Source organism: Paenibacillus sp. SEL1, from assembly GCF_054602535.1.
The window spans coordinates 3,125,001-3,240,343 of the sequence record NZ_CM137723.1 but is presented as its reverse complement, the minus strand read 5'-3'; the positions used below and the strand labels follow the sequence as shown (position 1 = coordinate 3,240,343).

87 protein-coding genes, 14 tRNA genes, 2 rRNA genes, 3 pseudogenes and 1 other annotated feature (1 of these 107 only partly in view) are annotated in these 115,343 nt (G+C 48.4%); of the genes and pseudogenes, 23 read left to right on the top strand and 83 right to left on the bottom strand.

What is annotated here, in order from left to right:
• Both ACYCSE_RS14695 and ACYCSE_RS14690 read right to left on the bottom strand, forming a co-directional pair.
• Positions 1 to 1,353 carry the 5' portion of an ATP-binding protein gene (locus ACYCSE_RS14695; protein ID WP_440723183.1) on the bottom strand. The gene continues 537 nt to the left of window position 1, outside the view, so the window shows 1,353 of its 1,890 coding nt (coding positions 1-1,353); the start codon lies at positions 1,351 to 1,353; the stop codon falls past the left edge of the window.
• 132 nt (positions 1,354 to 1,485) lie between these two features.
• Positions 1,486 to 1,773: a hypothetical protein gene (locus ACYCSE_RS14690; RefSeq protein ID WP_023987328.1), complete on the bottom strand. Its 288-nt coding sequence runs from the start codon at positions 1,771 to 1,773 to the stop codon at positions 1,486 to 1,488.
• A gap of 183 nt (positions 1,774 to 1,956) precedes the next feature.
• Here ACYCSE_RS14690 and ACYCSE_RS14685 point away from each other — a divergent pair, with 183 nt between their 5' ends.
• From ACYCSE_RS14685 to ACYCSE_RS14670, 4 genes and pseudogenes are all read left to right on the top strand, one after another.
• Positions 1,957 to 2,217, top strand: coding sequence for a hypothetical protein (locus ACYCSE_RS14685; protein WP_061831212.1), 261 nt, complete (start codon positions 1,957 to 1,959; stop codon positions 2,215 to 2,217).
• Positions 2,218 to 2,308: 91 nt separating this feature from the next.
• Entirely contained in the window at positions 2,309 to 2,488 is a 180-nt protein-coding gene (locus ACYCSE_RS14680; protein ID WP_459698515.1) for a hypothetical protein, read from the top strand.
• 192 nt (positions 2,489 to 2,680) lie between these two features.
• Positions 2,681 to 2,952 (top strand) — a binding site (T-box leader).
• Between the two features lie 88 nt (positions 2,953 to 3,040).
• Positions 3,041 to 4,123, top strand: coding sequence for a bifunctional 3-deoxy-7-phosphoheptulonate synthase/chorismate mutase (locus ACYCSE_RS14675; RefSeq protein WP_013309063.1), 1,083 nt, complete (start codon positions 3,041 to 3,043; stop codon positions 4,121 to 4,123).
• A 236-nt stretch (positions 4,124 to 4,359) separates the two neighbouring features.
• Positions 4,360 to 5,983, top strand: a pseudogene (locus tag ACYCSE_RS14670) (DUF1593 domain-containing protein).
• Between the two features lie 85 nt (positions 5,984 to 6,068).
• Here the strand turns inward: ACYCSE_RS14670 and ACYCSE_RS14665 are convergent.
• On the bottom strand, positions 6,069 to 6,929 hold the full coding sequence (locus tag ACYCSE_RS14665; protein WP_459698512.1) for a TrmB family transcriptional regulator: 861 nt from the start codon (positions 6,927 to 6,929) through the stop codon (positions 6,069 to 6,071).
• 154 nt (positions 6,930 to 7,083) lie between these two features.
• On the opposite strand from ACYCSE_RS14665, the gene ACYCSE_RS14660 reads away from it, so the two are divergent.
• Positions 7,084 to 7,986: a DMT family transporter gene (locus tag ACYCSE_RS14660; RefSeq protein WP_459698510.1), complete on the top strand. Its 903-nt coding sequence runs from the start codon at positions 7,084 to 7,086 to the stop codon at positions 7,984 to 7,986.
• Between the two features lie 116 nt (positions 7,987 to 8,102).
• Here the strand turns inward: ACYCSE_RS14660 and ACYCSE_RS14655 are convergent, their stop codons facing one another.
• Both ACYCSE_RS14655 and ACYCSE_RS14650 read right to left on the bottom strand, forming a co-directional pair.
• A complete protein-coding gene (locus ACYCSE_RS14655; protein WP_061831220.1) occupies positions 8,103 to 8,282 on the bottom strand; it encodes an aspartyl-phosphate phosphatase Spo0E family protein in 180 nt (59 codons plus the stop codon).
• 150 nt (positions 8,283 to 8,432) lie between these two features.
• On the bottom strand, positions 8,433 to 9,665 hold the full coding sequence (locus tag ACYCSE_RS14650) for an MFS transporter (protein WP_459698507.1): 1,233 nt from the start codon (positions 9,663 to 9,665) through the stop codon (positions 8,433 to 8,435).
• A 130-nt stretch (positions 9,666 to 9,795) separates the two neighbouring features.
• On the opposite strand from ACYCSE_RS14650, the gene ACYCSE_RS14645 reads away from it, so the two are divergent.
• Complete coding sequence (locus tag ACYCSE_RS14645; protein ID WP_023987317.1) at positions 9,796 to 10,053, top strand: YqkE family protein; 258 nt, start codon at positions 9,796 to 9,798, stop codon at positions 10,051 to 10,053.
• A gap of 331 nt (positions 10,054 to 10,384) precedes the next feature.
• Positions 10,385 to 11,062, top strand: coding sequence for a peptidylprolyl isomerase (locus ACYCSE_RS14640; RefSeq protein WP_069291265.1), 678 nt, complete (start codon positions 10,385 to 10,387; stop codon positions 11,060 to 11,062).
• Between the two features lie 226 nt (positions 11,063 to 11,288).
• Here ACYCSE_RS14640 and ACYCSE_RS14635 read toward each other — a convergent pair whose 3' ends face one another.
• Positions 11,289 to 11,960, bottom strand: coding sequence for an MgtC/SapB family protein (locus tag ACYCSE_RS14635; protein WP_061831224.1), 672 nt, complete (start codon positions 11,958 to 11,960; stop codon positions 11,289 to 11,291).
• Positions 11,961 to 12,078: 118 nt separating this feature from the next.
• Positions 12,079 to 13,452: an N-acyl-D-glucosamine 2-epimerase gene (locus ACYCSE_RS14630; RefSeq protein ID WP_459702525.1), complete on the bottom strand. Its 1,374-nt coding sequence runs from the start codon at positions 13,450 to 13,452 to the stop codon at positions 12,079 to 12,081.
• Between the two features lie 259 nt (positions 13,453 to 13,711).
• On the opposite strand from ACYCSE_RS14630, the gene ACYCSE_RS14625 reads away from it, so the two are divergent.
• A complete protein-coding gene (locus ACYCSE_RS14625) occupies positions 13,712 to 14,503 on the top strand; it encodes an SDR family oxidoreductase (RefSeq protein ID WP_446674197.1) in 792 nt (263 codons plus the stop codon).
• A 112-nt stretch (positions 14,504 to 14,615) separates the two neighbouring features.
• On the opposite strand, the gene ACYCSE_RS14620 is transcribed toward ACYCSE_RS14625, so the two are convergent.
• Positions 14,616 to 15,398: a YwaF family protein gene (locus tag ACYCSE_RS14620; protein ID WP_459698503.1), complete on the bottom strand. Its 783-nt coding sequence runs from the start codon at positions 15,396 to 15,398 to the stop codon at positions 14,616 to 14,618.
• Between the two features lie 140 nt (positions 15,399 to 15,538).
• Here ACYCSE_RS14620 and ACYCSE_RS14615 point away from each other — a divergent pair, with 140 nt between their 5' ends.
• Positions 15,539 to 15,751: a hypothetical protein gene (locus ACYCSE_RS14615; RefSeq protein WP_025723740.1), complete on the top strand. Its 213-nt coding sequence runs from the start codon at positions 15,539 to 15,541 to the stop codon at positions 15,749 to 15,751.
• A gap of 93 nt (positions 15,752 to 15,844) precedes the next feature.
• Here the strand turns inward: ACYCSE_RS14615 and ACYCSE_RS14610 are convergent, their stop codons facing one another.
• The 7 genes from ACYCSE_RS14610 to ACYCSE_RS14580 all read right to left on the bottom strand — a co-directional run bounded on the left by ACYCSE_RS14610 (position 15,845) and on the right by ACYCSE_RS14580 (position 25,511).
• Positions 15,845 to 17,116, bottom strand: coding sequence for a methyl-accepting chemotaxis protein (locus tag ACYCSE_RS14610; RefSeq protein ID WP_459698501.1), 1,272 nt, complete (start codon positions 17,114 to 17,116; stop codon positions 15,845 to 15,847).
• A 262-nt stretch (positions 17,117 to 17,378) separates the two neighbouring features.
• Positions 17,379 to 18,719 (bottom strand): hemolysin family protein, encoded by a 1,341-nt coding sequence (locus tag ACYCSE_RS14605; protein WP_459698499.1) that lies wholly within the window; start codon positions 18,717 to 18,719, stop codon positions 17,379 to 17,381.
• Between the two features lie 141 nt (positions 18,720 to 18,860).
• The gene (locus ACYCSE_RS14600) at positions 18,861 to 19,520 is read right to left on the bottom strand and encodes an SGNH/GDSL hydrolase family protein (protein WP_322173398.1); all 660 of its coding nucleotides are present in this window, start codon (positions 19,518 to 19,520) and stop codon (positions 18,861 to 18,863) included.
• 167 nt (positions 19,521 to 19,687) lie between these two features.
• Entirely contained in the window at positions 19,688 to 20,605 is a 918-nt protein-coding gene (locus ACYCSE_RS14595) for a PD-(D/E)XK nuclease family protein (protein WP_322173400.1), read from the bottom strand.
• A 116-nt stretch (positions 20,606 to 20,721) separates the two neighbouring features.
• A complete protein-coding gene (locus ACYCSE_RS14590; protein WP_322173402.1) occupies positions 20,722 to 22,032 on the bottom strand; it encodes a galactokinase in 1,311 nt (436 codons plus the stop codon).
• Between the two features lie 189 nt (positions 22,033 to 22,221).
• The gene (locus ACYCSE_RS14585) at positions 22,222 to 23,745 is read right to left on the bottom strand and encodes a copper amine oxidase N-terminal domain-containing protein (RefSeq protein ID WP_459698497.1); all 1,524 of its coding nucleotides are present in this window, start codon (positions 23,743 to 23,745) and stop codon (positions 22,222 to 22,224) included.
• Positions 23,746 to 23,846: 101 nt separating this feature from the next.
• Positions 23,847 to 25,511: a PucR family transcriptional regulator gene (locus ACYCSE_RS14580; protein ID WP_459698496.1), complete on the bottom strand. Its 1,665-nt coding sequence runs from the start codon at positions 25,509 to 25,511 to the stop codon at positions 23,847 to 23,849.
• Between the two features lie 245 nt (positions 25,512 to 25,756).
• On the opposite strand from ACYCSE_RS14580, the gene ald reads away from it, so the two are divergent.
• Positions 25,757 to 26,887 carry an alanine dehydrogenase gene (gene ald / locus ACYCSE_RS14575; RefSeq protein WP_459698495.1) on the top strand — a complete coding sequence of 377 codons (1,131 nt, stop codon included), beginning with the start codon at positions 25,757 to 25,759 and terminating at the stop codon, positions 26,885 to 26,887.
• Between the two features lie 96 nt (positions 26,888 to 26,983).
• Here ald and ACYCSE_RS14570 read toward each other — a convergent pair whose 3' ends face one another.
• The 4 genes from ACYCSE_RS14570 to ACYCSE_RS14555 form a co-directional block, all read right to left on the bottom strand.
• Positions 26,984 to 27,520, bottom strand: a complete 537-nt coding sequence (locus tag ACYCSE_RS14570) for a mismatch-specific DNA-glycosylase (protein ID WP_069291258.1) — start codon at positions 27,518 to 27,520, stop codon at positions 26,984 to 26,986.
• 14 nt (positions 27,521 to 27,534) lie between these two features.
• A complete protein-coding gene (locus ACYCSE_RS14565; protein ID WP_459698494.1) occupies positions 27,535 to 28,398 on the bottom strand; it encodes an aldo/keto reductase in 864 nt (287 codons plus the stop codon).
• Positions 28,399 to 28,411: 13 nt separating this feature from the next.
• Positions 28,412 to 29,647, bottom strand: coding sequence for a WD40/YVTN/BNR-like repeat-containing protein (locus ACYCSE_RS14560; RefSeq protein ID WP_459698493.1), 1,236 nt, complete (start codon positions 29,645 to 29,647; stop codon positions 28,412 to 28,414).
• Between the two features lie 149 nt (positions 29,648 to 29,796).
• Entirely contained in the window at positions 29,797 to 31,248 is a 1,452-nt protein-coding gene (locus tag ACYCSE_RS14555; protein WP_459698492.1) for a PstS family phosphate ABC transporter substrate-binding protein, read from the bottom strand.
• Between the two features lie 98 nt (positions 31,249 to 31,346).
• On the opposite strand from ACYCSE_RS14555, the gene ACYCSE_RS14550 reads away from it, so the two are divergent.
• On the top strand, positions 31,347 to 31,619 hold the full coding sequence (locus ACYCSE_RS14550) for a hypothetical protein (RefSeq protein ID WP_322173414.1): 273 nt from the start codon (positions 31,347 to 31,349) through the stop codon (positions 31,617 to 31,619).
• 58 nt (positions 31,620 to 31,677) lie between these two features.
• Here the strand turns inward: ACYCSE_RS14550 and ACYCSE_RS14545 are convergent, their stop codons facing one another.
• The 8 genes from ACYCSE_RS14545 to melA (ACYCSE_RS14510) all read right to left on the bottom strand — a co-directional run bounded on the left by ACYCSE_RS14545 (position 31,678) and on the right by melA (ACYCSE_RS14510) (position 43,649).
• Positions 31,678 to 31,875, bottom strand: a complete 198-nt coding sequence (locus ACYCSE_RS14545) for a hypothetical protein (protein WP_459698491.1) — start codon at positions 31,873 to 31,875, stop codon at positions 31,678 to 31,680.
• A gap of 76 nt (positions 31,876 to 31,951) precedes the next feature.
• Positions 31,952 to 34,048, bottom strand: coding sequence for a multidrug ABC transporter permease (locus tag ACYCSE_RS14540; protein ID WP_459698490.1), 2,097 nt, complete (start codon positions 34,046 to 34,048; stop codon positions 31,952 to 31,954).
• A complete protein-coding gene (locus ACYCSE_RS14535) occupies positions 34,023 to 34,925 on the bottom strand; it encodes an ABC transporter ATP-binding protein (protein WP_061831055.1) in 903 nt (300 codons plus the stop codon). Before ACYCSE_RS14535 ends, ACYCSE_RS14540 begins: the two co-directional genes overlap by 26 nt.
• On the bottom strand, positions 34,918 to 35,307 hold the full coding sequence (locus tag ACYCSE_RS14530; RefSeq protein WP_235307495.1) for a GntR family transcriptional regulator: 390 nt from the start codon (positions 35,305 to 35,307) through the stop codon (positions 34,918 to 34,920). The genes ACYCSE_RS14535 and ACYCSE_RS14530 overlap by 8 nt, the downstream gene beginning before the upstream one ends.
• Before the next feature lie 161 nt (positions 35,308 to 35,468).
• Positions 35,469 to 38,144: a PAS domain S-box protein gene (locus ACYCSE_RS14525; RefSeq protein WP_459698489.1), complete on the bottom strand. Its 2,676-nt coding sequence runs from the start codon at positions 38,142 to 38,144 to the stop codon at positions 35,469 to 35,471.
• Between the two features lie 184 nt (positions 38,145 to 38,328).
• The gene (locus tag ACYCSE_RS14520) at positions 38,329 to 39,264 is read right to left on the bottom strand and encodes a nucleoside hydrolase (protein ID WP_459698488.1); all 936 of its coding nucleotides are present in this window, start codon (positions 39,262 to 39,264) and stop codon (positions 38,329 to 38,331) included.
• A gap of 173 nt (positions 39,265 to 39,437) precedes the next feature.
• Complete coding sequence (locus ACYCSE_RS14515) at positions 39,438 to 41,600, bottom strand: glycoside hydrolase family 6 protein (RefSeq protein WP_459698487.1); 2,163 nt, start codon at positions 41,598 to 41,600, stop codon at positions 39,438 to 39,440.
• A gap of 549 nt (positions 41,601 to 42,149) precedes the next feature.
• Positions 42,150 to 43,649: an alpha-galactosidase gene (melA, locus tag ACYCSE_RS14510; RefSeq protein ID WP_459698486.1), complete on the bottom strand. Its 1,500-nt coding sequence runs from the start codon at positions 43,647 to 43,649 to the stop codon at positions 42,150 to 42,152.
• 218 nt (positions 43,650 to 43,867) lie between these two features.
• Here melA (ACYCSE_RS14510) and ACYCSE_RS14505 point away from each other — a divergent pair, with 218 nt between their 5' ends.
• From ACYCSE_RS14505 to ACYCSE_RS14490, 4 genes are all read left to right on the top strand, one after another.
• A complete protein-coding gene (locus tag ACYCSE_RS14505) occupies positions 43,868 to 44,866 on the top strand; it encodes a sugar-binding protein (protein WP_459698485.1) in 999 nt (332 codons plus the stop codon).
• Positions 44,863 to 46,311, top strand: a complete 1,449-nt coding sequence (locus tag ACYCSE_RS14500) for a sensor histidine kinase (protein ID WP_459698484.1) — start codon at positions 44,863 to 44,865, stop codon at positions 46,309 to 46,311. Before ACYCSE_RS14505 ends, ACYCSE_RS14500 begins: the two co-directional genes overlap by 4 nt.
• Complete coding sequence (locus ACYCSE_RS14495; protein ID WP_459698483.1) at positions 46,286 to 47,623, top strand: AraC family transcriptional regulator; 1,338 nt, start codon at positions 46,286 to 46,288, stop codon at positions 47,621 to 47,623. Before ACYCSE_RS14500 ends, ACYCSE_RS14495 begins: the two co-directional genes overlap by 26 nt.
• 226 nt (positions 47,624 to 47,849) lie before the next feature.
• A complete protein-coding gene (locus ACYCSE_RS14490) occupies positions 47,850 to 49,250 on the top strand; it encodes a sugar porter family MFS transporter (RefSeq protein WP_459698482.1) in 1,401 nt (466 codons plus the stop codon).
• 69 nt (positions 49,251 to 49,319) lie between these two features.
• Here ACYCSE_RS14490 and ACYCSE_RS14485 read toward each other — a convergent pair whose 3' ends face one another.
• The 35 genes from ACYCSE_RS14485 to ACYCSE_RS14315 all read right to left on the bottom strand — a co-directional run bounded on the left by ACYCSE_RS14485 (position 49,320) and on the right by ACYCSE_RS14315 (position 99,401).
• Positions 49,320 to 50,231 carry a helix-turn-helix domain-containing protein gene (locus tag ACYCSE_RS14485; protein WP_459698481.1) on the bottom strand — a complete coding sequence of 304 codons (912 nt, stop codon included), beginning with the start codon at positions 50,229 to 50,231 and terminating at the stop codon, positions 49,320 to 49,322.
• A gap of 148 nt (positions 50,232 to 50,379) precedes the next feature.
• Complete coding sequence (locus ACYCSE_RS14480) at positions 50,380 to 51,039, bottom strand: TetR/AcrR family transcriptional regulator (RefSeq protein WP_459698480.1); 660 nt, start codon at positions 51,037 to 51,039, stop codon at positions 50,380 to 50,382.
• Positions 51,032 to 52,231: an MFS transporter gene (locus ACYCSE_RS14475; RefSeq protein WP_459698479.1), complete on the bottom strand. Its 1,200-nt coding sequence runs from the start codon at positions 52,229 to 52,231 to the stop codon at positions 51,032 to 51,034. Before ACYCSE_RS14475 ends, ACYCSE_RS14480 begins: the two co-directional genes overlap by 8 nt.
• 106 nt (positions 52,232 to 52,337) lie before the next feature.
• The gene (locus tag ACYCSE_RS14470) at positions 52,338 to 52,994 is read right to left on the bottom strand and encodes a DJ-1/PfpI family protein (RefSeq protein WP_459698478.1); all 657 of its coding nucleotides are present in this window, start codon (positions 52,992 to 52,994) and stop codon (positions 52,338 to 52,340) included.
• 187 nt (positions 52,995 to 53,181) lie between these two features.
• Positions 53,182 to 55,020, bottom strand: coding sequence for an ABC transporter ATP-binding protein (locus tag ACYCSE_RS14465; protein ID WP_069291241.1), 1,839 nt, complete (start codon positions 55,018 to 55,020; stop codon positions 53,182 to 53,184).
• A complete protein-coding gene (locus ACYCSE_RS14460; RefSeq protein ID WP_459702524.1) occupies positions 55,001 to 56,737 on the bottom strand; it encodes an ABC transporter ATP-binding protein in 1,737 nt (578 codons plus the stop codon). The genes ACYCSE_RS14465 and ACYCSE_RS14460 overlap by 20 nt, the downstream gene beginning before the upstream one ends.
• Before the next feature lie 244 nt (positions 56,738 to 56,981).
• Complete coding sequence (locus tag ACYCSE_RS14455; protein ID WP_459698477.1) at positions 56,982 to 58,118, bottom strand: homocitrate synthase/isopropylmalate synthase family protein; 1,137 nt, start codon at positions 58,116 to 58,118, stop codon at positions 56,982 to 56,984.
• Complete coding sequence (locus ACYCSE_RS14450; RefSeq protein WP_459698476.1) at positions 58,096 to 58,860, bottom strand: HesA/MoeB/ThiF family protein; 765 nt, start codon at positions 58,858 to 58,860, stop codon at positions 58,096 to 58,098. The genes ACYCSE_RS14455 and ACYCSE_RS14450 overlap by 23 nt, the downstream gene beginning before the upstream one ends.
• A 103-nt stretch (positions 58,861 to 58,963) precedes the next feature.
• Positions 58,964 to 59,353 (bottom strand): NifB/NifX family molybdenum-iron cluster-binding protein, encoded by a 390-nt coding sequence (locus tag ACYCSE_RS14445; RefSeq protein WP_069291237.1) that lies wholly within the window; start codon positions 59,351 to 59,353, stop codon positions 58,964 to 58,966.
• A complete protein-coding gene (gene nifN, locus ACYCSE_RS14440; protein WP_459698475.1) occupies positions 59,350 to 60,657 on the bottom strand; it encodes a nitrogenase iron-molybdenum cofactor biosynthesis protein NifN in 1,308 nt (435 codons plus the stop codon). Before nifN ends, ACYCSE_RS14445 begins: the two co-directional genes overlap by 4 nt.
• Positions 60,647 to 62,008, bottom strand: a complete 1,362-nt coding sequence (gene nifE, locus ACYCSE_RS14435) for a nitrogenase iron-molybdenum cofactor biosynthesis protein NifE (protein ID WP_459698474.1) — start codon at positions 62,006 to 62,008, stop codon at positions 60,647 to 60,649. Before nifE ends, nifN begins: the two co-directional genes overlap by 11 nt.
• Before the next feature lie 80 nt (positions 62,009 to 62,088).
• Positions 62,089 to 63,618, bottom strand: a complete 1,530-nt coding sequence (gene nifK, locus ACYCSE_RS14430) for a nitrogenase molybdenum-iron protein subunit beta (RefSeq protein WP_250267580.1) — start codon at positions 63,616 to 63,618, stop codon at positions 62,089 to 62,091.
• The gene (nifD, locus tag ACYCSE_RS14425; RefSeq protein WP_459698473.1) at positions 63,615 to 65,063 is read right to left on the bottom strand and encodes a nitrogenase molybdenum-iron protein alpha chain; all 1,449 of its coding nucleotides are present in this window, start codon (positions 65,061 to 65,063) and stop codon (positions 63,615 to 63,617) included. Before nifD ends, nifK begins: the two co-directional genes overlap by 4 nt.
• An 88-nt stretch (positions 65,064 to 65,151) precedes the next feature.
• Positions 65,152 to 66,018 (bottom strand): nitrogenase iron protein, encoded by an 867-nt coding sequence (gene nifH / locus ACYCSE_RS14420; protein WP_061831012.1) that lies wholly within the window; start codon positions 66,016 to 66,018, stop codon positions 65,152 to 65,154.
• A gap of 6 nt (positions 66,019 to 66,024) precedes the next feature.
• Positions 66,025 to 67,542 carry a nitrogenase cofactor biosynthesis protein NifB gene (gene nifB / locus ACYCSE_RS14415; protein ID WP_459698472.1) on the bottom strand — a complete coding sequence of 506 codons (1,518 nt, stop codon included), beginning with the start codon at positions 67,540 to 67,542 and terminating at the stop codon, positions 66,025 to 66,027.
• Between the two features lie 310 nt (positions 67,543 to 67,852).
• Positions 67,853 to 70,324 carry a rhamnogalacturonan lyase gene (locus tag ACYCSE_RS14410; RefSeq protein ID WP_459698471.1) on the bottom strand — a complete coding sequence of 824 codons (2,472 nt, stop codon included), beginning with the start codon at positions 70,322 to 70,324 and terminating at the stop codon, positions 67,853 to 67,855.
• A gap of 373 nt (positions 70,325 to 70,697) precedes the next feature.
• On the bottom strand, positions 70,698 to 73,991 hold the full coding sequence (locus ACYCSE_RS14405) for a DUF5704 domain-containing protein (protein WP_459698470.1): 3,294 nt from the start codon (positions 73,989 to 73,991) through the stop codon (positions 70,698 to 70,700).
• Positions 73,992 to 73,994: 3 nt separating this feature from the next.
• Complete coding sequence (locus ACYCSE_RS14400) at positions 73,995 to 74,939, bottom strand: copper amine oxidase N-terminal domain-containing protein (RefSeq protein WP_459698469.1); 945 nt, start codon at positions 74,937 to 74,939, stop codon at positions 73,995 to 73,997.
• Positions 74,940 to 75,378: 439 nt separating this feature from the next.
• The gene (locus tag ACYCSE_RS14395; protein WP_459702523.1) at positions 75,379 to 77,679 is read right to left on the bottom strand and encodes a glycoside hydrolase family 127 protein; all 2,301 of its coding nucleotides are present in this window, start codon (positions 77,677 to 77,679) and stop codon (positions 75,379 to 75,381) included.
• Positions 77,680 to 77,764: 85 nt separating this feature from the next.
• Positions 77,765 to 78,988: an NAD(P)/FAD-dependent oxidoreductase gene (locus ACYCSE_RS14390; RefSeq protein ID WP_459698468.1), complete on the bottom strand. Its 1,224-nt coding sequence runs from the start codon at positions 78,986 to 78,988 to the stop codon at positions 77,765 to 77,767.
• Positions 78,985 to 79,320: a (2Fe-2S)-binding protein gene (locus ACYCSE_RS14385; RefSeq protein WP_459698467.1), complete on the bottom strand. Its 336-nt coding sequence runs from the start codon at positions 79,318 to 79,320 to the stop codon at positions 78,985 to 78,987. The genes ACYCSE_RS14390 and ACYCSE_RS14385 overlap by 4 nt, the downstream gene beginning before the upstream one ends.
• A complete protein-coding gene (locus tag ACYCSE_RS14380; protein ID WP_459698466.1) occupies positions 79,317 to 79,631 on the bottom strand; it encodes a (2Fe-2S)-binding protein in 315 nt (104 codons plus the stop codon). The genes ACYCSE_RS14385 and ACYCSE_RS14380 overlap by 4 nt, the downstream gene beginning before the upstream one ends.
• Positions 79,624 to 81,060 carry an aldehyde dehydrogenase family protein gene (locus ACYCSE_RS14375; protein ID WP_322159386.1) on the bottom strand — a complete coding sequence of 479 codons (1,437 nt, stop codon included), beginning with the start codon at positions 81,058 to 81,060 and terminating at the stop codon, positions 79,624 to 79,626. Before ACYCSE_RS14375 ends, ACYCSE_RS14380 begins: the two co-directional genes overlap by 8 nt.
• A gap of 15 nt (positions 81,061 to 81,075) precedes the next feature.
• Entirely contained in the window at positions 81,076 to 81,963 is an 888-nt protein-coding gene (locus ACYCSE_RS14370; protein WP_322159385.1) for a dihydrodipicolinate synthase family protein, read from the bottom strand.
• A gap of 63 nt (positions 81,964 to 82,026) precedes the next feature.
• Complete coding sequence (locus ACYCSE_RS14365; protein ID WP_459698465.1) at positions 82,027 to 83,028, bottom strand: proline racemase family protein; 1,002 nt, start codon at positions 83,026 to 83,028, stop codon at positions 82,027 to 82,029.
• On the bottom strand, positions 83,025 to 84,233 hold the full coding sequence (locus ACYCSE_RS14360; RefSeq protein WP_459698464.1) for an NAD(P)/FAD-dependent oxidoreductase: 1,209 nt from the start codon (positions 84,231 to 84,233) through the stop codon (positions 83,025 to 83,027). The genes ACYCSE_RS14365 and ACYCSE_RS14360 overlap by 4 nt, the downstream gene beginning before the upstream one ends.
• A 47-nt stretch (positions 84,234 to 84,280) precedes the next feature.
• Entirely contained in the window at positions 84,281 to 85,807 is a 1,527-nt protein-coding gene (locus ACYCSE_RS14355) for an Ig domain-containing protein (protein WP_459698463.1), read from the bottom strand.
• Positions 85,808 to 85,875: 68 nt separating this feature from the next.
• Complete coding sequence (locus ACYCSE_RS14350) at positions 85,876 to 86,985, bottom strand: M24 family metallopeptidase (RefSeq protein ID WP_459698462.1); 1,110 nt, start codon at positions 86,983 to 86,985, stop codon at positions 85,876 to 85,878.
• Between the two features lie 167 nt (positions 86,986 to 87,152).
• Positions 87,153 to 88,079 carry a carbohydrate ABC transporter permease gene (locus tag ACYCSE_RS14345; protein WP_250259252.1) on the bottom strand — a complete coding sequence of 309 codons (927 nt, stop codon included), beginning with the start codon at positions 88,077 to 88,079 and terminating at the stop codon, positions 87,153 to 87,155.
• Positions 88,076 to 88,981 (bottom strand): carbohydrate ABC transporter permease, encoded by a 906-nt coding sequence (locus ACYCSE_RS14340; RefSeq protein ID WP_235307454.1) that lies wholly within the window; start codon positions 88,979 to 88,981, stop codon positions 88,076 to 88,078. The genes ACYCSE_RS14345 and ACYCSE_RS14340 overlap by 4 nt, the downstream gene beginning before the upstream one ends.
• A gap of 33 nt (positions 88,982 to 89,014) precedes the next feature.
• Entirely contained in the window at positions 89,015 to 90,370 is a 1,356-nt protein-coding gene (locus ACYCSE_RS14335) for an ABC transporter substrate-binding protein (RefSeq protein WP_459698461.1), read from the bottom strand.
• A gap of 123 nt (positions 90,371 to 90,493) precedes the next feature.
• On the bottom strand, positions 90,494 to 92,086 hold the full coding sequence (locus ACYCSE_RS14330) for a response regulator (RefSeq protein ID WP_459698460.1): 1,593 nt from the start codon (positions 92,084 to 92,086) through the stop codon (positions 90,494 to 90,496).
• 16 nt (positions 92,087 to 92,102) lie between these two features.
• Entirely contained in the window at positions 92,103 to 93,929 is a 1,827-nt protein-coding gene (locus ACYCSE_RS14325) for a cache domain-containing sensor histidine kinase (protein ID WP_459698459.1), read from the bottom strand.
• 13 nt (positions 93,930 to 93,942) lie between these two features.
• Positions 93,943 to 95,241 (bottom strand): alpha-galactosidase, encoded by a 1,299-nt coding sequence (gene melA / locus ACYCSE_RS14320; RefSeq protein WP_459698458.1) that lies wholly within the window; start codon positions 95,239 to 95,241, stop codon positions 93,943 to 93,945.
• Between the two features lie 134 nt (positions 95,242 to 95,375).
• Complete coding sequence (locus ACYCSE_RS14315) at positions 95,376 to 99,401, bottom strand: DUF5695 domain-containing protein (RefSeq protein WP_459698457.1); 4,026 nt, start codon at positions 99,399 to 99,401, stop codon at positions 95,376 to 95,378.
• 723 nt (positions 99,402 to 100,124) lie between these two features.
• On the opposite strand from ACYCSE_RS14315, the gene ACYCSE_RS14310 reads away from it, so the two are divergent.
• Positions 100,125 to 100,976 (top strand): aldo/keto reductase, encoded by an 852-nt coding sequence (locus ACYCSE_RS14310; protein ID WP_459698456.1) that lies wholly within the window; start codon positions 100,125 to 100,127, stop codon positions 100,974 to 100,976.
• A gap of 98 nt (positions 100,977 to 101,074) precedes the next feature.
• Here ACYCSE_RS14310 and ACYCSE_RS14305 read toward each other — a convergent pair whose 3' ends face one another.
• On the bottom strand, positions 101,075 to 101,239 hold the full coding sequence (locus ACYCSE_RS14305) for a hypothetical protein (protein ID WP_459698455.1): 165 nt from the start codon (positions 101,237 to 101,239) through the stop codon (positions 101,075 to 101,077).
• Between the two features lie 190 nt (positions 101,240 to 101,429).
• Here ACYCSE_RS14305 and ACYCSE_RS14300 point away from each other — a divergent pair, with 190 nt between their 5' ends.
• Positions 101,430 to 102,251: an SDR family oxidoreductase gene (locus ACYCSE_RS14300; protein ID WP_459698454.1), complete on the top strand. Its 822-nt coding sequence runs from the start codon at positions 101,430 to 101,432 to the stop codon at positions 102,249 to 102,251.
• On the top strand, positions 102,205 to 102,621 hold the full coding sequence (locus ACYCSE_RS14295; protein WP_459698453.1) for a MerR family transcriptional regulator: 417 nt from the start codon (positions 102,205 to 102,207) through the stop codon (positions 102,619 to 102,621). The genes ACYCSE_RS14300 and ACYCSE_RS14295 overlap by 47 nt, the downstream gene beginning before the upstream one ends.
• A 367-nt stretch (positions 102,622 to 102,988) precedes the next feature.
• Here the strand turns inward: ACYCSE_RS14295 and ACYCSE_RS14290 are convergent, their stop codons facing one another.
• Complete coding sequence (locus ACYCSE_RS14290) at positions 102,989 to 104,161, bottom strand: collagen-like protein (protein ID WP_459702522.1); 1,173 nt, start codon at positions 104,159 to 104,161, stop codon at positions 102,989 to 102,991.
• Positions 104,162 to 104,647: 486 nt separating this feature from the next.
• A complete protein-coding gene (locus tag ACYCSE_RS14285; protein WP_342434893.1) occupies positions 104,648 to 105,304 on the bottom strand; it encodes a TetR/AcrR family transcriptional regulator in 657 nt (218 codons plus the stop codon).
• Positions 105,305 to 105,438: 134 nt separating this feature from the next.
• Here ACYCSE_RS14285 and ACYCSE_RS14280 point away from each other — a divergent pair.
• Both ACYCSE_RS14280 and ACYCSE_RS14275 read left to right on the top strand, forming a co-directional pair.
• Positions 105,439 to 105,888 (top strand): annotated as a pseudogene (locus ACYCSE_RS14280) (SDR family NAD(P)-dependent oxidoreductase); the annotation flags it as partial.
• 27 nt (positions 105,889 to 105,915) lie between these two features.
• The gene (locus tag ACYCSE_RS14275; protein WP_459702521.1) at positions 105,916 to 106,773 is read left to right on the top strand and encodes an SDR family oxidoreductase; all 858 of its coding nucleotides are present in this window, start codon (positions 105,916 to 105,918) and stop codon (positions 106,771 to 106,773) included.
• Between the two features lie 453 nt (positions 106,774 to 107,226).
• Here ACYCSE_RS14275 and ACYCSE_RS14270 read toward each other — a convergent pair whose 3' ends face one another.
• Positions 107,227 to 107,691, bottom strand: a complete 465-nt coding sequence (locus ACYCSE_RS14270; RefSeq protein ID WP_342419581.1) for a phage tail protein — start codon at positions 107,689 to 107,691, stop codon at positions 107,227 to 107,229.
• A gap of 433 nt (positions 107,692 to 108,124) precedes the next feature.
• On the opposite strand from ACYCSE_RS14270, the gene ACYCSE_RS14265 reads away from it, so the two are divergent.
• From ACYCSE_RS14265 to ACYCSE_RS14255, 3 genes and pseudogenes are all read left to right on the top strand, one after another.
• The gene (locus tag ACYCSE_RS14265) at positions 108,125 to 108,433 is read left to right on the top strand and encodes a hypothetical protein (RefSeq protein WP_459698452.1); all 309 of its coding nucleotides are present in this window, start codon (positions 108,125 to 108,127) and stop codon (positions 108,431 to 108,433) included.
• A gap of 189 nt (positions 108,434 to 108,622) precedes the next feature.
• Positions 108,623 to 108,855: pseudogene (locus ACYCSE_RS14260) on the top strand (IS110 family transposase); the annotation flags it as partial.
• A 290-nt stretch (positions 108,856 to 109,145) separates the two neighbouring features.
• Positions 109,146 to 109,322 (top strand): hypothetical protein, encoded by a 177-nt coding sequence (locus ACYCSE_RS14255; protein WP_196765492.1) that lies wholly within the window; start codon positions 109,146 to 109,148, stop codon positions 109,320 to 109,322.
• A gap of 253 nt (positions 109,323 to 109,575) precedes the next feature.
• Here ACYCSE_RS14255 and ACYCSE_RS14250 read toward each other — a convergent pair whose 3' ends face one another.
• The 17 genes from ACYCSE_RS14250 to ACYCSE_RS14170 form a co-directional block, all read right to left on the bottom strand.
• Positions 109,576 to 109,782 carry a hypothetical protein gene (locus tag ACYCSE_RS14250; protein ID WP_459698451.1) on the bottom strand — a complete coding sequence of 69 codons (207 nt, stop codon included), beginning with the start codon at positions 109,780 to 109,782 and terminating at the stop codon, positions 109,576 to 109,578.
• Positions 109,783 to 110,528: 746 nt separating this feature from the next.
• A tRNA-Leu gene (locus ACYCSE_RS14245) sits at positions 110,529 to 110,608 on the bottom strand.
• 12 nt (positions 110,609 to 110,620) lie between these two features.
• Positions 110,621 to 110,697 (bottom strand) — tRNA-Arg (locus ACYCSE_RS14240).
• A gap of 7 nt (positions 110,698 to 110,704) precedes the next feature.
• Positions 110,705 to 110,779: transfer RNA gene (locus ACYCSE_RS14235), tRNA-Gly, on the bottom strand.
• A gap of 10 nt (positions 110,780 to 110,789) precedes the next feature.
• Positions 110,790 to 110,870, bottom strand: a tRNA-Leu gene (locus ACYCSE_RS14230).
• Positions 110,871 to 110,881: 11 nt separating this feature from the next.
• Positions 110,882 to 110,957: transfer RNA gene (locus ACYCSE_RS14225), tRNA-Lys, on the bottom strand.
• A 7-nt stretch (positions 110,958 to 110,964) separates the two neighbouring features.
• Positions 110,965 to 111,050 (bottom strand) — tRNA-Tyr (locus ACYCSE_RS14220).
• Between the two features lie 4 nt (positions 111,051 to 111,054).
• Positions 111,055 to 111,130 (bottom strand) — tRNA-Thr (locus ACYCSE_RS14215).
• A 13-nt stretch (positions 111,131 to 111,143) separates the two neighbouring features.
• Positions 111,144 to 111,220: transfer RNA gene (locus ACYCSE_RS14210), tRNA-Asp, on the bottom strand.
• A gap of 27 nt (positions 111,221 to 111,247) precedes the next feature.
• Positions 111,248 to 111,321 (bottom strand) — tRNA-Met (locus tag ACYCSE_RS14205).
• A gap of 26 nt (positions 111,322 to 111,347) precedes the next feature.
• Positions 111,348 to 111,423 (bottom strand) — tRNA-Val (locus tag ACYCSE_RS14200).
• 9 nt (positions 111,424 to 111,432) lie between these two features.
• A tRNA-Glu gene (locus tag ACYCSE_RS14195) sits at positions 111,433 to 111,504 on the bottom strand.
• Between the two features lie 17 nt (positions 111,505 to 111,521).
• Positions 111,522 to 111,613: transfer RNA gene (locus ACYCSE_RS14190), tRNA-Ser, on the bottom strand.
• A 3-nt stretch (positions 111,614 to 111,616) separates the two neighbouring features.
• Positions 111,617 to 111,692, bottom strand: a tRNA-Asn gene (locus ACYCSE_RS14185).
• 4 nt (positions 111,693 to 111,696) lie between these two features.
• Positions 111,697 to 111,772: transfer RNA gene (locus ACYCSE_RS14180), tRNA-Ala, on the bottom strand.
• Positions 111,773 to 111,842: 70 nt separating this feature from the next.
• A 5S ribosomal RNA gene (rrf, locus tag ACYCSE_RS14175) occupies positions 111,843 to 111,959 on the bottom strand.
• Between the two features lie 152 nt (positions 111,960 to 112,111).
• Positions 112,112 to 115,035: ribosomal RNA gene (locus ACYCSE_RS14170) — 23S ribosomal RNA — on the bottom strand.
• Positions 115,036 to 115,343 lie beyond the last annotated feature (308 nt).

The window sequence follows — 115,343 nt, the reverse complement described above, 5'->3', positions numbered from 1 at the left end:
TTTACCATCCTCCTGCTTGCTCATCAACTGAAGAAATCCACGTGTAACCTGAAGGGGATTACGTACCTCATGAGCTACAGATGCAGCCAAATCGCTAATAATCTCCATTTTCTCCGAACGTTGAAGCTCATTATTGAACATCTCCAGTTCTCTGGAATACCGAACCACCTGCTTGTGCTTTTCTGCCAGCCTTCTGCCCAAAATCGCGATCAACGCCAGTACAAAACCGAACACGCCCCATTTCCACAAAAACATATTGTAGTGTCCGTCCAGAATGAAGAACCAGCTCAGTTCCCCGATAGAGATGACTGCAAAAAATGCAAAGCCTGTCGATAAAATGATCGCTTCGTGATCACCCTTAAGTGCCATGCGAACCGAAGCAAATACCAGCAGTATCATTAAGGCGACGAGTAATATACCCAAGATGACTACACTAAAAAAATAATATATATTGTTCAGCCGCTCCTGTGCTCCTAAATTCACAATCATCATGGTAAAGCAGAACAAAGAGTATGCGGTTAACAACTTTCTGAATTTGCGAATCAGTATAATCGAATTGATATTTTGTTCAAAAAAGAAGGCTAATGAAGGCAGCAGAATAAATAGTGCCACATCAAAAAGTTGTAAGTACAGCTTGCCATAGCCGCGATAGAATGTATACAAGAATGGTGAATACGTTACGATCATCAGACCAATAGACAATACTATTGCACTTAGGGACAGCCACATAGCCATACTCGGACGGAACATGAAAAATGAGCAGATCAGTAGTACTAGTGCCATAAAGATAAACGTACTGCCCAGTACAATATCTAAAACATCCATTCTGACCAAGGTCCCCAACAAATCACGATAATCACCGGTCATCACATTGCCGATAATGCCCAGTCTATTCTTACTGCTTTCCGTCCATATGTATAATGTTTTACCGCTGTCTTCCGGCTTAAGCGGAATCAGAATACGATTATTCTCATAATTGTACCCACGGTAGGATTCGTAAAAATTGGTCCCATCTTTATACAGCGTAATATGCCTGCCATAAATATTTTCAAAAAGCACCGCTGGCGTTTCATCATTTAGCGAAGGTAACTTCATACGAATCCAAGCAGAGCCTATATTACCGGGCTGCCTAAGCAGTTGTGTATCATCTTCAATATGCATCCAGGCCTTGCTGGAATCCTTTACCTCATCTAAAGAGCCATCCTCGTTTACCGCTCCCCATCTCATATCCCAGGAGGGTATTTTATAATCCCTTTCCGGGGTCATTTTGGCCGCATAGGCGGAGTAGCCCAGCGACAACAACAACACAATGACCGCTAGCAGGGTGGCGACAGCTTTGGGCACATGCCTCATATTAAGCACCTCAAAGTTACATAGTAGGATTTACAAGTTTGTATACGTTTTAACATTTTTTACGTCCTGAAATTATATTATTCTATACGATGATGTGCATACCTTCTTCATTAGTAGGGTATCATGTTCTTTTTACTCATTTTTTGTAAAATCTTCATATTGATTAATGATCATTTCCTGTTCGCGCCGCTCCTTCTGCTCTCTAAGCCCCAACCATGGTTCACAATCTTCATCCTCATAGATCGTCCAAATATCGGAAAATAAATAATCGCGTATTTCTACTATTTTTCCGGCCTGTCCGCCATCTGTCCAGTATAAGCCTTCCGGGCGCCGAATGAGGGTACGGGAAAATCCCGGGGTAGATGCCTTTTGACCTACTCGGATACGACTAATCATCGGACCAAACATGTACCATTCCAATTCATATCCCTCCCTATCCTCTTTATCATATCACAGCAGTTACCAAAAAAACGCTAATTGAGAATGGGCATATCCCTATTCGCATGATTTTAACTTCCTACAGACACACTAACTCAAGGTTTAGCCGTTCTACTGTTTGGGTAAGGTCGGAATAAGCAACAAAAAGTAAAGGAGCTGAGCAACATGGCCAATCGTGATGATCGAGTTAATGAGCTACATGACAATGATTTTGAGCCTTCTCTGCAAAATGCAGAAACCAACTGGGAGAATCTAACCGAGGGCCCAGATACTCCTCTCGAAGACGTCCCAGATGCCGATGAACTGACACCGAACAGTCCTGTTGATCCTTCTGCTCCTGCCGAATTCCTGCATGGTACCGATTTGCTGAATGGTACCGATGGGGACGAAGAAGAGCAACTGGACAGCGACGATATGCTGGATTAAGCACTTCATTTTATCAGGTGAAAGAAAACGGTTACCTATTCTGCTATGCGGGTAATGAAGTGTATAACCGAAAGGAGTTGACTGATCTCCTATGTATAAAGATCTGATGTCTCAAGCCGATATGGAGTATAAGCGCTACAAAGCCTTGAATCCCGTGGAAGAGGATGACCGCAGGTCTGCGGACAAGACAACTACAGATGATATCTCGGCCGAAGATAACCCACGAGGAGTCGCATCTGCGAAGCCCGAACCCAGGGATCAAGGAAAATGAAAGGACAGATAAAGAATGCAAAAAGGGTGCTACCCAAGCCACACAAATGATACACATGGCTTGAGTGCACCCTTTTGAATTTCACATGTTGTAAGGCAGCATTTCAAGGTCAAAAACTTGAACCTGATAATCAGGGCTTGCCTTCTGCACCTACTTTGTTTAAAATAAGGTCAAATCTTTTGAATACCATGAACAAAGACATCGACGGAGACAAGTAGACGTTTAACGGATTCCCACAGAAAGGTACGAATTGCTGAGAGCGTACCGCAATCCCGCGTTGAAATTCACTCCCGAGTCGAGCCTTGAACCGACAGAAGGATTCATTCCTTTGTCCGCAGTAGAGGTTTCCGGAAGCCCCCGTTACGGGCATCAAGATCAGAAGTTACTGCCGTCGACTGAACGACGTTGACGATTCGTATGTATACTTCTGTAATTAGGGTGGTACCACGGCATTCGTCCCTTGCGGCGAATGCCTTTTTGTGTTATTTTCTGCAAAAAAAAGTCCATGGGCTAACAGAAAAAACAAATTTAAATTCGGGAAGGGTGTACTGTATGTCTACAAATGAAAATTCTTTGGAGCTGTTGCGGGAACAGCTCGATGCTACAAATTTGCAATTGCTGGAGTTGCTGTCCCAACGCGCTGAACTGGCGGGACAACTTGGAAAATTGAAGGAAGCTCAAGGGGTACCTGACTTTGATCCGGTACGCGAGCAACAAATGCTGGACAAGCTGATCGCGGCTAACCGTGGACCATTTGACGATGCTACGATTCGCCAGCTGTTCAAAAATATTTTCAAGGCTTCTTTGAACTATCAAAAAGAAGAACACAAAAAACATCTGATCGTCAGCCGCAAAAATCAACCGGATAGTACAGTTATTAAGGTTAAAGATACGCTGGTGGGCGGCAAAGCCTCCATTATGGTCGCAGGTCCCTGCTCGGTGGAAAGCTACCAGCAAACTCGTGAAGTAGGTGCGGCTCTCAAGGAAGCCGGTGTGCCGATTCTACGTGGTGGTGCGTTCAAACCACGTACATCCCCGTATGATTTCCAAGGACTGGGCGTGGAAGGACTGCAAATTCTCAAACGTGTAGGCGACGAGTTCGGGCTGGCTACAATCAGTGAAATCGTCGATCCAAGACATTTGGAGGAAGCGATCCAATACATCGATATTATTCAAATTGGTGCGCGCAACATGCACAACTTTGAATTGCTCAAAGCTGCGGGTGAAACCAGAACTCCGGTTCTGCTCAAGCGCGGACTGGCTGCCACAATGGAAGAGTTCCTTCATGCTGCTGAATACATCGTTTCCCGTGGTAACACGCAAGTCATGCTGATTGAACGCGGTATTCGTACGTACGAAAAATGGACGCGTAACACGCTGGATATTTCCGCTGTTCCGATTTTGAAAAAGGAAAGCCATCTGCCTGTATTGGTGGACGTGACTCACTCTACAGGACGTAAGGACATCCTGGCCCCTTGTGCCAAAGCTGCCCTAGCTGCTGGAGCTGACGGTATCATGGTGGAAGTTCATCCGAACCCGGCAGTCGCTTTGTCCGATGCTCAGCAACAGCTGAACATTCCTGAGTTCCACAACTTCCTGTCTGAAGTCAAAGAATCCGGTTTATTCAAAGCGTAAAACTAATTTTATGCCGGCATTCATAAACCGCTTTCATTTTCTTAGATAATGATGTAAAATTGGATCAGGATTGTGACTGATCATGCAGGCAAAACCTAAATGTATATATGCTCGACTTTTGTTGAGACATATATATGTTTAGGTTTTTTTTATGCCTAATTCTTGAATAAAAAGAATACCTACATGGTTATAATCCACAAAAAACATCATAGGAACGTTCAGAGAGGGGAACAGAAATGAGAGAAAGAAAAGGGTTAAGCATTTTTCTATTAGTCATGATATGTATTCTGATCATCAGTGGCTGCAGTGGTAAGGCGCCCGCCGTTGTGAAAGATGAAAGCGCTGCTCCAACAGAAAAACAGACGGAAAATAAAGTAGAAAATAAAACTACCAAAGCCAGAACGGTGATCACTACCGATGGAGAAGTAGATGATATGAACTCTGTCATTCGCTTCCTTCTTTACTCCAATGAAATGGATTTGTCCGGGATTGTACTGACTAGCTCTGTATATCATTATGCAGGTGATGAAAAAGCTGGTATCAAGCCATTTAGATGGACCGGAACCCAATGGGTAACGGATATGATTGATGCCTACGGAGAGATTTATCCCCAACTTAATTAAACATGCCGAGGGATATCCAAAGCCTGAATATATCAAGAGCGTTACCAAAATAGGTAACATTTCAAATAAAGGTGAAATGGACAAAGAAACGGAAGGCTCCAATTTCCTTAAAACGCTTTTCCTGGACGATGACAAAAGAGATTTATACGTACAAACTTGGGGTGGAACCAATACCACGGCCAGAGCTCTAAAGTCCATTGAAGACGAATATAAAAATACAGATCAATGGGAAACGATTCGAAAAAAAGTAAGTGATAAACTCGTACTGTACATCATTCTGGACCAGGACGATAGTTACAATAATTACATCGCTAAAAATTGGCCTGACATCAGAATTATTAATGATCAATCTAACTTCTGGCATTTCGCTTATGCTTGGAAAATGCACACAGAAGAAGTAAACAGCAAGTTGCACGGGGAATGGAATTTCAAAAATATTAAAGAGGGTCATGGCAAGTTGCTCAATATGTATGCCTTGATGGGCGATGGCAATATCATCAAAGGCGAGTTGGATGAAGAACAAAGAGGCAGTGAAGCCTACTTAAAGAAAAATCCACAATACGACAAGTATGACTTTATTTCTGAAGGAGATTCTCCATCCTTCTTCTATTTAATTGATAACGGATTGCGGAGTATGGAAAACCCAACCTATGGTGGCTGGGGAGGTCGTTTCGGTGTCGTTAACGATAAATTGTTTAGAAATACTGTGTTAGATTATGATGTGCATACGAAAAAATTCGAAGCAGAATATTCTTTGATGCGTTGGTTTGATGATATTCAAAATGACTTTGCTGCTCGTGCAGATTGGGCTATTGCATCCGACTACAAAGATGCCAACCATAATCCAACATTGACCATTAAAGAAGGATTAGACCTAACGGCTAGTCCAGGGGAGAAAATAACCCTGCATGCAGAAGGTGCAGATCCAGACGGTGATCAATTGACTTACAAATGGTGGAGATATTTTGAAGCCGACACGTATGAAGATTCTAAAGTCCAACCGGCACAAGTTAAACCTGAAATGCTGGGTGATATGCAGCTTGGGCTTCACCGAGAAGTAGCTAAAGGCGAGAAAGTAAACACGATTGACTTGCAAGGAAGTGACACAAATACAGCAAGTTTCACAGTTCCAGCAGATGCCAAGGTTGGAAATACGATTCATATCATTGCAGAGGTACAGGACAATGGTAAACATCCTTTAAAGCATTATCAACGTGTGATTGTAACCGTAAAATAATAGAACACAACATCAATAAAATTAGGCTCATGGAATAACACTCCATGGGCCTGTTTATTTTTGCACATCGAACCTCGGACAATCTCTATACACGTTTAATGCTTTTTTCAGTCAAAGGAACATAATATCCTTTGCCATTCGGACCCATAGCAAATTTATTGCGAAGATGAATTAGATTAGGGCCGAATTTCTCCTCTAATTGTTCACGGAACTCATATAGGATTTCCATGATATAAATATCATGAATAATCACTTCAGTAATCGGCATCACCAGCCCCGGATGCAACGTCCATGCAGCACGGCTGTCATCACCAAGTGAAACTATGCCAGCTACGACCTCCCGGTCGTCTACGCTAAGTACAATCCACCGACCACCAATTTCAGACGTAATCTCCTCACTCATATCATGGCGGTAAACAGTAGCGAAATCAAAGTTAAGCTCCCCATACGCTACAATGATCACTTCAATTCCTTGTTGAGCGACTTGCTCTAAGGCATCTCGGAACACCTCGGCATCCTCTTTCCAAATTTCCAATAAAATTCGGTGTTTTGCTCCCTTTACCCCTTCATTTATGCGATTGATAATGGCTTCATACCCCGAAATATTCCAAATATTCTCTCTATTTTGAAATGATGCTGTGTACTGCTCCAAACTCTCTTGCGCCACATTGAAAATCTGCTCTGCTTTGCGTTTTCTCTGAGCAATCAATTCATGTGGAGGAAGCGGCACATACAGAGGCGTATTTTCTTGACTGACCATGATATCCCCACGGTTAACCATTCCAGACAAAACCTCGTAAATTTTGGACCTCGGTACCCCGGAATTCAATGAAACGGCGTATCCCGAAAGTGGAGAGCTTTCCAATAAGGTCACATAAGCCTTGGCTTCATATTCACTAAAATTCAAATCCCGTAGAATTTCTAATATATTTGGTTTTGGTTTCATGACGTCTTCTCCTCAATTCGTGTTCATCCTTACTATATCACTTCCCCTTGACAAAAACTGATATACACACTATCTTTTTAGTAACGTTTTTATAGTAGTCACTATAGTAGCAACTATTATATTTCACAGGGAATTACCTCAGGGAGGATTTAACTTGAACAAAGTCATAGCTCATCACAGCAAAAGCAACCGCATTTACTACGGTTCTACGATTCTAGCCCTATTGATCTGGAGTACATCGTTTATTGCCACCAAAGCAGCCTACACGACGTTCCCCCCTCTTACCTTGGGTCTATCCAGATTTATTATAGCTTCCGTTGTGCTAGGTATAGTTTTGCTGATTAAAAAGGAACATGTCAAAGTAAAGCCAAAAGATTTGGCTACGATTTCGTTTAGTGGTGTTTTGGGGATCACTCTCTACTTTTCAATGGAGAATATAGGGGTTAGCCTGACTACCGCTTCCAACGCAGCATTAATTGTTGCATCATATCCCGCAATTACGTCGCTGCTTGAACTTATTTTGTATAAAGTGAAAATATCCAAATATAAAATTTGCGGCATAGCACTGGCCATAATCGGGGTATATTTCTTGACTTCAGTGGGCGAAAGTTCGGATAGTAAGAATCAACTAATCGGAAATTTAATATTAATCGGGACGGGTTTTGCGTGGGCGTTTTACACTTTCATGACGCGCAAGGTTGTGGACAAATATCCGCCTTTGACGTTATCTTTTTATCAAACCGTTGCAGGGAGTATCTTTTTCATACCGTTGGCTCTATTAGAAAAGGATCGTTGGCAGGTTCCGACAACCGGATCGTTTATGTTGTTAGTATATCTGGGTGTATTCTGCTCCGTTATCGCATTTTTGCTCTACAATTACGGATTAATCAAGCTGTCACCGAGTAGTTCCGTTTCTCTGATGAATTTGGTTCCGATATTTGGAGTCTTATTTTCTGTGTTGCTTTTGCAAGAAACGATTACATGGCGCCAAATCATTGGCGGTTTGGTCGTTATTATCGGTGTTTTACTGAGTGCACATCAAACAAACCGTACCTAAAATGAAAGATTGCACACTAGTTATAAAAGTTAAGACAAGCATCGTTGTTATAAGTATCAGCGCTACAATATAAGGGCGAGTGACCTCACCAAAAGTTTCTCGCCCATCGGTTCCATTTATGCAGTTGGCTTTTTTTCTTTTATATAAAAAAGGTGGTTATATTGATTGATGAGGTTATCCATAATTACAGACTGTCTGAGCACACTGGCATGATTAAAACCATGTTTTGCTTGCAAAATATACAGCTTTTGACGAGCTTTCTCAAGCTGTTGACACAAAATGTCGTCTCTTATCATAATATATCCCTCCTTGTCATATTATCAGTGTAGAGGGTTATGAATAAGTATACTAAAAGTAAAGGTTTGGGATAATTATCTAATAACACAAAAAAAGACCTGCTCTATGAACTCTAAGGTTGTCCTCTTCGACAATCCTGTGTGATTCGCTTATCCGGCAGAATGAATATCCTGATCCGTGACGTTCTTCTTGGCTGAAACCGGGAACACGTTTTTCCCCTTAACCCCTAGCAACAACGCTGCAAGCAGCAGTATGCCACCGTTTAACACAAAGATCCAGCGGATCGGCATCCAGCTGCCAAGCATGCCGCCAATCAACGGCCCTGCCATTGTCGCGAGTTGAGTGGCTGATTGGCTCAAGCTAAAGGCTCGTCCGCGAAACTCCGGCTTGGTGACCTCCACAGTCATCGCGTTGATAGCAGGCATGACGGACGCATAAAACAATCCATATCCAAACCGAAGTGCACCAAAACCAACAAAGTTGGTTATAAAAAATTGTAATATATTCCCGATTCCCGAACCGATTAGCCCAATCAGCAGCACGTGTGCAAATCCGGTCCGTCCTCCAATCCGTCCCCATCGGGGAGCCATCAGCACCGCCGCGATGCCTACGGCTGAGAATACAATCCCGGAACTTAAAGACGCCTGGCTACGGTCAACTCCCATTTCAAGCACATACACCGTAATTAACGGTTCCAAGATCATGACGGAAAAGGTACTTAATCCCGCCAGAATAAGCAAAAAGCACAAAGGCCGATTAGCAATAGCCTCCTTGATATCATCACGAACTTGCGAGCGGGTACTGGTTCCCTTGAAGCTGTCCTCTCTAGCGCCAAAGGTCGCGATTAACGCAGATACCAGTACAAGAGCCGCTGAGAAAAAAAAGGCATTCCGATTGCCATAATAATGGCTCACCACACCGCCAATTAACGGACCTATAATGCTGCCTGTCGCCCCAGCGGTCGCCATAATACCGAGTGCATAGCCGGTTTTCTCCTCAGGCGAACCTGTTCCGACCAGCGCAATCGCAGCAGGAATAAACCCGGATAGTAGGCCTTGAAACAACCGTACTCCTACGAACACATATGGATCTGTCACCAAAGCACATATCAGGTACAACACCGCCAGGCTAAAGCCTGAACGAATCAGCATCGGCTTACGTCCATACTTATCCGCAAGCGAACCCCAAAATGGGGCAATCAGCGCGCTGGCTAAAAAAGTGACTCCAAAGGCAATCCCCGACCACAGTTCCAGATGATCATTTACACCCATTTCCGTATTCAGAAATATAGGTAAAAACGGAATAGACACGGAATAGGCCATGCTGCAAAACAATACTCCAATCCACAAAATGACCAGATTTCGCTTCCAATATAGATGCATGATGCCACACGTCCCTTCTGCTCATTCCATTATTACCCTCTAAATTAGAAAAGTCTACCGCCCCCTCATCCTTCAATCGTGGAACAACCGTGAAGAAGCTGATATAATCGAATGGAATGGAGTTGATGACATGGCTAAGAAGAGAAATTCGTCTTCCCCTGCTCCTGCGGCTCAGGACAAACCTGCTACGTTAAAGGATCTGTTGAGTCAGGATGTGCTGAATAAACTTAAGGCTCAAGCCAATGAAGCCCAAGCAGAACAGGACAAGCGTAAAGAAGACGAACGGCAGCGTGCCGTCGAAGCAAAAAAAGCTGAACAGAAGAAGCTGGATAACAACTTTGAGCATCTGCTGAATAACAGCAATTTGGACTGGCACAAATACAAATAAGCCAAAACCATAACGGTTTTGGCCTATCTTTACGCTTTATGTTATAGCCAGTCACGAATATGTTGTACTGAGTACAGCACCCCTACCCAAACCGGCAGACTGAACGCCATACCCCATATGAGACCTTTCGCCAGCTTTTTGTCTACCTCCATTATGATCCTGCCCCTTTCCTTGGGAATAGCAGCAGTATGGGTCAAGAATACGGCTTTCAAACCCGTATTTCCTTATCCCCAGCAAAAAAGGTATGATAGAAAATGGAAAAGTGTTCTGCGCTGCCCCCAAACTTTAAAATTAGGATGTTACACCATCCAACCTTTCAGGAGGAATATCAATGAACCGAAAAACGATACGCCCATGGTACACGCTGTGCCTACTGGCCATCATGCTCGTGCTGGTTGCTGGATGCGGTACAAAAGCGGCCGATGTGGAAGCTGCCAGCCGGACAAGCACTACAACTCCTGCTGCGACTAAAGACAAGAACAAGGCTGTTTCCCATCCGATTGTCACGATTGTCATGAATGATGGCAAGAAAATTAAGCTTGAGCTGTATCCGGAAGTAGCACCGAACACGGTTAACAATTTCATTTCTTTGGTGCAAAAGGGAGCCTATAACGGTACCATTTTCCACCGTGTTATCCCAGGCTTTATGATTCAGGGTGGTGATCCGCAAGGTAACGGTACAGGTGGCCCCGGCTACAGTATCAAAGGCGAATTCAAGAGCAATGGTGTTAACAATACACTCAAACATACACGTGGCGTATTATCCATGGCCCGCTCAGCGGATCTGGATTCGGCCGGATCGCAATTTTTCATCATGGTTGCCGATGCGGACTACCTCGACGGTCAATATGCCGCTTTCGGTAAAGTAACGTCCGGCTTGGATGTGGTCGATGCTATCGTCAATTCCAAACGGGATAGCAATGACAAACCGATCCAACCGGCTACGATGAAAAAAGTCACTGTGGATACGCTGGGTAAAAAATATCCAGCCCCAGTCAAAGTAAAGTAAGACATTCAAATCAGTCTTTCAAATCGGGATAACAGCAACGACCTTGTGCATACGCATGAGGTCGTTTTTGCTTATCCCTTGATGCTCTCTAAGCTGCTGCCTCTGTGATGTAGTAAGAGTATATACACAAAAGGAAGCGTTTTCAATCATTATTTCTAAAGTTTTTTTTCGTTATAAAAGCCGTCAGCGTTCGACAAAAAGGCTACTGTATGAGCAGTAAATTCGTCTAATTGGACTTGGTCTCGACTGAACGAATACCTTCCATCTCTTGAAGCAGTGACAGCAGTTCCTCCACTCCCTCTGACCGGGACAGCTTTAAAAGCATATGAATAACCAACTGCTCGCCGTTATTGATGCGCTCGACGTGAAAGCTGTGAATCGTCAGCTTCTTGTGCTTCAGCAGTTCTTTGATCCGATTCAGTACGCCCGGCTCATTGTCGACCTGAACAACTACTTGTTGCGTGGACGGGGTAGCCATCTGATAAAAACGACTATGGAGCAAGGACTGAGCCGCTAAAATAAACAACGTTACACCTGCACCAAGCCCATACATCCCTGCACCTACGGCAATACCGATTCCGGCGGTAGTCCAGATGCCTGCGGCAGTGGTCAGTCCTTTAATTCTATTTTTTTGTGTAAAAATCATCCCTGCGCCGATAAAGCCCACTCCACTTATAACCTGTGCTGCTATTCTGGAAGGGTCCAGCGACAGGTTAGACCAGACGGCTTGATCCTGAAAACCATATTTGGATACCACCATCATGAGCGCTGCGCCAATACCGACAATGAAATGCGTGCGAATGCCCGCTTCCTTCATCCGACTTTTGCGCTCATAACCGATTAACGCGCCGCATAATCCTGCAAACATGACCCGAATCAGGTAATCCCAATCCCACATACTTTTTTCACTCCACTATAGTTTATGTTTTGAAAGATGTTGCCTCAAAGTATACAATTCAAAAATGCTACGGCAAATGAGCCATTTATACAGCTGTTATTTTGTTATTACCCAAATTTTAAGGAACCCTCACTTCATCCTCTGGCAGATTGCGATGTGCCTTCCTTCCCTTGAGCAGCCATAGCTCCGGTGTATCCTGCACACCATCAAGGCGCAAGCTGAACGCCCCCGCTGGTAAATTGCGTACACGCAGCAATAGACGGTTTCCGTCTGCTACGGCATCCACAAGCTCCAGCAACGTTAGTGAATCGTTCCTTAGGTGGCGGCTCAGGTCGCATGTTGTACCTGCTCTGTCCTTCCGGCTCCAAATACGCAGCTCATCTACAGACGGTGTGGCAATTCGCTTACTGAAAGAAATAACTACCTCATCTTCGGCTGAACGCTCCGCCCTTAGCGGTTTGGGCGGCTCATCGTACATGTAACCACCCACATGGTATTCATAGGCGGTCCAGGCGTCGTAGTCGCCCTCCAGGGCGGTAGCCCCGAACCGCCGCGTCCATTCGCGGTCTCGAACCATCCGCGCGAGCGAACCGATATCCGCCTGCACCCCGAGGGGCAGGCCCGGATAAGCGGCGCGAATCGACTGCGCGATGTGGGCGTAGCCGCGAATATACTGTGGCGGCAGACGGCGGCGCATCCAGTCCGGCCAATGGGTCTGGATTACGTGCATATCCGGGGCGACGCATCCGATCATGGCTACCGCGTCCAGACCCTGCCATTCCCGCAGCTGGCCGGGAACATCGCCGCGCCCGCTCACAGCAAGCGACCATGTCGCCACGCAGATGTCCGGCCGGACATCGCGCACACCGCCTGCGCCGTTCACCAGCTCGCTGATCAGGCCGTTCACGGCGTCCACGCGCAGGTCGACCCACTGCGCGTACAGGTTCGGAACCTTCCGGTAGTAATTTCGCGCAAGTTTGTTGCGGAAATCCGGAATGTTCTCACCACTGCGCTCGCGAAAGGCACGCTGTGCATGCGGCCCAATATCCCCGTACACTCCACTGCGCAGCCCGTTCCATTCGGGGAAATAAGGCTCCGCCACCTCGAACCCGTCGAACGGAATGTCGGTGACGAGCCGGGCAGCGGCGTTCTTTTTCCATTCCACATACTCCTGGGCAAAATGCGAAAGCCGCTGAAATCCGTCGTTCGGTTCGCGCAGCAGCTCCATGCGCCATTCTTTCCACTCCGGCGGCAGCTGGGACACGCCAAAAGAGCCGTTGCCTAGCACCATTGCCCACACCGCTATGCCTCTGCGTTGAAAAGCAGCAACAAGCGCTCCATCCACTTCATTTTCACGCACGACAAAATAATGAACGGTCTGGTAGCCCGCAAGGGCGATCTCATCTGCTATACTGTCCCGCGAACGGTTGGCGTAATAGGGAAACAACGGATCGATTTGAATACTGGGGCCGCTTAGTGCCCACGGTTTCATTTTTCCGGTCAGTGCTATAGCGTCTGTCGATTCGGGTCGGTCATTTGCGTTATAGCTCAATTCGATCCACCTCCGTCACTCGGTCTTCTCCATACTTGTTCCTGCTATATATTTTTGCTACAAGTTCCTGCTGGTTCGCCTATGTTACCATATTTCGCAAATGGGATAAAATCCAGCTGTGACTGTTTCACCATCAACGTCCAGAGGTATGGAATAACGAGTCAGGTTTAGTTTATGAACGGAATGGGAGGAATAGTCAATGGCAGAGCAGAGATTGCAAGGAAAGATAGCAGTGGTCAGTGGTGGAGGTTCAGGAATTGGCAAGGCCACCGCGATCCGTTTTGCAGAACAAGGCGCCAAGGTGGTCATGCTGGATCGGACACCCAAGCATGCAGAGGAGACCAAAACAATCATCGAGCAGGCTGGCGGCGAGGCGCTTGTACTGGAATGTGATATATCCAAGCCGGATATGATTCAGCAGGGGTTCGCTAAAGTCGTGGAAACGTACGGAAAGCTGGATATCGTGTTCGCCAATGCAGGCATTAACGGCACCATGGCCCCTATCGAGACACTGGAACTGGAGGAATGGGACCGCACGATGAACATTAATCTTCGCGGCACCTTTGCTACCGTTAAATATGCCGTCCCTTACCTGAAAGAACGCGGTGGCAGCATTATCATTACCAGCTCCATCAACGGTAATCGAACCTTTTCGGGTATTGGATTCTCAGCCTACGCCTCCACCAAGGCAGCTCAGGTTGCTTTTATGAAAATGGCAGCGCTGGAGCTGGCACGTTACAAAATCCGGGTCAACGCGATATGCCCGGGAGCTATCGACACGCAAATTGACGATAACACGTACCCTTCCGAAGACTTGAAGAAGGTACAAATTCCAGTCGAATTTCCAAAGGGCGGAGAGCATCCGTTAGAGGATGCCCCTGGTGAGCCAGAGCAGGTTGCCAATCTGGTCCTGTTTCTCGCCTCAGACGAGTCATCTCATGTATCGGGTACGGAAATTTATGTAGACGGAGCAGAATCACTACTGCGTTAAGTATTAGAATGGGGAACGTTATACCCATACTACTGTTTAGGCATTCTTAGCTGCCTTATCCCTAGTCATATACTTGTGGAATAGGCTGCTTTTGTATGGCTTTACAACGACTTTATGTCGACCTGTCAGCACTATGCACAGCTCCTTTACGCGAGCGGACATACAGCCTGCCTCCCGGAAGCACCTCGAACAACAGCATCAGAAAAGAAAAGAACAGCAGTGCAATGACTTCTTCTGCCACAATATACAGAGGATATGGCCCTAAAAAATCTAATATCGACGGTGTTGACGGCTTTCCGGCCAGAAACATGTAGTTAGCTCCGAGAGCATCGTCTACGATCCACACCATCAGCGCCAGGCCATTCAGAAAAAGCATCACTCCTCCCACACTCTTCCACGTCGGTCGGAGTTCTTCTATCCAGGTCATATACAAGGCTGCCAGAATAATAGCACTATGAGCTGTGAAAAAATGGATAAAACGATAATGCGGAAATGCGTATGCCAAATTAGGCGTGAGTACGGCTTGAAGCGCCCCTCCAATTCCGGCAAAAAGGATGATCGGATATAACCAGCGGCTTTGAAAAATGAGCATCAGGATAGACAGCAGCAGTGTCACACTGCACAGTTCTAATGGCAGTGAGATCTGGACATCCCAAATATGCTGCATCACATACCAAATATTCAGAGTCACCTCTGACAGAATGAGGACTGTAATTAACAACCAGCGAATTCCCTCGCTTATAGGCTTGTTCGACCGAATCCACCCCCGAGTCAGCCACAGCATCAAAGCGCATACAATGAGTCCCAATATAGCCAACCCATGTGACGGAGTAAAAGCCTCGAACCCTTCTGGCGCGTTGGCATCGAACCAAGGCCCTGACCACGACCTATCCATAGCTAGCCCCCTTTGATCTCTTTCTCTCTTCGTTGCATTCTATTTTATACCCAATAGCCGATTATGTTCTAGCCGTGTTTCTTGCTTGTTCCATACCTTACCTTTATGATAAAAGATATTATATTCAAAGGAGAACCCTCATGGCCATTAATCGCCGATTAATTACAGATCAGGATTTCAGCGAGGCACTGGAACGTCATCTTCGTGTCCGGGTATTTCAGGATGACCAATTGATTGGCTCTGGCGGAATCATAATCCGTTTTGACGATCAAACCATTGTCGTGCAATCTAGCGTCAGTGATCTGGCTTACCACCCCAGAAAACAATGTGAGTTTTTTGAAATTAAAAAATAGCCACTACACACCGGGGAACCATTTTGCTGCGTTTTCCGGTGTATAGCGGCTATATTTTGTTTGTATATATCATGCTTCACATGATGGTTTCTGTTATAGTTGCATTCCACGTGTTTTCATCATGAGTTTATTCGTAAGCACTTTCAAATCCTCGGAAGAAGACGAAATTTCCTGCATAATTGCTGTCTCCTCATGAGCAGCCTTATAAATTTTATGAGCTCCTTCAGAGAAGGCCCCTGACATTTGCTGAATACGATGGATCTGCTCAAAGGTTTGATCTACCCGATTCGTCTGCTCCGTCACGGCTTCTTCCATTAATCGGATGCTCTCGACAAATTCACGTACAATAGCGTTCAAACGGTTCAGCGTCTGATCCACAGAGCTTGTCCGTTCCGCCTCAGCACTGACCAATGACGTTTGCTGATGCATCAACTGCACTGTCTCTACGATTTGTGACTGGACACGGCTAACGATGGCATTTATTTGCTGCACAGACTCCGTACTTTGGGCGGCAAGTGCGCGAATTTGGTGAGCCACTACCGCAAACCCGTTCCCTTCTTCTCCCGCACGCGCCGCTTCTATGGAAGCATTCAACGCCAGCAGATGGGTCTGTTCGGCAATATCCTTCACGGTGCTTGTAATCGCTTCAATTTGGGAAGCTTCTTTTTCCAGTCGTGCAATTACCTGCTGCGAACGACCATGTGATGCTGTCAGCTCTCCCATTCCATCCATCAGGGATGAGAATACAGTCTGCGTCGAATCTACTGAATGCTCCATATGGCCTGACAGTTCCAGCATATGCCCCGATTTGCTACGCATCATTTTAAAATCGCCCAGCATTCGGTCTGCTGTTTTAATAGATTGGGCAGATGCTTGCTTTTGCTGCTCCACGCCATTCAAAATATCTTCTACCACCGAAGACATGGACTCAATTTGTGTGGTAGCCTGCACAATAGCCAAGCTCAGATTTTCCGCACTTTGCGATGTTGTTCTGGTGCTGTACGAGATCTCATTGAACATATCTTTAATGTTCAGCATCATATGCCGAAATGCATCATACAGAACTTTAATTTCATCCTCCGAACGACGTTCAGGAATTACAACAGACAGGTTCCCCGCCGAAGCTTCCTCTGCCGCCTTTGCCAACCTAACAATTGGCCGTGTGAGTAATTTTGAGATCAACCAGCCCAAAATGCCACTCCACAGGACACCCAATAACAGAATGATCGAAGTGTACACCCATTCTTGTGTACCTTGAGCAAGCCAGTCCTTGAGTACAAAAATAAAAAAAGCGCTTGTTCCATAGGTTATGACAGAAATTGAGACAAATGCAGTAACCATTTTCGTACCTAGTGACATCTTCATGTACTGTAGCCCACCCCAAAAAACTCAAATTTGATTCCATTTTACCATAAAATTGCTACATTTCTAGTAGAATTTTTCACAGACAGATATATTTATGAGCATAAAGATACAGAGTCTTAAGTCCCCTATCCTAATTACAAAAAATAATATGTTACCAGGTAGCAGCTTGCATCTTAAAACGGACGAATCGCGCTGTCACAAGCTTTACAGGCCATTCGTCACATCTTAAGCGAGCTGCTACCGACAAAGTCAATTTCCATTATTAAAAATCATTGCCATTTTTCTGTTCAACGGCTGCTTTCTTAATCGCTTCAATTGTGTCTATTTGGTGACTGTTTTTTTCCAGTACGGTAAACTCCCATACACCAATGGTGAGCTTTTCTCCTTGCTGGATATCAAAACGCTCTGAAAGCATCCATCCGCCAATCGTATATACGTCCCCGGCCTCAATATCCGTCTCCAAGCGCCGATTGACCTCATGAATGAGCGCCTGTGATTTGAGTATGTAACGATGATCATCTGTTTTTGTAATGAGTGGAGTTAACGCTGCGGGGGTTTCGGTGTCGGTATAGGAAGGAATGTCTCCAACAATTTCCTCCATAATGTCCTCCAGTGTGACAAGTCCAGATGTTCCACCATATTCGTCCACCAGCACCGCTACTGGAATGCGTCGTTTTTGCATCTGAATCAGCAGATCCCGAGCCTGAACCGTCTCGATAACCTGAAGCACCGGGTGAATATAAGAAGCCATCGTCGTATTCCCTGTGCTGTGCCCACGTGCCAAATCATGCAAGGCTTCCTTAACGCGAATCATTCCGATAATACGATCCCGGTCGCCATGTTCAGCTACAGGTAGAAAATTATAAACTTTGTCCTCGATCAGTTCCATAAACTCGGCCACTGTTGCCTGGTGGGAGATGGAACGGATGTGGATGCGCGGTACCATAATTTCCTGAGCTGCACGGTCGTCAAAATCAAATACATTGTTCAGATATCGATATTCTGTCGGTGTAATTTCACCACTACGAAAGCCTTCAGATAACGCCAAACGAAGCTCAGCTTCACTGAGTGCTGCATCTTCTTCAGATACCTTTTTGAGCCCGAAGAGACCCGTAATGACACGCGATGAACGACTGAGCACCCAATTCAGGGGATAGGTCATTTTATAAAATATCGTGATCGGACGGGCAAAAAACAATGCCATGGGTTCAGCAATCTGTATGGCGAATGTTTTCGGTACTAGTTCCCCAATGACTACCTCGAAATAGGTCAAGATCAAAAAAGCCAGCAAAAAGGAGAGCACTCCCGTCAGGCCTGCCGGAATATGAGCCAATACAAACAGGGGGTGTAGCAGATGTTCAACAGTAGATTCCCCTAGCCAGCCTAGCGCCATTGAGGTTAATGTGGTTCCGAGCTGACAAGCAGATAAATACTCGTCCAGCCGAGACAAAATATTTTTAACGGCTTTCGCATTTTTGTTGCCTTCAGAGGCCAATTGATTGATGCGAGATACCCGCACACGAATAATGGAATACTCCGAGGCCACAAAAAACGCAGTTAATGCGATAAGTAATATAACCAGAATGATATTTATCGTTTCCATAGCCCTCTCTTGCTCCGTTTATGACGAAGCAAGAAGCACCCCCTTTGACATTCATTTTTGGATGGAACCATAACATAAGTAATGATGTCCATAATCGTGTATTACCCAAAAATGACAAGGAGTAGACTATGTATGACCCTGTTAGCGAATCGCCAACGGACTCTTTTGCACGATATCTATCCATTGATCAGCTATCAACTGATGCCCAACCGCTGTCGGATGAACCCCATCATGCAGCCAATAGGAGGCGTCCGCCTGGGTAGCGGCTTCGTTCAACATGCTCTGGAGCGGCACAAATACGGCCCCAAATTCGTCCGCAAGCTGACGTACAATACGCTGATACCCCGTTATTTTTTCTTGCCAAATGTCCCATCGCGCCTCGGTAGCTCCCGTTTTCAAAATAAACGGTTCACACAACACCAGCCCGATATCGGGCATCACTTCACGCGTTTCTTCCAGAAGGTGGCGATAGGCTCGTTCAAATCGGTCCGTCACCCCGGACGGCTCCTGCTCGACGATCCGCCAGGCATCGTTCACTCCGATTAGAATACTGAGCAGGTCTGGCTTCAGACTAAACATGTCCTCATTCCAGCGTGCATACAAATCCGAAACTCGATCCCCCGAAATTCCCCGGTTCACAAATTCTGGCTGCGTGGTAGTCAAACGGCTCCCCAATGCACCTGCGATCAGATACACATAGCTCTGACCCAGCCAATGGTTCGCATCCTCATTTCGTCCCCTTCCTCCGTCTGTTATAGAATCTCCCTGAAAAAGAATACGTGCATGTTCTGTACTCGTCATCTTCCTAACTTCCTCCTTCGTATTTTCCAATAATACCCTTATCATACCTCGTATCTTCTAAATTAGAAAGCGGTTTCAAAATATAGAAGAATTATAGATTTGCCATATAGCCGGATTCACTAGCTTAATTAGGGTAGGAATCCGGGGGCAAAGGCGATCGAGTCATTTCACACCGCTCGGTACTTACACACCTCGCGAAAATTACAGCCTCCGCACGCTCTGCGTGAAGGCATCGGAGTGAAGAAAGACTCGGGCTTGGGGCGATTATAGTAATCGTCATCGAGACAGGACTTCATTTCATCGATGTATCGTCCGACATTACCAACCACTTTGTCGATATCCTCTTGCGCGGGACGATATACCTCATGCTCTCCTGTCATCAAATACTCTACACGTACCTCAATCTTCTCCAAAGGAAGCTGATAGTGCTCCTGCACATAGGAAGCATACAAAAAAAGTTGGTCGGAAAAATCGCCTTCCTTGCCTGTTTTCCAATCCACGATGACCATGTCTCCATTGTCTCTACGATAGAGCAAATCCATTTTGACATACACTTTCGTCTCATGAAGGAGCATCGTATCCCACTTCTCCACTTCTACAATTCGGACCTTTCCCTGCTGCAGTTCACGCCAAACCGCAGTACGGTACAAATTGTGTATCACCGCGTGCTGTCGCTCCTTAATAAGGGCGATCCGTTCCGGAAGCACCTCGTCGTCGTAATAAACCTCCGCCAGCATGACGCGATTTTTCGGATCTTGTAGCCATAGCTCACGGTGTAGCGATTCCTTGTAGCTGTTATTCAACATGTTCTTCATAGCTGTCTCGAGGTATGCTGTGCGCGGGATAGCCCCTTTTTCCATCCATCCACGTATGACTGATTCACACATTTGATGCGTAATATTTCCGAATAAAATATATAAGTTGCTCAGTTGCTTGAGCCGATACAATGTAACTTGCTCTTCAGTGCCCTGCGCCGAATTCCAGCCATTATGCGAGCCGTAATAATGATAATAGTATTTGCGTAAGCATTCATCGAACGTTTGAGCCCTCGATTGCGAATAGGACCAGGACGGGTATATAGCCATGACAGGCCCTCCTTCATTAAAACTATCATCTCTTTATTATAACGCAAACCCAAGCTGTATCGGCGATAAAAAGGACGAAGACTTTAACCCATGGGTTAAAGTCTTCTACTGACTGACTAGTTTGTAGACTCGCAATGAGTCCGTTCAACATGTATCAAATCACTAACATTAACAGCACCGTCCTCACGGACGTTGACAACAAGTACCGGAGTTCCCAGCATGCCGCTGATCCACTCCTTATAACCATCCACATGATCATTCGGAAGAATCGTCAAGATGACACCAGCAAAGCCACCACCATGTACTCTGCATGCGCTGTTATCTATTGACTTTAAATACATTTCGGTTAAAGCCAGTGCAACCGATACGTCTTGCTCCCGCGCAATCCCACTTCTATATACGTTTTGGAGCCATTTCCATGAGGAATTACCAGATTCGGTAACGAGCCTCAGGAAATCAGTAAAGCGCCCCTCCTCCAGTGATTTCACCTGTTCATCCACACGTCTATTTTCTTCAAAAAAATGCAACGCCCGCAGTACTGCACGGTCTCCTGCTTTTCCCCTGACCATTTTAAGGTTGGCATATAGATCCTCTGGCAATAAGTCACGGCAAACCGAAGCGTCTAAAGACTGAGCCACTGCAAACATTTCGTTGGGCACCGCCGCATAATCGTCCGTTAAATCAGCATGATTTCCACCTGTATTTACAATAACGAGGGAATATCCGTTTTGTTCAAAATTCCAATGAACAGGATTTATGATCGGTTCCTTGGGATTTTCAAAGTCAATGGAAATCAAGCCGCCATATGCACAAGCCATCTGATCGAGCAGCCCTGACGGCTTGTTCCAATAGCCATTTTCCGCATACTGACCAATTTTGGATTTAGCAACAGCATCTAACGCTCCCTCGTTATAAAAATGATTTAATATCGTACATATCAACATTTCAAAAGAAGCGGAAGAGCTTAAACCTGAAGCAGAGAACACATTGCTTGATATATAAGCTTGGAATCCCCCGATACGGTATCCGAATTCAAGTAGACCAGCAGCAATGCCACGGATCAGCAGCATCGTACTGTCATCCTCCGGTTTTGGCGACAAGTCGGTTAAATCGATGACGTACTTCGTCTTGTAGCCTTCAGAAAAGAATGTAATTACAGACTCCTCCACTTTAGAAGCTGCAGCGATGGTATCGAGTGTAATACTGCCTGCCAGCACCTTCCCGTGATTGTGGTCTGTATGATTTCCACCAATTTCGCAGCGCCCCGGAGCACTAAACAGTTCAATATCCCCTACACCAAAATGCTCCCGATACGCCTGTATAAGGGATTCATATCGAGTCGTTTGCTCAGAGATTTGCTGTTGACCGTACATTCGGGCAAGCACCATTTGTCCCTCTCTGGAATTCAATAGTTCCATATCTTTCATCGTATATCCCCCTAATTGTATGTGTTTTGCTATGCTGGAATGATACTATCATTATCTCAATTCTCCCTGTATAAAAGTATGGCACTTTTAAAATTTGTAAGCGCTTATTTTAATCGCTTTACTGAGCATTTTACCAATATAACAAAAAAAGAACCAGCCCCTAATTGGGCCGGTTCCTTGAATTTCTTTTTAGTCGCGTTTCAGTACATATTCCCCATCATTATTACGAGTTACTGTGGCGCCAAGCGCCTCGGCAACTGATTTGAAAGGAACATACAATGTACCATATTCATCCGTATATGGAGCTTGTGGCAGCGTCAATGTGCTTCCTTCCAATACAGCCTGTTTGGAGCCACTTTTCAGCTTAATCGTCTTACCTGTAATATCATCAATTACAGTAGTCTGTTTGGCAGCTGCATCCCATTTTAACTCGGAGCTCAGTTCGCTCGTCAGTTCACGCAATGGAATAAAGGCAGTACCACCACGATTCTCCAAGACGTAGTAATCGTCTTTAGGATCGAAAGTTGTTTCTACTTTTGTAATTTTCAAATCATTTTTTAAAATGTTGTAGATCGGAGAATTCGCTTCAAAATTGCGCAGCGTCGCTCCCGGAGTTAATTCAGCTTGTTTATTCAAGTCAATAACACCGTTAGAAATATCCACTTTATCAGCCGTCACACTACCATTGACGTTCCAGGATTGAGTTTCGGTCAGAATTGTGAAGGACTTCACCGGAAGACCGTCCACATCTGGCAAAGCAACCGTCAGGTCTGTCGCCGCTTTGCGAACATTTCCTTTTTCATCAAAATACATGTCGCTTTTCAGAACCGTGTTAGCACTCAGAACCGTTTTGATTTCAGGGGACTGTGCATACATGGTGCTAACTCCTACATCATACTGATCAACGGCCAGATCCAAATACTTTTTAACTTCGGTATAAGCCTCATTGACCATTTTTTCTTTGTTAGCACTCAGTTCCGCTGTTACTTTATCACTACCTTCAATATTCATGCCGGAAGCAATTGTTTTAGTCATATCAATGGCTTGCCCGATCAGCTCTTTCAAGCCTGCTTCGTCCTTGGCCAGATTCGCCAGGAACGGTTTTACCAATGTTACCAGCTCATCACCACGAAGTTCAGCATGCAGATGGGTCAGTTTCACTTTGTCTTTCTCACCGTATACTTCCTCGGTTACAGACGTTGCAGAAATGGTAGAAGGGTTAGGCGCATGCTTGAGCATAAGTGCAGCGGCTGTTTTCGTCAGTTCTCTCACGTCTTTGGAATATACATATGGATCAAATCCAGCAGGCAGACCGCTCAAACTCTCTTGCGAGTTCAAAGATATGTAATAAGGTTTTTTGGCACCTTCCAGTTGAATAGCCAAACCTTGGCGGTCTAAAGCAAGTTCAAACGGCAAATTATACTTATCGATGTGCAATGTACCTTTGGCAGAAGCAAGTTCCTCCGATTGTACTTTGGCTTCATCCACAGTGACGGAAATCGAATTAATCAAATCTACGATTTCCTTATCTCCTTGCGTGATTCCTTCTTTTGGAGTCAATTTAAGAGAGATTTTCTCCGTTGTCTGCTGGGATTTCACATCTAGTGTTCCCAATAAATTTTTACTTACATCAAATCCACCTACTGCCTGGCAACCTGTCAAAGCTACCATTAACAGAATAAGAGGGACGGCGATCCATTTTTTTATATTCATATTAATCCCCTTTCAAGATATTTCCGTAATCTCTTCTATTATCTCAGTGTTAACACGCATTGTAAATGAGTAGAATGGAAAATAGAACTAGTTATTTAGAATCAATTTTCAGCCTGAAGCATCCGGTAAGCCAGTAGTGCCATTTCTAGGCAACGACGTTTGTCAGGGTCTGCCAGATTTCCCTCTATGATTTCATTAATTTTATCCAGCCGATTATAAAGGGTCTGTCTGTGAATGTACAAAATTCCGGCGGTATCACGCTTGGAGCCATGGGATTGAAAATAGGCATCCAGTGTATCCAAAAGCTGCATATGGTGCTCACGATCATGCGCAATCAGCTCGCCCAAATGGTCCTCTACGAACTCTTGTAGAAATGGAATGCGGGGCACCGCCTTCAACAACTGATAGATTCCGATGCTGTCGTAAAACAACCGATCCTTCATAACTGGGACGCTTCGTGCCACTTCAATGACCTCATATGCCTCTTCAAAACTGCGATCCGTCCCCGTCATGCGATGCCTTACCTTACCAAAGCCTGCATGAATGCGCACCTTATCAAGCTGTCCTGCGGCATAATTCTGAATATATTGAACAGTATGGGCAAGCACTTTTTTCATTTGCGCTGCGGAACGCAGTGTTAATTCCTCCTTGGCACAAAGGATGTAGCATTGACTTCCCTTCATCATCAGCAGGTTGTGCAACGTTTCTTTTTTCAACAATGAACGAAGCAGCACTAGCACATCCTGATTGATGGATTCCTTGCGTACCTGACTGGCATCCTTGTCCTGATGTTCTACCTCAATGACCCCTGCCCAAAATAAATACTGCCCCTTCGATAACAATCGCAGGCCCATCCGGGTCTGAGCCTGTTCTTCACTGGGAAGCTGTCCGCTCAGTACATCCTGAATCAATTCATTTTGATTACGCAGCAATCGGTCTTCAAGAAACTGTGTTCTCAGCACCAATGTAGCGGCTGCCTTGGCAGTGTAATCGAGTAGCAGCGACATTTCTTCCGTCGGCATTTCACTATGCAGTACCAAACCTACTGCGGAAAACACCTGACCGAAGCATACAACGGGCTGGAACAAGACGGCAGTGGATTCATTTAGGTGAAACAGCAGATGCCCCTCCCGATCGGCGGTCATACTAGATTCCACTTCATTGGCATAAAAATCTGCAATACGGTCCGCTAGATCCGGCTGGACGGAAGGTACGAATCGATTGGTTTCAATGGAAGACATGTAGATGACCTGCCGGGCTGCATAGTCATGAAGCACACGCAAGAGGGCGTTCATATCAGTGCTGCGCAGGGTTTCCTGCTGAAGCTGACGTGAAAATCGCTCCAGATCTTTTAGAAGTTCATGATGTCGGTTAATAAGTAGGGAATGAATATCTTGTGTAATTTCAACAAAACGCACTGGCTGCTCAAATACGATGACCGGGAAGTGATGTCGTTCCGCCAACTCCAGAATTTCAGAGGGGATTTCATGAATGCTCGTGCCCAGCTCCACACACAATCCTGCGGCTTCCGAGCGGATCAGTTGCTCCATATACTCGGCACGCTCTCCTCCCTTCCGGGTGAGCCACAGGCCGGTCGTCAAAATCAAGTCATGACGACTCACAAACGGAGAAACATTTGTGATTTCTAGCACATGGACCCAACCCACAAGGCGATGTACGCCCTGTTCCCCCGCCGCCAGCTTCGCCCGCCGGAAAACGGGACGTTCCAGCACATCCGCAATGGTAAATGTTTTTTTACCGTTCATCGGCATTCTCCTTATGTATATGTCTTTATGTCATTTTATATGACATATATTCATCAAAAAGTCGAGCCTTCAAGTCAGATAATCCGACAAAATGTATGATGTCAAGGAGCTTCACCCCTTGTAAACTGTACCTAATCTAACATGAATTGCATTTATCGGCTTGAGTCCATGTAACTAATCGGCAGGGCTGCGCAAAAATGATAGTGTAATTTTCTTAACAATTATTTTTAGGAGAGGTGAATGAAATGAAAATTGGGGTTCCGAAAGAGATTAAAAACAATGAAAATCGTGTCGCTCTAACGCCAGCAGGTGCAGCTCAAATGATTCAACACGGACATCACGTATTTGTGGAAAGCCGTGCAGGTGTTGAAAGCGGCTTTACGGATGGAGATTATGCCACTGCCGGTGCGACTCTTGTGCAGCAAGCTGCGGACGTGTGGTCCCAGGCGGATCTGATTATCAAGGTAAAAGAGCCGCTCTCCTCTGAATACGGATATTTTCGACCAGGATTGATTTTATTCACCTATCTACATTTGGCTGCCGAGCCAGCACTGGCCCGCGCTTTAACAGACAACGGCGTAACCGCCATTTCCTATGAGACGCTAGATGTTGAAGGCAGCCTCCCGCTGCTTACTCCGATGAGTGAGGTTGCCGGTCGAATGGCTGTACAAATTGGAGCACAACTGCTGGAAAAACCAAAGGGTGGCAAAGGCATTCTGCTGGCAGGTGTGCCTGGGGTCAAACGCGGTAAAGTGACCATTATTGGCGGAGGGGTGGTCGGCACCAATGCTGCCAAGGTCGCCATCGGTCTCGGGGCAGATGTGACACTAATCGACCTGAGCCTACCAAGACTGCGCCAACTAGACGATATTTTTGGCAATCAGCTTCATACGCTGGTGTCCACCCCGTCCAACATTGCTGAAGCCGTGGCGCAAAGTGATTTGTTGATCGGTGCTGTCCTGATCACTGGTGCCAAAGCCCCGCGGCTCGTAACGGAAGCCATGGTACAGACGATGCAGCCCGGCTCTGTGATTGTGGATGTCGCCATCGACCAAGGCGGCATTGTCGAGACGATTGACCACATCACGACACACGATCAGCCTACCTATGTGAAGCATGGCGTCATTCACTATGCAGTAGCAAACATGCCGGGCGCGGTACCGCAAACCTCGACGCTCGCTCTGACGAACGCGACGCTCCCCTTTGCTCTCCAACTCGCAGATTTGGGTGTGCAGGAGGCGCTTCGCAGAAGCAAGCCACTGCTTAGCGGCACCAATGTCCTGAACGGACATATTACCTACGAAGCGGTCGCACGTGATCTGGGGTATCCTTATGTTCCCGTGGAACAGGCATGGCAGGCGAAAGCCTTACAATAGAATAGACACAGCTCAAAGAACCACACGTTCTTCCCAGCAGGGACTGAAGCGTGTGGTTCTTTTGGTGCTAGCTGTATTCACCGTGCTTACTGCATTTCAGACGATTTCTGACGAAAGGAACGTTTGGAGATGGCGATAAATATCTGTGATTTCTTCCAGCGACATGCGCACCAGTCCACTAGACGAAGGTGCCACAAATTCATGCATCTCGGGAATGAGCGGTTCAGGCTGAAATCCCCAATTCACTTTGGATTTTTTACTGTATTCGGTGTACACGCCTTTGCCGACAAAGCAAGCAACCTTCGGGCGGTATTCCTTTAGCTTCTCGTATAGCTTCAGACGTCCTTCGGCGTATTCCTCGCGTGCAATATCCTCTACTCCCCTCGTGGGACGGGAAACAATGTTCGTAAAGCCGAAGCCCAGCTTCAGCAGCTCCCGATCTTCCGATGGATCGTACAAGCGAGGTGTCAAGCCTGCTCCCTCCAGTATGCGCCAAAATCGGTTGCGCGGATTCGCATAATGATGTCCTACCTCGCCTGATTTCAAGCTGGGATTAAAGCCGATGAATACAACGGATAATCCATAATCCAGATGATCATCTACCTCATGCAGTTCTGTCTCTCGCTCTGTCATGGGCTCCTCCTTCCTCAAACCATATCCAGCGGCTGCTTCCGCGTTGGCGGAGGAAAAACTTCGTCTATTTGTTGAAGTTGTTCAGGAGTGAGCTGAATACTTGCTGCCGCTGCATTTTCTCGTACATGCGATTCCTGCACCGCCTTCGGAATTGCCCAGACATCACCGTCCCGTATGACCCACGCAAGCGCAATTTGGGATGGAGTTACCCCGTGGCTGGCAGCAATGTCTACCATAACAGGATGCTCCAACAGCCCCCGTCGCAGGCGGCCACCTTGGGCAATCGGGCAATAGGCCATCACAGGCATCCCATGCGTACGGCTCCAAGGTAGCAGATCATATTCGATGCCCCGCGAAGCTGCGTGATACAGCACTTGGTTGACAGCGCAGGCTTCGCCTCCACTTAGGCTCCAAAGCTCCTCCATGTCGGACTTGTCCAGATTGGACACTCCCCAGCTGCGGATTTTGCCCTGCTCACGCAGTTTTTCCATGCCTTGTATCGTCTCTTCCAGCGGAATATTCCCACGCCAATGCAACAAATACATGTCCACGTACTCCGTTCCCATTCGGGTTAGGCTCGCTTCGCACGCTTGAGCCAGTCCTTGGCGGTCCGCATGATGAGGATACGCCTTGCTAACAAGATAGACATCATCCCGGCGACCCCGAATGGCCTCTCCGACGATCTCTTCTGCGCCGCCCTCCGCATACATTTCAGCCGTGTCCACCAGCGTCATGCCCAGCTCCAAGCCAAGTTGAAGCGCGCGCACTTCTTCCTGGCGGAGTGACGCTTTTTCACCCATATGCCACGTGCCCTGCCCGATTAGCGGCACTTCACGACCGTCAGTCCAGGTAATCACACTTTTCTTATGTTGGCTCATATGCATTCCCTCCTTAGGAGCCTGATGCCACAGGCTTGTCAAATACATGGCTCTGCGTCCAATGCTGTCCACCATCCGAGGTGGTATACATGACTGGGGCCTGCTCTGAATCCGAGAAAATAGCCCAGCCTTCCTTGGCATTTGCCATCCCGATTTGCTGACCACCATAACCGTCAAAGCCTTGCTTGCCATTGTTCCACGTCTTGCCGCCGTCAGTCGTCCAGCCGATGGTATTGGGCTTGTCGCACGGTGCGCAGTAACCGCCCATCCATGCGGTACTGCTATTAACCGCATAGAGCATACCTGGTGCAGCCCCTTCATTTTTAGGAACCTGGTTGTCTTGCTGGCTAATACCTGGTGCCGGACCGCCGCCAGCAGTGGCATTCGCCAGCACAGCACGCCAGCTTTGTCCACTATCGGCAGTATGCCAAAGCGAATACGACGTCTGATTCATCCCCGTATCGCCAACCAGCTCAATCCATGCGTTGCCACGTTCTACCGAACGAATAATGGCCCCATTTAGAGGCGCCTCCGTTGTCCGTGACATGACAGTAGTCCACTTTTGGCCCCCGTTAACCGTGTGTAAAATCTGAAACGAACGGTCTGTGTCCTGCGTAACTGCCCAGCCGTTTTGCTGATCATGGTAATATGGCTGTCCTATCAAGTGGCCAGGCACGGGGAGCGAGGACCAACTTTGCCCGCCATCCTTCGTATATTGGTTGCCACTGAACCCTTCCTTGGATGATACAAAGTGTAAAAAGCCCGCTTGCCCTTGCTCAGGTACAGTCCCGACAACCTCCCAGCGTTTGCCGCCATCGCGAGTGGCCAGCAGCGACCCGCTGTCTGCCATAACAGCCCAGGCCTGCTGCCCGTTCAAGGCAAAAATCTGCTGAACCGTACCTTGGCCCTGATATTGCACATTCCACGTCGATCCGACTGAACCGGATGCAGCCGCGTCCGTTCGGGCAATCCAGCCATTTCCGCCGATCCAGCCGGATTGGCCGTCGATCAAACGCAGCGCGGTAATATTGTCCATGCGGACCTTCGCTATCGTAGTGTCTGTGGTTGCTTGTCCTCCTGTTTTCGGCGTATCCACAGTGGTTCCTGAACCATTCGCTTGTGCCGAGGTGACACCCTTTTGCTCATTTTGATTTTGAGCCGTTTGTTCTGTTTCCGAGCCTGTTTCACACCCCGCTGTCACTATGGCTACGGCGAGTAAAAGCACCCAGACCGATGTTTTTTTCTTCATTTTCGTTCATCCCCTTATGTTGGTGATATACATGGCTGTGCGGGTATTGTATTCACAGCCATGTATATTCTATGTATTACCCTGCTGTCTTCGTTTCACTCTTAAGGTGAATATACGGAATGGACAGAATGCAAACCAGTGTTACAGGATTACGAGTTTACAGGAACAAAGTCGCCTTTTTCGATGGCCCGGGTTCCTGCTTCGCTTTGCAGCCATTCGAGTAATCGTTGCATCGAAGGGCTTGGTTTCTCACCTTCGCGTGTAACTACAAACAGTTGAGCTGTGAATGGATATTGTTTCGAACGAATGTGTTCTTTGTCGGGCTTCACTCCATCAATAGATAAAAATTTGACCTCTTGACGATTATGCATCACATTTGCGAAATAATAAAATGAATAACCGAGCGCATTGTGATCCTTGTTAAAATCAGCAACTGCATTAATCATTTCACCCATTATACCAATTCGGAGTTCCCGAGGAGGTTCAGCCATGTCATGACCTTTCATCACTTTCTTTTGCATATATGTTTGACTTCCTGAATTCTCCTCCCGCTGATAAGCAACGATCGGCTGATGCTTTCCCCCTACTTCACTCCAGTTACGAATAGATCCTTCATATATGCTGCGTACCTGCTCCGAAGAAAGTCCGTTAACTGGATTGTCTTGATGTACGAGAAAAATAAAGGCATCCCACCCAATGGGTGTGAGCTTCATTTGTATTCCCCGGCTTTTTGCCAGACGCAGTTCCTCATCGGAAGGACCGGCCACCAGGATCAGATCCGCCTTCTTTTCGATCAAATTGACATATGCCTGATGGGTCGTGTTGAATCTCAGCTCGTGCGCCGCTCGCGCCTTGCTCATTCCAGTCAGTTCATGCAGCATATCCTGCGCAAAAGGAATGGCCGCCGTAGCCCCGTCTACTACCGGAAAATCCCTCTCTGCAATGTACGGGCGTTGAGGAAGCATCAGTGTAATCGTTAGCACAATGACGAGCGCAGCAGATATCGCGGCAACAATCCATTGCCATCTATGATCCACCTTACCATTCTTGTCGGTTAGCGCTGGATAACGATTCACCCCAACTCCTACTACCATGCCAGCTATCGGCAACAGTGCTGCCAGTAGAAACCAAACTTCACCATGCTGTGTATATGGCCCCAATACCTCCAACACAGGCTCCGCCCAAGCGTGATAGAGTGAAAAGAGCTCCCACGCCCCTCCCACTTCAGCAGGTTGGCCACCAGACCCTTGTATGCCTACAATCCACAACCACAGCCCACATAATAATGATAATAGCCCAGTCAGCATCAGCGAAAGCTTGCCCATGCTAGACATACGCGCACTCAAGGCACCATAAGCTGCAAAAATGAGACCGATAATCCATGCATATAGAAGTAATATTACAAACACAGTTGTATCTGTGACACCTTCATGCCTCAGCAGAAGCTGCACTTGGGGTGCCACAACCATACTCCAAACTACATTAAACATGACTGAAAACAATCCAAACATAAACGTACCGCCCAGCCATGGCCAAAACCATGCTATCCGCACAGACTCATCCTTTTCCAGCTTGGTTATAACTCTCTTTGGATCAGACATGTACATCCCCCTATATCTAATGAATGAAATGAGACTGTAAGCCATTGCTTCTTCATTGTACAATTATGGTAAAGATTAGTATACGAGAGGAGGAAAAAATGTCCTTATCCGATCACCCGAATCATACATCTGATGTAACCTTGCTCCGAAAAGCACATGATGATCTATGGCATTCCTTACAGCACATTCCAAGCGATGAAGCACTCAAGCTACTTCACAGCTTTGCAACCCAGGTAGCGTTCTATCACGAGAAAAAGGACAAGGAGGCGGACTGTAAAAACTACTTCCGAACTCCCTTGCCCTATATAGCGATAGCCGTTGGTATTTCACTGCCAACCGCCATGTGGCTTCTGATATTGTTCTTACCCTAATGCTTATGGCAAAAAAGGCCTTCCCCACGGGAAGGACCTTTTTGGTATCGAATCTTCTTTATATCGCTCTGGCATGGATCAAAAAACGGTGCTGCTTCACGTCCCAGTACCCATCACGTTGGATATCCAAATACAGACCATACAGCTGTTCTATATATTTCTCTGGCTGAAAGTCTGCAATCTGCCATTCAATGGCTTTTAAAAATAGTAGACAAGTGCAAAATACGTCGTACCTCCGTTGGCGAAAATGACTCATGCTTATTCAGCACAAGATCGAACCCGGCATCGCCAAACGGAGGGAAGTTGTCATCCTGTATAGCCATATCGTGGGCTTAAGGAATTGCTGGTAAAGCCTTTGCAAGCTCCGGTGTCATATCGTTCGGAGTAAAATAGTAATAGCGTGTATGGGGATCTGAACTAAATAAAGGTTTGATCTTGACCTGAACCAGGTAAGTGCCTTTCGTCATATTTGGAGTATAGCTATTAGATCTACGATTTTCCAGTACAGTGCTCCACAGCTTCGGGTCTTCAATCGTTATTGCTTTATGCTTCTGTTGGATGCTTTTAAATAGCTTATAGTCTTCAATATACTGATTGGGTTGATAAGGTTCAAGCTCTTCAGTAATAATAGGAACAGCCCGTATCGAAAAAATATCCTTGGCATCAATGATCACCTTATCCGCATACCCCTTTTGCTCTAGCCAACCTGTAAGCTTGTGATAGGAAGCCGGCCAATCAAATGAAAATTCACGAGTCCAGCTCGGTTCGTTATTGGTAAAGGATGACTCTTTGTTTGTAATAGAAACACTCCCTAGGGGATATCGATGTGATTGCATTTCGCTATAACTCATATTTAATACTTCTTCTCTGAGTATATCTTCAAATTCACGTGCTTCTTTGGGATTGGTTAAAACCACTCGTCTTTCATTATCATCTACGGATTGGATATTAATCGTCTCTGCTTTTCCTTGCAGCTTATCCAACTTGTACCTCACCATTTTGTAAGGCTCTGCTTCCATCACTTTAGTCAGTTCTGTCCGGAAGGGCTTCTCCGGGAATGTATAGCGGCGAGTCATGGTGGAACCATCATCCAAACGGTAGACTATGACTGCCGATTCGACGGCCAGGTTTTTGGACAACGTTTTCTCGCCAGCTGCATGTGCACGTACAAGTTCACGATGTAAATTTAGCACAGAGGCGATATAAGCCCTGTCTTGGGAGTAATAAGCTTCTGTTTGTGCATCTCCCCCTAGAGGCTCCTCTTGCCCCACATAAACCTTTTCTACGGAGTGAGCTGTTGGAATCCGTCCCTCATAACCCAACCAACCTGAAATCGGGATATATAGTACCAGCCCCATGATCACACCGTAAACAACCATTTCCACCAAAGCACGAACACGCACAATTTGCCATGTCTTGCGGATGACCATCTCTACAACGATGTAGCCTAAAATAGCTCCAAGTGTATAGCCAAAAATCGACCAATTTACTCCTCTTGTACCTGGATTATAAAAATAATCACCTAGTACTAGCATGGCGCATAGTATAACCCCTGCCTTGAACAAAGGCTGTAAGAAAGGAAATGCTATGGCCTGAGTCGCCTTTTCGACCAAGCGTTTACGATACAAACCATAACTCAAGGCGACAAACAGCAGAGAGATACCTAAATAGGCAAGTAGCTCTATGTAGGAAAAGGCGCGCTGCGGCAAGTTCTCCACAATGCGTACAAACGGCGATAAGTTTTCCCAAACATTATTATTACTACGAAACTCCGAACCGTTAATATATTGGACAACGGTTTCTCGTACCCGCACATAACCGTATAAATTACGTTCCAGAAAACGCCCCATCATCATGAATAGAAACTGAGGCAATAGCAGCAAAACATACACTACTACGGCCTGTAGCAACGATTGTCCCACACAAGTCCCTACAAACACGGTAAAGGTAAACAGGAAAATCGTAAGGACGGATACGACCAGAGCCCACGATCCAATATCATGGATATGGAAAATATAAGGCAGTTCGATTGACGTGTTAACCCAAGCAGTTACTCCCGCAGTCAGCCACACAGGTACAAGTAAAAGAATAAGACCGCTAATGAAATGTGCCGTTAATAGATGCTCTCTACGCAAAGGTAGGCTATGATACAAATCGGATGGCCCCTGTCGCTGAACAAAACGAAGCAGCATCACGCCTGCCAGCACCGGTACGGTCATTAAAATCAATTTTTGCAATTCATTACCCGAGTTTGTGCTATCGAACAAGCTTTTTAAAACCACTTGCGGTTGTTCATCACCAATGCTCACAAACAATGGCAGCGGTACTGTAAACAGCAATCCCGCCAAGTATAATAGACCGATCCAGCCATGCTGTGTCAAGCATTGGCGAATTACGCCGCCGCTACAGAAGAATCGGTTGGATGTCATAACCTGCGTCCTCCATTTCATAAATGAAAATTTCCTCAAGCGTCAGCGGCAACAAATCGAATACATGCGGCTCATACGCTTCAATTGTCTCTGCAATCCGCTCTCGCTCACCCCGGATAATAAGCAGCAGAACACTGCCCCTCCGCTCCTTATGTACGACCGAAAGTTGGCCACAGACAGCTTCCTCATGCATGCTGTCCCGAAAAGCAACCTGCACCTTATGCGTATCAGATTTGAGGTCGTCGACCTCTTTTTCCAACAGCATCCGTCCTTGGTGCATAATGCCCACATGATCACACATGTCTTCAATCTCACGCAAATTATGAGATGAAATTACGACGGTCATCTCACGTGCAGCGGTTTCTTGGAACAAGAGATTTTTGATCATTCTGCGCATCACGGGGTCCAGACCATCAATGGGTTCATCCAAAACCAGCAGCTCAGGCATACAGCTCAAGGCAAGCAAAAAAGCGGCTTGACGCTTCATCCCTTTGGAAAATCGGTGAAGTTTGCGCTTCGGGTCCAGCTTAAAAATACCTGTTAGCTGTGTGTAGCGTTCTTCACTCCAACTTGGATAAATAGAGCGGTAAAACCGGGCCATCTGACGAATTGTCGCTTGTGGGAAGAAATAGGGAGCATCCGGCAAAAACAGAATGTGCTGCTTGACTTCAGGCTGCTCATATACCGGCTGTCCACCGATTAACACCTTGCCAACATCGGGTCGGTAAATCCCGGCAATAATTTTGAGCAAGGTCGTTTTCCCAGCTCCGTTCGAGCCCAGCAGTCCAAAAATGGAGCCCTTCTTTACCGTAAGGGCTAGCTGATCAACAGCTTTTTCTTCTGTAAATGTCTTTGTGACTTCCCTTAATTCAATCAAGGGACATCCCCCTTTCCTTTGTTTGTGTAGCTTCCACGTATATGCCGTCCACTTCCTGCTGTGTAAAACCGAAATGGACAGCTTCGATCATTTGTTTTAACAATGCCGCCCGAATCTCATCTCGCTTGATTTGTTGCGGCTGCTGCTGGGTAGGCGTGACAAAGCTGCCTTTGCCTTGAACGGAATAAATGTATCCTTCTCGTTCCAACTCTCGATACGCCTTCTGAATCGTATTCGGATTCACCGTAAGTTGAGCGGACAATGCCCTTACAGAAGGCAATTGCTCATCCTGCTGAAGCGATCCGTACACGATCATTTCCTTTACCCTGTCCATAAGCTGTTCGTAGATCGGCTTGCGGCTGCGGATATCCAGCTCGAACATGGACTTCCTCCTTCCAACACTGGCTCAATTTCAATTTATATAGGTTAACTGTTCTAACTGTACTATTAACGATAGTACAGTTAGAACAGTTTGTCAATCTTTTCTTTGGGTATTCCTTACAAAAATAACCGTGATGCATCATGCATCACGGTTATCGCTTTTTAGCCTTCCCTTGACTCATAAGGTTCATCACGGCTTATATTCGCAAGTGTTGAACCTTCTGGCAGCTTAAGATCCAGCTGGAACCGGAACGTCGCTCCTCTGGCCTCATCGCTATCCACACCAATGGAACCCCCCATCAGCTTAACCAAGTTTTTACAGATGGACAATCCCAGTCCTGTCCCTCCATATTTTCGGTTCAGTGCCGGATGAAGCTGGGAAAAAGGCTGAAACAATAGATGCTGGCGGTCTGCTGGAATACCGATTCCAGTATCCGTTACACTGAACTCAATCAGGCATCTATTTTTACGACGGCTGTAAGCCTTTCTCTCCACAAAGATATTTACACGCCCTCGCTCCGTAAATTTGATCGCATTGCTCACCAAATTCACCAGCACCTGTCGAATACGCACATGATCACCGACCAGCATCCCTGGCATTTCCTGATCCACATGCCATTCCAGCTCAATGCCTTTTTCCATAGCCTGCGTCATGAATAGGTCAGCCACACTGCCGACCACATCATCTAGCACAAAGGATTCGTGCAGCAAAGACATTTTGCCAGCTTCGATTTTGCTCAAATCCAGTATCTCGTTCAATATCTGCATTAAAGCACCGCTGCTGCTGGTAATAATGTCTATATAGCTACGCTGCTCCTCATCCAATTCAGTATCTGCCAGTAACCCTGCCATGCCTATAATGCCGTTCATCGGTGTACGGAGCTCATGACTCATCACAGAGAGAAACTCTGACTTGGCCCGATCGGCGCGTTCGGCAGACTCCTTGGCCCGAATGATCTCCTTTTCATTCGTCCTGTCTACAAAAACCATCACAGCTCCTTTTCGCTCGCCATTATCCATCAAAGGACTGATTCGATAGGAGGCCAGAAAGCTGGACCCGTCTTTTTTCCAAAATACAGCTTCCTCAGCCTGATAAGAGGCTCCGCTTCGAATCGCTTGAAGAATAGAGGACTGTTCGTCTGGAAAATGACTACCAATTTCGTCAGCATGGCGGATCATATCTATGCATGCGCCATTCAGCGGATTAGCCGATCCTACGCCGAACATCTCGATAGCTGCCGGGTTCATAAAGCGGACATGTCCTTCGTTACTTAAACCCACAATTCCTTCGGATACGGCATTCAAAATAAGCGAATGCTCATTACTAAGTTTTTCAATTTGAGCAATGTAGCTTTTGAGAGGGGTAACGTTTTCTATAATCCCGTAGCAGCCTACAATTTCCTCTTGCACGAAAATCGGGATATTCGTCATCTTAATGAATAGACGCTCCCCCTCCTTATGTATGAATTCCGATTCATAGGTTTGCGTCTCACCCTGCTTGGCCAGTTCCATATGACGCTTGATTTTGTCCTGTTCCTCAGAGGAAGCCATGATAAGTATGTCAGCCCCAAGCAGTTCGTCCCTCGTATAACCCGTAAGCTCCACCAAGCTCGGATTCACACTCAAGATATGACCTTCCATATTCACGGCGCATATCCCAAGTGGATTATGCTGAAACAGTGACCTATAACGGTTTTCACTTTCGCGCAGACGCTGCTCCATTTCCCGGTGCTCTGTAACATCCTGGATCATACCAACCACTTGAACGGGCTTGCCTGCATGCTCGTCCATTTCAGCTTCCCAGATTGAACGCAGTACCTTTTGTTCCCCATTGGGCAATACAATCCGGTAAAAGGTTTCTTCGTGAACTCCCTTTAATATAACGTTGGTGATAATCTGTTTCATGCGCTCTGTATCTTCTGGATGAACAGCCGCCATGAGCGCGTCAATACTTGTTTCAACCGGCTTGACAAGATAACCAAAAATGCTACGAAATTCCTTGGAGAAATGCATAACATTGTTGACCAGATCCCAGTCCCATGAGCCGAACATCGCCAACTGCTGAGCTTTTGCCAAATTCTCCTCGCTCTTCTGGCGCTCTGTGATGTTGCGTCCGATGGATAGAACTCGCTTGATCTTGCCCTGTTCATCCCGAATAATACGGTACGATACTTCCAGCCACAAATAATGCCCGTCCTTATGACGTACACGCCGCTTCATGATGCCTGTTTCCTTGAACATTCCATGTACACGCATGTAATCGGCATCTTCGATATGGTAAAATTGGAGCCGCTTTTTGCCGAGCATTTCCTGCTTTGTATAGCCTAGGAGTTTTTCCACCGAAGGAGAAATATATTGGAGTATGCCGTCCGCCGTGCTATATGAGATAACATCCGGCGTATTTTCCGTAATCAGCATGTACAAATCCTCATTATCCGAGAGCACCTGCTCCATATCTTTTTTCTCCGTAATATCCATTGCATACGCAATCAAATAAGATTGTTCGGTAGCCTCATCATCAAATATGGTTAATTCCAGCGATAGCCAGACGGATGTTCCCCGTTTATGTTTCAAACGCAGCTCTGTCTTATAGACTTGATCTGTAGCCTTTAGCCAACCTGCGTAAGCCTCCCTCAACCCTTGCTGATCCTGAGCCTCATTATACAAGAGATGGTAATATCGGATATCCAGTAATTCCTCCTGCTCATATCCGACCATTTTGCAAAAGGCGGGATTGACGTACAGGCACTTCCCTTCCCTCGACAAAATCACGATTCCTGTCGGGGCATGATTATACATATGTTCCAGCAAAGGTAGTCGTCGAGCAGCAGAAAACACAATCAATCTCCTCCTCTGTAGTCTGGCAGTTTTATCTAACTATACCTATTATAACATTATATGGTATTTTTATAGCGGTGAGTCCACCTCTAGATGAAAGCCCTTAAAACATGTATGCACAAAAGATTGCCGATGCAGATTCATCGGCAATCTTTGAATTATTTTTTTATACCACCCGGCTAATTTATACCACCCGGCTAAGAAAATGACGCAAAAATCGCTCCGCATCGACTTTAAGTGCCACGTCAACCGTAGTCAGTGCTTGAGCTTCGTTCTCATTTTGCACCTCACGGGTGCGACCAACCTCGGTGGAATCGCCCACCTCAACGGCAATGTGCATTGGACGCGTCTCCACAAAGCTGGAATCTATCGCTAATCCTACAGCCAGTGGATCATGCAAAGCACAGCCTGCAATACCAGGTCTGAAGTTGAGATAAGCTTCCATATAAAAGTCTGTCATATCTGCCATAAACGCACCCAGCTCGGTCCCTTGCTCACGCCATTTGTCCACATCCTGCTGTGGAAGCAGTGTTTGCATCGTGACGTCCAGCCCAACGAGCGTAAGCGGAAAGCCCGCTCCCAGCACATAGGCTGCGGCTTCTGGATCGGCGTAAATATTCGCTTCAGCCGTCGGAGTTACATTCCCTTTCACTGTGACCGCACCGCCCATGATGATCAGGCGGTCAAGCAATTGGGGTAATTCGGGACAGCGATCCAATGCAATCGCAAGATTGGTCAGCGGTCCCACAGCTACCAGAGTAAGTTTGCCTTCATAGCGACGAGCCTGTCCGATTATAAAATCAGCGGCATCCCCAGACGCAGCCTGACGGGAGGGTGCTCCTTTCAACTGATTGCCAATACCGTCTTCGCCGTGAATATGCCGGGAATAAGGTTTGAACAGCTCCCGAGCATACGGCTTGTGAGCGCCAGACACGACCGGAGCCTCTACCCCCAGTTTTTCCAGCAGAATCAGTGAGTTACGTGTTGCCTCCTCCACCGAGATATTACCAAAGGTGGTTGTAATACCGAGTAGCTCCAATTCCGGCGAATGGACCGCGTACGCAATAGCAAGCGCGTCGTCAATGCCAGTATCTACATCTAAGATTAACTTTTTGCTCATGATGACCCTCCACAGTAGAACAGCATTCTTTTTTTCATTATACACAATTTCAATGCTTATTCCCTTGGTCATCAAATTCTTTATTCGAAGACGTAAAAAAGGCTACGACAGTGATGCCGTAACCTTCTTTTAATACTTTTCAATCATTCAAGGGCACATGTTCTGACCAAATCCTAAGGCTCGATTCCCCACACCAGCTTATCATTGTGGAACAACGTTGCTTTGTTCCATTCTGCATAAGAGGTTTTGGTTGGATCGAAGGAGTAATCATTGGATTCGTCCAGGTTGGACCAGTCGCTATTGTTCATGCGGATCTGAATATCACCTGTTTGCGCTCCGGCAGCAAGCGTACCGGCAGCAGGACTGAAACCAATTTCAATATAGTTGTCAGTAAAGGTACGCAGCACGTTATCATTACCTACTTGCGCATAGTCTACTGCAGATTGCAGCTCCTGGCTGCCATCTTTCGTGAAATAGTAACGGATTTTCAGCTCACTCAGCTTCACAGGTGTTGTTCCTTTATTTTTCAAGTTAAAGAAAGGCTTGACTGCGTTATTCGCTGGATCGGTGTCCCCGGCCCGGTACATTACAACCAGATCACCCGCTGGTTCTGTAGGATCTGTAGGGTCTGTTGGATCAGTCGGTGTACCTTTAGGTTCAGCGCTTACCGCTGCGGAATCCTTACTTGTTCCTTTCGCATTCGTAGCACTTACAACATAGAAGTAAGTTGTTCCGTTCGTCAGTCCCTTATCCGTGTACTCTCTTTCCGTTACAAGAGGCGCAACGGCTGTAAAAGGACCTGCTTCGCTAGTAGCACGTTTGACCGTGTAGCTATCAGCACCAGTAGACGCATTCCAAGTCAGCGTTACTTGAGCATTGCCCACAACAGCCTTTAAGCCTGACGGTACAGCCGGAGCTGTAGGCGCTGGGTCCACACCACCAGTGGAAGGCACGATAGCAGGGTACGCATTTTGTACCAGCATCACAAACTGATCATGGAACCATGCTCCTGAAATAGGTGCATTCGGTAAAGCATCTGTTAATGTGCCATCCTTGGTTGTATAGGTAGGATCACACATACGGTCAAAGCCTTTACCCTCATCGTTCGGAATGAGTGAGCTGGAACCATCGGAATCACCCGGAGGTTTCGCCCAGACATAGGCATCGATATGGCCAGCTGGAGCCGTTTGTGGCGGCGTTCCCATACCTGCTCCACTGTTATTACACCAGTTACCACGGTGTGAGCGTTTGTCAACACGGCCTGAGTTTACATAGGAGTTAATATCATTGCCGACTGCGGAAGTCGGACGGTTAGGTCCTCCCCATCCATTACGGCCTGTATCAATTAACATACCGAGTGAGCTCGGCCAGCCTGCGCTGACAAAATCTCTATGCAATGACTCTGCAAAATCCGATTCATCGAAATTAGGATTCCATTCATAGTACTTGGACGATTTGATCGGCTGTCCACCGATATTCAGATTTGGATCAGGTAGATTCGGTTCTGTCAGCGGTGAACTGTTGGCTGTATTCGAGATAAAGCCGTCTACGCTAGACAGTCCTTTGCTCGTATCTTTGAAAATAGTTGTAAACAGGGATACCGTTGCTGCACGGTTGTTATCCCAACCTAACCAGCCAGAGTGACCGATATCAACGTATTTGTACACATTCGGAATCTCGTTCAGCTTATTCATTGTGTACTTAACTCCAGCTTCATATATCCCTGTAGATTTGGCTTGTGCACATTGGGGAGTATCCAGATTGGTTACCAGATTTGGCAAACTATCTGGTTCAATGATCGCTACGATACGAATATCCTTATATTTGGGATTTGCAAAAATAGAAGCAATTTTGTCAACATAATCCTTTTTATAGGTTTCCAGACCTGCCTGGGTCAGCGGCAATTCACCATTGGAAGCCAAGGCGTGACAATCCCGTCCGGGCAGATCATACACAATAAATTCCGCCGTGATCGGTGTGCTGCCTTTCTTTTGCGCCAATACTTGGTCCAAATGCGCTTCCAGACCAAGCTTGCCTCCACCGCCATTAATAGCAGCGATACGATCAAGCCATACGGCTGTCGGGAACGTTTTGACCGTTTGCATTTTTGCTTTCAGATTGGCATCCGTAATTTTGGCAATCGATGTGTCGACACTAGCCGCATAATCAGGGCTAATATACTTTGTCGCTCCTTGGTAAGGATTGTCCACATGGGATTCTGCATGTATTTTATCCGTAAATCCTGCACCTGGTAGAAAGCTGCTTGCGACGAGTGATAGCGCAAAAGCATACTTCATGCTTTTACGAAGCACTTGCTTTGTTTTCAATTGCTTCACCTATCTTTCCGTGGATTTTGTTGAATCTTCCTATGTCGGCACCTGATTGTTACATGATTAATTGTAAGTTACGCCTACTCTACTCTCTCCAAAAAAAGTGGCGTTCATAGTTGCGAAAGGTAAGCGCTTTCTATTTGTGCATGCGCTCACATTTTCCCCTTTTTGTCACCTCCTATGTTAGATTATAGTGAGCTGGAAATCTGCTGTAAATTGAATAAATTAAGGACTACATTATTAATTAGGCATATGAATTGCCACCCTAGTGGTTCATCACGGCCCCTCTTTTTCTGAAGTCGGTTTCTTCATTTGTTGAACATCCCTGCTATAACAAGCTTTCGGGAGATTTAGGATCGACGGCAAAAGAGCAAATTCATAAAAAGCAAGACCGTATTCTTTAATTTCCGTCAGCCTAAATCGACAATGATAAACTCCAGAACGCCAACTATGCCAAATCGTTATATCTATCGACAGCAAAAGGGTGTTTTCAGGCCCTCATGACCGTGAAAACACCCTTTTATTGTTGTGAAGTCAATCTCTGCCCTTGTTGTTCTACACTTTTTCGCGATCCTTGCCCTTGTCGGATTGCCCTGCATTTTTATTGGCGGCATCCCGATCCAACTGCATTTCTTCAACCGTCTTCACCTTAAGTCGTGCTGCTCCCTCATAGGGTCGGGTTGGAATCAGATCGCCTGCAGCCAGACGTTGACGCGCCTCGGCAATCGCTGCTCCATATTGCGGCAGCCATGCTTCCTGCGCCACCAGCATCTCATCGACCATCTGCCAAATTTCTTTCGGATTACACACCGCGCCCACTAGCGGATCCATCATAAACGCTTGCCGCAGCAGCTTATCATCTCCGTGTACAGCCGCTTCGACAGCCAAACGCTGGACGGAAATACTTACATTGCAGACGGCAGCAAGACCGAGCGGAAGGTCTCCTACATGTGGCATGGAGATACCATTCCGATCCACGTATCCAGGCGCTTCAATAATCGCATCGTCTGGCAAATTGGAAATCACACCGTTATTAACGACATTAAAATGCCCCCGGTATACACGTCCGGTTTCCAGACCTTCGATAATGTATGAACCATGCTCTTCACCGCGATTTTCCGCCTTGTACTCCAATGGGTCTTCTTTCATCCAGTTAGGGAAATCTGTTTCAAACCAATTACGTCCTTCTGTACATACACGCAGATAGCCGCCTGTTTCTCCATTGATCCAGCTGCCTAGATCAATCCAGTCCATAATTTCATTCGGACGCTTCCGGTACCAAGGTACATATTCACTGAGATGACCATTCGACTCTGTGCTGTAATAGCCAAAACGACGAAGCATGTCGATGCGTACCTTTTCGGTGCGGCTATATTCGGGATGTTTTTCAAAAGCCTCCAGCAGTCCGGCTGTCAGATCCTTGCCTTCATGTGACGCCTGAATGTACCACGTCTGGTGATTGATTCCGGCACACACAATGTCCACATCCTGCTTCTCGAGACCATACACCTCGGCAATTTGGTGATGCCCATGCTGGACTCCGTGACATAGACCGATTGTACGCACACCGCTGTATTTATTGCAGGCCCATGTCATCATCGCCATGGGGTTCGAGTAGTTCAGCAGCAATACATCCGGTGCACTTAGCTCGCGGATATCCTTGCAAATCTCCAGCATTTCAGCGATGCCGCGCTGACCATACATGATGCCTCCTGCACACAGGGTATCGCCCACGCATTGATCCACGCCATATTTCAGTGGAATATCCACATCGGTCGCAAAGGCTTCAAGACCGCCAACCCGGATCGTACAAATGACGTATTTGGCATCCTTTAAAGCTATCTTTCGGTCCGTAGAGGACTGTATTTGTATGGATAAACCGTTCTCCCGAATATCCCGTTGGCACAGCTCAGTGACCATATCCAAATTGTGCTGACTGATGTCCGTAAAAGCCACTTCAATATCATTAAATTCCGGCACCGATAACAGATCTCGTAAAATTCCACGGGTAAAACCGATGCTTCCTGCTCCAATAAACGCTACTTTAAATGACACGGCATTCAACCTCCGGTAATTAGAATGGGTATATACCGTCATTGTAGCAATAGGCCCGTAGAAAGCGTTATCAAAATCATGACCAGTTTCGTATTTAGGTGTCAAAAATCCTAACTTTCGCATCAATAAATGCTGCTTGCCGTTGACGATAGCTGCCTACGCTTCTTTTGTTGCTGTATAATGAGTTAAGTCTCTAAATATTGACAAAGGAGCAAGACATGTCAAACCGTAAATGGACATTTATCCTTATCCCCGTCTTTCTGCTATTTGCCTGGCTGCTCTTTCAGTTCACTCTGTCTTCTTTTCAGATTCACCAATTTGCAGAGTTATTGAAGACGGTTTCTCCAAAAGACGGGGTTTCCGATACAAAAGTCGTACTGATATCACAGGAGTTGGATAATTATTACTGGCGGTCAATCGAACAAGGAGCCCGAAAGGAAGCGGAACAGTACGGTATGCGGCTCGATTATATCGGGCCGGACCGCATTAATCCGTCTGAGCAGGTCAAACTGCTGGATAAAGCGATCGCCAGTAAGGCGGATGCAATTCTGGTTCAGGGGATAAATGATCCAGAGTATCGCCGATTAATCGACAAAGCAGCCGGACTTGGCATCCCCGTCATCACGATCGATACGGATGAACCAGACTCCCGTAGACTAGCTTACGTGGGAACGGATAATGAAGGAGCAGGAAAACGGATGGGCGCGCTGTTAGCGAAAGCCTCTGGAGAGCGTGGCGACATCGGAGTTATGATCAGTAGCGAGCGTGTCGAGAATCAGCGACTCAGGCTTGCTGGATTTCGTTCCGTGATCGGTCGCTATCCCAAGCTCCGCATTGTGGAGATTCGCTCCTCAAATATTTCACGGCTTCAGGCAGCACAGCAAGCTCAGAACATGCTCACCCGGTACCCGCAGATCCGCTACATGGTCGGATTCAGTGCGCTGGACGGCCTTGGCATTCTGGAAGCCTCGGAACGGCGCGGGGCGCGGAGTTTGCAGATTTTCGCTTTTGACGATATGACCGAGACGTTGGAAGCCATCAGAGATTGCAAAATCGAACTGACCATTGTTCAACAGCCAGAGGAAATGGGGGCTAAGGCCATAAAATTGCTGAATGATTATCTAAAGGGGAATGCCCCCCAGGAATTAACATACACCAGGATATATGAGATGCATGCGGACACTCCCGACAACATGACCGGAGATGACAGACGATGACGATCAGAACGAAGCTACTTCTGTTCATCCCTCTTCTAGTTGTGTTCGCCAATATCATCGCTTATTTTGTATTCCAAAGCGGAAAGGTCGTACAACAGAGCTACGATGAAATGCTTGGCCGAATTCTTCTCATCGAGCAAACCTCCGAATCGGCGGAGAGCAACTTAAAGCTCCTATATGCCTATCTGCTTAATCCAAGAGGCGATAAGGCTGTGCAGGGCCCGACAGAATACCAATTGATGCAGTTAAAAGGCAGAATTCAGGAAGTCTCCGACTCGACCGACCCTTCTTTCGCCGAAGAGGACTACATGAATCTGTTGGCCACATTTCTTGAACAGAAACAAGCCGCAGTTCTGGATGCAAAGGCACAAGATCCTCAATCGGCTTTTGAACATTATATTGAAGCGGAGAAAACCGTCAGCTATATTCATGAGGAGGGTCAGCAACTGATCGATGCTGAACTGGCTTATTACCGGCCAATCATTGAGAACATCCGGAACAAGAATGAGCGAATGAACGGATGGGGAGTGGCGTTGTTCGGTATGAACGCGCTGATGGGGGTTTTGCTTGCCATCTGGGTCTCGCGCAGCATTACTGGCCCTGTCGGCAGACTTGTCGGACTGGCGAAGCGAATCGCTACAGGTGATCTGAATATCAAGCCACAACCGCGACGGGATGACGAGCTAGGCGTACTGTCGGACGCCATTTCGCAAATGTCCACCGATTTAAATATCCTCATCGAGAAGGATAAACAGAGTCTGGAAATGCGGCGGCTTGTGAAGGAACTGGAGCTTCTGGCTCTGCAAAATCAAATTAACCCGCACTTTTTATTCAATACCTTAAATGTGCTCTCCAAGCTGGCGATCCTGGAAGGAGCGGAGAAAACCAGCGACCTGATCGTTTCGCTGTCCAATCTGCTACGGTACAGCCTGCAGAAGCTGGACAAACCCGTAACTCTCCAGGAGGAACTGGATCATATCCGCGAATACGTAACCATCCAGCAGGCGCGCTTCAGGGACAGAATTCGCTTTGATCTTCACTTTGACGCTTCCGTACTTCAGCAGCAAATTCCGGCCCTGACGATCCAGCCATTTATTGAAAACGCTTTTCTTCATGGTGTGGAAGATATGGAAAGCGGAGCCATTATCGTATTAACGCTGTCGAGAGCGAACGAAGATGTACAAATTGAAATTTCGGACAACGGAAAGGGCATGACGGAGGAAACCCGACTGTCCGTACTCCGTCTTAAAGGCGAAGCCGAAAGCGGCAGTTCAACAGGACTTGGAATGCAAAATGTGTTTAGGCGGCTGCAGTTGTTCTACGGAAAGGAAGAAGGAATGGTTGAAATCAATAGCAATATCGGACGAGGTACTACCATAACCATACGAATTCCAGTCAAGAAGGAGAGTGAGCGAACTGATGTATCGGTTGTTGATCGCGGATGACGAGGCTTTGGAGAGGGAAGGACTGGAATTGACAGTGGAACGGGCGATGCCGGGGATATTCCGGTTTATTCATGCTGGCAACGGCCGCATGGCGATTGAATGCGCGGAAGAGCACCGTCCCCATATTGCCATTCTGGATATCAATATGCCCGGAATTGACGGGCTTGCGGCGCTTCGTGAATTAAAGGAGCGGCTTCCCGATACCCGATTCGTGCTCGTCACTGCCTACGATTATTTTGCCTATGCCCAGAAGGCACTCTCTTTGGGCGTAAAAGAATATATTTTGAAGCCGGCGAAGCGAGAACTCATCATCGGCACATTGAAACGACTGATTGAAGAAATTGAGTGCGAGAAGCGGGCACGTACGGAAGAATTGGAGCTTAGGCATAAAATCTCACAGCTGATGCCACTCGCAGAAAATGAGCTGGCTTTAATGCTTATGGTCGACCAGACCGTGGATTCGAGCGCTTCCCAGCTATCAGAATGGCTGGACTTTCCTCTTGATCAGGGAAGCGCCATCATTGCCGCCTTTGACGGATATACGGACGAGCAGGATAAAAAGAAAATTTACGATCATTTCCGAAGCTATGTAAAAACGCATGGCCCGAATGCCATTGTAAGCTCTTTGATCGACCATCATGTAGCCACTTTTTTACGCAAGCCGCCTGTCACCAGCGAAAACGACTGGCGCCAGTTGGTTAAACACCTCGTTCAGCAGCTTTCCGAGCTTGCCCAGCAGCAACTTGGTATAAAGACAGCCATTGGAATTGGATCGCTGCATAGCGGTGAGGAAGGACTTCGCAAATCCTATTTTGAAGCTGTTTTTGCCTCCACCCTACGCAAACGGGATGGAGGTTACTGCCACTTTGACGAACTGAAGTCATCAGAGGCTGGAAACGCTTCTTTGCTTGCCGTCAAAGCGGAGAATGGAATGCTTCAGCAGACGTACGTCATGTCAGCACTGCAACGGATACGCGAACAGCGGGAGGTTCAAACACTGACTATGCTGGGTAGGGCGAAAATGTATATTGAGGAACGGTTCAACGATGATCTTTCGCTGGAAGAAGTGGCTGATTTTATCCATTTGAATCCTCACTACTTCAGCAAAATTTTTAAACAGGAATACGGAGAAACATTCATCGACTTTGTAACCCGGCTGCGGATTGATAAAGCCATCTCTCTGATTAAGGCTGGCAACCTTACTCTTAAGGAAATCAGCTTTGAAGTGGGTTATAAGGACCCGAACTATTTTAGTCGCGTCTTTAAAAAGATAACGGGCGTTCCTCCCACTGAGTTTAAAGGCCAAAAATAGTGAGATTCATCCATGCCGACTATCGGCATGGATTTTTTTAAGCTCGAATGACAAGGTAATGCTAGGTTCAGCCCCTCTATCTCCGATTCGGGAACCGAAGCCAAAATCGTGCATGAAAAGGTCCGTTTATTGAAGACGATAACCGGCCTTTCTTTTATAAGCGCATGTTATACTTCTCCTCGAAGAACGGAATGAGGTTCCAGAGATCTGGAGGGGAGATGATCATATGGCAGTAATCATCAATAATGAAAGCGCTCAACAGAAAGCGCTTCAATCAGAAAAACCCAATATGCTTTTTGTGACGTTGGTATCCATCGTAGCTGCGCTCGGAGGCATCCTGTTCGGTTTTGATATCGCGGTTGTTTCGGGAGCAGTCGAATTCCTACAGCAGCGTTTTTCGCTGAGCGAATTTCAGGTTGGTTGGGCCGTTTCAAGTCTGATTGTCGGGAGTGTCACCGGAGCAGCTCTCTCCGGCTACATGAGTGAAAAGATCGGCAGAAAAAAGGTATTACTGGCCGCCGGATTTTTATTCGTCGTCGGCTCGATCTGCTCTGCGCTTCAAGACACGTTCACCGGGTATGTTATCTTTCGCATGATCGGCGGCATTGGCATAGGAATCACTTCCACCGTTTGTCCGGTGTACAACGCGGAGATCGCTCCCGCCAAATACCGAGGTCGTTTGGTTGCTTTAAATCAGTTGGCGATCGTAACAGGGATTTTCCTGGTTTATTTTCAGAATTCGTGGATCGTCAGCATGGGAGATGAAGCCTGGGGTGTCTCAACAGCCTGGCGCTGGATGTTCGGAGTGGGAGCCGTTCCGGGACTGATCTTTATGCTCTTGATGCTCTTCATACCCGAAAGCCCGCGATGGCTTATTAAACAAAATCGGCCCTATGAAGCGCTGCCGATTTTGCTGAAAATTCACGGTGAAGAAGCCGCTAAGCAGGAAGTGCTTGATATCAAGGAATCATTCAAAAATGAGAACAACTCATTGAAGCAATTGTTCGCTCCCGGTATTCGGGTCGCTCTCTTTATCGGTGTCATGCTCGCCATTATGCAGCATATTACCGGCATCAATGCCATTTTGTATTACGCGCCGGTTATCTTTAAAGGAATGGGACTCGGTACGGACGCTTCTTTGACCCAGACCATTTGGATCGGGTTGATCAATGTGTTGTTCACCATCGTATCCGTATGGCTGATCGACAAAGCGGGACGAAAAGTCCTGCTGATCATCGGCACCTCATTGATGACCTGCTGTTTGGTCATTATTGGGGCCGCATTCAAAATGGGTTTGACCACCGGACCGCTCGTACTTATCATGATATTGATCTACGTGGCCTCCTATGCTATATCGCTTGGGCCGATCGTATGGGTCATGATCTCAGAGATCTTTCCGAACCGCATTCGCGGCAAAGCGGTAGCCATCGCTTCGATGGTATTGTGGGCCGGCGATTATCTGGTATCGCAGGCATTCCCTCCTCTGCTGAGTTCGGCCGGCCCGTCCAATACCTTCTGGTTATTCGGAGCCATCTCGTTGTTCGTCGTAGTCTTTATATGGCGCAAGGTTCCCGAAACCAAGGGGAGATCACTTGAACAGATGGAAAATATGTGGCTTGGGAAATGACCCAACTTTAGCCACGCCCTCTGAGTCATACCGACCTTAAATCGGCAATGGTTCAGAGGCTTCTTATTATCAGCTCCTATCCTCCTCCGCATAGTTCCTCACATTGCGCTCCACAGCTGAGCGGTATTCTACAGGGGTTTGGCCTGTGTGCTTTTTGAACAACATATGAAAATACTGCCTGCTGGCCACGCCTACATAATCGGCAATTTCTTGAATGGGAATGTCCGTTTGCTGAAGAAGCATACGGGCCTTGTCCATTCGCAGCATCGTTAAATACGCGGTAAGCGTTTGTCCAGTATGTTTTTTGAAAATACGGTGCAAATAACCTGGGTGCAGATTCACGGCTGCCGCCATGTCCTTAACCACAATATCTCGGTCATAGTTCAGATGGAGAAATTCAATGCATCGTTTGATGTACATATCCGCTTGCTGCGTGTTGCTGCGCTCTGCCTCTTCTCGTAGACGTGCAATTCGTACTAGCAACTGCATAAAAAGCATCTCAGCCATTGCACCCGGCTGTTCTTTTCGTTGGTCCAGCTCCAGCACGAGACTTTTCAGCGTATAATATACCTCTTCCGGGTCCGATAGTACCAAATATGGGAACGGACGTGACATGAGCGTCGTGACCTCCTGCTCCTCTGCTGCCATTTGTCGGATAGACGGTCCTACTCTCACTCCCTCCGAAAAACCAAACTCTACATTTAGCATCCGGCACGGTTGTTCTCCTTCCACCACCAGTCGATGCGGTACACCTGCGTCTAGCATAATAAACTCGCCTTTACGCAGCGTGATGCTTTCTTCCACATTCTCTCCCGTTTGTACATCTACCCTGCAAAAGCCGGAAATCATGTACATAATTTCGGTAGAATGATGATCGTGGTAAGACATGGTATAGTCATGCCATTGCTTGTAATAGTAAGCAAAAAAACGGGGAATATAATCCCCGTCACGCAGCCGTGGCTCAAACAGACTTCCGTTCATCCCCGCACCTCCACAAAATAGATAAGGCTAACACAGCAACGTATCTGCAACCGCTCTATTTTCACAGTTTAACAGACTGAGCCATGTACTTCTATTTCACTCCATCGGACGATCTGGAATCCTTTGGATTACGTTAGGGGACTCCTGCCTAAAAGGTTGGGGATTTATCACTTTCTGGACTTAAATACTGAATCAACATTCCCACAAATCGGTTAGCAATTTGTATATCCTCAAGTTCGTTATTCCAATCGTCCTTGGACGTCAGACTCATTTTCTGGAGTATACCCATCATAGACGTGAAGATAAAATGAGCGGTCTTTAAGGGTTCCGTATCAGACTTCAATGATCCATCTTGGAATCCAGCTTCCAGAGCATCCATCAGGAAATGTCGTTCCTTTCCCCTGCTAACAAAATTTTTGTACTGTTCTTTGAGTTCTTGATTTGAATCATAAGCTTCGTAATGCAGATCGAATAAAAGAATAAACTTGATGTATTCCGGATGTTGCCAAGCGTAATCAATCCATGCATCAAGCATCGAAGTAAGCATCTTCTTACCGCTCATTTCGGCTGAAGGTGCCCTTCTAACAAATTCGGTCATGCTCTCCAGGATTTCCATCTGGACCTCAAAGATCAGTTCGTTCATGGACTGAAAGTGCTTATAGAATGTGACCCGGCTTACACCAGCCACGTTGCATACCTCCTTAACATTAACTTTGAGAAAGCTTTGCTTCATAAAAAGTTCCTTCGCAGCAGCAATGAGCTCTTCCCGATTTTTGTTTTTCAAATTCTGGTGCCAGTTCTCAGTCATTAGCAACCATCCGTTTCTCATTTTTTGGTTTTTGTAAGGTTAAGAAAAGGGCAGATGCAAGAATAAGTGCACCAAAAATATAAGGAATATGAATGTGCTTGTCAAACAACAAACCCGCTAAAATAGGCCCCAATATATTGCCTAGGCTAGTATACGTCGTATTCAATCCGGCGGCATATCCTTGACGATCACCAGCTGAGTTCGCGATCATTGTACTTACGGTTGGCCTTAGGAAGGCATTAAAAGCAAAAAACAGTGCCGATACCGCCAGCAAATAACCTAAATTGATCTTAATTATCATTAACAATAAAGCGATGGCTGTCATGATCAAAGAGAGACGTATTAGCTTCATCTCTCCAAGTCTCTTGATGAGATAATCGAGCAGCCATATCTGCACAACGATGCCTATAATTGCACCAACCGTAATGATCATTGAGATTTTAGTGGCATCAAAACCGTATTTTCGTTCTACAAAAAGAGCATACACTGTTTCGTAATTCATCAAACCTAATGTCATGATCAGAATGAGGAGAAGATAACGAAAATAGGATGTCCGAAATGAATTTAGGATTTGGTTGCGAATTGGCTCCCGGCGAACCCATTGGCTAGCGGGTTTTCGTTTTTCCTTGGGTAGTGTCTCTGGCATATACAAACTAAGCAGCGTAGCTATAAGTCCAAGTCCACCAGCAAAAAAATAGGGCATCCTGATGCCAAACTCAGCGATCATACCGCCTAATCCCGGACCAAGCACCATACCCAAATTCATGGAGGCGCCCAAGTATCCCATTCCTTTAGCTCGGGTTTCAGAAGTGGTAATATCAGCGACGTAGGCCATATTGGAAGGAACCATTAGTCCAATACCTATCCCCCCGATAAATCGGGCAATATATAGAAGAGGCAATGTCGTAGAAACAGCAAACATGAGATCCGAGATGACGGTTAAAAACAGACCGATGATGATCATGGATTTTCGACCCCATCTATCCGAAAGCTGCCCACCTAGGGGCGAAAAAATAAACTGTGCTGCTCCAAAAGCGGCAATAAGATACCCCGCAGCAGCTCCTGCCGCATTAAATTGTTTCAAATATTCAGGCAGAATGGGAATCACCATACCTTGACCCAATAAAGCAATAAACAAATTCAGCATCAGAATGAAAAGTGGAAATGTAGCAGACTTAGGTAAGCTGCTCATGTTTGTAACCCCCTCCAACCATTTACACTATGTAACCCTTTGCTATATGTAAACCATATTAGTTGAAATAGGGGCCATTGTAAATAAAAATACAAACCTATTAAGCCTAGCTATTAGGCTCCTGTTTTGCAAACTCCTGTAACATGCCTCTTATTTGTTCTACCAATTTAGCAGGAGCTTTCTTGGGTGAACCCGTGTCAAACGGAGGCTGAGGATCGTATTCCAAAATCAGCTGGACTCCTTTACTCATGTCTTCTCCCAATTCCCAAGCTATTAACTGGAGTGCCATATCAATACCAGAGGAGACACCGGCTGCTGTAACCATTTTGCCCTGACGAACCACTCTCTCATCTGTTGGAATGGCTCCAAGAGATTGAAGCAGGTCTAAGGAACCCCAATGACTGGTGGCTACGGTACCATTTAACAAGCCTACTGCGCTCAAAATCAAAGAGCCGTTACAAACCGACGTGGTCCATTTTGTAGTTTCATGTATTTGGCGAATCCAATTTAACGTTTCTTCGTCATTCATTGGGGTTTTATAATTTGGCGGACTGCATCCAGGAACAACAAGAATATCAGCTGAATTAACTTCAGAAAAACTGTAATCGGCATGCAAATAACCCATATTTGAGTCCAGCTTGATTAACCCTTTTTGCTTAGCGACAAACTTCACTTCACATTTCAGTGTAGCAGCAAACACATCGTATGGACCTATTGCATCTAACGCTGTAATTCCATCGAAAAGCATGATTGCGATTTTCATGATGCTCTCTCCTTTGAAGTGGGATTTTATTCTTGCACACCCATACTAACATACATATACGGGGTATGGGTATATTTGATGATGTAAACCTTTAATAGTACGTACCTGTAAAAAGGCATACTTAAAAAGGGCCACCCCGGGGTAGCCCTTTTTAAGTATACCTGCAAAGCTGTTAATCGCGAGCCGCTTAAGAGCTTTGCTTTCTCAACTGACCATAATATAAATCACTGTAAAAGCCTTTGTGAGCCAGCAGTTCATCATGAGAACCCTGCTCCTCCAGACGGCCATCCTTCAAGACCAGAATCCGGTCAGCCTGACGAATGGTATTCAGCCGATGCGCGATGACGAAACTTGTTCGACCCTGCATAAGCCGCTCCAGTCCTTCTTGTATCTTCATCTCTGTAATGGTGTCAATGCTGCTGGTTGCCTCGTCGAGTACAAGGATAGAAGGGTTGGCCAAAATAGCACGGGCAATAGCCAGCAGCTGTTTTTGCCCTTGACTGATGCCGCTGCCGTTCACTTCCAGCACCTTGTCGTATCCGTCCTTCATCCGAATGATAAAGGAATGGGCGTTAGCCAGTTTCGATGCTTGTTCAACCTCCTCATCGGTGGCGTCCAGTCTGCCGAAGCGGATATTTTCACGAATTGTCCCCTGAAACAGGAAGGAGTCCTGTAGCACAAATGCCATGCGGGAACGCAAGCTTTCACGCCGGATGGTAATAATGTCGCGCCCGTCCAGCGTAATCGTTCCCTTGTCGGGGCTATAGAATCTGGAAAGGAGCTGGATCAGTGTCGTTTTCCCTGCCCCGGTCGGGCCGACTAGTGCGATCATTTCACCAGGTTTGGCTTCAAAGGAAATACCCTCCAGCGTAGCGCTTCCCTCATCATAACCGAAGGAAACATCCGTAAACCGCACCGCCCCCTCTAGATGCCCTACTTCCACTGCGCCGCGTTCATCCTTGGACTCTTCATCTTCATCCAATATTTCAAATACACGCTCAGCTCCGGCAATGGCAGACAGCAGGGTGTTCCACTGGTTAGCCAAATCGTTCAGCGGTCTGGTGAACTGGCGGGCATATTCTACGAATACAATAATTGTACCTATAGTAATGGAGCCGCGAATGGCCAAAATCCCACCGATCCCCGCTACAATAGCAAAGCTGAGATTATTCAGTCCGTTCATCAGCTTCGGTATGAAGCCTGAAATCGTTTGGGCCCAGAAACCCGACAGCCGAATACGGTCATTACGCTCGCCAAAACCATGGATGACTCTCTTTTCCTGCGAAAATGCTTTAATAATCTGCTGCCCGGACAGCGTTTCTTCGATGTATCCGTTCAGTTCGCCCACATTCTTCTGGCGTTCCTTATATAAGGGCCCGGTACGACGTGTGATCCAGCGCATCCCGGCAGCCATTAACGGCACCACAATAAAAGTCAGCAGGGTCATCAGCGGGCTTAACCACAGCATCACCGTGAGTGTACCGATTAGCGTCAATATGCTCGAAAAAATCTGAATGGCGGAGCTGTTCAGCGTAGAACTGACATTTTCGATATCATTGGTCAAACGGCTCATGATCTCTCCCTGCTGACGTTTGCCGTAGAAAGGAATCGGTAGTCGATGCAAATGTGAAAACAGATCGAAACGCATGCGGTACACCGTCTCTTGGGCAATCTCGATCATCCAGATATTTTGCAGCCAGGAGGTCAGCGAGTTGAGCAGATATACAGCTCCTAATCCGATGAGAAAATAAATCCACATGCGTCCACCCGGACCTTCGAGAAAATCATCCACCGCTACGCCGACCAGATATGGACCCAGCAGAGCTAGCCCGGAGCTGAGCAGGACCATGAACAATACCAGCATCAGTTTGGCCTTACGGCGAGCCAGATAAGCCCATATCCGTCCTAAGGTGCCAGACCAGTTCTTCGCTTTGGCCTTGTGGCGCCCTTCAGCTCCCGCCGGATTTCGCAGCACACCAGACGGCGGTGTAGGCTGACGGAACGGTTCAATGAGTTCCTTGAACATGCGACTCCTCCTTTCCATATTGTGATTCATAGATACGCCGATACAGATCCGAACTATCCATGAGATGCTCATGGCTTCCACTTGCCATCAGGCGACCCTCATCCAGCAGTAAAATCTGATTTGCCGATGCGGTCGAGCTGATCTTCTGCGTAATGAGAAATGTCGTGCAGGACAGACCATCGAGTGCATTCAGTAGTGCTGCTTCTGTCCCTACATCCAGCGCACTTGTGCTGTCGTCCAAAATCAGCACTGCCGGCTGGCGCACCAGTGCGCGGGCAATCGAAAGCCGCTGTTTCTGTCCGCCGGATAGATTGACGCCACGCTGCCCGAGCATCGTGTCATAGCCTTGCGGCAAGCGTTCAATCATATTATGGATTTGCGCCATGCGTGCGGCTTTCTGAATTTGCTCCAGGCTGGCACTCTCCAGCCCCCAAGCAATATTATCCCGAATCGACCCGGTGAATAGCAGCACTTCCTGAGGGACATAGCCAATCGCCTCTCGTAATATGGACGCATCCAGTTCACGAGCGTCCTTTCCGTCAAAGCGCACATGACCTTCATCTTCTTCATACAGACGTGTAATCAACTGCACAAGTGAAGATTTTCCCGAGCCAGTGGCCCCCATAATAGCTATTCGCTCGCCCGGTCGCGCCCTAAAAGAGATATCCTTTAGTACAGCCAGATCACTGCCCGGATAATGAAAGCTCACCCGGTCCATTTCCACCTGTCCCTTAATCCGTGTATGATGTGTTGAAACAGACTCCAGCTTTGGCCTATCTTCATTAGATGTGTCCAATACCTCTCGAATTCGCCCGGTAGATGCAGTAGCTCGGGAAAATACAACAACAATACCCGACAAGGCAGACAAGGCCCCAATCGTCCGCAGTGAATAATTGACGACTGCAACCACCTGTCCTACACTGGCATCCCCAGTGGAAATTTGGCCGCGTCCGAACCAAAGTACTGCAATAATCCCTGCATTCATCGTAAACAAAATGAACGGCATCGTCGTTTCTGTCCAGCGTAGAGCGGACACCGTCCCTTTCATCAATTCGCCTCCATAATGGGCAAAACGTTCGATTTCATGCCGCATCCGCACAAAAACCCGGATGAGCCGAATTCCTGTCAGGTTCTCCTGAATCACTCCGTTAACGTCATCCAGGCGACGCTGGACACCCTTAAATAAAGTGACCGTTCGCCGCATCATCACCAGCACAAACACGAACAACACCGGGGCCATAACGGCCAATAGTAGCCCAAGCCTGAAATGTACAACCAGTGCCATCACAATACTGCCGATGACTACAAGCGGAACCCGTGTCATAAACCGCAGGCTCATAAACACCGTATCCTGTACTTGCGTGACATCCCCGGTCAGGCGCGTAATCAGCGACGAAGTGGCAAAACGTTTAAACACAGGATACGAAAAAGATTGCACTTTACGGTACAACTTTTCCCGCAAATCATAGCCGAAGCCCTGACTTGCATGTGAAGCAAAAAAAGAGCTGGATATCCCCGCCATAAAAGCGATAACGGCACTCCCCACCAATACACTGCCCCATAACCAGACGACGGACAAATCCTGCTGTCGGATGCCCTCATCAATGATTTTAGAGATCAAATATGGCTGCGATAGCTCTACCGTCAATTCCAGCAACATCATCACGAGCGCTGCGATGGCTGGAACCCGATATTTTTTCAGAAAAGAAAACATCATTCCCACAAGCATTCCTCCAATTGCCCATAGCCGTCCTTCCAGATCAGCGTGTCATGGTTATAAGATTCGAACCTGCCTGCTGTAAAACCATATATGCGCACTTTATACAGCACTATATTTTATTATACCCTTCTGAACGGCTTCGTTTAACCAGCAAATTGGAGACTCCGGTTGTGAAATTAAAAGATATACAAGAAAGCGTTCCAGTCACGGTCACACTTACCGGACGGGAACGCCTTTTTGGTTATTTCGGCAGCTCTGCCGGATAATACTGCAGCCAGCGCCTTAAATCCGCGCTATGGATGACACGCTTGGGATCTTCACCGACTAGGCGAAGCCGCTCCAGCACAAACTTGATTTCACCGGAGCCCGCCTCGATTCCTTCCTGCTCCAGCATATATTGAACTGCACTTCTGCCCGAATGCTTGCCGAGTACGAACGAATGGTCAGTGCCCAGCTCGGTTGGATCAAGGGCCTGATAGGCGGCACGCTCCTTTAGCAGACCGTTGATATGTATGCCGGATTCATGGGCGAATACCATGTCTCCCACAATTGGCTTGCCTTCGGGAACGATTCGGTTGGAGGCTTTGGACACCAGTGCAGCCAGCGGGTTCAGCAGTTCGGGACGGACGCCGCAGGTTCCTTGATATAGGTCCCTCCACGACATCACCACCTCCTCCAGCGCCGTATTGCCTGCCCTTTCCCCAAGGCCCGACACTGTGGTACTGGCCCAGACAGCTCCCGCCTGCAAAGCTGCCAAAGTATTGGCAAGCGCCAGACCATAATCATTATGACAGTGAATCTCAAGCTCCACATCCTGCGGCACGCGCGATACAAGCCTGTCTATACGGGCAGCTATCGCAGCGGGATGGTGAACAGACAGCGTATCGGCATATCTGAAGCGCCGGATGCCATCCCTGTAGAGCTGATTCGCCAACTGCTCAAGGAACAGGTCATCTGCCCTTGAAGCATCCTCAAAGCCTACGGAAACAGTCAATCCTTTACACTGACCGTAATCAACAGACTTGCGGATCAGCTCTGTCACCTGCTCAGGATTCATACCCAGCTTGGACTTCATCTGCACCATCGACACGGGAACCGAAATATGGGCCCAGCCGACGCCTGTCGATTCAGCTGCATCAATATCCGTGAACACCGCCCGATTCCAGGTCATTAGCTTCATCTGAAGTCCGAGAGCAGCAATCCTGGCAATAGACCTGCACTCCGCCTTTCCCATTGCCGGAATTCCGATCTCAGCCTGCTCCACCCCCGCCGAGTCCAGCATGATGGCAATTTCAGTTTTCTCCTCGGCCGAAAAGGCAACGCCCGGAGCCTGTTCTCCGTCACGAAGTGTCGTATCACAAATATGCAACTGACTCATCTATATCCCCTCCCGTTCCGCAGCAAGGACAACGCGGGTTGCGTTTGACCGCTATAGTGCAGCTACTCATATCCAGCACATTCATACGGTACATACGGTCAGTGAACAGATTGCCCGCATCTGTAATCCATTTGACCGCTTCCAATGCAGCCATACAGCCAATCAAACCCGAGGTGGCTCCCAGAACCGGGAATCCCAGAGGCTCCCAGGGCTGTCCGCCTTCCGGGTAGAGACATTCCAGGCATGCCGTCCTACCGGGATCAATGGTCATCAATGAGACTTCATAGGCGTACATGGCCGCTTCTATCATCGGTCTGCCATGTCGAACACATAGTCTGTTCAGCGCATATCTTTCCGGAAAGTCATACCGTGCATCAATCACGATATCCGCCGCTTCTACCCATGGTCCAGAGGATTCTTCCGTGATTCTGTGGGCGTGGCCCTCAAGTTGGGTCTCTGGGTTAATACGATGCAAATGCTGCAATGCCGTCTCCATCCGTTCCTCCCCGATTCGCCCGCTGTCCATCAGCACCTGCCGGTTCATATCGGGTAGATGGATTACGCCCTCATGGGCCAATATCAGCTTTCCCACTCCGGCAGCGGTCAGGTACATGGCCGCTGTCCCTCCCAATCCTCCGATGCCAGCAACCATAACAGTAGCCTGCTTTAGCCTGTTCTGACCTTCCGTTCCCAACAGCTTCAACTGGCGTCCGTATCTACTGTCTTCCAGCAGCTGTACCATTCGTCCACCTCCTCCATGTGCGGCCCCGCCATTAAGATATTCGGTCCGCAGGATCTTGACACCATATCTGGTTGTTCTTCGGTTATTCTTCCTTACTGAAGGCTCATGATTCGGCTTTGCCGCTGCCCTCCTCAGCGTGCAGGATTTTGGCAAGCCACATGGGCGGATTGCGAGCCAGCATATTCTGGAGACGCTGGACCTGCTCCTCAATGGTGCTGCCGAAGGCCACCTTCACAGGCATAATGGTCCGCTTGGTAACCTGTGCGGCGGCCGAAGCGCCAATCTGTACCAGAAAGATCAATGCACAATCTTCAATCAGGCCAATTCGGCTGGCGATCTTACCTGCCTCGTTCTCATCGCTTCCCAGGGCTATCCGCCGATGCTCCAGGAACTGAACGCCTGAGTGCCGGATTTCGAATACAGTGAACATGGGACTCTGTCCAAAATGAGCATTCACAAGCACACCGTCTTCCGTCGCAAATGCAACCTTCATCCTCCCTTCCCCCCCTCGGCAAGCAATACATTGCCTACTTTGTTCACCCACTCCATGGTTCCACGGTATCCGACGCTTACGGATGTGTGGGCGCCCAGCTCGTCATACACCGGCAAGCCTGCCGGCACGAATGAGGCGCCAGCCCGTGCCGCTCCCTTTCTTCCATGCGAATTGCTGATCCACAAATCAACGCCCTGCGCGCTCTCCTCTGCATCATCCAGATCACCGATCCAGACTTCCCGTTCTGTCTTTTGCAGTGCAGGCGTGCTGCAGGGTGTAATTAGCCGTTTCAGTTCCACTCCCATCTCCTCCAGCCAGGCTGCGGTCGACAGCATATGATCCGGTTCTAGCGCCACTACAGCGGAAGCGCCGGAATAATAGAAATGAGCATCCAGCATGCTGTCCAACAGATTTTCACGCTGCCAGCGGAAGCGAACAGGGGCTGGCTCGCGGCTGATTTTCTGCAGAAAATGTACGAACGCATCGCTCGCGGCCAAGCCAGACAGACCCGTGAACAAGTGGTAGGGAATGCCTGCGGCATGAGTCAGCCTGCGCGCCGGACGCTCCATACTCGCGCCAATGACAATGGTGCAGGAAGACTCCAGCATCTGGCAGGCTGAATCCAGCGGAGTCCCCCCTCTCGTCAAAGGGGAAAAACCTGTCAGCAGGTGACCGGACAAGGAAGTGGAGATATCGGGGAGTGTGATAACCTCCAGGCCGAAGGAAGCGATAATATCCTTGATTTCCATGACATCTCCGGCAGTCAGATAAGAAGCCGGCATCAGATTGACCTGCGTCCGGCGCTGTTTTTTGGGGGACTTGCCTCCGGCTAACCCGAGTACGGCATCCATTAGCGACTCTACTGTACTGCTGTAGCCCGTCTCCAGAGAGCCGTGAAAATCAGGCAGCGATATAGAAAACAGCAAACTGTCCTTCAAGGCTCTTTCTCGCTTGAACGCCTTTACCCTAGACTGAAAATCAACGCCTGCCACCTCAGTGAGGGCCGTGCTGATAACGCCGATGACATCTGGATGGTGTTTGGACCAGATATGATCCAGCGCCTCCTCCAGATTCCGGTCTGCATCAAATATAACGTCCATCTCTTGCAGCGCGGAGGTCTGAACGGCAATCGGCTCTCGAAAATGGCGAGTCAGCAGCGCCTTGGAGAAGGCCGAGCAGCCCTGAGCGCCGTGCAGCAAAGGCATTGAGCGATACATCCCCTGCAGAGCCAGCACGCCGCCCAAAGGCTGTCCTACCTTGAGGGGGTTGACACTGACAGGCTTCGTGGCGGATTTAATCGGCAAATTCCGTCTCCTCCTCCCATGGAGCCAATTTGGCGGTCAGTTCCCATACCGGATGCTGTAGCGTATGCACAAGCTGTTTCGCCAGAGATAACAGCCCGTCATAGCCCGCATAGGCTTTGTGCCGTTCTTGATTGATGTCCACAAAAGGAATTTGTTCCTTAAGCGCCATATACATGTTCCGGCCCCCGGCAATGACCATGTCTGCCTTGCGGCTCCGTACAGTCTTGAGAATCTGCCGGGCGCCGCCTTCCGGGATGTATTCCGCATCATCTCCGATACGGTCAGCAATCCGGGATACATCCTCGGCAGTGCTTTTGTTCGTGCCTACACCAACCACCTTAATGCCCAGCTCCTGCAAAGCCGTAATGACAGACCAGCTCTTTACACCCCCGGTATAGAGCACTGCCCGCTTTCCTTTCAGCTGCTTGCGGTAGGACTCCAGCTCCAGCGATAGCCTCATTTCCTCCCGTGCGGCCAGCTTATCCACCCGTCGCTCCACATCACGATCTCCGGTCAGGTAAGCCATCTGTCGCAAGGAATAACTCGTCTCCTTTGCTCCATAAAATGAACCTTCAAAATAAGGAATGCCGTATTTACGCTCCATTTGGACTGCCAGACCCAGCAAAGCCCGGCTGCATACGACCATATTGGCCTTGGCACGATGCGCCCATCCCACCTCACGGAACCGACCGTCTCCGGTAATTCGGGACAGGATACTCATTCCCGCCTGCTGCATCAGCCGCTCGATATGCCACATCTCACCCGCAATATTGTATTCCCCAATGAGATTGATATCATGGGAGGTTGTCTGTTCCGGCTCGGTGCTGCCGATAATATGCTGGAACAGCACATCTCCGGCAAGCCGGGTCCCAAGATTCTTGCTGCCCACAAATCCCGGGCTGTTCACCGGAATGATCGGCGTTCCCAGCTGCTCTGATTCAGCCTTGCAAACTCCCTCGATATCTTCACCCGTGAGGGCTGTGACGCATGTGGTATAGACGAATACAGCGGGAGGAGCAAAGCGGCTGACAATGTAGCGGATCGATTCATGCAGCTTTTGTTCACTACCAAAAATGATGTCCTGTTCTCCAAGATCAGTAGTGAAGCCATACGCCGACAGCTCCGGGCCGCTGGACAGACTGCCTCTGCTCTCCCAGCTATTGCCGAGACACGCAATCGGCCCGTGCACCAGATGAGCCGCATCTGCAATGGGGATCAGTGTAATCTGGGCCCCGTCAAAGGAGCAGCCACCCGAAGCCTCCCCCGGCACAGGCCGGGGACAGGGCGTGCTTTTGGGAATTTTGTTGCCGCAGGATACCTCCAGCCTTCCGTTAGACACAGCCGGCTCCATCCACACAACCCCCTTATTTCAGATAGAATCCATTGAAATCACAAGCCAAGCTGTCAACTTCCATCTACGCGATACAGCAATTAGCGCACTAGATCAAAGCTATGATCCGGAGCCTGCTCCTCCATGACATCCAGTACGGTATTCACGAATTGGGTAAGCAGATTCAGCGCACCCTGGTAGCCGATAATCGGATAACGATGCAGATGATGCCTGTCGAAGATCGGAAAGCCCACACGGAGCAATGGAATTTTCGCTTCTTTCGCCGCGAACTTCAGGTGGGAGCTACCAATAGCCAGGTCTACTGGGTCCTGGAACAGCAGCGAACGCATATGCCACAAATCCTGACCGGAATGAACCGTGGCTTCTGCACCGTAAGGGCTGGACTTCAGCAGAAGCTCTGCTTCCTTCTCAAATTTCCGGTCCCCATTGGAGCAAACAATATGCACCGGCTCCATTCCCAGCTCCAGACAAAAGCCAATCAGGCCGATGAGCATATCCGGGTCTCCCGCCATAGCCACTCGTTTGCCGTGCAGATAAGCATGCGAATCCATCATGGCATCCACAATTCGGGCGCGCTCCTGCTTCAATGCCTCGGGAATTTCTCTTCCAGACAGGCGGCTAATCTCCTCAAGCAACCGATCTGTAGCCCGGATGCCCAGCGGTGTGGAGATGGAGGACACCTGCTGCCCCCAGGTTTGCTTCATATAACCTAATGTTTTACGAAGAGAGTACTGCTGGATCGCCAACGTGCCGGCAGCATCTGCGGCCTTGGGCACATCCTCAAGCGGCGTTCCCCCGTAATAGTAGCTGTACTCTCCAGTAGCCCCTGAATCAAAATTACTGCTGTGGTCACCCAGGATGGTATACGTAGCGCCGAACATCCCCAGCATGCGCCGCATTTCCGCAAAATTGCCTGTATACCCGTCAAACCCGAGCAGTACATTCAGCTTCAATTCATGACCAGGCTGCGGCGTCCGGCCTGACTTGTTATACAGCGTCTCCAGCACAGAGCGCAGCATGGCGTCATAGCCTGTAATATGTGAACCGGAGAAGCTGGGGGTATTGGCAAAAGGAACCGGCATATCCTCAGGAAGGGCTCCCTCCTGACGGGCATTGGCCAGGAAGGCAGACAGATCATCGCCGATCACCTCTGCCATACAGGTCGTGCATACCGCAATCATCTCCGGCTGATACAAGGCAATGCAGTTCTCTATACCGTCAATGAGGTTGCGCATGCCGCCGAATACGGCGGCATCCTCGGTCATCGAGGTGGAGACGGCAGGAACAGGCTCTTTGAAGTGGCGGGCAAGATGGCTGCGGAAATAAGCTGTACAGCCCTGTGAGCCATGAATGAACGGGAGCGTTTTTTCGAAGCCCAGCGCAGCCATGACCGCTCCCAGCGGCTGACAAGCCTTGGCCGGGTTCACAACTACGGCTGTTCGAGCGAAATTCTTATCCTTGTATTCCTTGGTCTTGGTATACTCGAGGGTGGCGGTAACCTCCTCTGGCGAGCAAGGGGCCTCAAAAGCCCGTTTCTCCTCACGCTGGCGCACATATTTATCCTGCCGAAACAACTGATTGTGATCGACAATGTTCAGACGCTCGCTCATACCGACACCTCCGCAGTCTGCCGTGATGGCAGCAGGCTCCATACTGGACTGTTTATGGTCATATCCATATCACGCGCAAAAATCTTAAAGCCGTCAAAACCATGATAAGGCCCGCTGTAATCCCAAGAGTGCATTTGACGGAAGGGAATGCCCATTTTGTGATACACGTACTTCTCCTTGACTCCGGCTCCCATTAAGTCAATATTCAGCCGCTGGGCCAATTCCTCCAGCTCATATGCCGTTGGATCATCGTACAAAACAGTGCCTTCCTTTACATCGGGAAACGTCTTTTCGTAATCATCCTTATGGGCAAATTCATAGCCTGTAGCCACAATTTCCATACCCAGATCCTCATAGGCACCAATGGTATGCCTTGCCCGCAGTCCGCCAATCAGAAGCATCACCTTTTTGCCTTCCAGACGTGGGCGGTATTTACGGATAACCGCCTCCATCTGCGGCATATATTGGGCGATGACCTTCTCACATTTTTCCTGAATCGTCTCGTCAAAGCGGGCAGCAATCGCTCTGAGGCTCTCCATCGTCTTGGTCGGGCCAAAGAAGTTATATTCCATCCAGGGAATTCCGTATTCCTGCTCCATCGTTGTGCACATATAATTCATGGAACGATGACAATGGATCAGATTGAGCTTGGATTTATGGGCAATCCCCAGCTCATTGATCGTACCGTCACCCGACCACTGCGCTATGACTCGCAGTCCCATTTCCTCCAGCAAAATGCGTGAAGCCCAGGCATCACCGCCGATATTGTAGTCCCCGATAATGGAGACATCATAAGGCCCGCACTCCTTTAGCTCCCCGCGCCCCATTAGAAAATCTCGGATAGCATCATTAGCAATGTGATGCCCCAGAGACTGACTCACTCCGCGAAAGCCCTCACAGCGTACAGGAATGACCGGAATGCCCAGCTCCTCTGTCATCTTCTTGGCCACAGCCCCGATATCATCACCAATCAGTCCGACCGGACATTCAGATTGTACGGAGATGCCTTTGGCCAGCGGGAACATCTCCTTAATTTCCCTGCAGATCACCTCCAGCTTCTTATCTCCGCCGAACACGATATCCTTTTCCTGAAAATTGCTGGTAATCTGCATGGCGGTAAAATTATCGATGCCCAATACCCCATTCGCATAATTGCGTCGGGTACCCCAACTGTACTGCCCGCAGCCGATGGGACCATGGCTAATGTGCACCATGTCTTTAATCGGGCCCCATACCACACCCTTGGAGCCTGCATAAGCACAGCCCCTTGCTGTCATAACGCCGGGCCGTGATTTCATGTTGGACTTGATGGAACAGGTTCCGCAGTTCACAAGTTCCTCATCCGCGATCTCAAAATGCTTGGTCCGGTCCTTCTTGGCCTTCTTGGGATATACCTCCAGTATCTCCTCTACGATCTGCTTTCCCTTATCCACAATACTGCTCATTTGGCCTATTCCTCCCTCCTACGAGCTGTGCATTCAGCTCCCCCCACCATCACACGATGATTCCGTCATTAAGCCTTCTGGCTACAGCCTACTGCCCAGACGCCTCAGCTTTGTTAATTGCGGTTTCTTCATCCTCAATAATGCCGAATTCCATCAATAGCTCCTCTAGCTCTTCCATGGAAATAGGAGTAGGAACCGTCAGCATATCGTTATTCAAAATCTTACCTGCCAGCTCTTCATACTCCGCAGCCTGCTTATGTTCCGGGTTATATTGGGTAACAGTCATACGGCGCAGCTCAGCGTGCTGCACAACATTGTCACGCGGCAAAAAGTGGATCATCTGCGTGTTCAGTCTTCTTGCAAGCTCTGTAATCAATTCCGCTTCCAGGTCCGTATTCCGGCTGTTGCAGATTAAGCCGCCCAAACGTACCCCGCCGCTGTTGGCATACTTCAATATTCCGCGCGCAATATTGTTGGCAGCGTACATAGCCATCATCTCGCCTGAGCATACAATGTAGATTTCCTGCGCCTTCTTCTCCCGGATCGGCATGGCGAAGCCCCCGCACACGACGTCCCCTAGTACATCGTAGGAAACAAAATCCAGCCCTTCGTAGGCCCCCTCTTCCTCCAGAAAATTAATGGCTGTGATGATGCCGCGTCCTGCACAGCCGACACCAGGCTCTGGCCCGCCGCATTCCACGTTCAGAATGTCACCGAAGCCCTTCTGGACAACATCCTCCAACTCCAAATCCTCTACCGTGCCCCTTTCAGCAGCCAGATGTAGCACTGTCTGTTGGGCCTTCGTATTCAGAATAAGACGGGTGGAGTCTGCCTTGGGATCACAGCCTACGATCATAATTTTTTGTTTGAATTTGGTCGCGAGCTGAGCCAGTGTATTCTGCGAGGTTGTCGATTTGCCGATACCGCCTTTACCGTAAAACGCAATTTGTCTCATATTTTCTCAGCCTCCAAAATGTTCAATGGGTAAATCCGAATGATTGCCCTTAACTCCCTTATTGCCCTTAACTCCCTTATTGCGCTTACTTCCCTTATTGCTCTGCACAGGATACATATAACGCAGAAATTTTACATATTCCAGAACGGATTCCTCAATATCCCCGCCGCATACAATAGGCAGCACGCCAGCTTCCTGCAATGCCTCTTTGGGGGCTTCGCCTATGCCGGACGACAGCAGCAATGCACAGTCATGCACCATGGAAAGGATCTCCTTCATCGTCTCGACCTTGTCTCCATTGCAATCGGCTTTCCCATGGCAGTAGGATTGCACCTTACGAATGCCTATGAAATTTACGATAGTCCCGTCGCTTTCATAGATCATGAATTCCTTGGCACGACCGAAATGCTGATTCACCTTCCCTCCGCCACGACTGGCCACAGCGATTAGGACTGGCTTTGAGGTAAAGCTTGCTTCAGGCTTATCCTCCGATAACGGGCAGCTACATCCAACCCCGGTTGACGTTTTTTTGTGGTGCGATTGTCCCTCCTTGCGTTCCATTCTCACTCTCACCTTCTCATCCAGTTCTTTCTGAAATTGTGCCCTTGCCTCTTCATCCATGGGAGGAGCAGCCGCAATGTTCTCCCATGTAAAATCCTGATTGCGATCCTCGCCCAGCAGTCCAATCGCATCCGCCCTGCACTGACGGCAATGGCGCATAATGACAGCTCCCGCCTCAGCACATTGCTCCTGCAGCTGCCGGACCAGACGGGGACGGGGGGCCCGCATCCCTTCCTGCTCATACCGACTGCCGGGTGCGATGATGAGCGGCATAATGTTGTGCAGTACCGCGCCGTGCTCCTTGACCACTCTGGCTACCTCTGGCAGATGGGCATCATTGACTTCGGGAATCAGCACCGAGTTTACCTTGCACAACACGCCTCTCGAAGCCAGCATCTTCAAGCCTGCCAGCTGGCGGTCAATCAACAGCCGCGCGGCTTCCTCTCCTGCATAGCGTTTTCCTTCATCGTAGACCCATCCATAAATGCGGCTCCCCACCACTGGATCTACAGCATTGATCGTGATCGTGACATGCGAAATACCCAACTCTACAATCCTGTCGATATGCCTGATCAAGGTAAGGCCATTCGTGCTGAGACAGAATATGACATCCTTAACTGTCTCACGGACCCGGCGGAAGGTATCGAAGGTTGCCTCCGCATTGGCCAGCGGATCTCCAGGTCCCGCAATGCCGACAACGGACAGTTGCATCAGCTGTGCCGCTACGCCATAGGTCTTGCTCGCCGCCTGCTCCGGCGTGAGCAGTTCACTAACAACGCCGGGACGGCTTTCATTGACGCAATCGAATTTGCGGTTGCAATAATGGCACTGAATATTGCATGCCGGGGCTACTGGAAGATGAATGCGCGCAAAATAGCGATGTGCCTCTTCGTTATAACAGGGATGTCGTCTGAGGGTGTCCAATGCTAAGGGGGTTTCCGAGAGATCAGCTAAAGAGTCCATCCATTCATTCCCTCCTCTCAATGTTATATTCCCTAACATAGTTCTTTGTTTTTGTCTGGAATATAATTACATCTTAGAGACAGGGACAAATACAGTCAATTCGCTTCTCCATGAAATCCTTGACATTTATCCTTATTTCACATATGTGTCAAATTTTACGTCAAGTAATATATCATACCCTTTACATGTGCGCGGTTACATTTCATATTCTCAATAACATCAAGACGTAAAAAAAAGAGAGTCCGTAAATACGGCTCTCCTTTTGAGACAAGAAATTTCATTATATATTTTGGGAAATAGTCTCCGCTTATCATTCCTTCACATCTATTTCCGTCCCATCAACTTTCGTTCCATCGACTTCTTTTTCATCTACCTCTGCTGCCTTTGCCTCATCCACCTCTGCTGCCTCTACTTCATCCGCTTCGTCACTGCTCTCTTCCTCCATCAAGGCTTTTGGCGTGTAGAGCTTGGGAATCGGCACATTCGCCCAATCCATATCGGATGCAAAATAAAAGCTCGTGTAGGACGGCTGGTTATACCCGGTATTTTGACGTGCCACATCCGTGCGATACTGCGGATCATGCATCAACGTGTACAATTTATGCGTCGTAGGTTCTGTGCTCAGATAGATACGGATTGCTGAGCTATCTACTGTGCGGACGAGCATTTCCTCGCGCCAATCTCCGAAAATGTCGGCTACCAGCGATGGCGTTCCTTTCGTATAGTTGTTCGTTTTGGTTCCAGTGGCGGTCAACAATATACCTCGTTTCCAATCCTCAATGGTTGGGGTTACATCAATTGCGCCGTTTACGACTTGTGTGGTCATATCAGCTGCCCATTTGATACTCATATTGGTACCCGGCATCTTCGTATCCAGCTGTTTACCCGCTGCGGTCCACAGGCCTATGGCCCAGGTCTCCAGACCTCGCTGATCCGGGTCTATGTCACCGACCATTCCCCGACCTGTATCCTTGCCGGAATATGCGCCGTAAATGATTTCACCTGTTTTGACATCCCGCAAAGAATAGCCATATGGAGCGTAAGTGCCGCCTTCATGTACCATAAAGATTTCTTTGCCGGGGCGATCCGGGTCAATATCGGTTACATGCAGCGCATCACCATGTCCCAATCTGGCGGTTTGACCCGGAGTTGCGCTTTCAGGAGGCATGACATCAAATGAGCTGTACAACAGGCTGCCATCATGGTCAATCGTGGCGGAACCGTATACGATTTCGTCCTTGCCGTCACCGTCCACATCCACCACGCTCAAAGAATGCGCTCCTTGTGTGGTCAAGGTGCCAAATTTCGGGTCCGTTCCATCACGCCCATGCGGACTATCGTTAAATGGATTGGTCATTGGTGCCCAGCCACTGTCTACCATCCAATGTTTTTGGAGATGGCGACCATCCCATGTGTAGGTAGCCAAGGTGGAACGCGTATAATAGCCGCGTGCAAATACAGCGTACGGCTTGCGCCCATCCAGGTAAGCTACGCCTGCTAGGAAGCGATCCACGCGGTTGGCGGGTTCAATCCGGGCCATAGCATAGTCACCCCACATGAGGCCATCGTCATGACGCTCCGGCTCATAGCGGATGGTATCCAGCTCAGCTCCCGTTTTCCCCTTGAAAATCGTCAAATACTCCGGTCCATCGACAATAAAGCCCTCGAACTCTCTCAGCTTGTTTTTGTCGCTCCGTGATGGGGCATATACATCCATAAAGTAGTCTGTCAGGCTTTCCGCATCCTTTCGGGATAACGGATAACTGTACTTCGGAGCGATGCCAAAGCATTCCTCCAGCGTAGCAGGCCATTGTCCCTTGACCACTTCTTCATGCTTCGTCCAGTTCATGAACATGTTCACCACATGCTCATAATAATCCGAGCGACTCAAACGGTAATCGTCCTCATGTGTAATCCCTGCTTTGCGATCCTCGCGTGGCAGAGTAATATACTTTTCTTTTTTCGGCTTGCCCTTCTTATCAAAAGAAATCGTTTTGGTCCCTGGAGCCGTTTTGAACATCAGCTCGGCTTTACCATCGCCGTCAAAATCGTACACCATCATCTGTGTATAATGTGCACCTGATCGAATATTCACGCCCAAGTCGATCCGATACAACAGCTTGCCTTCGGCCGTATACGTATCGACATACGTATTTCCGGTATACCCCTTCTGAGATACATCCTTGGAGTTCGACGGGTCCCATTTTACAAAAAATTCATATTGCCCGTCTCCATCCACATCCCCCACACTCATATCGTTGGCCGAATAAGTATAGGATTCACCTGCGGGTGTTACGCCATCGGCAGGCTTTTGGAGAGGAAGTTCATAGTAACCCTGTTGCCATGGCTTCACTTTGGCGCTACGATCCTTTTCTTTGCCTTTTACGACTGAAGCTACTCTGTACACCGCATTTCCGGTTCCTTCCTTATCCACATAGTTGGTGCTGTCGCTCACCGTCGCGATCTTCTTACCGTCACGGTATACGTTAAAGTCCGCTCCTGTCAGCCCCGTTGAACCGTAACCGTTCACTTCTTGAGCCAATAACCGCCAGCTTAAAAATATCCCCTCCTGCGTCACCGCAGCTACCAATCCGCGATCCAGCTTTTCCAGCTGAATGCTGCCGCTACGGTTCTGTTCTACTGCAATTGCTGATTCCGCCTGCAGTGTGGGTTCGGATAAGTCTTCCGCAGCCACTCCTCCAGTCGTCCCCGTCATCGCCAGCATCGCTGCCAACGCGGCGGTCAAGCTTCCCTTTCGCCATGCGCCTTTCCCTCGAGCCATTCAGGTCGTCCTCCTCAATTGTATTGTGATGACAAGCTAATACCTGAAATGATTGCGCTTACATAAATTAAATTTCCTTACTATTATAGTTTTGCCGTTCCCCCAAACGCGTTTAAATATCCGAGGATTTCTCTACACAAATCCGTGTTGTTTACTCATTCCAAATAAAACAGCCCTCACCAAGCCTGCATGAAAACGGCATGTTAAGGGCTGAACACCGCCAAACTCCCCATGAAGGCAGAGGAAGTAGGCAAAATCATATTCGCATAAACTCAAAAGGAAATATAAAAAACGGACAGTGGATTGTTCCCATTGTCCGTTTTCGTATTTTTCGCGCTAGCTATGGATTAGGATTCGTCTTGATTACTACAAGCTAGTGAGGGACAAATGAACTGAAATCGTCCCTGCTTGACTGATCCGCATGATAAAACACGACATCCCCGTCCTGTAAATGAAAGGTATGCCCGTACGGGTCTTTTATCTCTCTGCGGTAACCCTCCAGTTGCCACTGGTTCAACAGCGGGCCATTTATATACTGTAAATGTGGATGCTCAGCGTCCCCCTGACGCAGTGACTCCACATTAAAGCGGACGACGATAAAGCCCGTTTTCTTGAATATATCTGTATGCTCGTTTAGCTCCTGACGGCGACTGACATCGCGCAAATCCGTACCTTTGGTAACTGTGTACACATCAGCAGGCAGGCTATATTCACCATACCAGCGCTGAATTGACGCATTAGCGCGGTCCACGTTGACCCCATCTGGCAGGTCTGTCTTTGGACCAATCAAGGTACGCACAGCCGCAGGCAGCACCAGCCAGTCGTAACGTCCAATCCAGGTCTTGCTGCGTGCAATACGGTGGGCATACAGGGAAGCATAGCGTTCCAGTGTCAACTGGCTTTGTTGTGCTTCACTCAGCTCATGCTTGTATTGGTAGGCTGACGTGTCCTGCATTTCCTCCATCGGCACATTGCGTAGCCGTTCATTCAAAATAACATAGCGCTTTTCCCGGTCCTCCGCCGATCCCAAACGGATAAATTTTCGACTGCCGAAATGTGTATACAGATCTACCTCTTCCCGCTGTCGCCCATCTTTGCTCACCCAATAGAACGATGGCGTGATGCGAATACCGTCCTTGGCGCTAAACATATTGCCTTTGGTCTTGAGGTCAAACTTGAAATGATAGCCTGTCTTGACCGCCACATTTGCATAACCTTCATATGGGTGACTACCGGGGCGAACGGGCAAGGTGAATGGCTCCGGGTTCCCTCTAGGCAACCCGTCAATATTGCCAAGCCCCGTCCAATAGGACAGGCCGCTATGCATTTGGCTTCCTTTTCGCTGCCGAAATACCCGCTCCCAATGGTAATCGGCAATATCCGTGATATGAAAATCGTACATCCGTCCGATGACCTCTATATTTACCACATCATTGGCAACATGGTGGGCAATAACCGTGTTGGCATGGTGCTGTTCGGTGAACCCGTCCGGTGCATTTTCGGCAATGGTACGGAACTCTACTGTATAGTTGCCTTCATCCACCCATACGGGCAAATAAAAGTCTGTGTCGAGCTGCAGCACCGGAATGTCGATCCAGGTACCTCGTGGATAAAATATTGTCTTTCCTTTGTCGTACACATCGAACGGAAATCTCACCTGCTTGGTTCGTACATATTTGGCATACTCCCGATCACCATAGCCAGGAATGTTCAAATGCGGACCTGCTGTCGAGATCGTCACCCGGAAAGGGCGCTCCAAAATAAGCGCGGATCGTCCCTTCGTAGGTTGGGTTTTCTGATTATGAGCAGCATCGTCCGACACACTAGACAGATTCACTACGGGAGTGTGGACAGTCACTGTATTGATTCCCTGTATCGGGAACGTTTTATCCGCACCTCCATTGATATTTCCCTTGAGAATAGCGTAAGTGATGTCACCGCTGCTGGGCGTATTGGACTTATTTATCTTATGCTTATCAATCACATGATTCGGACTGTACAGCACATCCGGCCCAATCGCTCCGGAAGAGGGTATAACGCCTGGCTTAGGTCCATTCACCTTGACGCGCTCCGGATTCATAATGATTTTATTTTCAAAGGTCAGAGTATCGTTCTCCACTTCGATTTCCTTTACCGCCCCCTCTGCCTTGGATTTCAGTGCACTGCGGTCATCAGGCACACTTGGCTTGCTGCTGCCACCGTTTTTGCTACGGCTGCCGCCATCCACTGTCCCGGGTGCAGGGGGCGGATAAAAATTGCCCTGAGTCGCTGCAACATAGGAAGGGGGTGTATAGGATTGCGGACGCAGGGTGATTGTTTCATTAGGTAACGCATAATTTCGGAGCGTAGCCTCCTTGATGCCATACACCTCCAAATTGTCTATCGCCCAATATGAATACGGACGAACAATTTGGTAAGTGTAGGTTCGCTTCACCGTCTCACTCCGCCGAGATTTTTTCTTAGGCCGCCAGGTCAATCGATATTCTCGTTTTACGTTAACCGTATATGTACACTGGCCTGTCATGTTCACAAACTTATGTTGAAAAAGGTATCTCTTCGCTTGCACATGACCGTATAGGCTTTCAGATGTAGGAATACCTTTGGATACGTCAAATCGTTCGCTACCACGCTGATCTGCTTTGATAACGGCAGATACTGTTGGGTCCAGCTCGGTAGTTTCCAAGCGCAGACCTGGAACGGGGCGGGAGCAGACAACACCTTTTGTTGGCTGTTCATTATCTTGGCAATCTGGGGGTGCTCCCTCTTGGCTTTCTCCAGGCTTCGGACAGCCCTGAGTTTCTTTGTAATACAAATAAGCGGTAAACTGCTCAAAAGAACCGTCATAGGTAAACCCAGGTACAATTCCCGGCAAAATATCTCCGCTTGGCGGTTTACCTGTCGTGCTTTTCTTATAACCCACATACTCATATTTCGGGTTGGTTGGCGGGGTAAAATCATACGGTTGATCAGCTTTCAGTTCATCTTCTATTGGTGTAAATACGTTGTTAAGCGATTTTCCCTCAGCGGTAAAATGCTTGACGATTAGACCACTCTCCAGTTCGATTTTGAACAGGATGGGTTGGTAGATGCGGTACGCTTCTACCTCTTTGGCACAGTTCGGGCAGCTCTCTTCTTTGATGTCTTTGGCTATGACTTCCGCATTAAGCATCATGTTTACTGTAATTGGAATAATGGTGGAGTCCGTTCCAACCCCCTCTATTTGATAGGAACGAATATCGTCCTTCACTGTGCCTTTACTTATGTAACGTACGTATTCTTCATAGCTATCAGAACGAGATTTCTCAAAATATTTGATATAGTCAGGGTTCAGTTTGTTGTTCTCATCATTAGGTTTATAAAGTGATGCTTCAACACTTTTTATTTTTCTACCCCGGAAACTAAATTTGTAAGTAAAAGTAGCCTCACCATGCATCCCTTTTCCAGGCTGTTTACCACCGTTTGTGACCCACGTCCCTGCGATATTCTTCCACATATCGAAATACATCATACCGACAAAGTAACGATTATTCTTGTCTGCATAGTAGGACAGCGGAGTAATTTCTGTATCGGCTGCCGCCTTATCAATGGGAAAAGAAAAAGGTGGGAGCTGCAACAAAAGCAGTACCCCCACCAGCAATACGGCCAGAATGCGTTCAGTTTTCCCCATGTCTTACTTACCTTTCCACGGGTTAACCATTATTGGGATGTAGTCTCTCGACGCGAGATCAAAACCAATATACTCAATGTCTTGCAGCTTAAAGGTTTTATAATCCTTGTTGCCATAAAGGTTAGCGTCAGCGTACGAATATATTTTGTAATAGAGCATCTTTGTACCGTCTCCATTATCTTGCGTCATTTCATCTAGTGCGGGGCGAAGGCGCACATCCTTATTTTTAGTCAAGTAAAAAAGGCTTCCTGCTGTAGATTTTGTTTTGGCCCGCACTTTCAGGTATGGAACTCCCTTTGGACTCGTATAAGGCTCGACTGAATAAATATCGCGCAACAACTTAATAGGCAAGTCGGACAGTTTAAAGATCACTACTTTGTCATACGGCTGACCGACAACATTGTTTAGAAGACCAGGCATTGTGCCAATCGCCTTCTTATACGGTTCAATACTCACCGCCTTATGCCCCGTATCCTCCAGCGGAGCAATTTCCTTCTTCCCAATCCATACCCAACGGCTGACCTTATCCCACTCTACCGTTTGCCCCAGACCCTCACTTACCAACCGTAGCGGCACAAAAGTACGGTTTTGCTTCAAAATAATCTTTGTCTCATACGTTTTGGTCTGCCCATCCACGGTAGCGGTATTTTGACCCACTGTCATGTTAACGGCATGTGCATCATTTTTAATCGACACAGCCAATTGACCGCCTGTTTTCTCCCAGCCTACCTTAGCCCCTAGCGCTTCGGATACAAAACGAATGGGAACCATCACATAATCGTTACTATCCTGAAAAGGTTTAGCATCTGGAAATTGTATTTTTTTCGCGTTTAACAAAACTTCAATGGGTTTGGTGTTGCCTGCTGCCTCCGTCGTTGGAATCGTACTTGTCGCCCCCCATAGCAACGTGACTGCGGTCAAACTCAACATCCATTTTTTCATACTCATCTCTCTATCCCCTTTGTCAGCTTAAACTTTAAACTATGTATATCATCTCTAATCTCATAAACTTATCGCATCCCCACTTTCGGAAAATACTGGATACAACTTATATATTATAGGGTTTCCCTATTACAAAATCTATAAGAAAAACTTCTAATACAAAGCATTCCAAACAAATAGACTCTTTTGAGCAATCCCTCCCCCTAAATCCATAGAACTGACTCTTTAAAGAGTTTTATATTCCCGCAAAATATCAACAAAAAAGGGCTGCCTCTTCCCTATGAAGGAAGAAACAGCCCGTGTGCTTCACGCGCAACAAAACTATGAATATATCAGCTCATACCACCATATGGATTATTCCAGCGTCATCCAATATTTCTTACATCATAAATCATACCGGACTAAAAATCAAACGTTACTTTTCTCTCACGAAACATTTCAAAGATCATTCATGTATACCTGGACTTCCAGCTTGATAGAGTTGCTCATACACGTCCTTGTTGACCATCCTCAGCCCAAACAATCTGCGAATACGCTGTCCCGGCTTGGCCTTGAAGGTCACCGTCGCTTGATCCTTCCCCTCCAGATATGCAGCCGGAATAGCGGCATTAACGTTGTAAAACTTATCAGCCTCATCAAAACCTTCACTAAAATGCTCAAGCAGATGACCGTTAATCAAAATATCAAAACCGCAGTTAGGCATTTCCAGCGTAGCTGTGTAGGTAATGACCAACAGCATCGGAGCAGATGGATCTGTATTTAAATCAAAAGAAAACCAGCCATCAATTCCCGCATTCCGGTAAGGTCGGTTATTCACATATCCGGTGCGAGTCGAAGCATCTCCCTGGAAGTTATGATCCCGCTCCGGCTGCATTTCTCCGGGTTGGGCAAAATCAATCGTGCACTGCTCCAGAACCGCCAGCTTTTCGCGTGCCGTTGTGTATTCCTGTTCCGCCTCCTGCCACGCTTCCTTCGTAAAAATGTCCCAGTATACGGAATACGTACGGTCATGCATTTTATACAGAGGAGACAATTCCACATCCCGGGGATGCCCTGCATTCAAGGTACGAAACGTATTCTTCTTGCCTTCCACGGGCTGTATCCAGGCATCTAGCTCCTCCGTTAGAGGAATGAATACGGGTGTGTACAGGAAATCCTTGGCTTTAGGATCTTCCAAGGGTCCCAAGTCGCCTGCCAGCACCAGCGGTCCATACATGACAGCCGCCCGACCCGGATTATCCGGCATCTGCTCCAGCCTCAGCGACATCGGAATCGTCACCTCTACAGCATCACCGTCAATCCATGTTCTGGCGATGGAGACAAAGCTGCCCGGTTCCGATACGACCGATTGTTCCTTGCCATTTACACGAATGGTAATTCCTTGTTCAGCCCAATATGGATAGCGGATGAGTAGCGTAAATGGAGCTGGTTGATCGCATTGAATCTCCAGCGTCGTATGATCCGTATCTGGATAGGAAGTGTTTTGTTTTAGCGTAACGCCTCTGTCCTTCCATTCCAGCGTGGAGGCAATGAACTGATTGACATACAGCTTATCGTGATCGTGAAAATAAATGCCGCTGCCGTAGCTCGCATGGTTTTCCATCCCTGTGCCGACACAGCACGTAAAATCATCAAATTGGCTTTCAAAATGCTTGTGCCCGCCCATCGCCAGTGACAGAAAATACGTTACGCCCCCGTGAACCGGGTCCTGCGAAGCCAAAATATGATTGAATAGACCTCGCTCATAAAAGTCCGCTTCCTTGGCGGAAGCATTCCATTGAAACAGATGATTGGTCAGCTTAAGCATGTTATAGGTATTGCACGTCTCCGTCGTATGAGGCCCGATGCGATCATTCAAGCCATCTGGCGCTCCAAAATATTCTCCAAAGCTATTCCCGCCAATAACATACGAATGATGATCCACCACCCGCTCCCAAAAAAACTCCACCGTCTCTCGGCGCTTCGTGTCATTCGTGAGCTCATATTCCTTGGCAAGCCCGATCAGCTTCGGAATTTGTGTATTGGCGTGAATGCCCTGCAAACAGTCTTCCTGCGAGCTAAGCGGGTCCAGCACCAGCTTGTGCCAGAAGCACTCAGCCAGCCACAAGTAGCGCTCTTCCCCGGTATCCGCATACAAATCGGCCAATACCTCATTCATGCCTCCATATTCGCAAAACATCATCTGCTGCATCTGCTCATCGCTCATCGGCTTCATAATTCCTTCGAGCCAGTCTGCCAGCTTACGCTCCACATCTAATGCCTTATTACAGCCTGTCAAATGGTACGCATCCCGCAGGCCAGCGAATAATTTGTGTAGTGTATACAAGGGGGCCCAGGCACCGTTCAGGTCAAAGCCCTTCGAGCGAATATTTCCAGCAGACACCTCTTCAAAAAGTTCCTTTCCCCCTGGAATACCGGATACATATCCGTCACCATGCGCCGCCTGACAAACGTCCAGTTCATCCGTAATGTAATGTGCGATTTCTTTAAAACGCTCATCGCCTGTTGAAGCATACATCATGGAGCAAGCGGACAAATAATGTCCCAGTGTATGACCGGAAATAGTCATCGCTTCCCAGCCTTCATATGGAGGCGCTTTGGGCGCAAGTCCGGCATATTCCCGAAAACGCGCCAGCAGGCGGTCTGGTTGAAGCTCCAACAGATAAGATCGGTTCAGCTCCATCGCCTGTTTGAAGGGACCTTCAAACAATACCACCTCGTTCAGTGCGAACGGCCTTGCTTTCATATGGGCTTTTGCTTTAAGAGTCACTTTCCGTTCCTCCTTTAAGGCGAATTTGGGATAAAAAACGCATATCAGACACAATGAGCCGTTACGCGCCACTGCCAGAGGTTTGCCCCCACTGCTGGTACAGCTGCGTTCTCGCCTCTGTAATGCCGGGATGAAACTGAATCAGCGCATGCTTCCGTGCAAAATGGACCTCACGGATCGCCTCCTGCACCCGCTGTTCTCCGCCTGCTCCGCCGAGTCCAGCGGCATGGAGCATAGAAGCGGCGGCTAATCGACCTTGGGCCATCGCGACCAGCCCGCTTTCGATGCCGGTAATATTGCCGGCAACATACAACCCTTTGAGCGAGGTTTCCATTCGCTCACCATGCAGTGGAACATGCCCGCCTAGCTCAGGGCTGTACACGAATTTGCACCCGGCTACCGCCGCCAGCTCAGCGAGCGGATACAAGCCGCCGCTCAGCGCCACGAAGTCGGCGGGTTCAACGTGTTCGCTGCCGGGAATAGGCGAGCCGTCCGGTTTAACGTGGACCAGGGTCACGGATTCGACCCGGTCCTGCCCGTTGACGGACAGCACCGCCGTCCGCAACCGGATCGGGATATCCCACAGACGGAAGCCTCTGTGGGGATAGCAGCACGCGATGAGTTTCTCCATCCGCATCGCAGCTGCCAGCTTGCCGCCGGCGCGCATCCAGGCGGCCGGGGCCAGCCCCGATAGCTGAAGCAGCAGCTTCGCGGAGGCTGTCGGATCTGCCGCTGCACCAGCCAGCGGATTAGCGCACGGCAGTGTAATCGCCGCCACCTTTACCCCGGCAACGGACAGCTCGCGGGCAATCGCCATCGACAATACATTCATGCCTACTATGATGCCGCGTTCTCCCGGCTTGACGTAATGAACATTGGTCATCACCTGCGCAGCCCCGATGGACATTACTCCTGGCAATGTCCAGCCATCCAGCGGAACGGGAATTTCGGCAGCTCCAGTTGCCAGCAATACGTAATCCGCAGTGAACAATCCACAGGAAGTGGAAATTTCCCACGTCGTTGTATATTCCATACCATGTACGGAAACGCCGCAGCGAATGTCCACCCTAAGTTCCCCGCAACGGGTAATCAACTCATCCGAAACGTGTTTTCCAACCCACCAGCCTTGACTGCCTTCCTCATGATATTGCCCGGGCATACGTCCACCCGGCTCTGTAAACTCATCCAGTACCGTGACTGGCAATCCTTGCTCAGCAGCCGATACCGCTGCGGACAATCCGGCGGGACCTGCACCAATGACGATGAGATGTGCCATTTCATTCATGTCACAATTCTCCCTGTGATTTCATTCGAAAGCTGCCGTCCGGTTTCCACCACCATACCTTCCTCCAGCTTGGTCAGGCAGGAACGGACGGTACCGAACGGATGAACCGTCAGGCGGCATTCGTTACAATGCCCAATGGCACAGTATACACCTCTGGCCGTACCGGATTCCTCATGCCTTCTCAGCAAACGGACACCGCTGGCCAGCAGTGCTGCTGCCAATGGCTCTCCAGCCAATCCCTGCATGAGACGACCGTCAAAAATAAAAGATACCTGCCGCCGCTCCGGCTTTGGTCCCAAAATAGGATGATTTACAATACGCATATGGCTCATAAAGAACCTCCCTCTGCCAGCTGCCCAAACGTTACGGGACGCACCGGAGGCCTTTGGGATAACAGCTCCGCCTCCCGGCGGGCGGCAGGATACTGATTGTAAAACCATGACTCCACCAATTGTCGGCATACCCTACCCTGACATGCCCCCATCGTCACCCGTGTAGCCATTTTAAGCTGGCGCACGGTGTCCACTCCCATGCGGCAGGCCTGCTCCATCTGTGCGATACTCACTTCTTCACAGCGACATACGAGCAAATGACCTGATGCACTCTCAACCGTCTCACTTCGTCCCGTCGCCCGCTTACTCATAGCTGATTGCACAGGTTTTAATCGCTGAATAAAAATCCAGCGCCGCCTGGCCCTGTTCCCGGGTATGTGAACTGGATTGCTTTAGACCGCCGAACGGAGCCTGGTATTCAACACCAGCCGTCTCCTGATTAACCCGAACCATACCGGCGTTCGCCTCATCCAGAAACCGGTGAGCCAGCCGTAAATCGCGGGTGAATAGAGAGGCGCTTAATCCATAAATAGAATCATTGCACAGTCGAATCGCATCCTCGAAGTCGTCCGCCTGCACGACCCCCATCACAGGCCCAAAAATCTCCTCCTGAATCAAAGGGTGGGACGAATTCAGTCCAGTCGCGACCAGTGGACGCACATAATACCCGTTCTCCGTCCCGGCGGTGGCTCCGCCTTCAGCCAAAATGTCGGCTTCCCGGCGGGCGAGTGATATATAGGACATGACCTTCTCATACTGACCTGCGGATGCCACAGGTCCAAGATACGCACTGGGGTCAAGCGCCGGAGCGATCTGAATTTTTTCCACCGCTTGGCGTAAGGCTTCCGTGAACGTCTCATAGACAGACTGTTCCACAATCACCCGACTGGTGGCCGTACATTTTTGCCCGGCTGAACGGAAAGCTCCGCTGGCAATCATCGCCACCGCCTGTGCTACATCCGCGTCCTTCAGCACCACAGCGGCATTTTTACCGCCCATTTCGGTCTGGTACTTGATATTACGGCGTGCGCACCGTCCCGCAATGCCCAAACCTGTAGCAGTAGAACCCGTGAAGCTGACCGCGTCCAGTACCGGATGCTCCAGTAAGGCATCGCCAATGCGGTTACCTTGCCCAATGACTAAGTTCAGTACGCCGGGCGGAAGCTGCACCGCCTCGAATAGCTCGGCGACCCGCACTGCCGTTAATGAAGCATGTTCGGCAGGCTTCCAGATGACCGTGTTTCCGCACAAGAGTGCAGGGGCGATTTTCCATAGCGGAATAGCTACCGGAAAATTCCACGGCGTAATGACAGCCGTTACACCCAGCGGAATGCGCTTCGTGTATTGGAGCACTCCCGGCTCATTCGAAGGAATGACTGTACCGATGGAACGTACGCCCTCTGCCGCATAGTACCGGAGCAGATGGACACCTCGCATGACCTCTCCGCGCATCTCGGTAATCGGCTTGCCCATCTCACGGCTAGCCAGCTCAGCCAATTCAGGTAATGCTGCCTCTAGTAACCCGGCTGCTTTGAACAGATAAGCTCCCCTCGCTGCGGGACTTAGCGCGGCCCAGCCCGTCTGAGCCAGCCGTGCCGCATCCCCGGCCTGTGTAATATCGCCTGTCTCTGAAAAATGGACGACTCCCACCTCCTCCTTCAAGACCGAAGGATTGTGAACCACCATTTCCTCGCCGGAAGGGCTCAGCCACTCACCGCCGATCCAATTTCGGCTCTCCATCGTCTTCACCTCCATTCAGGATGATACTTCGCTTGGACGAACCGCCACCTCAAATGCTTCGCGAATGCGGTCATAATCCGCCTGCGGCAGCGCAAGTCTGGGCGGACGTGTCGGGCCGACCGGAAATCCAGCCAGCTCCATCATATATTTGATGGACTGTACCAATTGCGGGCTGGCATCATAGTGGAACAGCGGCAGCAGCCTGCGATACAACGCGGACGCTTCCGCCATATTGCCCGCCTGCGCAAGTCGGAACAGCTCTACCCCTTCCTTCGGCAGCGCATTCGGCACCCCCGAAATCCAACCTGTCGCGCCGAATAACGCCCCCTCCATCGCCAGATTATCTACTCCGACCATAACCTCCAGCTCTGTCTGGGCCAAAATAGCGTGAATACGCCGTACATCACCGGAAAATTCCTTGACTGCTACGATATTTTCAATTCGCGACAAGTCCGCAAGAATATCTGGAGTCAAGTCAACCTTGTAATCATGGGGGTTGTTATACGCAATGATCGGCAAGCCCACCTCCGATAATGCTTCATAATGGGCCGTTACCTCGTGAGGCAGTGGATTATAATTAATGGGCGGCAGTGCCATGACACCCGCAGCCCCAGCATCCTTCGCATGCTGAATCCAATGCACCGCCTGTTTGGTGGACGGAGCCGCCGAGCCGACAACGACCGGGACACGCCCTGCCGCAGCGTCAATTACGGTATGCACAACCTGCGACCGTTCTTCCAGGGACAAAGCCGCATATTCTCCCAGCGATCCCGTAGGAACCAGTCCGCTAATACCGTTTGCAATCAGATGCTCGCACAGCTCGGTCAGACGCTTATGGTCGACCTCCAGCTCTGCCGTAAACGGTGTGACCAAGGCCACATATACACCTTCAAAACGCGCCATATGCTCACCAACCCTTTCCCTTCTTTATTTTCATATTGAGCATTCGGGAATGATGCAAAATGCTCACATCAGCAAAAAACCTTCTTTAAGCGGGTCCTCGGGGTCCAACACAAATTGATGATGTCCCGTCACCCAAGCCGAGCCTGTAATTTGTGGAATGACTGCCGGATAAGGACCTATCTGCGTCTCGCCCACGATTTCAGCCCGAAACATGGAACCTGTGATGCTTTCATGTACAAACGGCTCATTGAAGCCCAGTTTTCCCTTGGCGTGCAGCACCGCTACTTTGGCCGAGGTTCCTGTACCACAAGGGGAACGATCGATCCCTCCCGGTGGGATGACGACGACATTGCGGCAATCGGCCTGTGGAGCCACAGGCTCCCCGTAAAATTCAATATGTGTCAATCCTTGAATAACCGGATTTTCAGGATGTACTACCTCAACAACAGCATTTACTGCCTCCCGAATCTGTACCGCTGTTCGTACAATTTCGGCCCCATTGCTCTGCTCCAGTGCAAGACCGATGGAAGCCGCCTCTACAATGCCGTAAAAGTTGCCTCCATACGCAATATCCAGCGTGACTTGCCCGATACCCTCTACCTGGACCTTCACCTCACGGCGATACACAAAAGAAGGGATGTTTGTGAACGTTACTTGTCGCACCTTGCCCGCATCCACATCCAGCCGCACTTGAACCGGGCCTGCCGGAGTGTCCAGCAATATAGACTTTTTATCCGCAGCAATCAGCCCACCTTCCATCAGCGCTGTACATACTCCAATCGTATCGTGACCGCACATCGGTAAATAGCCGCCAGTCTCTATAAAAACCACACCCATATCTGCATCTGGATGACAAGGTTCTGTTAAAATACAGCCCGACATCACCTCATGCCCTCGCGGCTCGAACATCAGCAGACGGCGAAAATCATCATGTTGTGCTGCCATATAAGTCATTTTTTCCAGCATCGTATGACCTACCAGCTTAGGCGCGCCGTGAATAACCGTCCGCGTCGGATTGCCTCCCGTATGGGTATCAATGGTAGTAATTCTGCCCGGTACACTCATCCGGTTACCTCCCCGTGAATCTCATGGCTGGTAAAAGTCTCACCAAATCGGTCATATCGCAGCGGCTCCACTGGAATACAAGTGGATTCACCCCGTACTATTTCAGTCACCAGCTTCCCCGTCACCGCCGCAAGACTAATGCCATCCCCCTCATGACCAGAAGCGATATACAGCCCCGGTACTTCGTCCACTGCCGATACAATTGGCAAATGATCAGGTGTCCATGGACGCAAGCCGGTATACGCCCGCATCAGCGGTATATTGGCTAAAGCAGGGAAAAAGCGAATGGCTCTGCGGGCGATTAAGCGAATCACTTGCTGATCGACACCTGTGTCCATACCGACAAACTGACGGCTGCTGCCGATCAGAATATTTTGGGATGCGGTTGGCTCGAATACTAGCGCTACACCGTATTTTTCATAAAGCTCATCCACACTCCGCTGACCGCCAAACTTGCTCATAAGATAGCCGAACTCCATTACCTTGCGGTTCCCAATGGAAGGCATTCGGGCAGACACCAGTATATGTCCTTTGCGCGGCATGATCGGAAGGTCCAAACCGAGTGAATGACCGATGCTGCGTGTCCACACACCTGCCGCCAATACCACTGCACCTGCATGGATAACACCATTGGGCGTCTCTACCCCGCGGACGTTTCCCCCTTCGTCCTTAAGGACAGATTGTATCGGTGTGCGGGGCAGTAGCCTCGCTCCCATCCGACGCGCGGCCCCGGCCAGTGCATACGTCATCAACACCGGATTCACAGTGGAATCTGTCGCACACTCCAGTCCGCCCGGCAAATCTTTCGCTAAATGCGGCCATTCCTCTCGCAAATCCTGCTGATCCAGCATGCGAAACGGAAGTCCTTCCTGCTGCTGACGGGATACCCATTGCTCAGCTGCTTGCATCTCCTGATTGTTTTCACAGACCAGAATACTGCCAGGCGCACGATACTCGAACTCATCCTCCAGTTCCCTAGCCAGCTCTGCCACCAGCTCCTGCGATACCAACGACATTCGACTGTCAAACCCGGGCTCTTTATCGATTGCCAATATATTTCCATCACAACGGGACGAAGTGCCTCCAGCAATCTCCCCTCGCTCAGCCAGCACGACCTCCATACCGGACTTAGCCGCATAATAAGCAATGGCTGTACCGATGATTCCACCGCCTACAATGACCAGATCCGCGGCATCATGTTTCATTCGCTTCCCCTCCCTTCGACCGTTTTAATCTGTTTGAGAGGTATCTCTTACAGCTTAAGCGTAAAGCTTTGTGTCACAGGCTTGCTCAGCTCATCATAATCCCGCAGCTGTACGGTAAACGTATACGTCTTGTTGCCTGCTCCGCTGTCTGCTGTTCCGCTAATCGTTCCTGTAAAGCGGTCCAGTGTGAAGCCTGCGGGCAGTTGACCGCCTGTCACCGTCCAATCGTAAAACGGTACGCCTCCCTTGGCCTCCAGCTTGGCCGTGTACGCTTTGCCTTTGACGGATGCTGGCAATTCCTTCGTCATGATTTCTGGTGCGAGGAAAGGAGTCAGATCCTTACGCAGCGGCCAGCCCGCTTTTTCTGCTACCAGCAGTGAAAGCTTCGTGTTCATCCAGCGCCGGGTCGGAAACAGATGGCGCCAGCCTCCATTTTGACCGCTCAATCGGTCGACTTCTGCAAGCTCTCCGGAGAGATGATAGCTGTCGTCCAATGCAGCCGGTCTGTGCTGATAAGCCATAATATCCGGGTCATTGCCCGCCGCTTCCTTCAATGCTTTGACACCTGGGAATGTGTCGCTGAACACAATCGCATGACCGAATTCATGCATGATCAGCCCATGCACATCCGTCACCTTGGACAGGTCGGATTGATACCATTCTTCATCGTCCACGGATGTGAATGGAATCGCATCATCATAGAAATCCAGAATCAAACTATAGGAACGGTTCAGGTTCCCCGGGACGGTCACACCGTTACGTGTATGATAATTGCCGTTCGTGGCTGGAAAGCCCGTAGAATAAGGCCCGTTCAGCCCTCTCATGAATACCCACATGCCTTTATAGGGTTTGTCATTTGTCACCTGTATTTCATTTTGCCAATCGTCCCCTGGCAGATGGTTTACCTCCGCGTTGGCAGGAACCTCATCGAACGGCGCCAGATCAAAGAAATAGAACCAGTCCTTTACCGCCAGCTCTGCGGCCTTTTTGGTATCCGCATCATTGAAATAAGACCTGATCGTATCGAATCTGTAGTCAAAATGGAGGGGGACGGTGGGCTCTTTATTATCGTCCTGATCCAGCACGCGAATCGGAATGGACTGAGTAGTCGTGTGACCATCATTTCCGGCAACGGACATAGACAGCGTATAGTTCTCTATTTCACCGTTTCCTCCAATCCGGTCAGGATGGATGGCTAGCCGAAAATCTTTTTCCTCCTGTGCATTGGCAAAAGTCAGCGTTTTGCTTGCACCTTGCGCCGACAACGTACTTGGCAGATCCATCATCAGCCGGGACGTGCCCTGCGCATTTAACGTAACCGTTAACGGAAAAGCAGCATCCGCTGGCGGCATCACTTTTAGCTTCACATACGGGTTGGCCAGATACCCTTGCCAATCAACCAGATCTATACCATAATCGTTCACCGTCCGACTAAAGATGTCGATGACTTTTACATCCGACTCCGCTTCGGCATAAGCCGTCTGTTGCCCAGGAATAGCTGGTGTCAAAGCCACTATGAGAGAAGCTGCCAGCGCAGTCATCCATATTTTGGTGCATCTTTTATACGTGTTCATTCAATCCCTCCATCTCGTTTTTGGATGACTTACAAACTATGGATAGTTACCTATAGCGCCACTGCGTTTTATAACAAAAGCAGCTCCTTGGGTGAGGAGGTCAGAACCTTGACACCGTCATCTGTGATCAGCACATCGTCCTCAATCCGAACCCCGCCGAAGCCTGGAATATAAATGCCCGGTTCCACAGTAAGGACATGACCTGGTACGAGCACCGACTTACTTTCGCGGGACAGACGTACCTGCTCGTGAATTTCCAGACCAAAGCCGTGGCCCAGACCGTGACCAAACTGCTCCCCATAGCCGTAAGAGGCAATCACATCCCGCCCCAGACTGTCTCCCTCCCGACCGCTTAAGCCGGGACGAAGCCCTGCAATCGTCTTCATATTTGCCTCCAGCACAATGGCATACAATTTCTCATGTTGTTCCGAGGGCTGGCCTACGAATACGGTACGCGTGATATCGGATAGATAACCACGCACATTTGCGCCAAAATCCATTGTGACGAACTCGTTCTGACCAATTTCCTTGTCACTGGCCAGTCCGTGCGGCAGCGCCGAACGCTCACCTGAAGCGACAATGAACGCAAAACCGCCTGATTCCGCGCCTGCGAGCCGAAGCTGATATTCCAGTTCCGCTGCAATCCGTCGCTCTGTAACCCCAGGCTGAATATAATTCAGCACCTCCGTGAAGGCAGCATCGGTAATACGCGCAGCTTCGCTAATGGTGCGAATCTCTTCTTCGTCCTTCACATCGCGCAGCCGTTCAATGACATCCTCCGTTTGTACGTACTCCAACGAGCCCAGCGCGGCTTGAAGCTGTCCCGACTGTTGAAGTGTGACATGTCGGCTCTCCAAACCCAGTCTGTGGACACCCAATTTACTTGTGAGATCAGCCACGGTGTGGAAGATTTGCGCCTCATGCCGAATAACTGAATATTCCACTGCCTGATCTGTTGCCTGCATCATATAGCGGAAATCCGTCACTAAAAAAGCCTCTTCCTGCGTAACAAGCGCAATTCCAGCGGAGCCTGTAAACCCGGTCATATATCTTCGATTAGGCCCATGTGTAATAAGCAGTGCATCTATCCCTAGAGCCGGGAATTCCGAGCGTAACCGGGCCAGTCTGCCAGGAACACCCTGTAACGGTTTTGTCTTTTGACTCTCTTCCTCTTTCACTCGTACGCCTCCTTATTCCACATCTCTTTTCAGGGCATATACCTTAGAACACACTCTCCACTTGCTTTTGAACACAATTTATGCTCTTCTCGCTGCCGCTTTCCCGTAAGTCCTGCGCCCACTCCTTCGTCTCTTTTTCCAGCACACCAGCGCGTCTGAGCTTCCTTTTAGCCTTTAATCCCTGTCAATGTGATGCCTTCGATAAAATAGCGTTGTCCGATAAAAAATATCAGGACGATGGGAGCCAAAATCGTGCTGGAAGCCGCCATCAGGTAAGGCCAGTTGGTATTGTTTAATCCCCGGAAAGTCGCCAGCCCCAGCGCTAGCGTAAAATGCTTTTCGTCACTTAAGTAAATAATCGGGCCCAAAAAATCGTTCCACACATCAATAAATGTAAATATTCCGATCACGATCAATGCAGGTGAAGATAAAGGAATAATGACGCGCCATAGAACAGTCAGAGGCGTACCTCCGTCCATATAAGCCGCTTCGTCCAAATCGCGTGGGATCGTCAGCATGAATTGTCGCATCAAGAAGATGTTAAATGCCCCTCCACCGAACCATGCAGGAACAATCAGCGGCAGAAATGTATTCAGCCCGCCCAACTCACGCCACATCACGAAAGTGGGAATCAGCGTCACCGCGTAAGGCAGCATCATCGACCCGATCAGCAGAGAAAAAATCAGATTACGTCCAGGCCAGCGTAGGCGGGCAAAGGTAAACGCCGATACAATCGAGGTCAACATCACTCCTGCCAGCACACATACCTCAATCATGAACGTATTCATAAAATACCTGCCGAATGGTACCGAAGTCAGCGCTTCCGGGTAATTGCTCCATTGAAAAGGAGAGGGTATCCACTCTGGCGGGAACACGAAAATTTGCGATGTCCCCATCAGAGAGCTGCGAATGAGCCATGCAAATGGCAACAGCATTAAAACACTACCTATAATTAAAACGATATACAGTACAATACGGCTGATTGGGAATGGTTTGGAACGGGTGGCGGTAGCAGGACTTCGGGAGCGTTCAGGCTGTGGAAGCGGATGTTGTGGTGTTTCTGAAGGATTGACAGAAGAAGTGACCTGATTCATGAACGTTCCCCTCCTTCATAGTGAACCCACTTTTTGGATGTGGAGAAAATCAGAACCGTTAGCACCATGATGACGAAAAATAAGATCCAGGCCAGCGCTGAGGCGTAGCCGATTTTAGTCTCCGTAAAGGCTGTACGCCACAAGTAGAACACATAGAACAGGGTTGAATTGTTAGGTCCCCCGTTGGTCATGACATACGCCTGATTGAAGGCCTGAAAGGTGCTGATTAAAGACATAACCAGATTGAAAAAGATGGTCGGTGTCATCGAAGGAATGGTAATGTGAAAAAATTTATGCCACCTATTGCCGCCGTCTACCTCAGCTGCTTCATACAGATGGGTGGGAACCGACTGAAGTCCCGCCAAAAAGATAATGACCGTGTTCCCGATCCCCCAGGTGCTCATCATAATCAGCGAGGGTATTGCAGTGCTCTCGTCATAAATCCATTTGCTCCCTGGCAGTCCAACGCCCTCCAGCAGCGAATTTAACAGACCAAAATCCGGGTTGAACATCCATAGCCACAGCATCGTGTTGGCAATACTCGGCACAATGGTAGGTAAATAATAAATCGTACGGAACACCGACAAACCCTTCACCTTTTGATTTAATAACAGCGCAATGATAAAAGCTGCCGCCAAGCCTAGAGGTACGCTGCCCAGTGCATAATACGTAGTCACGAACATGGATTGGGAAAAGGTAGCATCCTCGGTCAAAATGGTTCGATAATTGTCCAATCCGATAAAGGTCATCTGTCCGCCAATCGTCCAATCGGTTAAGCTAAATACGAACGAGGCCGCGATTGGTCCAATTGTAAATATCATTAATCCGAGGATGGCAGGAAGCGCGAATAGCAGACCCCAGTTTCGCTCCATGCGCATCATTCCTGATTTTGGTCGCTTCATGGGCTGTTCTCCTTTCGCAGCTGTCCCGCCGCATTATTCATCCGGGTATACCCCTTGAAGCAATGGCTGAATGATAGGCTCCAGTTCATCCAGCGCCTGCTGCGGCGTCTTCTTGTTCGTCCAAATCAGATCCAGCCCTGGGGTCAGCTTGGAACCGATATCAGGCCAGTTGCGAAGGGTCGAAGTGGACGGCTTGATCGCATAATCTCTGGCATACTCAATGCCAGCCTTTTGAAATTCCGATGGATGTGCGGCATTATTGGTCCATGACTGGATGGCCTGCTCATCGGTATAATATTTTTCCTCGATAGGCATCCACAGACCGGACTTGAACAAATCCACCTTTTCGGGATTGTTATGGTACAAATAAAATTCGAGCGCTTCCTTCGGGTGCTTGGTGCTCTGGAAAATGACCGTGGCTCCCGCAACGATCATCGTTTTGGGCTCTTTTAGCTTCGGCAGAACGCCGATACTCCATTGCAGTTGCTTGTTGTTCGAAAAATCGAGCAGGGACCATGTCCCGTCCACCACCATGGCGACCTTTCTTGTCTGAAGCCGAATCGTATTGGACGGCATGTCCTGCTGCTGGATCAAATCAGGAGAAACATGCTCCTTGAAAACCAGATCCTGCAACTTCTGAAAAACCTCCACCGACTCAGGACTGTTCAGGGTGTACTTCTTGCCTGTTTTGTCAGTCAAACCTCCACCGTTGCTCGCTAAAAGCGGCCCCCAGGAGCTGCGGTCATTGCCGAAGGCAAAGCCGTATTGCACAATATTTTTCGGATCAAATCCACTGTCTCCCGGATGCTTGCCGTTCTGATCCTTGGTCAGCTTTTTGGCAATTTCCAGAAATTCATCCCATGTCCACGCTTTTTGAGGATCAGCCGGAGGGACGGGTACCCCTGCTTCTGTAAACAACTCCTTGTTGTAAAATAACTGCATCACTTCCAATGCGGTGTAATTTCCGATAGACTTGCCGGGTTCGCTGTAGAGATAGGAGGATTTGAGCTTGTTTTTTAATTCGGGATATTCGTCATAATAAGAGGATAAATCCAGGAGTCTGCCTTCACTTGCCCATTTCATCGTGAGGGAATCGCCCAGGTAGGCGATATCAGGAAGCTGATTGGCAGCCATTAACGTGTTAATTTTCGTCGTGTAGTCACCAGGGACATGCTCGCCCTTCACCCGGATGTTCGGATGGGATGCATTAAAGCTTTGAATCATTTTTTCCATCGCCTGCTTCTCGTCATTGCTTCCCCAGTACATGAACTTGAGTTCAACCGCATTGGGATTAGCCGGTTCGCCAGCGTTACCACCGCAAGCCGTCAGCCCTGTCAACATCGCCGTCATCACGAGAGCCATCCATGTCCGTAACCTTCGTTTCAGCAAATCAACCGGCCCCTTCCTGAACTGGTTTCTCCTTACAAGCCTATTATGCGCCGAGAGCCCAGAGCCGACCACCCAACGACTCCAGACTCTCTTTGTTTTGGTATGATTTTTTTAACAGCGCGTTTACAAAAATGTTTTACGAAACTCCGTCGGGGTCAGTCCGGTATGCTTTTTAAAGGCAATACTAAAATAGTTCGTATCTGTGAATCCCACTACCTCCGCTACCTCCGCCACCTTGCGATTCGGGTCCAGCAGCAGTTCTCGGGCTCGCTCAAAGCGAACACGCGTCTGGTAGTCGGCGAAGCTTTCACCTGTAACCTGCTTGAAACGGGCACTCAAATACTTGGGGCTCATATTCATGTACTCTGCCAGACGGTTCAGCCCGCCATCCTCCTGAAGATGCTCCCGAATCCATTCCTTGGCCCGTTGGAATTTGCGTGGAATGCCCTTCTCGCGTGATTCTCGGACATGGCGGCCCACTCGGACAAAATAGCGCGATACATAATCAATCATCTCGGGCCCATGCCGCAATCGGGACAGCTCCAGCAACGGGTCCTGTTCCTGCATGGACGTTTGTCCTACAGATGCATCACTCTGGACGATGCGCATGACGAACAGGACGAGCTGAGTGACAATCATTTTCACCTGCTTGACAGGCAAGCCCGCCAATTGTCCTGACCATTCCTGTAAAATCGCATGTACGGCAGCATCATTGCCCGCTCGAATTTCCGTAATCATCAGCAGTTCCTTCTCCAGTAATTGACTGCTGTTCGGCTCGGCCGCCTGAATGCTCTCATAGGGAATGATCTGGCTATAGCCCACCCACCCCCGATGCTCCGCCGCTTGCACAGCTTCCTCATACGCTTCGGGAAGTTGCTCCATCCGTTGTACGGGACGGCTAATCCCGATGGACACGCCCTGGCTCAATCGTTCCTGCACGGCCTGCCGAATCTGCTGTGCCGTCCGCTCCGCCGCTCTGCAAGATGCCGTCGCCAGCAGCACAACACGCCGATCGCGGGAAACCGCCGCACCATGCGCCTTCGCCCCGGCTGCTGCCGCAGCCTCCCCCGCCAGTCCGGCGAATACATGGCTGCTTTTATGCATGGAACCGTGTGGCTTGCTAGTGGCGGTTGCCTCCTGCTGCGACGCCTCCTCCAGCTCACAGCACAGCACAGTATAAGGCGGCCCACTCGTCTCGCCGAAAAATCTCAGCCCGTCCATCTCCCGGATGACCTCGGCTGCAGGACGCCGTTGCTGGAGCAAATCCAGCAGTAGATGCTCCCTGTACAATGGCTCCAATGAACGATGGCGGTGAATGGCATCCTCCTCGCTTCTTCGCCATTGTGCAATGCGATCCTCAGCCCGGCTCAATGCCGCTTCAAAATCCCCGCTGGTCACCGGCTTGAGCAAATAATCGACCGCTTGAAGCGAAACTGCCTGACGAATATACGTCATAGATTCGTACCCTGTTAGAAATAATAACGGGGTCCGCTGATCCTTTTCCCGAATGGTTTTTGCTACGTCCAGTCCACTCATATCCGGTAAATTAATATCCAGTAAAATCATGTCCGGTCGCTGCTCCGTATACAAACGTAATGCCGTTGCGCCGTCCTCCGCCACATCACTGACTTCCACTGACAGGCCACTTTCCGCCACCATCAGCTTCAGTCCTTCCCGAATATGATATTCGTCGTCCACAATCAGCAGCCGGTACATGCCATCCTCCCCTTTCTTATTCGGTTCGAATGGGTGCCAGTAAGGTAACCGAGGTGTACTGATCCGGCTCGCTTGTCACGGACAGTCCATATTGCGGACCATAATGCCGAAGACGTTCATGCACATTCCGCAGCCCAAAGCCAATAGCACTCCCTCGTTCCGCATCCAGCGACTTCCGGATATCGTTCAGACGCTCGGCTCCAATACCGCCCCCATCATCACTGACCGTCAAACGCAACATATCCCCTTCCCTTGTACCGGATAACATGATATAGCCACGGTCGGTGCGCCCTTTTAAGCCGTGGTAAATAGCATTTTCGACGAGTGGCTGGAGGATTAGTTTGGGTACATAAAATCCGCAAATATCCTCCTCGACCTCGCAAATCCACTCGAACGAATTCCTAAATCTGAACTGCTGCACCTTCACATAGGCGCTTACATGCTCGACTTCCTGTCCCAAACTGATTTGCTCTCGGCCATAACTTAGCGAAATGCGAAAACATTTACCAAAGGCTCCGATTACCTCTGCCATATCCCGTTGCCCATTCGCCAATGCCATTCCCTTCAGTGATTCTAGCGTGTTGTACAAAAAATGCGGATTAATCTGCGCCTGAAGCGCGCGAAACTCAGCCTGCTTACGCGACAGCAATGCTTCGTAGACCTGACCGTACAGTTCATGATTTTTTTGCATCATATGAAGAAAACGCTGCCCGATCTGCCCTACCTCATCCTTAGGATTAAAAACAACGGAAGTAGGAGCTTCGAAAGCTTGGGCTGAGCCTGTAGCGCTCACACTCCCATCGACCGCCATCAATCGGCTCAATTGAAGCAGGGGGCGACGAATCGTGTCACTTAGCCGATAAGACAACATCCAGCCCAGCATCAATGCAATCAAAAAAGTCCAGATGGTCCAGGCGCCGATTTTCCGCGCATCCTCGAACAGCACGGACTGATCAACTTTTTGCAGCAACGTCCATTGTCCTTCATTTAACGGGCCGTAAGAGATCATCGTCTGGCGGCCGTTCCATGTTCTCCAGTCCTTCGTAAGCACAGGCCTATCCACAGCCGATTTGGCAATCTGCCGCAATAGCGCCTGGTCCGCAACACCCTGCTCCGGCAATCGGTATACAGGCTCGCCCTCCTGATCCAGCACCCACATCTGGGTATTACCGTCTGTTTCATGAAAAGCAAGCCCCCGAAACAGACTGGCCTTGTCGATTTCCAGCAGCAAAAATCCGAGGGGCGCATAATCTCCAGTCGTTTTTCGAAGCAGCTTCCCCACATAGATGCGATCCTCCGCCATCCCGCGTCCGGATTCAAACCGCGAATGAGCCATCCACATCATGGGCCGCTCAGCGAGCAGGCGGCGATAGTACACACGTGCTTCCTCTAATGTAGGAAGGCCGCCAAAACGGACCGAAACATTCCCTTGATAGAGAGAATGCTTGAGCCCGCCATTGGCGGCATATATGAGAGAGGACGTGATATACGGCTTGGTCTGGGTTTGCGTACGGACCACCATACTGAGTGTTTCATCGTTCCGTAAATATTCATAATCATCTTCCGGCTTGGTCTCCAGCGTAGACTGCACATCAGGATTGCTGAGAATGGAATTGGTCAGATCATTCAAATCGGAGAGCGTCGCATTGACGTAATTTTCACTCATTTGCCGGGACTGCATAGCCAGTGCCTCCGACTTCTCACCAAGGGAATGGGCCGCGATCCGGTAAAAGGTAAAGGTCAGTACCACCATCGGAATGACGGTGAGTACCAGCGTCAGTACAATGAATTTCCCACGGATCGTAGGAATCCCGGCGAACTTTTGACGACCACGGCCTCCCATTCATCTGCCTCCCTTACACATAGGCTGGGAGCCATGTCCCGTGGGCTGCAATCAGGTCATCACACAGAGAAACAATATCATCCATGGACAGCTCTGCGGACGTGTGCGGGTCCAGCATAGCAGCGTGATAAATGTGCTCCTTTTTCCCGGTGATTGCAGCTTCAATCGTTAACAGCTGGGTATTAATATTCGTCCGGTTCAGCGCTGCGCATTGGGGTGGCAAATCCCCGACAAAGGTGGGCGTAACCCCGCTACGATTCACCAGACAAGGTACCTCCACACAGGCTTCCTTCGGCAGATTGGTAATTAAGCCTGTGTTCATCACATTGCCGCCAATGGCAAAAGGCTGATTCGTTTCGATCGCCTCAAATATATAAGAGGCATACTCATTTGACCGTTCATGACGAAGATCCTGATTACCCAAAAGCTCCTCACGCATCGTTTCCCATCGTGCAATCTGGTTCACACAGCGGCGCGGGTATTCATCCAAAGGAATATTGAAGCGCTCAATCAGCTCAGGGTATGCCCGTTTGATAAAATACGGATGATACTCCGCATTATGCTCGGACGATTCCGTAATGTAATAGCCGAATTTCAGCATCATTTCAAAGCGCACCATATCCTGATGCTTTTCCTGCTGCTTAGCGGCGGCTCGTTTTTTAATCTCAGGATATAAATCTACACCGTCCTTGCTCACTTCGAGCAGCCACGCCATATGATTGATGCCTGCGATTTTTGCCTTTACACCTTCCTGCTCCAGCCCGAGGCTTTTAAACAGTTCCGGTATACACGCCTGCACGCTATGACACAGCCCTACCGTACGGACACCTCCATGAACATTCATCACATTCGTCAGCACAGCCATCGGATTCGTGTAGTTGAGAAACCATGCATCCGGGCACACCTCGCGCACATCTGCCGCAAAATCGAGCATCACCGGAATTGTACGTAAATTGCGGAAAATACCGCCAATACCGACCGTATCGGCAATCGTTTGGCGCAGGCCGTATTTTTTGGGAATTTCAAAATCCGTAATTGTACACGGATCATAGCCGCCTACCTGGATGGCGTTTACCACATAGGTCGCCCCACGCAGTGCTTCCTTGCGGTCAGTGTAGGAGCGAATCACACAGGTGCTCCCTGTTGTTTTTTTCAAATTGGATAAAATATTTTCCGAATCTTTCAGCCTTATGGGATCAATATCAAACAACGCCAGTTCAAAGCCCTGCAATGCAGGCGTCAACATACAATCGCCAAGCACATTTTTAGCAAATACCGTACTACCTGCACCCAGAAATGTAATCTTGCTCATACTTTTCCCCCATTCACATTTTTGTTCGCAGCTTTGCACTCCAAATGCAAGGATACCCACCGTCACTCTCCCCTTTTCAGGAGGAAAGTGACGATGGGAAAGGTTACTCATAACTATGCGTTGTTGCCTCCCATTCAGGATACCCCCGCTGGTTTAGCGGAGCTAACAGGCCGAAGCGGTAAGGCAGATGTTACCGAGGGTGTCGTAGTTGGTGGGGTTACTAAAGTCTCCGGGCTAACCGGAGTTACCGCTGGAGCCGCAGCCCCTGCCTCAATCACGGTTACCTTCGCAATTGCCTTCAATTCTGTTCCCTCTACTTTGCCCTTCAATTCAAACGAACCTGGAGCAGCATATTGTGCAGGGGCTATATCCTCCCATTCCACAGCCACCCATTTAGTGGAGCCTTCTCCATACGTAGCTTCCACTACGCTTGGCAGTTCCGGTTTTTCACCGACATGTGTCGTTACATTTACTTCTTTTAACGCGGTAATTTTCTCAGTTGCCGCCAGATTCTGTGCTGTACCGGAGGCCAGACCTGCCACCTCGGTTGCATTCAAAGCACGGCTGTAGATACGGAATTCATCCACCAGACCATTGAAGTACGGATCAGGGTACTGAGATTTGCCGATAAAATTATTTTTGGTCTGACCCAGACTGATAGGATTTAAGGTCAAGTTGGTATTGCGTCCCACTTCTTTTCCATCCACGTACAAGATACCTGTGGAGCCCGAAAGCGTGACCGCAACATGCTTCCATACGCCTGTCGGCAGTACAGGGCCTTCAATCGTCTGCTCCTGTCCCTGCCCGTTGCCTTGGTTGGTAATGGCAAACAGCATGGTATTTCCTGCTTTAGGCGTCAGGAACATATATTCATTTGTCCCGGAGCCGAAGTCAAAAATCCGCACATAATCGCTCAGGCTGTTCGCTTTAACCCAGCCGGATACGGTCAATTGCTGTGCCCGACTGACAATACCCGCCGGAAGCTGCACATAGCTGTCCTTGCCGTTCAGACTGACAGCATTGCCTGTTTTACCCGCAGCCCATGCAGTCGTCCCCTTCACGACAGCATCATTGCCGCTGTCTGATGAATCCGCAACTACAGAACCGCTTGTTTCATCAAACTTGTAAACTGCAAGCTGTTCAAGTAACGGAGCCGCCGGTTCAGCTACCACCGTTACTTTAGCCTCCGCTGACAACTGAGAATCGCTGGCTGTCAGCTTGAACACATACGTTCCCGGCTCGGAAACGTCCACCTTCGTGCGCAGCGATGTTTTGTTACTGAATGTGACCTTCGCGTCCTGTGGTCCTTCAACCAGACTCCACTCGTTTGTCACCTTTCCTTGCGGAAGCCCATCATCTGTAGCCGTGCCTTTCAGAATGATCTGATCCGGCAGCTTTACCTTCGAATCTTTGCCGGCATCCACGACAGGTGCTTTGTTCGGATCAGGTGTGGTCGATGTCAGCTCTACCGTGTAAGAGGATGCTGTACCAATCTCCAATTTAAGCTTGTTGGAAGGCGCATACGCATTAAACTTCCCTTGTGATTGACCGCCTACTTTAACCAAATACGTTCCTTTTTTCAAACCGTCAAATGTAACGTACGTGGAATGGGCTTGACCCGGTGTTTGATTTTTCAGTTGGAGCCATACGTAATCCTTGGATGTTGCCAGCTTGGCTTCTGTATATTGGTCCTTTTCCAGCTCGATATACAGCTTTTCCGTGATCAGATTGATGCGCTTGAACAGGCCGTCCAGCGGCTTGATCGTATACACGTTGCCGTTTTTGCTCACCTCTGCACCGTAGCCCGTCAATCCGAAAATAGGATCAATCGCGATATCAGCACTTAACGTTTTGAGTGCACCGAACAATCCGAGATCAGCCTCACCGCTCATGCCGCGCCAGCCGTTAAAGAGCGGAACATTTTTACCGCCGCCAGTGCCGTTCGTGCCGTTATTGCCTTTTTCCGCTTGATACGTCCATGCGACCGCCCCGATGTTTTCAGGGTCCGAGCTGATTTGCCCGGAGTTAATCGCTCCGACATTGGCAATTTTAGCTGCATAGGACAACCGTTGTTGTTCCTCACGGTGATTGTCCTCATGATGGCGAATCCAATCATCCATCGCATATCCAGCAAGCGAAGTCGTGTACTGGAAGTTAAACCAGTTCTCCCCGGTAATCGTCACCGGATCAGTGTAGTAGTACCATACGGGCATATGACCGCGTGCCGCACGGGTTTTGGCATTAATTTTACTCATCATTTCCAGGGCTTTACTTTGCTCGCCCTCTGTATCTATATTCTGCTTGGCTAACGTATATACAGCCTCTTCTCCTGTATTGTCATAGCTATATTCAGAACCGTAAGGATACTTTGTATTTTTAAAATTGTTATATTTACGATCCATTTTTTCCTTAAGATCATTCGCCTCATCATCATAGCCTTCATCATGAAGTGCCTGAATAATATCCGGAGTGGTCAGTTCGCCCATCAAACCTGTTTCCCAGTTGTACGCGACTGGCCCTTCATACAATGCTTTGAAAATGTTATACGCCCGCAGCAAATAGGTTTCCTTTGGATGCTTGTAAGTGACAAGATCCGGGTATTCCTTGGCAATCTTGTACATGCTGAAATACGTGTTGTATACGTGCGGATAAGCATACCCTCGATAGGTCGGTGTATCGTTAGGCTCTGGCATCAAGAAATCATGAATTAAATAATCCTCATGATGTCCGTTCATCAGATTCGTCCAGATCGCTATCTCCAAATAATCGTCTACTGCCCGCACCTCTTTGGCGACTGGAGACAGTGTGTTTTTCTCAGCCAGGAACTGTCCGTGGGTCAGACCCCAATCATCCCCCCAGCCCCAATAGCCGTTAAAAATGTTGCGTTTGGATTTGGTATGCATCATCCAATCGTCAAATACCTTGTCGCGCAGATCACCCGGTACATTCCATTGGGTTTTGTCGACCATAAATGTAGCATGCCGTTGCAGCGCTTGATCAATCGGCTCGATGGCATAGAACTGTAACACCGTTTTGTTGCCGTTGCCGTATTCTACCGTTATGAAGTTCGGGCCCAGCTTAGTAAATTTCAGTTCATAAATGTAATGTCCTCCGGCCTTGCTATCCGTCTGCGGAATAGCGGTTCCGTCTGGATAGGTTACTTTGCTGATCGCCTGCTTGGAGCGCAGGTCCACCTTCGCCTTTTGATTCGTAGGCACGATCATACCCGGTACGACTGTTGTATCCACCAAGTTTTCTTGGTACAACGTATCTTTTACATCATGCTCGTCCTTCACCGCCAGAAACTTGAAACCATAGTTTTTGCTTTGACCGGGATTCAGGATTAGGCTTGTATTGGGCAAATACCCCCGGTTGGTGGACTTGATGACATTGGAATGAATATAAAATACATTGAGTCCTTCCAGCCATTTGCCTTCGTTAGCCGGGTTCCACGCCCATTTACTGCCCGGATGCTCCTCATCCCGCCAGTGATCCTGATACTCAAAGCCCGCACCCGTTGTGGAATCAGGAATCAGCAGCAGGGAAGAACCAATGCCGCTGGGACGCCCAGCTGTGATGTAGGAGCTGTTATTGCCGACAAAGGAATGCGTCACCACTCTAGTTTCGTAGATCGCATCACCATTGGTCCACTGCTCATTAAAAGGCAGAGGCAAACCGAAATCGCCAATCTCCAATTTTTTCCCACTTGTATTCTGCACCTGTATATTCCACAACACCGAACCATTCGACTCTGCCGAATACGTTTCGATGACTTTAAAATTGCGTATGCCTTCTGCATGAGTAGAATTCTCGTACGTGACAGTGACACGGTTCCCACTGGTTGTGATCTTACGTGCATCTGCCGACTTGTTCGTCCATGCCTTCGTCCAGCTGCCTCCATCCAATCGGTACGTGAACATCAGCTCCCCTAGCCACTGATGATCTGCGGTGTTCTGTTCAGGTGTTACCGTTGCGTTCATGACATACTCTGTCGGGAAAGCATCTCCCTTGATACGTATGGATGAAATTTCGCCATGCTCGCCTGTCTGAATCGTCAGCTTGTCATTGGATAGTTCATGGGCCTCTGCCGTATGCGTCCCAAACAACACAGACGCTGTGGTTAAAAACAAAAATGCCGCCAATATTCCCTTAAATTTCATCAACACGGCCTCCTTTTGGATCTCGGGGTCCTGATTTGTTTGCCAATCAGCTGAATTCTCTTCATTTCGCCGCAACCTCCTTGGAAATGTAAGCGCTACAACTCTATTGTACAAATCCTTGTCCATTGGTAAAATCAACATTTTCAACCGATTTATATAGGATTTCAACCTAATAGAGGGATACTGTTAGATCGGCAATCAACCAAGCTAGGACAGATTTATCTGAATTAAGATTACAGAGGATGGAGAGAAAGAAATTTAGATAGAGAGAAGGGAGGCATTTTTAGATATATCGAGGTTTGATCAGATTATACAAACGGACACCGTGAAACTGAGAAATTTATTTTGAGTTGCTGTAGTGGGGAATCATTACGTTGGGTTTTCCAGATGCGAAGGTATTTATTTAATAGATTCGCTCCTAAGGTAGAATTTGTAGTCTGCGTATGTAAAGAATTTTTGGGATAGGGTATGGGGTATTTGCTGCTTAGTGATTATTTTCAGACATTTGATCCTCCCCGTGCCGTCATTCTTTAAAGTTCGATTATTGTCCATATTTATCTGTTAAATAGGTGGTAGTGAGAGGATTAGGCAAACATTTGGCACGAACGGGATAACGATCGCTTTGTCATCTGGTGCATAATAAAGATGTGAAGTGGGTGTCTGTTATGAATATGAATTGTAGTTGATTTACACATAATAATTAAAAATACTGGAGGATTTTATATGCAAAAAGTAACTTTGAACAATGGGGTTGAGATGCCTATACTCGGTTTTGGTGTTTATCAGATCCAAGATGCAAATGAATGTGAACAAAGCGTTTATGACGCTATTATGACAGGCTATCGGCTGATAGATACCGCTGCCTCTTATTTAAATGAAAAAGCAGTTGGCAGAGCGATCAAACGTAGTGGCGTGACAAGAGAGGAGTTATTTATCACTACGAAACTTTGGGTTCAGGATACGGGTTATGCGCGTACAAAAAAGGCATTTGAAAAATCACTGGATAGATTGCAATTGGATTATTTGGATTTGTATTTAATTCACCAGCCATATGGAGATGTGTTTGGTTCTTGGCGCGCTATCGAGGAATTGTACCGTGAAGGAAAGGTCCGTGCAATCGGAGTTAGTAACTTCCATGAGGATCGCCTGATCGATTTGATTATTCATAATGAAGTAGTTCCTGCCGTGAATCAGGTTGAAACGCACCCATTCAACCAGCAAATTGAAAATGCAAAATTCATGAAAGAGAATAATGTTCAGATCGAATCCTGGGCGCCTTTTGCTGAAGGGAAAAATAACTTGTTTCAGAATGAAATATTGGTATCTATAGCTGAAAAGTATAATAAATCCGTTGCTCAGGTGGTTTTACGCTGGTTGACACAAAGAGAAGTTGTTGTGATTCCAAAGTCTGTTCGTAAAGAAAGAATTACCGAAAACTTCAATATCTTTGACTTTGAGTTAAGCCAGGAGGATATGGAGTCGATTACTACGTTAGATACGAAACAGAGCCTGTTCTTTTCACATCGCGATCCTGACATGGTGAAATGGATCGGTACCCGTAAACTCGATATCTAACCATCTTTCAAAAGATCACCCGTAGGTTTTGATTACGCCAAAAGAACCAACAATTTAACATTAACGTTAAAAGCATGGAGTAGATGCCCTAAGTAAATCTACTCCTCTTTTTCGTTTACGGTATCAATGTATTTATTTTCCTGCCTTACACGATCAGCTAATGCTTTAAAAATATCTGTTGTCTGACGTATTTCATTCATCAGATCTTTCTTTTTTTTCAACAGCGCGCTTTCCTTTGTTTTGTCCAATTGAGAATTATCCATAGCACCACCACCTTCAAGCAAGGACTATTTCAAAGCTCAAGTGTTCATCATACCGTTCTGCCAATCGTACGAAATTGCTTTTTGCCGATCCGTTTTTTATGGTTGACTCCCTTTCAAAACATCTTTGTTGACATAGAGTAAACTCTAGACATTAGAATGAAAAACAACTTATGATTAGGGGGATTTATGAATGAAAACAATATTTATTACAGGTGCATCTACAGGGTTAGGGAAAACGACAGCCGTGTATTTCGCCGAACAAGGATGGAACGTCGGAGCAACCATGCGATCCCCGGAAAAAGAAACAGAACTTCTTAAGTATAATAATGTTCTTGTGACTCGTATGGACGTCCAGCAGCCAGAAACCATCCATAGTGCTATAAGTGAAGCCGTAGAACGCTTCGGGCAAATAGACGTACTTATAAACAATGCAGGCTATGGAGCATTGGGGATTTTTGAAGCAGCTACCGAAAAACAAATTCGCAATCAGTTTGACGTAAATGTTTTTGGGTTAATGCGTGTGACGCAAGCCCTATTACCGCATTTTAGAGCAAATCAGAGAGGCATGATCGTAAACATTTCTTCTCAAGGCGGAAGAATTACATTCCCTTTAACCTCTTTATACCATGCAACTAAGTTTGCCGTAGAGGGCTTCTCCGAATCGTTGTCTTATGAACTGGCTTCCCAGAATATTCAGGTTAAATTAATTGAACCGGGCATTGTGAATACTCCGTGGTACAGCTCCACCGAAAGATTGCACGATGAATCGCTGTCAGACTATAATGATTTCTCCGAATCTTTCAATGAGGGGTTTGAGAAATTCACCCAGAAAAATGCTCATCTGCAGGCCACAGCAGAGATAGTCGCTCAAACCATTTTTAGAGCGGTAACAGACGTAAGTGATCAATTTAGGTATCCCGTTGGCCAAGATGCTGAGGAAATATTGAAGCTTCGCGAACAATTAAATGACGAGGAGTTTAAAGCGTACGTACGCAGCCAAGTTCTTTGTTAAAGGGGAGGTTCTTATTAATTACTCGATTGGCAAGGTTGCAGAAGAAACCGGTCTGTCTATTCATACCTTACGATATTATGAAAAGGAGGGGATTCTCCCCCCTATAAAACGAAACGAATTCGGCAATAGAGTCTTTGACGAGGAGGACATGGAATGGCTTGAGTTCACCTGCTGTCTCCGGGACACGGGCATGACCATTGATGAAATGAAGAGCTTTGCACAATTAACCCTCCAAGGTGAAGGAACTATCCCAAAACGTGTCGATCTTCTGAATCGACAACAGGAGCGGGTTTTGAACCAAGTTAACCAATTCATGACCTATTTATCTATGATTGAACACAAGCTTGAAAAGTATAGTGAGAAGTTCTGAAGGAAATATTCAATCATTTTGAAGAAAAAAATAAACCCAACCGGACAAAGAGCTCGGTTAGGTTTTCGGTTTTTAAATTCGCAGTCCGAACATTCTATAGGAATAAGTTACTCACGGGAAAGCTTCGGAGGAGGATTACCTTACTTCTTATTGAGTTGTCGTTCCTGTTAGCTAACCATGCCCTTATCAGGATACCACATGCCACTATCTTTAATACCCATCTTAAGAATAGTGGATGAGATTATTCAACTAACCTGCCCGTTATTTGAGAAAACGACAGCCACTTTATCGTCTGCCGTCTCCTCGTGTTTATTGAACTATCGTTGATATTGGCATTATTATCGAAAAATACTGCATTTCTTTCCCTCTATGCAACCTGCGTAATAACAAGGTGCGCGGAAACTGGTCTTGTTCCTCCAGCTAATGGAGTGATCGTGAGTGCCGCCGCATTGCCAGCAGGGTTTCGCACTGTGAGTACTGAATTAATGACCGTTGTTTGCACAAGAGCCATTCCTACTATTTGAGAAGTACCTGTTGCACGCCCGACCACCGTATAAGCCAGATCAGCGCCGTTGAGTGTTAAAATGAGTTGACCCGGTTCGTTTACACCTACCTGAAACAAAACCTGATAAGTGCCAATTGTAGCCAAGTTAAAAGAGCTCGCATTTATACGGGTAATTGCAGTCCCACTGATTGGACCATCTTGCGGAAAACTTACGTCCGTGTCGGGAGCAACAGTTGCTGCATTATCAGGAGGCATCAAGGCAAAGAAATCTGCAAAGCCTAATACTCCACCTGCCGGCCCTGCTGGTCCCGCTGGACCTGTTGCTCCTGCTGCTCCTACTGGTCCCGCTGGTCCTACCGGTCCTGCTGGTCCTACTGCTCCTGCTGGTCCTGCTGGTCCCACTGCTCCTGCTGGTCCTGCTGGTCCTGCTGGTCCTGCTGCTCCTGTTGGTCCTGCCAATCCAGCTGCACCAATTGCTCCTGCAATCCCTGCAAGTCCCTGTGGGCCAAGTGCTCCTGCAAGTCCTTCGGGGCCAAGTGCGCCTATCGCTCCTGCAATCCCTGCAAGTCCTTGGGGACCAAGTGCTCCTGCAAGTCCTTGGGGGCCAAGCGCCCCAAGTGCTCCTGCAAGTCCCTCGGGGCCAAGTGCGCCTATCGCTCCTGCAAGCCCTGCCAATCCTTGGGGGCCAAGTGCTCCTGCAAGTCCTTCGGGACCAAGTGCGCCTATCGCTCCTGCGAGCCCTGCCAATCCTTGGGGGCCAAGTGCTCCTGCAAGTCCTTCGGGACCAAGTGCGCCTATCGCTCCTGCAATCCCTGCCAATCCTTGGGGGCCAAGTGCTCCTGCAAGTCCTTGAGGTCCAGCTTCTGCAATTGCTCCCGCAAGTCCTTGAAGTAATTGCTGACCTTTAGGTGGGGGACACGGTACCCGCACTATTTTTTTAATAACTAGAAGACGTCGTTTCTTTTTTTTTCCTTTTGGATGGCAAACAATTGCGGTTTTCTTTTTGCACGATTTTTTTTTATCCAGAAAACTCAACAGTTTCTTTTTTCTTTTCTTTTGGATGGCAAACAATTGTGGTTTTCTTTTTCCGCGTTTTTTTTTATCCGGACAACTCAACAACGACACCTCCCTATAAATATGGTTCAGTGTACGCGAGTTGTTTATTTTAGGCATGGACGAATAGCCGGTTATTCGCTAGACTAAAATCCATTTTTAGAATATTGGGTGTTAAGTAGGGTGATGTTATACCACAAACCACACCACTCTTTCAGTATAATTACATAATTTAAATAGTCCTTCACTGCGTCAACCAAAATCACATTTGGTTCTTTTTTTGTACCTCACAGTGGCAATGTGCTCCCTGTTCTAAATTCAAGTATCGTTCCCGTTAATTGAATCATTTCTGTGATAATACAACAAAGCGTTCACTCCGTAATATTTTTCTCCTAGGCTCACTATCCTGAAACCAATCCTGCTCACATCTTGATCCACCTTGTAGATTCTTCTGGTAAGCGCCTGGCATCATCGGTCCATGATATTTGGTGCTGTTCGCGGGTTTTTGAGTGCAGGCAGTAGAATACCATCGATTAGCGCTGTGAAGAAAGACTTGTCGAACGGTTTGCGCTGGATGAGTCCACGAAAAGAAGCCATTGAAGTAATGACCTGGCAAGCCATCTCAATGTCCGCGTGAGCAGGAATTTCACCGCGGACGACGGCTCGGTTCATAAGCTCGCGGTTTACAACAACCCATGGCTCGAAAATCCCGGCTGTTCCTGCTTCGGCAAATTCCGGATGCTGCAAAAAGGAGCCTAGGCCCGCTAGGACTCGAAATTTGCGTTCTTCTTCCGCGATCGATTGCGGCTTCAAAAGCACGAGGAGATCTTCGCGCAAGGTTCCTGTATCAGGCAAGCTTTCGAGCTCAAGATGATTTCGATTCATCCATGCCAAGGCGTCTCGGACTAACTCCGCCTTGGAAGACCAGCGGCGGTAAACCGTCGCCTTCCCAGCCTTTGCTCGAGCCGCGACCATGTCCATTGTCATACCATCGAAACTCGTATCCGCGAGGATGGCGATTGCCGCCTCAAGGATTTTATCATCCCGCGTGTGATCTCTCTTGCGTCCCAATGTTTGCGCAGGCTTTTCTGCCACAACCTCAGATAATTCGCCCCTCTCAGACATTTCCCTTTTTATTTTACTCATAAACTTAGCTCCTTTTAAAATATATATTAAGAAACTCGTTAGTTCCGGAACTTTACAGTTTCGTTTTTGTGTGATTTAATATCATTATCCCACATCCAACGGGAAATATATAGATGGTGCCCCATACCAAAAAGGAGATTGCGACCATGCAGGACAAACCCGTAGCCTTGATCACCGGTGCCAATAAAGGAATAGGTTTACAGATTGCGAAGGATCTAGCGGAACACGGCTTCACCGTGCTCGTTGGATCACGCAGCCTCGAGAATGGAGAAACTGCCTCCAAAATCATCGGTTCGGATGCGCACGCTCTCCAGCTCGACGTTACCGATCAGGACTCCATTGTTGCTGCAGCAGAGTGTATTCGGAACGAATTTGGTCGTCTCGATGTACTTGTGAACAATGCGGCCATATCACACGCAGGTAAACCGGACGATCCGTTTCCGAGCAGTGGCGCGACGAGCGGTCTTTTGACCGTTGCTTCGCTCGAAGACATTCGTTCGGTTTATGAAACTAATGTTTTTGGTGTCATTGCAGTCACCCAGGCCATGTTGCCACTTTTACGTGAGGCTTCGGCAGCACGCATCGTCAACATGGGCAGCACCGGCGGCTCCCTTAGCTGGAATTCCATTCCGGAAAACTCACATCGTTACATCGGTTCCGCTGTCGTCCGTGAACTCATTGATGCGGGTCATCAGGTCGTCGGTCTTGTGCGCTCAGACAATAGCGCTGCGAAACTAAAAGAGGCCGGGGCCGAAGTGCACCGCGGTGACATTGACGATCTCGACAGCCTTCGTAGTGGCGCGGCTGCTGCGGATGGCATTATTCATCTGGCATTCAATCACGACTTCTCGAACTTCGCCAGGGCGCTCACAGCAGATCTGCACGCCGTCGAAGCGATAGGGGCGGCGCTGGAAGGGTCCGGGAAGCCGTTCGTGATCACCACGCACGCCAATGGAGTGGCAGCAGAAAACGTAATGTTATTGCTGGCTGAGCGCGGAGTGCGGACAGCGATCGTAGAGCTTTGTCCTTCGGTACACGGTGAGGGTGACACAGGATTTGTGCCGAGACTGATCAACATTGCCAAAACGAAGGGCTTCTCAGCCTATGTAGAAGAGGGGACCAACCGCTGGCCGGCTGTGCACCGCCTTGACGCCGCACATCTATACCGCCTTGCGTTAGAAAAGGCACCTGCAGGTTCACGACTAAATGGGGTCGCAGATGAAGGCGTGCCATTTCGCGACATCGCAAGTGTTATCGGTAAACACCTGAACGTGCCTGTAGTCAGCATTTCACGTGAAGAAGCCGACACCCACTTCGAATTCCTCAGCACACTTGCAGCGCTCGATATCCCGAGATCAAGCGTTGCAACTCAGGAACTTCTGGGATGGCGGCCTGTGCAACCTGCACTGATCCACGACCTCGAACAGTCTCACTACTTCAACAACTGATTGGAGACGAGATCGAGAATCGATCATGGGCCGCTTAATAAAGCACTTGAGAAAAGCGAAGCAAGACATGGACTAACAACAACATGTATGAAATAGAAGTTTGGATATTAAAACAAGATCAACACGAGTGCATACCACACTAAATGTTGTTATCTTCATTTGCAGCAAACTATTCTGGCTAATCGTATTGTTAGGTCACTTCCCACAAGGAAATTTTTCATCTTCACTTATGGTATGGTTCACCGCGTTGGCTGAAGGGGCAAGTTTTCAAAAAAATAGTCTCCTTATTAGAGACTACCCACGATCTTCCTGTTTGTAATCATACGATAAGCGGTAGCTTTTCATCATTCTTTCAAAAAGGGCCATCCTTTTGCGGGATAGCCCTTTCTTTAATTTCACTTTTTTGCAAAGAGAATAAGGGGCTGGATTCCTCCATTTGCGCTTTTGCTTACTTTAATATTGTCCTTTAATTACAAAAAACGAACCCCGAATTGTTCCAGCTAGTTTAGACTTCTGCCTAGCAAACTTAAACTTCCCTTCTAGCTCCTTTGGTACCTCCATCCCCTCAGAAAGCTTAAAACCAACGGCCCGCTTCTTAGGGTCATCCACCGTATACATGACGTTGATTGCAAGACCATCCTCATAAAAAACGTAGGTAAATTGGATATTTTCCACTTGAAAACGCGACGTTTCTAAAGGTTTAGCCGCAAACGCAATATCACGTTCTTCTCTCAAAATTCGGTTCACATATTCAAGGCTCTCCTGGCTTTCGCTAGCTGGTACAACCGTAAACTCATGCTTGTATTTGTTCATAAAATAACGGGCTTCATTGGCACGTAAACCAGCAAGCGCTTCTGCTACAGGTGAAGACTCTAAACCAACCGTAGATACATCTTTAAAATCAACGAGATACGACATTTCCATTCCTCCTCTTCTCTCTTTACGCCCTAACAGCTTCCGCATTTCACCAAAATCGATTTTATTTTTCAAGTTGTTGTAGAAACACACTTATAGCCAGACTTCAAAATAATTCTCAATTCTCTTATCTACCACATAGTATACCAAAATTGGTTCAAGAGAAGATTTTCAATGGCGAATTTGTTAGTTTGTTAAATAGTGTTCACATAGACTGGTATTCACAAACACCGCTTTAAATATTCGACCAGCGAGATAATACAATGCTGCCTATAGTTCCTCTAGGTCGGGAAATTAAGGACTCAGAGTATGTCCTAACAAAAAACTCTCGGCCTGTGCCCTGTACTCCATTAAGGAGGTTCAGATTCACAAGCCAAGACATTTGCATTCATGATGGTGGCCGTTAGTCTATGTTTGTTTGGGAAAGACCCTCTGCATGGAAGGGGGCGTACCCGCATATGTAAACCAAATAAGTACGATACCTATCTATCATGAAAATATAGAGGCACGGTTCAAGAATTATATCGTGCCTGTAATTGCGCTAAACTTTGTAACGGTTATACACGAGCGCCAAATGAAAAAAAACGCCGGCGACGACAAGTTGTTGCGGCAGATGATCGCGGCTATGGACGAAGGCTTTCGCGTGGTTAGAGGCCTTACAATATCCGCTAACGCCGGCCGCGCAAGCTTCACTAATCCGCAAACGACCGGCGTTGATGCGCCTTTTTATAAAAATTTATCATAGGATGCCGATCCGCCGGCTGGTTGACGGATTCGTAGGGGAAATCGTAGCTTTGAGCCGCGTGTTTCACCTTTGGAAGGAACGGTCCCGGGTCCCTACACCCAACTGGGACGAGCTGGAAAAGCGTTTTGAAGCCAAGGTCAACCGTTCATAACTTTTACCCTAGGAGTAATCAACCGAAGATGATTCTATTTCTACAAAGAAGACTTTGATCATTATAAAACAAGGGGCGTTCAGTTGCTTGAATCTCCGAAACTTATCGCGACAGCATGACGCGTTTACCGGTCTATATATTCAAATTAAACTGCAGTTCCAAGCCGCATTGGATCAGATGTCTCCTGAATACAAGGGTGTTTATCGGAGATCTTCATTCTGCGGTGTCGTTGAAAACCTTATTGGAGTTCCCCACCTCTGATGCCGTTCTGAAAGCCGGTGTCTGATAAAAATATAGTATTAGACTGAATTGAATATAGTAATAGCGGCAGCCTTGGACTGAAAAAGGAGAAAGTCCTAGACTACCGCTGTTCTTTATTTAACTAACGTTCCTCGTTAGTTGAATAAGCACGCTTTCTTTTATTACACAATATCTTCGTACTGTTCAGTATTTCTATCATTCATCTTTTACTTTTATAATGAGAAGTGTTAGACTAATATAGGTTTTATATACTTATTACCGATTACTAAGATGTGTAATCAATGAAAGGATTTGATGAATGTGGAATCGACTAATTTCAAAGTTATACCTGAAAAACTTAAAGGTAGGACGATTGAAGATGTCGCCATCACTACTAATGCTGTGGTTATTAAATTTACTGATGGTACTTATTTAGATATCTATCTCGATGAGGCTGCACAAACATTAAAGACATCAACAAACAAGCTGGATAGTTAACTCAACACTTTACACTTAGCTATCATTTTCCCAGCTTCCTCCTTCACAGTTTGCGTCAAATGCGACATAAAACCTCCACTTATCTTGTTCAACTAAACTGCCCGTTAGCTCAATGAAAAAAAAGCAGCCCCTCATGAACTGCCCTACTGCTACTCACTTCAACAATAGGATGAGTTCATTCAAAGGCTACCTCATTTACCAAGTAATCCAACCACTCGTTCGTTTGTAACTGTGTAGGAGCTCGTATTCTTCACTATGCATCAGTCGTTTCATTTTTTGTTCTATACAGACGATAATCATCTTTTCTTGCTATTTTACATTCTTTGTTGTAATGAACACTCTTGATTCCTTTACGGAAATCCTTAAGCTTCTCTTTTCTTGGATCTTTGGGCTTATTATTGATCTCCAGACTACGCTGTTTCTCATCTTCCCAGAATTGAATCTCTTCCCGTGTAAACATCTTCATCCCCGTTGTGCCGGGTTAGATTTTGGCATTTGAAGCCATGACCTTAGACACAACTAATAGAAGAAGATCTTCGGATTGAACATTAGCTCACCTCTGATTTTATTCGCCCTTATTTTAACATATTTATAACTATCCTGCCCTTTAGTTTAATAAAAAGAGCAGACTTGAAGCGCCTGCTCAACATTGTGTGTTATTTAACTATCGTTCCTCGTTAGTTGTACGCCCTATCCATAGAAAGCTTCGTGTGCACCTGTCATATCTGGCATCGTGATATCCATGGTCACCATGTCCAGTTGCTTCTCAGACGAAGAAGACTCCGGTCAGCGCTTCGCTCAAAGCCCATTAACCGATAGTTAAGCAGATTGAAACTCTGGATCTGGAGCGGTTGCTTCTCTCGCCGATACCAGAGTTAGGTTGCGGGGGCAATTTCTGTCTGCATGCTGATATTGCCTTCAAGAACTGAACTACGAGCTGAAACTTAAGTATATGAAGAAGATCAGAAAATAAAAATTCTGGAAGTTGCCTGTGTATGTTAATAACGCAAAGGAACGGAGGAGATTGCCTTGAGGTTTCTACTGGTTGTCATGTCGATAGGAATTGTTTAAAAGTAAAAAAGGAGAGATGGCATAAAAATAAGCCATCTCTCCTTTTTCATTTATATAAAGCGGGTAATGGGAATCGGACCCACGCTACCAGCTTGGAAGGCTGAGTTTTACCATTGAGCTACATCCCGAAATAGATGCCGGTGAGAGGACTCGAACCTCCACGGTTTCCCTCACGATTTTGAGTCGCGCGCGTCTGCCAATTCCGCCACACCGGCTTATGAAGTTAATGGCGTCCCCTGAGAGATTCGAACTCCCGACCTTTTGATTCGTAGTCAAACGCTCTATCCAGCTGAGCTAAGGGGACTAATAAATGGAGCGGACGACGGGAATCGAACCCGCGACCCTCGCCTTGGCAAGGCGATGCTCTACCGCTGAGCCACGTCCGCAAAAACAAGATGCGCGTGGAGGGACTTGAACCCCCACGTCAAAGACGCTAGATCCTAAGTCTAGTGCGTCTGCCAATTCCGCCACACGCGCATGTAATACAATGGTGAGCCATGAAGGACTCGAACCTTCGACACCCTGATTAAAAGTCAGGTGCTCTACCAACTGAGCTAATGGCTCGTAAAACTGGTGGAGGATGATGGATTCGAACCACCGAACCCGTAAGGGAGCAGATTTACAGTCTGATGCGTTTGGCCACTTCGCTAATCCTCCAAAATGGTGCCGGCGAGAGGACTTGAACCCCCAACCTACTGATTACAAGTCAGTTGCTCTACCAGTTGAGCTACACCGGCATATTAAGTTAAATGGCGGAACCGACGGGATTCGAACCCGCGATCTCCTGCGTGACAGGCAGGCATGTTGGGCCTCTACACCACGGTTCCAGAGGCAACTCTCTTAGTTGAAAGTAATTGCGGAGGCAGGATTTGAACCTGCGACCTTCGGGTTATGAGCCCGACGAGCTACCGAACTGCTCCACCCCGCGACAGTAATAAATATTTACTTTTCAAATGGTGGAGGCTGAGGGGCTCGAACCCCCGACCCTCTGCTTGTAAGGCAGATGCTCTCCCAGCTGAGCTAAGCCTCCGAATTACTATGACCCGTAGGGGATTCGAACCCCTGTTACCTCCGTGAAAGGGAGGTGTCTTAACCCCTTGACCAACGGGCCATACAATAAAATAATTATGGCGGAGAGAGAGGGATTCGAACCCTCGAGACGCTTTTGGCGCCTACACGATTTCCAATCGTGCTCCTTCGGCCAACTCGGACACCTCTCCATATGGCTCCCCGAACAGGACTCGAACCTGTGACAACTCGATTAACAGTCGAGTGCTCTACCAACTGAGCTATCAGGGAATATTGGTGGAGCCAAGGGGGATCGAACCCCTGACCTCCTGCGTGCAAGGCAGGCGCTCTCCCAGCTGAGCTATAGCCCCATCTAAAAAATCAATTTTGTATGTATAATCAATAGCCTAATAGGCGAAAAAAAATCCCCATTATGGGGTTGCTTGGCGACGTCCTACTCTCCCAGGACCCTGCGGTCCAAGTACCATCGGCGCTGGAGGGCTTAACGGTCGTGTTCGGGATGGGTACGTGTGGAACCCCTCCGCTATCGCCACCAAACATGAATTTACATCGTAAATTCTACCGTACGGTTATTCAGTTCATCACTTATCGTGTGAATGAATAGCCATGCGCTTGTTGTATGTATTTCTACATACCTTCAAGGTCACACCCTGAAAACTGGATCCGAAACTCATTTGCGTTTTATTTTTTAGGATAAGCCCTCGACCGATTAGTATTGGTCAGCTCCATGCATTACTGCACTTCCACCCCCAACCTATCTACCTCGTCGTCTTCAAGGGGTCTTACATACTGGGAAATCTCATCTTGAGGGGGGCTTCACGCTTAGATGCTTTCAGCGCTTATCCCTTCCGTACATAGCTACCCAGCGGTGCTCCTGGCGGAACAACTGGTACACCAGCGGTACGTCCATCCCGGTCCTCTCGTACTAAGGACAGCTCCTCTCAAATTTCCTACGCCCACGACAGATAGGGACCGAACTGTCTCACGACGTTCTGAACCCAGCTCGCGTACCGCTTTAATGGGCGAACAGCCCAACCCTTGGGACCTACTTCAGCCCCAGGATGCGATGAGCCGACATCGAGGTGCCAAACCTCCCCGTCGATGTGGACTCTTGGGGGAGATAAGCCTGTTATCCCCAGGGTAGCTTTTATCCGTTGAGCGATGGCCCTTCCATGCGGTACCACCGGATCACTAAGCCCGACTTTCGTCCCTGCTCGACTTGTAGGTCTCGCAGTCAAGCTCCCTTCTGCCTTTGCACTCTTCGAATGATTTCCAACCATTCTGAGGGAACCTTGGGGCGCCTCCGTTACTCTTTAGGAGGCGACCGCCCCAGTCAAACTGCCCACCTGACACTGTCCTCGCACCGGTTTACGGTACCAAGTTAGAACCTAGATACGATCAGGGTGGTATCCCAAGGATGCCTCCTCTCAAGCTGGCGCTCAAGATTCAACGGCTCCCACCTATCCTGTACAGATCGTACCCAAATTCAATATCAAGCTGCAGTAAAGCTCCATGGGGTCTTTCCGTCTTGTCGCGGGTAACCTGCATCTTCACAGGTATTAAAATTTCACCGGATCTCTCGTTGAGACAGCGCCCAAGTCGTTACGCCATTCGTGCGGGTCAGAATTTACCTGACAAGGAATTTCGCTACCTTAGGACCGTTATAGTTACGGCCGCCGTTTACTGGGGCTTCGGTTCATAGCTTCGCCCGAAGGCTTACCACTCCCCTTAACCTTCCAGCACCGGGCAGGCGTCAGCCCGTATACTTCGCCTTGCGGCTTCGCACAGACCTGTGTTTTTGCTAAACAGTCGCTTGGGCCTTTTCACTGCGGCCCCCTCGGGCTATTCACCCTACCGAGGCACCCCTTCTCCCGAAGTTACGGGGTCATTTTGCCGAGTTCCTTAACGAGAGTTCTTCCGCGCGCCTTAGAATTCTCTTCTCGCCTACCTGTGTCGGTTTGCGGTACGGGCACCTTCTCCTGGCTAGAGGCTTTTCTTGGCAGTCTGAGATCATGACCTTCGCTACTATAATTTTCGCTCCCCATCACAGCCCAGCCTTACGATGTGCGGATTTGCCTACACACCAGCCTCACTGCTTAGACGGACATCCATCAGTCCGCGTCACTACCCTACTGCGTCACCCCATCGCTCATAACGGATTACGGTGGTACAGGAATTTCGACCTGTTGTCCTTCGACTACGCCTATCGGCCTCGCCTTAGGTCCCGACTTACCCTGAGCGGACGAACCTTCCTCAGGAACCCTTAGGCTTTCGGCGGATCTGATTCTCACAGATCTTTTCGTTACTCATACCGGCATTCTCACTTGAATGCAGTCCAGCGCTCCTTACGGTACACCTTCAACCCGCATTCAACGCTCCCCTACCCCTGATGCAAGCATCAAGCCATAGCTTCGGTGGTGTGTTTAGCCCCGTTACATTTTCGGCGCAGAGTCACTCGACCAGTGAGCTATTACGCACTCTTTCAATGGTGGCTGCTTCTAAGCCAACATCCTGGTTGTCTGTGCAACTCCACATCCTTTCCCACTTAACACACACTTGGGGACCTTAGCTGATGGTCTGGGCTGTTTCCCTTTCGACAATGGATCTTAGCACTCACTGTCTGACTCCCGGAACTAAATCTATGGCATTCGGAGTTTGACTGAGCTTGGTAACCCTTGCGGGCCCCGCACCCAATCAGTGCTCTACCTCCACGATTCTATTTCCGAGGCTAGCCCTAAAGCTATTTCGGGGAGAACCAGCTATCTCCGGGTTCGATTGGAATTTCTCCGCTACCCCCACCTCATCCCCGCATTTTTCAACATGCGTGGGTTCGGGCCTCCAGTGCGTGTTACCGCACCTTCACCCTGGACAGGGGTAGATCACCCGGTTTCGGGTCTACGTCCACGTACTCATTCGCCCTATTCAGACTCGCTTTCGCTGCGGCTTCAGCTCTTCACCTTAACCTTGCACGGGAACGTAACTCGCCGGTTCATTCTACAAAAGGCACGCCATCACCCATAGATCGGGCTCTGACTTCTTGTAAGCACACGGTTTCAGGATCTATTTCACTCCCCTTCCGGGGTGCTTTTCACCTTTCCCTCACGGTACTGCTTCACTATCGGTCGCCAGGGAGTATTTAGCCTTGGCAGATGGTCCTGCCGGATTCATACGGGGTTTCACGTGCCCCGCACTACTCGGGATCCGTCTCGGAGGGAACAAGTTTTGAACTACAGGGCTTTTACCTTCTCTGGCGGGCCTTTCCAGACCTCTTCATCTAACCGGTTCCTTTGTAACTCCACGTGAGACGTCCCACAACCCCAAGGAGCAAGCTCCTTGGTTTGGGCTAATCCGCGTTCGCTCGCCGCTACTGACGGAATCACTATTGTTTTCTCTTCCTCAGGGTACTTAGATGTTTCAGTTCCCCTGGTCTGCCTCTATTCTGCCTATGTATTCAGCAGAAAGTGACTGTCGATGAAGACAGCCGGGTTTCCCCATTCGGACATCCCCGGATCAAAGCTTGCTTACAGCTCCCCGAGGCTTTATCGTTGTTCGCCACGTCCTTCGTCGGCTCCTGGCGCCTAGGCATCCTCCGTGTGCTCTTTGTAGCTTAACCTAGACTTTTCTTTCAAAAAAAGAAAATGTCGATGTTCGATAAAGAATGATTTTTGCCAAAGGCAAAAGATCTTTCCTTACCTGCTACCTTTATTTCACTTGTTTACACAAGATCAGCTTAAAGGAATATTCTAAAACGCAATTTCGTTTCGGTATCCAGTTTTCAAGGTGCAATATTCTCTCCGGCTTTAACCCCGGAAAAACATCATATCAAATTCCTCAACACTTGAATACAAGTATATTTTGGAAATCCGATGTGAGAGTTTGAACTCTCAAAACTGAGCAACGAGTGAGTAAGTTAAGGATATT

Bases quoted from the DNA above. Each gene is read 5' to 3' on its own strand.
- ACYCSE_RS14570 (WP_069291258.1), bottom strand. From the start codon at position 27,520: ATGACAGAGCGAGAGACAGAACTGCATGAGGTAGATGATCATCTGGAT.
- ACYCSE_RS14305 (WP_459698455.1), bottom strand. From the start codon at position 101,239: ATGGATAATTCTCAATTGGACAAAACAAAGGAAAGCGCGCTGTTGAAA.
- ACYCSE_RS14295 (WP_459698453.1), top strand. From the start codon at position 102,205: ATGACGAGGAGTTTAAAGCGTACGTACGCAGCCAAGTTCTTTGTTAAA.
- ACYCSE_RS14490 (WP_459698482.1), top strand. From the start codon at position 47,850: ATGGCAGTAATCATCAATAATGAAAGCGCTCAACAGAAAGCGCTTCAA.
- ACYCSE_RS14375 (WP_322159386.1), bottom strand. From the start codon at position 81,060: ATGGAGAGCCGAAATTGGATCGGCGGTGAGTGGCTGAGCCCTTCCGGC.
- ACYCSE_RS14520 (WP_459698488.1), bottom strand. From the start codon at position 39,264: ATGAGCAAAAAGTTAATCTTAGATGTAGATACTGGCATTGACGACGCG.
- ACYCSE_RS14550 (WP_322173414.1), top strand. From the start codon at position 31,347: ATGTCCTTATCCGATCACCCGAATCATACATCTGATGTAACCTTGCTC.
- ACYCSE_RS14365 (WP_459698465.1), bottom strand. From the start codon at position 83,028: ATGAGTGTACCGGGCAGAATTACTACCATTGATACCCATACGGGAGGC.
- melA (WP_459698458.1), bottom strand. From the start codon at position 95,241: ATGAGCAAGATTACATTTCTGGGTGCAGGTAGTACGGTATTTGCTAAA.
- ACYCSE_RS14410 (WP_459698471.1), bottom strand. From the start codon at position 70,324: ATGGCTCGAGGGAAAGGCGCATGGCGAAAGGGAAGCTTGACCGCCGCG.
- ACYCSE_RS14565 (WP_459698494.1), bottom strand. From the start codon at position 28,398: ATGAGCCAACATAAGAAAAGTGTGATTACCTGGACTGACGGTCGTGAA.
- ACYCSE_RS14460 (WP_459702524.1), bottom strand. From the start codon at position 56,737: ATGATGTTTTCTTTTCTGAAAAAATATCGGGTTCCAGCCATCGCAGCG.
- ACYCSE_RS14355 (WP_459698463.1), bottom strand. From the start codon at position 85,807: ATGAACACGTATAAAAGATGCACCAAAATATGGATGACTGCGCTGGCA.
- ACYCSE_RS14540 (WP_459698490.1), bottom strand. From the start codon at position 34,048: ATGACATCCAACCGATTCTTCTGTAGCGGCGGCGTAATTCGCCAATGC.
- ACYCSE_RS14665 (WP_459698512.1), bottom strand. From the start codon at position 6,929: ATGAAACCAAAACCAAATATATTAGAAATTCTACGGGATTTGAATTTT.
- ACYCSE_RS14455 (WP_459698477.1), bottom strand. From the start codon at position 58,118: ATGAGTCAGTTGCATATTTGTGATACGACACTTCGTGACGGAGAACAG.
- ACYCSE_RS14445 (WP_069291237.1), bottom strand. From the start codon at position 59,353: ATGAAGGTTGCATTTGCGACGGAAGACGGTGTGCTTGTGAATGCTCAT.
- ACYCSE_RS14655 (WP_061831220.1), bottom strand. From the start codon at position 8,282: ATGATAAGAGACGACATTTTGTGTCAACAGCTTGAGAAAGCTCGTCAA.
- ACYCSE_RS14645 (WP_023987317.1), top strand. From the start codon at position 9,796: ATGGCTAAGAAGAGAAATTCGTCTTCCCCTGCTCCTGCGGCTCAGGAC.
- ACYCSE_RS14265 (WP_459698452.1), top strand. From the start codon at position 108,125: ATGGAAGGGGGCGTACCCGCATATGTAAACCAAATAAGTACGATACCT.
- ACYCSE_RS14680 (WP_459698515.1), top strand. From the start codon at position 2,309: ATGTATAAAGATCTGATGTCTCAAGCCGATATGGAGTATAAGCGCTAC.
- ACYCSE_RS14390 (WP_459698468.1), bottom strand. From the start codon at position 78,988: ATGAATGAAATGGCACATCTCATCGTCATTGGTGCAGGTCCCGCCGGA.
- ACYCSE_RS14615 (WP_025723740.1), top strand. From the start codon at position 15,539: ATGGCCATTAATCGCCGATTAATTACAGATCAGGATTTCAGCGAGGCA.
- ACYCSE_RS14610 (WP_459698501.1), bottom strand. From the start codon at position 17,116: ATGAAGATGTCACTAGGTACGAAAATGGTTACTGCATTTGTCTCAATT.
- ACYCSE_RS14340 (WP_235307454.1), bottom strand. From the start codon at position 88,981: ATGAAGCGACCAAAATCAGGAATGATGCGCATGGAGCGAAACTGGGGT.
- nifB (WP_459698472.1), bottom strand. From the start codon at position 67,542: ATGGACTCTTTAGCTGATCTCTCGGAAACCCCCTTAGCATTGGACACC.
- ACYCSE_RS14595 (WP_322173400.1), bottom strand. From the start codon at position 20,605: ATGGCTATATACCCGTCCTGGTCCTATTCGCAATCGAGGGCTCAAACG.
- ACYCSE_RS14370 (WP_322159385.1), bottom strand. From the start codon at position 81,963: ATGGCGCGTTTTGAAGGTGTATATGTGGCCTTGGTCACACCGTTTACG.
- ACYCSE_RS14250 (WP_459698451.1), bottom strand. From the start codon at position 109,782: ATGTTTACACGGGAAGAGATTCAATTCTGGGAAGATGAGAAACAGCGT.
- ACYCSE_RS14275 (WP_459702521.1), top strand. From the start codon at position 105,916: ATGGGCAGCACCGGCGGCTCCCTTAGCTGGAATTCCATTCCGGAAAAC.
- ACYCSE_RS14360 (WP_459698464.1), bottom strand. From the start codon at position 84,233: ATGAAACATGATGCCGCGGATCTGGTCATTGTAGGCGGTGGAATCATC.
- ACYCSE_RS14300 (WP_459698454.1), top strand. From the start codon at position 101,430: ATGAAAACAATATTTATTACAGGTGCATCTACAGGGTTAGGGAAAACG.
- ACYCSE_RS14590 (WP_322173402.1), bottom strand. From the start codon at position 22,032: ATGAAAGATATGGAACTATTGAATTCCAGAGAGGGACAAATGGTGCTT.
- ACYCSE_RS14640 (WP_069291265.1), top strand. From the start codon at position 10,385: ATGAACCGAAAAACGATACGCCCATGGTACACGCTGTGCCTACTGGCC.
- ACYCSE_RS14310 (WP_459698456.1), top strand. From the start codon at position 100,125: ATGCAAAAAGTAACTTTGAACAATGGGGTTGAGATGCCTATACTCGGT.
- ACYCSE_RS14580 (WP_459698496.1), bottom strand. From the start codon at position 25,511: ATGAACGGTAAAAAAACATTTACCATTGCGGATGTGCTGGAACGTCCC.
- ACYCSE_RS14545 (WP_459698491.1), bottom strand. From the start codon at position 31,875: ATGAGTCATTTTCGCCAACGGAGGTACGACGTATTTTGCACTTGTCTA.
- ald (WP_459698495.1), top strand. From the start codon at position 25,757: ATGAAAATTGGGGTTCCGAAAGAGATTAAAAACAATGAAAATCGTGTC.
- ACYCSE_RS14285 (WP_342434893.1), bottom strand. From the start codon at position 105,304: ATGTCTGAGAGGGGCGAATTATCTGAGGTTGTGGCAGAAAAGCCTGCG.
- ACYCSE_RS14270 (WP_342419581.1), bottom strand. From the start codon at position 107,691: ATGTCGTATCTCGTTGATTTTAAAGATGTATCTACGGTTGGTTTAGAG.
- ACYCSE_RS14475 (WP_459698479.1), bottom strand. From the start codon at position 52,231: ATGAGCAGCTTACCTAAGTCTGCTACATTTCCACTTTTCATTCTGATG.
- ACYCSE_RS14500 (WP_459698484.1), top strand. From the start codon at position 44,863: ATGACGATCAGAACGAAGCTACTTCTGTTCATCCCTCTTCTAGTTGTG.
- ACYCSE_RS14555 (WP_459698492.1), bottom strand. From the start codon at position 31,248: ATGTCTGATCCAAAGAGAGTTATAACCAAGCTGGAAAAGGATGAGTCT.
- nifD (WP_459698473.1), bottom strand. From the start codon at position 65,063: ATGAGCAGTATTGTGGATAAGGGAAAGCAGATCGTAGAGGAGATACTG.
- ACYCSE_RS14315 (WP_459698457.1), bottom strand. From the start codon at position 99,401: ATGAAATTTAAGGGAATATTGGCGGCATTTTTGTTTTTAACCACAGCG.
- ACYCSE_RS14380 (WP_459698466.1), bottom strand. From the start codon at position 79,631: ATGAGTAAGCGGGCGACGGGACGAAGTGAGACGGTTGAGAGTGCATCA.
- ACYCSE_RS14505 (WP_459698485.1), top strand. From the start codon at position 43,868: ATGTCAAACCGTAAATGGACATTTATCCTTATCCCCGTCTTTCTGCTA.
- ACYCSE_RS14465 (WP_069291241.1), bottom strand. From the start codon at position 55,020: ATGTTCAAGGAACTCATTGAACCGTTCCGTCAGCCTACACCGCCGTCT.
- ACYCSE_RS14400 (WP_459698469.1), bottom strand. From the start codon at position 74,939: ATGAGTATGAAAAAATGGATGTTGAGTTTGACCGCAGTCACGTTGCTA.
- ACYCSE_RS14325 (WP_459698459.1), bottom strand. From the start codon at position 93,929: ATGGGAGGCCGTGGTCGTCAAAAGTTCGCCGGGATTCCTACGATCCGT.
- ACYCSE_RS14625 (WP_446674197.1), top strand. From the start codon at position 13,712: ATGGCAGAGCAGAGATTGCAAGGAAAGATAGCAGTGGTCAGTGGTGGA.
- ACYCSE_RS14600 (WP_322173398.1), bottom strand. From the start codon at position 19,520: ATGACGAGTACAGAACATGCACGTATTCTTTTTCAGGGAGATTCTATA.
- ACYCSE_RS14480 (WP_459698480.1), bottom strand. From the start codon at position 51,039: ATGACTGAGAACTGGCACCAGAATTTGAAAAACAAAAATCGGGAAGAG.
- ACYCSE_RS14560 (WP_459698493.1), bottom strand. From the start codon at position 29,647: ATGAAGAAAAAAACATCGGTCTGGGTGCTTTTACTCGCCGTAGCCATA.
- ACYCSE_RS14450 (WP_459698476.1), bottom strand. From the start codon at position 58,860: ATGGTACAGCTGCTGGAAGACAGTAGATACGGACGCCAGTTGAAGCTG.
- ACYCSE_RS14395 (WP_459702523.1), bottom strand. From the start codon at position 77,679: ATGAAAGCAAGGCCGTTCGCACTGAACGAGGTGGTATTGTTTGAAGGT.
- ACYCSE_RS14495 (WP_459698483.1), top strand. From the start codon at position 46,286: ATGTATCGGTTGTTGATCGCGGATGACGAGGCTTTGGAGAGGGAAGGA.
- ACYCSE_RS14530 (WP_235307495.1), bottom strand. From the start codon at position 35,307: ATGTTCGAGCTGGATATCCGCAGCCGCAAGCCGATCTACGAACAGCTT.
- ACYCSE_RS14605 (WP_459698499.1), bottom strand. From the start codon at position 18,719: ATGGAAACGATAAATATCATTCTGGTTATATTACTTATCGCATTAACT.
- ACYCSE_RS14405 (WP_459698470.1), bottom strand. From the start codon at position 73,991: ATGGGGAAAACTGAACGCATTCTGGCCGTATTGCTGGTGGGGGTACTG.
- ACYCSE_RS14470 (WP_459698478.1), bottom strand. From the start codon at position 52,994: ATGAAAATCGCAATCATGCTTTTCGATGGAATTACAGCGTTAGATGCA.
- nifK (WP_250267580.1), bottom strand. From the start codon at position 63,618: ATGAGCGAGCGTCTGAACATTGTCGATCACAATCAGTTGTTTCGGCAG.
- ACYCSE_RS14620 (WP_459698503.1), bottom strand. From the start codon at position 15,398: ATGGATAGGTCGTGGTCAGGGCCTTGGTTCGATGCCAACGCGCCAGAA.
- ACYCSE_RS14630 (WP_459702525.1), bottom strand. From the start codon at position 13,452: ATGAAACCGTGGGCACTAAGCGGCCCCAGTATTCAAATCGATCCGTTG.
- ACYCSE_RS14650 (WP_459698507.1), bottom strand. From the start codon at position 9,665: ATGCATCTATATTGGAAGCGAAATCTGGTCATTTTGTGGATTGGAGTA.
- nifH (WP_061831012.1), bottom strand. From the start codon at position 66,018: ATGAGACAAATTGCGTTTTACGGTAAAGGCGGTATCGGCAAATCGACA.
- ACYCSE_RS14385 (WP_459698467.1), bottom strand. From the start codon at position 79,320: ATGAGCCATATGCGTATTGTAAATCATCCTATTTTGGGACCAAAGCCG.
- ACYCSE_RS14685 (WP_061831212.1), top strand. From the start codon at position 1,957: ATGGCCAATCGTGATGATCGAGTTAATGAGCTACATGACAATGATTTT.
- ACYCSE_RS14330 (WP_459698460.1), bottom strand. From the start codon at position 92,086: ATGTACCGGCTGCTGATTGTGGACGACGAATATCATATTCGGGAAGGA.
- nifE (WP_459698474.1), bottom strand. From the start codon at position 62,008: ATGGAGCCGGCTGTGTCTAACGGAAGGCTGGAGGTATCCTGCGGCAAC.
- ACYCSE_RS14585 (WP_459698497.1), bottom strand. From the start codon at position 23,745: ATGAATATAAAAAAATGGATCGCCGTCCCTCTTATTCTGTTAATGGTA.
- ACYCSE_RS14345 (WP_250259252.1), bottom strand. From the start codon at position 88,079: ATGAATCAGGTCACTTCTTCTGTCAATCCTTCAGAAACACCACAACAT.
- ACYCSE_RS14485 (WP_459698481.1), bottom strand. From the start codon at position 50,231: ATGAACGGAAGTCTGTTTGAGCCACGGCTGCGTGACGGGGATTATATT.
- ACYCSE_RS14675 (WP_013309063.1), top strand. From the start codon at position 3,041: ATGTCTACAAATGAAAATTCTTTGGAGCTGTTGCGGGAACAGCTCGAT.
- ACYCSE_RS14635 (WP_061831224.1), bottom strand. From the start codon at position 11,960: ATGTGGGATTGGGATTACCTGATTCGGGTCATGTTTGCAGGATTATGC.